A 111822-nucleotide genomic window follows, 5' to 3' on the forward strand; every position below is an offset into this window, starting at 1 on the left:
GGGCGGTGGGGGGAGATCACTCATGTTGAAAAAGGCATCAAGCTGTGGCGTTTGCCCGCATCCTTGCGCGGATTGTGTCCCGGGGAAAGGGAAAATCCCGGTTGCCTGCCCTTGGCGCTGTCCGGCGCGAAGGCTAGCGTGTCGGCATGCGGAAAGGGAGCGACCGAATGATGCGATGTCTGGTCCTGGGAATGGTGTGGATGGCAGGGGCCGCCGTGGCAGAGCCCGTGACCTATGCCTTTGAATGGACCGGCGGTGGCGGCTATGCGGTCACGGGGGCGCTGCAATACGACAGCGCGGCCATCAGCGGGCCTTTCGTCCTTGCGCAGGATCTGAGCTGTTTCGTGATCGAGGGCAGCAAGGAAGGGGAGCCGGTGGGGCGCTGGGCGCTGACCATGCTGAACGAAGAAACAAGTTGGCGACTGCATTTCGACCCGGCGTCGGGAAGTTTCCTTGTGGATGGGCAGGGCATCTGGATGCCGCAGGCCTGGAACATGAACGGCGAGGGGCAAGATTGCGGAAAGGACGGTTTCGGCTTCAACATCGGCAACGCGGCGCAGGACATCTGCATCGACAACCGGCTGATTTTTGAAAGCCAGGTCGCGCCGGGAGAGCCGTTTCCGGCGATCCGGGTGGAGGACCACGACTTTCCCGCCGATGCCTGTCATGCCCCGCCAATGTTGAGCCTGCTGACGCGCTGACACCGTGGGCTGTCAGGTGTCTTCCGGTTGCCGGACGGCGGCGTGACGGTCCCAGAAGGCAACGGCCCTGGCATAGGCCTCGGGGTCGATCTCCTTGCCGGACCCACCTGCCGCGCGTCCCAAAGCGTTACGCCATTGGGTGATCGGAGGCATGGGCGGTTCGACCGGTTCCAGCGTGCCGATGATCGAGACCACACCCCAGTCACACTCTGGAACGCCTTGTTCCTCGGGGTAGTCGGCGGCCTCAGCCACCAGTTGCGCGTGGCTGTAGAGGATCACGTCCAGCCAGCCGGCGACTGGGGCCTCGCCCTCGAACCAGCGTTCCAGGACCGCCATTTCGCCCTCGCGCCGCGCCGCGTAACCGCTGCGCAGCAGGTGGGCGTTCACCGGTGTGATTGGGGCAAAGCCGCAACGGGTGTCGGTGTCATTCTCAAGGAACAGGTGCTTGCAGAAGGGGGCATAGCCATCGACGAGCTCTGCGCCCCCGGCAAGGGCAGCGTTGCAGCGGTCGATCAACTCATCGGGTGAGATACCCTCGATCAGCGTACCGCTGGCGCGCGGCTGCCAGTTGCGGCGCGCGAAATCGGTCATGGCGACGTACATGGGGCGTCTCCGGTGTGATGGGGAGTTGTCCCGGGGCGTGCCCGGGACTGACGTCTTCGGGGTCGGCCGCGCTTACATCGGCGGCGGCGGGGGCGGCATGACGGTGAAGAGCTGCGCCAGTTCCGGCACTTCTCCGGCGCGCTTCCAGCCGTCCTGTCCCTGGGTCCAGGCGTGGGTCTCGCGGGTCAGTTCGCCGCTGGCGACCATCTTGCCCAGGTCGGCCTTGGAGAACGGGCCGGAGGTCTGTCCATTCTTGGCCAGGTGCCAGACATGTTCGACCGGCGGCGGCGGCGGGGCCATCGGCGCCGCGGCGGGCTGCGGTCGCGCCTGCTGTTGCGGGGCAGCGCCCCAAGGGCCTTGCTGGCCCATCGCATTGGCCATCTGCATGCCCATGCCAGCGCCGAATCCCATACCCATCGATTGATCCATCGCGCCGCCCTGGCCCATCGCCTCGGCAGCCTTCCATTTCATGTGGTCGTCGAGATTGCCCGCGATCCCGCGCGAGGTACGGGCATCCAGCGCCTTTTCCACCGCCTCGGGCAAAGAGATGTTCTCGATGTAGAGCTCGACCAGTTCGAGACCGTACTGGTGGATCACCGGGTCGATCGCCTTGCGGATCAGTTCGGCCACGTCGCCGGTGTTTGCGGCCATGTCCAGCACGGGGATCCCGCTGGCCGCGATGTCCTTGGAAAACTCCTGCACGATGATGTTGCGGATCTGGAAACTGATCTCGTCCATCGTGAATTCGCCGTCGGTGCCGACGATTTCGGTCATGAACAGCGCGGGGTCGGCCACCTTGATCGAATAGGTGCCGAAGGCGCGGATGCGGGTCGGCCCGAATTCCGGGTCGCGCAGCATGATCGGGTTCTTGGTTCCCCATTTCAGGTTGGTGAACCGATTGGTGTTGACGAAATAGACCTCGGATTTGAACGGCGACTGAAACGCATGGTCCCAGTGCTGCAACGAGGTCATGATCGGCATGTTGTTGGTCTCGAGCATGTAGAGACCGGGGGTGAAGACATCCGCCAACTGGCCCTCGTGGACAAAGACCGCGGCCTGTCCCTCGCGCACCGTCAGCTTGGCGCCGTACTTAATCTCGTGGCCTTCGCGTTCGAACCGCCAGACCATCGTGTCGCGGGTGTCGTCCGTCCAGTGGATGACGTCGATGAATTGTCCGGACAGGAAATCCCAGATGCCCATGTTACACTCCCTAAATCAGCTTGGGCCTGTGGTGCCCATCAATTGTGCTGCCTTCTGCTGAACGATCGGCAGCGCCTCTTCGGCACTCATGCCCGGTTTGAGACGCGGATCGTAGAGGATTTTCAACAGCATCTCGTCATGGGTGGTCAGCAGCGCGAATTCATCGTCGTCGTTGAAGATCGACGGCCGCGCGCGGGGGCTGTCGTTGCCCAGGCCCATGCCCTGGGCCAGTTCCTCGTGAATGCAGGACCGGCGCAGCAGCGGCGGATGTTCCGACCGGATGACGGCGATGGCGGTGCCGTAATCATACCCGCCGGGACTGCGCGAAAAGGCGACGACGACGCAATGGATGCCGCGCGGCAGGTTGTCGAAGATGCGCAGCGCGGTCGGGTTCACATCCGGCACGATCTCGCGGATGCGCGGGGCGATCAGGCCTGCGTCGTCCTCGGACATGAACAGGACGTGGTAATTGGGGTTGCTGTCGACCATCGTGATCGGATGCCCGGTGACTCGTGACAGGCGTGCCGCGAACGAGGCGACCTGCGCGCGCGACTCGGCGATCTGGTCCTTGGGGACGCCGGGGCCGAATTCCGTCGTCATGCGGACGGGGATCGTCCATTTCTTGATCGCGCTGGGGCCGCCGGACGAAGGCCGCAGGCCGGCCCCGCGTTCGTATTCCTCTTCGAGCGCGATGGCCGCGAAGTTCCGTACCAGCATCGTGTCGGTAAAGGACGTGTCCGGCCCGCCGCCATCGGTACGCAAAAGGCCGCGGGCCAGAAGATCGTTCTGCACCCGGCCATAATATTGCGCCAGGGCGCGGCTGGCGCGCGAGGGTTCCGCTGCCGGTTCTTCGGCGGGGGCCAGCGTTGCTGGCCGCGCAGCCGGTTTCACCCCCGTCTTGCGCGGCGCAAGGTCAGAGCCGACACACCCCGACAGGATCAGGGCAGCTGAAAGTGCCAATGCTGATTTCAAGCCGCCCTTCATGGTCTTCCTCAGCCCGGAACCGATCCGGCCGCTTCGCGCCGGGACTTGGCAGAGGCCAGCGTGTCGCGCAGCTCGTGCTCCATCTTCTGCAGTTCCTCCTCGGCCTTGGCGCGGCGCGCCTTGCCTTCGTCGGCGATCTGCAGGCTGTCCTCGATGGTGGCGATCAGGTCGGCGTTGGCCTGTTTGACGGCCTCGATGTCGAAGACGCCGCGTTCCATCTCTTCGCGGATCATCTTGTTGCTGTCGCGCAGGTTGGCGGCGTTCGAGGTCAGCAGCTCGTTGGTCAGGTCGTTGGCGTCGCGCACGGCTGCGGCGGCCTGTTTCGACCGCTGGATCGTCAGTGCCTGCGCCAGCTGGGTTTCCCAGAGCGGCACGGTGTTGACGAGGGTCGAGTTGATCTTGGTGACCAGCGACTTGTCGTTTTCCTGCACCAGCCGGATCGAGGGCAGAGACTGCATCGTGACCTGGCGGGTCAGCTTGAGGTCGTGCACCCGGCGCTCCAGATCGTCGCGCGCGGCGCGCAGATCGCGCAGTTCCTGCGCGATCATCACCGCGTCATTCTCGGCGGCGGCCTGAACCTCGGCCTCCTTGGCGGGGATGGTCTGGGTATCCAGCTCTTCGATCTTTGCCTCGCCGGCAGAGATGTAGAGCGCCAGTTCATCGTAGAACTGCAGGGTCTTTTCATACAGCAGATCGAGCGACTTGATGTCCTTGAGCAGGATGTGCTCGTGCTTCAGCAGGTCGTCGGTGACCTTGTCGATCTGGCCCTGCACGGTTTCGAAACGGGCTGTGAACTTGGCGAAGGGGGCGGCGCGGCCCAGCAGTTTCTCCCACCAGCTGCGTTCGCGGCGCACGTCCAGTTCGGACACGGAAAAACCGCGGATCGTGGTGACGATGTTGCGCAGGGAGTCGCCCGCCGGACCCACGTCCTTGTTGCGCACGTCCGTCAGCATGGCCTGGCTGATTTCCTGCAGTTCGGCCTGGGCGGCAGAGCCGAAAGAGACGATGGAATTGGTATCTGCCATGTCCAGTTCGTCCATCCGCGAGCGGATCTCGCCGCTGACCTCTGCGGGCGCATCCTTGAGCGGCACGACGGCATTGGCCTCGACCGGATCGGGAAGAACAACGGCGTTCACCTCGTCGACCAAGGCCACGGTCTTTTCGGCTTCCTGACGTGTGTTTTCAGACATGGGATCCCCTGTTCAATAAATTCATCTTGGTTCGAGGTGGACGCCTTCACGTTGCAGGCGGTCGCGCAGAACCTCGATTTCCACGTTCAAGTCTTCGTTGTTGTCCGCCAGCAGCTTGTCGATCTTCTTGTCGAAGCTTTCTTCCAGATCGGTCAGCAGCATCATGTAATCGCTGCGGGCATCGCGGTCCTGCTGGCGGGAAAAGATGTCCGCGAATTTCACCGTCGCGTCGCGGGCGCCCATCAGGTAGACGCCCAGAAACTTGCGCGCGCCAGTCAGGTCGCGCGGATCTTCCTCGACCGTTCGGATCATTTCGCGGACTTTGACGGTAAAGCGGTCCACCCGCGCCTCGACTTGGCGGTCCCCGGCGCGTTTTACCGCATCGGTCATGGCATTGAGATAGTTTTCCGCCTCGTCCACGACCTTGGCGACGCGATCCTGGGTGAAGGTGTCGACCCCCTCCATCCCCTTGTCTTTCAGCGGGTCGATGCCAAAGGCGCCGATATGCAGTACGCCCGCGGCGCCGCCGAAGATCAGCGGCGCGATCAGACCGGGTTCCGATCGCCAGGCGGCGATGCCGGCACCGACACCGCACAGGACGGCGGCGAATATCTTGCGCGGGATGGCCGGGCGGCGCGCGATCTTGCGTTCGTGGTAGGCGGATTCGGCGATCAGCCCGTCGCGCAAGAGCCAGGCGCCCAGCAGCAGCGTTGCGGCGCCTGCAAGGCCCGCGGCCAAGCCGATGGCGCCGTCATTGATCGACAGGATCGCCAGAACCACACCGGGAATGAACAGGACGTTTGATCGCGCACCCGCGGGCGAGACGCGGGCACGGTGATAGGCCGGGCGATCTTTGTGCGGCCGATCGTCGGGGCCATCGGGAGACCCGTCGGGGCTGAATTTTCCACCGAACTTGCGAGCCATCCGGTCAAAGCCCTCCCAGCCAGCCGGTCGCCACTCCGAAAAGCAGCACGATCAGCAGGGCATAGCTCACCTTCTGCAAGGCGTTTCCAGACATCGCACTCCCCGGGTGACGGCGCTTTTATCGCGCGTTTCCAAGCCGGAACTTAAGGGCAAAATGCTGCGCTTGCTAGGGGGAAGTCCGGGGCTGCCGCGTCAGGCGGCGGATTCCCGGGGCATCCTGTCGATCAGCTGGTCGGCCTGCCGCTCAAATGCATCGCGGGTTCTCCGGATGCCGTTTCGCTTGGCAAAGGATTCAAAGCTGTCGGTCATGATGTCCAGCTTGGCAAGAAACCGCCGCCGGGCAAAGACGTGGCCCTTGCTGTTCCAGGCCTGCTCAAGTCGGTCGATCTCCTGTTCGAGGATCTCGACGACCCTGCGTGCGGGCCGGTCCAGCCGCTCGGCGTTACGCTGATCGCCCGAGACTTGCCGCATCTGACCCAGTACCAGCCGGCGCGCGGCCGCGACCTGGTGCGTCAGAGCGGCGTCGTCCAGCGCGGCAACACGATCGGCAAGGGCGGCGAGGGATGCCTCGACGCTGTCCAGTGTCGTTTGACCTGTTGCCCGTTCCGAACCCTTGTTGCGCATCGGGTCCAGCCCGAAGGCCGCGAGGGCCAGGCAGGCGGCCAACATCCCCGTCAGGGCCGGGATCCACAGGTTGTCATATTTGTGCCCGGCCAGGATCAGGACAACGAGACCGATCAGCATCGACCCGATCACCTTGCGGGGCACGCGCGGGGCGCGCGCAACCTCGGCATGGTCGTAGTCATGGTGGATTTGCTGCCCGGCAGCGATCAGGCGCAGCGCCAGAGAATAGACCCAGAGCAGGGCAATGGCGGTGGCAATGCCGGCAAAGGAGCCCTGGAACACCCAAAGCAACAATGGAAAGGCGGCAAGGAAGAGGAAGTTCAGGCCGGAATCGATCTGGGTTCGTTCGACGGCCAGCCCGTCAGAGCCTTCGTCAGGGGCGAATTCAGCGTTGTTTCGGATCTGATCCATTTGTCTCGACGCCTCCCCTCAGGTGTAGCTCATGATGAAGATCATCAGCCACAGCGCAAAATAGGCGATGTGTCGGATCAATTGCCCGTTCTTCCGTGCGCGACGGGTATAGGCGGCCACCGCGTCGAAGGTGTCCACCGCGACCATGCGCAAGTTGCCCACCACCAGCAGGGCAGAGGCAAGGAGAATCGAAAGGGCTATGAATGTTGTCACCATGAGGACAACATTCGTGCGAAACGGGGCGAAATCGGGGCAGGCGCCGGGAAAAATAAAGAAACGTTAACGAAGAGTGAAGCAAAAGCCACAGCTGGCGCTGTCGTTAACTCTTTCTTGGCTCCCGTCGGCGGCGTTGGACCTGTCGTTTGCCCGCAGCCCCGGGCTTGCCGGGTCTTCCCGGTTTCGAGGGCTTGGCAGTGCCAACCGGCTCGGGCTCCAGTCCCAGTTGATCGCGCAGGATCTTGCGGCGAACCTCCTGCACCTCGCCGGGTTTCATCTGGCCCAGCTGGAACGGTCCGCAAGACACCCGGATCAACCGGTTCACGGTCAGGCCGATGTCGGTCATTGCGCGGCGGATCTCGCGGTTCTTGCCCTCGCGCAGGCCCACGGTCAGCCAGGCGTTGGCGCCCTGCTGGCGATCCAGGCTGACCTGCATCGGCTGGAATTTCTGTCCGTCGACCTCGATGCCCTCGCGCAGCGGTTTCAGCACCTCGTCCGTCGGGCGTCCGTTCACGCGGACACGGTATTTCCGCAGCCAGCCGGTCGAGGGAAGTTCCAGCTTGCGCTTGATCGCGCCATCATTGGTCAGCAGCAGCAATCCCTCGGAGTTGAGGTCCAGCCGCCCGACGCTCATGACGCGGGGCAGATCCTCGGGCAAATCGTCGTAGATCGTGGGCCGTCCCTGTTCATCCCGCGTGGTCGTCACCAGACCGGTCGGCTTGTGATACAGCCAGAGCCGGGCGGGGGCGGGTGCTTCGAGCGGGGTGCCGTCGACGATGACCTTGTCCGCATCGGTGACGTTCAGTGCGGCGCGGTCGATCACCTTGCCGTTCACGGTGACACGGCCCTCGGCGATCATGCGTTCGGCCTCGCGCCGGCTGGCGCGGCCTGCGCGGGCGATGACCTTGGCGATTCGCTCTCCGGGTGGGGTCTTGTTTTCCATCCATGTCCTTTAACGCGGCGGCGGGGCTGGGCGAAAGGGCCTTCGAAAGCCCTTTGAAGGTGGCCGCAAGCGCCTTTCCCCCACCCTCTGGCCGCGCTAACAGGTGGCATGACGTTCCGCAGCCACATGGACATAGCCCTGGAAGAGGCGCAGGCCGCCGCCCGCCGCGGCGAGGTTCCGGTGGGGGCCGTCCTTGTTTCGCCCGGGGGCGAGGTGATCGCGCAGGCAGGCAACCGCACCCGGGAACGGAACGATCCGACCGCCCATGCCGAGGTGCTGGTGATCCGCGCGGGGTGTTCGATGCTGGGCTCCGAACGGTTGCCGGACCATGATCTCTACGTCACGCTGGAGCCGTGTCCGATGTGCGCCGCGGCAATCGGCTTTGCGCGCATCCGCCGGCTGTACTACGGCGCGTCGGATCCGAAATCCGGCGGCGTGGCGCAGGGGCCACGGGTGTTTTCCCATCCGCAGTGCCATCATGTGCCAGAGATCTATGACGGCATCGGGGGCGACGCAGCCTCGGAGTTGCTGCGCGACTTCTTTGCGGCGCGGAGATGACGACATGGCGAGGGTAATCCTGTTCAACAAGCCGTTCGGAGTGCTTTCGCAGTTCACCGACAAGGGCAACGCGGACACGCCGCGCGCAACCCTGTCGGATTTCATCAACGTGCCGGGGGTCTATCCGGCGGGCCGGCTGGACCGGGACAGCGAGGGGCTTCTGGTGCTAACCGACGACGGGCGGTTGCAGGCGCGCATCGCCAGCCCCAAATTCAAGCGTCCCAAGAGCTACCTTGTGCAGGTCGAGGGCAATCCCTCTCAGGATCAGCTAGAGGCGCTGCGCAAGGGCGTGACACTGAAGGACGGACCGACGCGGCCGGCGCATTGCAATCAGATCGAGGCGCCAGACCTCTGGCCGCGTGATCCTCCGGTACGGTTCCGCAAGACGGTGCCCGATGCCTGGCTGAAGCTGACCATCACCGAGGGCCGCAACCGGCAGGTGCGGCGCATGTGCGCCCATGTCGGCCTTCCTTGTCTGCGGTTGGTGCGCTGGTCGGTCGGGGACTGGACGCTGGACGGAATCGCGCAGGGAAAATGGCGCGACGCCTGAAAGGGGAGTCGGCAGGAGGCCCTGGATCAAGCGTTTCACCGAGGCGGGGCGGAAAGAACCTGGACGCGGTCCCAGAGAGCCTGAACCGTGTCATCCGGCAGGACGAGGCCCAGCCTGACGCACAGGACGTTGTGCAGGGCTTCGGCGTTGATCAGCAACCGTTTTTTGCCTGCCTCGTTCAACTGACGGTCCAGCAGGCCCAGCGGCATATCCCCGTCGTAGCCCTTGACCATGAGGTGATGCGGAAAGGGCGCCTGTGGCCAGTGCGAGCAGAGAAAGTTCCCGGCCTCGATGTCGCTGTCGCAGACGTGGGCATCATCGAACCCATACAGCGCAAATTCCTCGTCGGGCTTGCGCAGGAATAGCACCCGCTCATCCGTGGCGGGATCATCGCGCAGGATGTAGCTGCCGTTGGGGGCGGTCTGGGGGCCATTCTCATGCAGCAAGAGCGGCTCTAACGGTGTTGGTCGGCCGAATCCGGCGTCGGCCAGGTAATCGGTGCCGTCTATCCGGCAGATCAGCAGAAGATGCGTGCGCGCACCGCCCTGTGCCGCGCCCTTGCGGACGCGGGCCAGCCGTCGTGTCACGTCGAACCCGAGCGCCAGCAAGGCATCCTGAAACAGTGGGTTCTGTTCAAAGCAATAGCCGCCACGGCCCCGGTGCAGGATCTTGTCGGCGACCTCCGCCGAACTCACGCCCGGGGCAATCCCAAGGAATGGATCGATATCCTCGAAGGGAATGCGCTGGATCTGCGCGCTTTGCAGGCGGGCCAAGCCTTCGGTCGTGGGAGGCACGGGGCCAATGCCCAGCCGGTCGAGATAGAGAGAGAGGTCGAAACCGCTCACGGCGTCGCGCTCAGACCCATTTCGCCAGCGGTGGCAGGCTCATCAGGACGGCGTTGGCGTCATGGCCGGTGGCCAGCCCGAACTTGGTGCCCCGGTCGTAGACAAGGTTGTATTCGGCATAAAGACCGCGGTGGATCAGCTGGGTGTCCTTGTCAGCCTCGGAGCAGTCCTGCACGCGCCGCTTTTCGACCAGCGGCAAGTAGGCGGGCAGGAAGGCGCGACCGATGTCTTGCGTCAGGGCGAAATCAACCTCCCAGTCGCCGGTATTGCGGTCGTCCATGAAAATGCCGCCGACGCCGCGCGCACGGTGGCGGTGGGGGATGTAGAAATACTCATCCGCCCAGGCCTTCAGTTCGGGGTAGAGCGTGTCCCCGTGCGGGTCGAGATGCGCCTTTTGGGTGGCGTGGAAATGGGCCGTGTCCTCATCGTATTCGATGCAGGGGTTCAGGTCCGACCCGCCGCCGAACCACCAGGCGCCCGGTGTCCAGAACATGCGGGTGTTCATGTGGACAGCGGGAACATGCGGGTTTTGCATATGGGCGACCAGCGAAATGCCCGAGGCCCAGAAACGCGGGTCCGTGTCCATGCCGGGCACGCCACGGGCTGCCATCGCCCTTTGTGCGGCTTCACCCAGCGTACCGTAGACCGTCGAGACGTTGACGCCGACCTTTTCAAAGACACGCCCGCCGCGCATCACACTCATCAGGCCGCCACCCGCGTCGGAGCCATCGTCGGAGGCGCGCTTTGTCTGGGTCACCTCGAAACGGCCCGGAGTGTCGTCCGAGAAGGGGCCTTCGGAATGGCTGTCCTCCAACCCTTCGAATGCGGCGACGATCTCGTCGCGGAGCTGGCGGAACCATCTGCTGGCGCGGTCCTTTTCGGTGTCCATCATGCGGTGCTCTCCCTTTCCAGGGATGTCTAGGTCAGAGGTGTGCGTACGACAAGCGTCAGTGCGCCGGGGCCGCCACCGGGTCCAGCAGGGTACGCCCGCCATCGACCGTCATGATCTGGCCGGTGACAAAGCCCGCGCCCTCGCAGGACAGGAACTGCACCGACTCGGCCAGCTCGCGCGGGGCGGCAATGCGGCCCAGCGGTGTGTGGTCCTCGATGTCCGAGCGATAGCTCTTGTGTTCGCGCAGGGTGTCCTTGAGGCTGGAAGACATGACCGAGCCGAAGGCCACGGCGTTCACGCGGATACGGTGAGGGGCCAGCGCCACTGCCATCGAGCGGGTCATCTGGTCCAGCGCGGCGCAGGAAACGGAATAGCCCAGCAGTTCCGGATGGGTGCGGCGCGCGGCAATGGACGACAGGTTGACGATGGCACCTACCTGTCCCTCTTCCTGACCTGCCGCCTGCTTGATCATGCGTCGCGAGACGAGCTGCGTCATGCGGTAGGCGGTGGTCAGGTTCTGCGACAGCAGGGTTTCCATCGTGTCATCCTCCAGGTCCAGCGGATCGGAGGTCAGCAACTGGCGCGAGCCGTTGATCAGGATATCGACCCGATCGAAGGCGTCCAGCGTGGCAGAAAGGAGGTTCGCCATCGTCAGGCGTTCGCGCAGGTCGCCGGCAAAATAGCGGATCGAGCTGTCATCGTCAGAGCCCTTGCATTCCTTGACGAGCTGCGGCTCGTCCATGTCGGCGAGCATGACGTTGGCGCCCTTGTTGGCGAAATGGCGTGCGATGGCCAGGCCCACGCCATTGGCGGCGCCGGTCACGATCGCGGTCTTGCCTTCGATGGAGAAACTCATGGGGGCCTCGTGAGGGGGTTTGGGTCAAGCTAAGCGCGTTCAGCGCCGATGACGAGAGGGGCGCGCAGCCTGCAGGATCTTGAACCGGTTGTCGCCGCCGACCTCTGATGATTCGCGAAAGGCCTCGGCAAGTGTGGCCTCGTAGGGCAGGTGACGGTTGGCAACCAGCCACAGCCGTCCGTGCGGCGCAAGGATGCGGGCCGCAGAGGTGATGAAGGCGCGGCCGATCTCCGGATCGGCCTTGCGGCCCTGGTGAAAGGGCGGGTTCATGATGACCCCGTCAAGCGCGTTGGGGGACGTCCAGTCCGTTGCATCGGCCCAGTGGAACTGCGCGCGGGCGTCGCTGACGTTTGCGCGGGCGCAATCCAGCGCGGTCTTCTCGGCCTCGACGAGGTGCAGTTCGTTGACGGCCTCATGTTTCAGGATCTGGCGCGAAAGCCAGCCCCAACCGGCGCCGAGATCGGCAAAACGCCCTTTGATCGTGGCGGGCAGGGCCTTTGCCAGTGCCTGGCTGGCCGGATCGGGCCCGTCGGCGGAAAAGATGCCCGGCGCGGTCAGGTCGCCCGAGGACAGACGCGCGGGATCGTGTTGCCAGTCCGCCAGATCGGCACCGCCCTCGAACCAGAGGCATTTGCCATGCGCCTTGGACACCTGGCCCAGCAGCGTCACACGACCGCGAAGGGCCTTGACGATGGCTTCGATACCATCGGTCTTGGCGCCATTCACCACCACCAGCCCGCCGGGGGCCAGTGCGCTGGCCCGGGCGATGCGGTCTTCGGCCAGGTCACGGGCGCGAGGCAGGGTCACGATAACCGAGGCGTAGGGGCCTTCGGGCGCGGTCTGCACGGTGATGCCGCGTTGTTGCCAGGCGGCGTGATCGGGAAGGAATGTCTGGATGACCTCGACGCGGGCCGGGTCCAGCCCGACAAGATCCGCATCTCCGGGGGCGCCGACAAGCGCGATTCGGCCGTCGTCAGGCAGGGAAAGGCCGCCGGAGGCGAGGGCGAAGGAAAGACGATCGGTGGACATGGGACGGAAGGGCGCGGGCGCCTATTCCTTCTCCATCGTGCACTGCAGGGGGTGCTGGTGACGGCGGGCAAAATCCATCACCTGCCCCACCTTGGTTTCCGCGATCTCGTGGCTGAAGACACCGACCACGGCGACACCCTTCTTGTGGACAGTCAGCATGACCTCAAAGGCCTGCGCATGGGTCATGCCGAAAAAGCGTTCGAGCACATGCACGACGAATTCCATCGGCGTATAGTCGTCATTCAGCAGCAGAACCTTGTAGAGCGGCGGGCGCTTGGTCTTCGGCTTGGTCTTCACGGCGATGTCGGCGTCGCCCTCGCCGTCATCGGGCGGGGTGCCGGTCATCATGAACGTCCGGGTGAAGTGGGCGTCTGTCATCGGGGCAATCGCGCTTTGGGTTTCCGTCTACGGCCCTTGTATATAGGGTAGGGGTGGTTGGCGAAAAGGGGGCCGTTCGCGGCTGCATACAGGATGCCGAAAAAACTGCAAACAATCGGTTTCGATGCGGATGACACCCTGTGGCACAACGAACGCTTTTTCGTGCTCACCCAAGAGCGATTCGCCGATCTGCTGCGCGACTACGCGGAAAAGGACCACCTGGCCGAGCGCCTGGTCGAGGCCGAGCGCCGCAACATCGGCCACTACGGATTCGGGGTGAAGGGATTCGTCCTGTCGATGATCGAGACCGCCATCGAGGTGACGGAGGGGCGCGTGCCGGCCTCGGTCATCTCGGAGCTGATGGCGGCAGGGCGTGACATGCTGGCCCACCCGATCGAGCTTTTGCCCCATGCGCAGGACGCGGTGGAGGCGGTGGCCGACACGCATCGCGTGGTCCTGATTACCAAGGGTGACCTGCTGCACCAGGAACGCAAGCTGGCCCAATCGGGCCTCGGTGACCTTTTCGACGGGGTCGAGATCGTTTCGGACAAGCAACCCGACACCTATGCGCGCATCTTCGGTGCTCTGCCAGGCGGCACCGGTGCGTCGATGATGGTGGGCAACTCGATGAAATCGGACGTCGTTCCCGCCATCGAGGCCGGTGCCTGGGGCGTGCATGTGCCGCATGATCTGGCCTGGGCGCTGGAACATGCCGAGCCCCCCGAGGCGCCGCGATTCCGGACCCTGACCGATCTTGGCGATCTGCCCGGCCTCGTTCACGAGATCGGCTGAAGGGGTCGCAGCCCGAGTCGCCATATTTCGGCCATATTTCGCCACATTCCCGTCCTAATGGACGGTCTAGGGGCTGGACGCGTATCAACCCGCTACATCTAGCGGGTTCACAATGATAAAAATCCATGAATATCAGGGCATTGCCCGCTTCTCTTGAAGTTCCTTTCGTGTTAGCATCCTCTTAACCACGGTCGCGCAAAATGGGGCCGGGACATAAGCAACAACCCCAACCGAAAAATCGGGGGGACGAGGCAGAAAGGCAGTGTATCGTGACGGGACGTCGCAGGCAGTCAGGCCATTGGGGCCTGTATTTCTTCATGTTCGTGTGGCTCATTGTTCTGTTGCCGCTCAGCGTAGCGGCTGCGCCCTATGCAGCCATGGTGATGGACGCACGCAACGGCAAGGTGCTGCACGCGCAGAACGCCGATACCCGGCTGCATCCCGCCTCTCTGACCAAGATGATGACGCTCTATATCGCCTTCGAGGCGGTGCAGAACGGCGAGTTGACGATGGACACACTGATCACCGTGTCGCGCAAGGCCGCCGCGGAAGAGCCGTCGAAACTGGGCCTGCGGCCCGGCCAGAAGATCAAGCTGCGTTACCTGGTGCGCGCGGCGGCGGTCAAATCCGCCAATGACGCCGCCACGGCCATCGCCGAGGGAATCGAGGGATCCGAGGCCGCCTTTGCCCGCCGCATGAACCGGACCGCCAAGGCGATGGGCATGACGCGCACCACATTCAAGAATGCACACGGTCTGACCGAAAGCGGGCACCTGTCCACGGCGCGCGACATGACGATCCTGGGGCAGCACATGATCTACGACTACCCGCAGTATTATAACCTGTTCTCGCGCAAGACCGCGGATGCGGGGGTGCGCCGGGTGAATCACACCAACTCGCGGATGCTGAGTTCGTACCGTGGCGCCGACGGGATCAAGACCGGGTACACACGCGCCGCCGGATTCAACCTTGTCGCTTCGGCCGAACGCGGCAGCGAACGGGTGATCGCTACCGTCTTTGGCGGTCGGTCCACGGCCACGCGCAACGCACGGGTGGCGGAACTGCTGGACCTGGGGTTCAAGAAAGCCCCGACCTGGGTGAAGGTGCGCAAGCCCGATCGTCCGCCCTACCTTGGCAAGGGGGCTGGTGCCGGCGGCATCGTGGTCGCCAATACCTCGGATCCGGCGCCGGGCACGCGGGCGAAGTCGATCCGGGTTGCCTCTGCTGCCGTCACCCGCAGCCTGAGGCCCAAGGCGCGACCGGGCAGCGCGGTGGATCCGGCGTTGGTGGCACCGCTGGTGGCCTCGGTCGGCAAGGACATCGAGCGAGAGTTGCAGGAGATCGTGCTGGCCTCCGATACTGCGCCGGACCCCGCGCCCGACGACCCGGAGGTGGTTGTCGTGGCCGATGTCACCGATGTGGCCGCCCCGGCGAAGTCGAAAAAGCCGGTGCAACGGCCAGCCGCGGCCGCCGCCACGCTCAGCTACAAGGATACACCGACACCCGCCCGCAAGGCCGAGGTCGTCACACGCCTGTCGACCTCCGGCGGGCGGCACTGGGGCATCAACGTGGGCCGCTTCCCGAACGAGTACCAGGCGCAGAAGATGCTTTTGAAGACCGGGCTCACGGAAACAGCGACACTGGATGATGCGTTGCGCAAGGTTGTGCGGGGCAAGACCGGCTTTGACGCGATGTTCATGGGGATGACGCGCGACGGCGCCGAACTGGCTTGCCGTCGGCTTCAGGCACGACAGATGACCTGCTTCATGGTCGGGCCAAGCTGATCCAACCCCGGGCTGAACAATAGAAAGGCGGGGGGGTGCAGCCGCCTTTTTTGTTGCGATGTCCGCCGGGTCAGCGGACAGCGTCCAGGATCTGATCGATCACGCTCATCACACGCTCGACGCGGCTTTCCTCGGAAAGGAGATCGGCGACAAGGCTGCGCAGTTCGTTGCTGGTCCGCAGGTGGCGCGACTGGGCGTATGAAATGACGCCGATCAGGTCGTTCGAGGGGCAGATCCCCTCGCGATAGGCCCAGACGGTGCCGTTGCGCGCGGGACGCGCCTGCAATCCGCAGCGTCGCTCTGGTGGCACGTCGCGCCAGAACAGCGTCATGATGTCGACCAGTGCCGAACTGTCGTTCGAGAAATAGTTGTGCGCCAGCATGTCGTCGCCAAGCGAGGTCATGTCGATGCTGTCGAAGGCCGGATGCGCCAGGATCACATCCCCGCCCAGCCCGGCCCGGGGCGCAGATCCGTGCAGCTTGCCCGAAGACACCAGCGCCCAGTCGGTGGACGAGGCATAAAGCGTCATGCGCTGGGCCAGCGGCGCAAAGGTGCCCGCCATCGCGCCGAACAGTTCGGCGTCCACGTCGGGCGCGGCAAACATGACCTGATCCAGGATCGGCTGGTCACCCGGACGCGCGTCACGGCGCAGCGCCATGATCTCCAGCGCGTCGGTCAGCGCGCGGTTGCCCATCGAATGCGCGACCACGTTGATCGAGCGCGCGCCGGAGCGCAGCACCAGGTCTTCGAGAAAGCGCGCGAGGCGACGGCCGGACAGGCGCACGACGGCGGCGTCGGCGTTGTACCCGATCGTGGTGTCGCGCGAAGGCCAGGAAAACAGGACGGGCACGGTGCCGTTGCCCATGTCGTGCACGACCTGCGCCGTGCGTTGGGCGGCATATTCGAAACTGGTGTTGTAGCCGTGGATGAAAACCAGAAGATCGCGCTGGCCGTCCTCCTCGAATTCCCCCTGCAGGCGGCCGTAGAAACTGTCGGGATCGACCGGCTCGACCGATTTCAACAGGATGTGCTTGGACGGGTTGGCGCGGAATTCCAGGCGCCAGATCGAGGGCTTCTCGACCTGTCCGGCGACGTGGATGTTCGGGATCGTGACCGTGGCAATCCCAAGTTCCAGCCGATCACCGCGCTCGCCACCATAGAAGCGGGCAGGGTGCTTGTCTCCGCTGCGGGCGCGGTCGGTGGCATAATAGACATCGACCGCGTGGAATCCGTCGTCCTCGCTGACAAACGATGTCTCGAGCGACGGCGAGGCCAGCGCCTCGAGCGCGGCGCGTGCCCGATCGGCCGCGGCGTCGTCGCCCATCAATTCCGTCAGTCGGACCAATTCGGCATAGAGGTCGCGCAGCACGGCATCGCTGCGTCCGGTTTCTTCCTCTGCGGCAATGGCGGCCTCGATCATCGTACGGGCCGAGCTGACGGCGCCCTGCGCCTCATAGGTTTCGGCGGCCTTGATGAAAGCGGGCACCGGGTCCTCGCCCAGTTCGGTCCGGGCAAATGCGCGGGTGCGGGCCAGGTCGGCCCAGGCGTCGGCGGCCTGAACATAGCCCAGCCCGTCCAGCAGGTCGGCCCGCAGCTGCATCAGGTCGACCAGGATGCGGATATTGGGGGGGGTGCCCAGGACAATCGGATCTCTCAGGGCGATATCGACCTGCTGCAGGGCCTGGAACGGATCGGTCCCGGCCAGCGCGTCCAGCGCGATGACCCGGCTGATGTCCTGCGCCCGGCCCGGTGCCGGGACGGCTGTCAGGCTTGCGAGAAAAGCCAGGAATACGAAACGGGTAAACTGTGTCATCGTCCCCTCACGGGCATAGAGAGTCCATCCTGTAATGATTATGATGGCTTGGAGGACTGGAACAAGGTGGGGAATACCCGCGCTTGTCCGTTGCGGACACGACACCGTGCCAAAAGAAAAACCCCCGCGAGCGGGTCGCAGGGGTTCGTGTCTCAAAATGCGTTCGGTCGCTTACAGCAGCCCTTCGCGCTGGGCCTTTTTGCGCGCCAGCTTGCGGGCGCGGCGAATCGCCTCGGCCTTTTCACGGGCTTTCTTCTCGGAGGGTTTCTCGAAATGCTGCCGAAGCTTCATCTCGCGGAACACGCCTTCGCGCTGCAGCTTTTTCTTCAGAGCGCGGAGCGCCTGATCGACATTGTTGTCGCGAACACTGACCTGCATGTGGTTGTCACCACCTTTCTAGGTTTGAGTTGCAAGGAGAATTGCAGGAGGTGGCCGTATAGCAACCGTTGGCCTAGTTGTCTAGAGTGACGCCGCAACGAGAGGAACCCGTTCCATGCCCGATACCGCAGACAAGATCCTGGACGCCGCCTTGATGCATGTGCCCTTTGACGGCTGGTCCGAAACGAGCTTTCGCGCCGCGGTTTCCGACGCCGGGGTGGACCCCGTGGTGGCCCGCGGGTTGTTCCCGCGTGGGGCGGTTGATCTGGCCGTGGCCTATCACAAGCGCGGTGATGCCGAGATGCTGCGCCGGATAGACGAGGCCGACCTTGAGGACATACGCTTTCGCGACCGCGTGGCCTTTGCCGTGCGGGCCCGGATCGAGGCCGCCGAGGACCGCGAGGCGGTGCGGCGCGGGACGACCCTGTTCGCCTTGCCGGTCTATGCGCCCGATGGCGCGCGGCTGATCTGGGGCACGGCGGACGCGATCTGGACGGCGCTGGGGGACACCTCGCAAGATTTCAACTGGTACACCAAGCGGGCGACGCTTTCGGGGGTCTATTCCTCGACCGTGCTTTACTGGCTTGGCGACGATTCACTGGAAAACGAGGCGACATGGGCCTTCCTGGATCGCCGGATCGAGGACGTGATGCGCTTTGAAAAGGCCAAGGCGCAGGTGCGCGGAAACCGTTTGCTGAGCGGGCTGATGGCCGGCCCGGCAAAAATCCTAGAGCGGGTGCAGGCGCCTTCCCGGGACGGGTCCGACCTGCCCGGTGGCCATACCTACCCTCGCTGACCGGGCGGTCGGCCGCGCGCAATCGGCGCAGGGGGCGGCGCGGGAAACCGCTTTGCCGCCCCGGCCCTGCTTGCTACCAAATCCGCAAACAGAGAGGCTGAACCATGACGGAAACCATGCGCGCGATCGAGATCACAGAGCCGGGCGGGCCGGAGGTGCTGAAACCGACGACCCGCCCGATGCCGCAACCGGCGGCGGGGCAGGTGGTCATCAAGGTCGCCTATGCCGGGGTCAACCGCCCGGACGCCCTGCAACGCGCAGGCAGCTACGCACCGCCGCCCGGCGCCTCTGATCTGCCGGGGCTCGAGGCCTCGGGCGAGGTGGTGGCGCTGGGCGCCGGGGTGGAGTCCCTCTCGCTTGGCGACAAGGTCTGTGCATTGCTGCCCGGGGGCGGTTACGCGGAATATGTCGCCACCCCTGCCGCACATTGCCTCCCGGTGCCGCAGGGTATGGGGATGAAAGAGGCGGCCTGCCTTCCGGAAACCTTCTTCACCGTCTGGTCCAACGTCTTTCAGCGCGGCGGTTTGCAGGCCGGTGAGCGGTTCCTCGTTCACGGTGGGTCCAGCGGTATCGGGACGACGGCGATTCAGCTGGCGCATCATTTCGGCGCGCGTGTCTTTGCCACGGCGGGCTCTGACGCCAAGTGCAAGGCCTGTACCGATCTGGGCGCGGAACGGGCGATCAATTACCGCGACGAGGATTTCGTGGCGGTGATGAAGGAAGAAGGCGGCGCCAACCTGATCCTCGACATGGTGGGGGGCGACTACCTGCCGCGAAACGTCAAGGCGCTGGCCGAGGACGGGCGACTGGTGCAGATCGCCTTTCTGCAAGGTCCCAAGGTCGAGCTAAATTTTGCGCTGGTCATGATGCGGCGCCTGACAATCACCGGCAGCACGCTGCGCCCGCAGAGCGACCTGGCCAAGGCGCGCATCGCGGACAGCCTGCGTGAAACGGTCTGGCCATTACTGGACACGGGCAAGGTGGGGCCGGTGATGGACAGCGAGTTCCCGATGGACCAGGCCGCAGAGGCGCACATGCGCATGGAAAGCTCGGGCCATATCGGCAAGATCGTGTTGAAGGTAGCCGGGTAAGGGGGCGCTGCCCCCTCTTGGCCTGCGTTCAATTCACCACCGGTGGTATTTTGACCAAAGAAGCAGGGGCGCGGCACCGTTTCGCGCCCCTTGTCGGGTCAGATGACCGCACGCCGATAGAGATGCCAGGTCGCGTGGCCCAGGACCGGCAGGACGATCACCAGTCCAATGAGAGCGGGGATGCTGCCCAGCACCAGACCGGCGGTGACGATGGCACCCCAGGTCAGGATCACGCGCGGATTTTCACGTGTGACGCGGACCGAGGTCAGCACCGCCACGGGCAGCCCCACCGATCGGTCCAGCAGCAGCGGGAAGGACACCACGCTGGTGGCCAGCACGGCAAGCGCAAAGATGCCGCCGATGGCGCACCCGGCGATGACCATCACCAGCCCGGCCCCGCTGGCGAGATCGCCGAGGAAGGCGCCGATTGAGACCGGCGCCTCTGGCCCCAGCGTCGCGCCATAGAGGTGGCCGGCCACCACCAGCCAGAGGCAGAAGATCACCGCCAGGTAGATCCCCAAGACCAGGATCGAGGCAAAGCGGGGACTTTCCACCACCTTGAGGGCCCCGAGCCAGCCGATTTCCTCGCCCTGTTCGCGGCGGCGGCTGATTTCATAGACACCGACCGCCGCGACCGGCCCCAACAGGGCAAAACCGGCGATCAGGGGAAAGATCAGAGGGATGAGGTTCATATTGAGCGCGGCCAGCGCCAGAATGATGCCGATGACGGGATAGAGCAGAACCAGGAACATCACGTCGGTTCGGCACTTCTGGAAATCGTACCACCCGGCTGACAGGGCCTCTCGCAGGTCCTCGGTGGTCAGCGTGCGGATGCGGGGCGGCGTGGTATCCTCGCTGCCCAGGGATTGGGCCGAGTCCGCCGCGTGGCGTCCGGCCAGCCCGAAGGCATTGGCAATCCAGGTTCCGGGATTTCCGATGGTCTGAGGCATGAGTCCTCTCCTCTTGGCGATTGTCGCGCCAACCGGGGGCCCCGTCGCGCGGCGACGGGCAGGCCAGTCGAACGCGCTGATGCGTCAAAAGGTAGCATATCTGCCGTGAAATTCCCATCACGGTCACGAGATTGGGTCAGAGTTTGTGGTCGAAGAAGCCTTCGCCCGCGCGCGACAGCAGATCGGCCGCCAGACTGCGCCCAAGTTCGGCCCCCTGTGCGACGGGGCCGGTGATCTCGCCCGCATGGGCCTCGGAGCCGTCGGTTTTCAGGATCTCGCCGCGCAGGCGCAGGCTGTCGCCATCCAGTTCCGCCAGCGCCGCGATGGGCGTCTCGCAGGAGCCGTCGAGCGCGGCCAGAAAGGCGCGTTCGGCGTGCAGCCGCAGGGCGGTGGTCGCGTCATGGATGGCCGCCAGCATGTCTCGGGCGCGGGTGTCGTCGCTGCGGCGTTCGATGCCGATGGCGCCCTGGGCGACGGCGGGCAGCATGTCCTCGGGTGCGATGGCCGCTTGCGGGACATCGGTCATGCCCAGCCGATTCAGTCCGGCGCAGGCCAGGAAGGTGGCGCGCGCAACGCCGTCGTGCAGCTTTTTCAGCCGGGTCTGAAGGTTGCCTCGGAACTCGACCACCGTCAGGTCGGGGCGGCGGTGCAGCAGTTGCGCCCGGCGCCGCAGCGACGAGGTGCCGACGACGGCGCCTTCCGGAAGATCGTGGATCGACGAGAACTCGGGGCAGATGAAGGCGTCGCGGACGTCTTCGCGCGGCAGGTAGCAATCCAGCACCAGCCCCTCGGGCTGTTCGGTGGGCATGTCCTTCATCGAATGCACGGCCAGGTCGATCGTGCCCGCCAGCATCGCCTCTTCGATTTCCTTGGTGAACAGGCCCTTGTTTCCGATCTCTTTCAGCGGGCGGTCGGCGTCAATCAGGCTGCGGTCGTCGCCGGTGGTCTTGATGACCACGATTTCAAAGGCATCCAGCGGCAGGTCGAAAGCGGCGGCAAGCCGGTCGCGCGTTTCATGCGCCTGGGCCAGCGCGAGCGGTGAGCCGCGGGTGCCGAGTTTCAGCGGGGATTGGGGCGTGGGCAGATCGGTCATGGCCAAGGGTTAGCGCGGGGCGGCGGGAAAGGAAACGGGATTTGGGGCTGCGGGGCTGCGGCAAGCGCGCCCGGTCCGTCAAGTCGGCTTGACACCGGCAAGCCCGCGTCGGACCAAGGCCCCCGGACCTGGAGGAGCGAGAGCGATGACCAAGACGATCCTGCGTGCCCTTGCGGGCGAGACCCTGCCGACACCGCCGATCTGGATGATGCGGCAGGCCGGGCGCTACTTGCCGGAATACAAGGCGACGCGGGCCGAGGCGGGGGATTTCCTGTCGCTCTGCTACAACCCCGATCTGGCGACCGAGGTCACGTTGCAGCCGATCCGGCGTTACGGGTTCGACGCGGCGATCCTGTTCGCCGATATCCTGCTGCTGCCGCAGGCGCTGGGTATGGACCTGTGGTTCGTCACCGGCGAGGGGCCGCGCCTGTCGACCATCACCAGCGACGCGGATTTCGACAAGCTGGGCCGGGGCGAGATGATCCACGACACTTTGAACCCGGTCTACCAGACCGTGCGCAACCTCTCGACGGCGCTGCCTTCGGACACCACGCTGATCGGGTTCGCCGGTGCGCCCTGGACGGTGGCGACCTACATGATCGCGGGCAAGGGCACCAAGGATCAGGGTCCGGCGCATGCGCTGAAGGCCGAAAATCGGGCACTGTTCGAAAAGATCATCGACCGGCTGACCGAGGCGACCATCGACTACCTTTCCGAGCAGGTGAAAGCCGGGGCCGAGGTGGTCAAGATCTTCGACAGCTGGGCGGGGTCGCTGCGGGGCGAGGATTTCGACCGCTATTGCACCGCGCCCGCGCGGACCATCACGCAGGAACTGAAAAGCCGTTTCCCGGGGCTGCCGATCATCGCTTTTCCGCGCCAGGCGGGCGAGAAATATGTCGGGTTCCACGAGGCGACCGGCGCGGATTGCGTGGCCGTGGACGACAGCGTGACGCCGGAATGGGCGGCGGAAAACGTGCAGGTTTCGGGCTGTGTTCAGGGCAACCTTGCCTCGTCCCACATGGTGACGGGCGGTCAGGCGCTGGTGGATGAAACGCGGCGCGTGGTCGAGGCCTTCCGCAAGGGGCCACATATCTTCAACCTGGGTCACGGGATCACGCCGGACGCGGACCCCGAGAACGTGCAGTTGATGATCGACACGGTGCGGGGGATGTAAGCAAAGGGGCGGCAGGCCCCGCTTCACACATGCGCAGGTTGGCCGCGTCCACCAAGGATGACGTCCATGCTCATCCCGCCGACCCACATGCAGAACAGGGCCAGCCAGGCGGTGCCGGCAAAGATCGACCCGCCTGAGACGCCGGCGCCGATGGCGCAGCCGCCGGCCAGCATGCCGCCGAACCCCATCATCGCCGCGCCGATCATCGCGTTGCGCATGGGCGAAGGGCCTTCGAACCCACGGAATTTCAGCTCCTTGCTGATAAGGGCGGCGAGGAAGGACCCAAGAACCACACCCGGCACCAGCCCGATATCGAATTCCAACACCGAATTGCGGTCGAGGAAGAACATCAGCGTGTTGGCCGAGGGGCCGGTGAAGGTCAGGCTCTCGATTTGCACGGGGTCAAAGGCCACCTGGCTCAGCGCATGGGTCAGCCCATAGCCCACGGCGGCAGCGAACCCGACTCCAGAGGCGAAGACCAGCCGTGACAAGCCGATCCGGTTGCGGCGGCTGAGTTCCAGCGCCAAAAGCGCGATGGCCAGCCCGATCACCAGCCCGGCCTCGCGCGGCAGGTGCAGCGCAGCCAGCAAATCCATGTTGCGGCCGTCGCTGGTGATCCACATGGCCGCCAGCCCGTCGCGCAGCGGCGCCAGCCAGCCGGTCAGCGACATCTGCGCGACGACGGCAAAGATCAGCCCGGACACGACCGAACGCAGGTTGCCCGTCGCTGCCAGCACCAGCAGGCGGCCGGAACAGCCGCGCGCCAGCACCATGCCCGCGCCGAACAGCAATCCGCCGATGATCGCGCCGGACCAACTGCCCGGAACCGCCATCATGCGGGCCTCTGACGTTTCCAGCAGCCCCAGGATCTGCGCCGCCTGTACCCAGACGACGGCGGTGGAAAAGGTCAGCAACCAGACAGCCACCTTGTCCTGCATCATGCCGCGCGCGAACTCGACCGTGGCCGCCCGCAGGCAGAACCGGGACCGTTGTGCCGCGACGCCGAAGATCACTCCGGTGATCAGGCCAAACAGGGCCGCCGTCGGGTTTTCGCCGATCCGGTCGATCAGGGGGACGATATCCATGCCAATGCCTCCGCGTGCGTGATGGGCCGCGTGATGCACCGGACCGGGCCGGACCTGCCTTGATACAGATCATGAAAACGGAATGTTGCGGGTCAGGTGAACAGGCCAAAGACCAGCGGCAATGGGGCGACGGCGATGGCAACGGCGGCCACAAAGCGGGTGGGCGCAAAAAGTCCCGATACCCCGGCGAGAAAGGCGATGCCCCCTCCGCCGCCGATCAGAGAGTTGCCGGGCGTGTTGATCAGCGCGATCAGCAGCAGGTAGCGGTTTCGCACTGCCAGGCGTGTGAAGCGTCCCGGAGCCTGCCGGGCCAGCCAGGCGGCGCGCGCCTCTGGCGGGGTCGCGCGGAGATCTTCGAGCAGCAGCGCAAAACGTCCGAGACCCAGCTTGCGAAACCCTGCGGCCGCGACATGAGGTGGCAGCAGGCGGGCAAGCGCAAAGGACAGGACGAGCGCGGTCAGCATGCCGCCATAGACCAGCGGGGCCGCCGCGCCGCCGAAGATCAGCAGAAGAGCGATGCCGATCTCGGCACCCGGCACGAAAGGCAGGGCCGACGTGACGACATAGACCGCCAGCGCCAGCATCACCATCCGATGAATCAGCGGTTCGTTCATCGGGCGCATCTCGGGCAGGGTCACGCCCCTCAGCAGGTCTGCCAGCAACCATCCGCCAAGTAGCAACAGGCCATAGATCAGGAGGGCGCGTCGATACGTTTTCAGCGTCGTCAGAAGCGCGCGCATCGGGGATTCCCGGTCGGATCCAGGCGGGTCAGCCGGGCACGGATGGCCGTCAGATCGGGGGGCGTCGTGCCGGCCTCGTGCTTTCCCGTGAAGGCAAGGTCGCGGCGGGCCGTCCAGTACCAGCGCTGCTGCGACCACCGGATCGCGACCTCGATCGTCCCGTCGGATCTGACGATCCCCCGGTAGTCAAAGCGGCCCCGGTTGTTGCTGCGCATAACGCCGCCAAAGACGATTCCTTCTTCTGTCTGGCGGGCCGTGTAAGGGCCGGGGCGAAAACCGCAGTCGGTGCAGATTCCGGACCAGAAATGCCCTTCGTCAAAATACAGCCTGTCGGCGAGGTCGGGCGCTTCTGCCGGGCCGATACGTCCCGCAAAGACACGCCCGTCCAGCAGCCCATCACCCGCAGATGCCCAGACCGGGGCCAACCAGCAAAGAGCCGGCAGGAGCAGGAAAAAGGTCAGGAGGCGCAAGGCTGACATGGATTATCCGGGGATGGGTATCGACCAATCTAGCACGGGGCGTCGGCAACGCAAAACGGGGCGGTTTTGCACTGGCCCACAGGCGACCGGGAGATGTCGTAAACTGGCCTCCTCGTGGCGACAGATCGCCGTCGCAGCCGGGACAGAGGCATGGGTGGCGATTCGGGCATGGTTCCGGGAACACCCGTGCGCAAGAGGAGAGGCGTCATGGACTTCGACATGGAATTCGCCAACGAATTGATGATGGCCGTGGCCAAGCTGCCGGTTGTGGCGAACGCGGACCACGCGCCGCTGGAGGGCGGAGAGGATCCGGCGTTTGGCACCGTACGCTGGCGGACCCTGTTCTCTGCCGACAAGACCTCGACCTCGGGCATGGTGATGGGTGTGGCGGAATTCGGTCCTGCCGGAACCCTGCTGCCGCATCGTCACAGCCCGGCCGAGATCTATTTCGGTCTCGAAGGGTCGGGCATCGTGACCATCGACGGCGTGCCGCATGAACTGACGCCGGGCACCGCGCTTTACATCCCCGAGGACGCCGAGCATGACACCGTTGCCGGGGCAGAGGGGCTGCGGTTCCTTTACGTTTTTGCCAAGGACCGCTTCGCAGAGGTGGAATACCGGTTCTCGGCGGCACAGGCGGTCTGACCTGCAAGCATTGGCCGCCGCTGTCCGGGCGTGTGCCTGGGGCGGCGGTGGCTGTGTGCGTAAATGCACCGAACCGGGACTCGCCAAGCCAAGTGTGACGGCTTAAAGCAAAATCATGACTCCGGTTCCCCTTTCAGAAGCGCGCCACCTTCCGGTCTGGCGGCGCCCCATTGCCCTTTTGGCGCTCATGGCAATTGCCATGCCACTGTCCTTTGCCACCTGGTCGGCACTGCTCAACAACTTCGTCATCGAGGTGGCGAGTTTCGAAGGCAAGGATATCGGATGGCTCCACACCGTACGCGAGATTCCGGGGTTTCTCGCCATCGGGGTGATCCTGGTGCTGCTGGTGGTGCGCGAACAGGTGCTGGCGCTGGTGTCGCTGGCGCTGCTGGGTGTCGCGACGGGCATCACGGCGATGTTTCCCAGCCTCGGTGGCCTGCTTTTCGTGACCCTGCTCAGTTCGATCGGGTTTCATTACTACGAGACGGTCAATCAGAGCCTTCAGTTGCAGTGGCTGCCCAAGGATCGTGCACCGCAGATGCTGGGGTGGCTGGTCGCCGTGGGGTCGGCCGCGACCTTTGTCGCCTATGCCTGTATCGTCGTGACGTGGCGGGTCTATGATCTGTCTTACAGCCTCGTTTATGTCACCGCCGGGGTGCTGACGCTGGGGATCACAGCCTGGTGCGCCTTTGCCTTTCCACAGTTCGAAAGCCCCAATCCGCAAGTCAAGAAATTTGTCCTGCGCCGCCGCTACTGGCTGTACTATGCGTTGCAGTTCATGTCGGGCGCACGGCGGCAGATCTTTGTCGTCTTTGCCGCCTTCATGATGGTGGAACGATTTGGTTACGACGTGCACGAGATCACCTCGCTTTACCTCGTGACGCTTGTGCTCAGCATGGTGGCGACGCCGATCTTTGGCCAGGTGGTGGCCCGGTTCGGCGAACGCAACGCGCTGACCTTTGAATATATCGGGCTGACGCTGGTGTTCCTGGCCTATGGCGGGTTGTTCTGGTTTGGCTGGGGCGTGGTTCTGGCGGCGACGCTATATGTCCTGGACCATATTTTTTTCGGCTTTGCCTTCGCGCTGAAGACATATTTCCAGAAGATCGCCGATCCGGGCGACATGGCGCCCACCGCGGCCGTGGCCTTTACCATCAACCATGTTGCGGCAGTCTTTCTGCCGGCGCTGCTGGGGTATCTCTGGGATTCCTCGCCGGGGGCGGTTTTCGGCCTGGCAGCGGGCATGGCGCTGACCAGTCTTGCGCTGGCGCTGATGATCCCGCGCCACCCGGAACCTGGGAATGAGACCGTCTTCAGCGGGGTCGTTCCGGCCCCGGCGGAATAGGCGTGGCCGACAAGGCGACCGACGCCGGGGGGCGTTTCCTCACCGGGTCGACGCTGGGCCATGTCGTCCGGATGACGCTCAGCGGCGCGGCGGGCATCACCTTTGTCTTTGTCGTCGATGCGGCCAACCTGTTCTGGCTGTCGCAATTGGGTCAACCGATCCTGATGGCGGCCATCGGCTATGCCTTTGCCGTCCAGTTCTTTACCGTCTCCATCGGCGTCGGCCTCATGATTGCCACCACGGCGCTTGTCTCGCGCAGCATCGGACGGGGTGAGCGGGCCATTGCGCGGGAACAGGGGGCGGCGGGTATGCTGCTGTGTTTCCTGGTGCAGGCGATGACGGCCGGGGCCGTGGTGCTGTTCCGGCATGACCTGCTGGCCAGCGCAGGGGCCGAAGGCGCGGCGTTGGACCTGGCCGCGCGCTACGTTGCGCTGTCCATGCCCTCGCTGGCGGTGATGGCGGTCGGCCTGTGCGGCAGTGCGGTGCTGCGCGCCGACGGACTGGCGCGGCAGGCGATGATGGTGACGATGGGCGGCGGGCTGATCATGCTGGGGCTGGACCCGCTGCTGATCTATGTCCTTGGCTGGGGATTGGACGGCGCGGCGCTGAGCGTTTGGATCTTTCGCGGCATCATGGCGGGGCTGGCGATCTGGTTCGCGGCGCACCGGCATGGGTTGCTGGCCGTGCCCCGGCCCACCCTGCTGGTCCGACATGGGCCCGGTCTGCTGCGCGTGGCGCTGCCCGCGATCGTCACCCAGATGGCGACGCCCTTCGGAAACTTCCTGCTGACCGGGTTTATCGCCGTGCATGGCGATACCGCCGTGGCGGCATGGGCGGTCATCAACCGGCTGACGGTTGTGGCATTCGGGGGGCTGTTTTCCCTGGCCGGCGCGATCGGCGGCATTTTTGGACAGAACTTTGGCGCGCGCCAGTTCGATCGTCTGCGCCAAACCTACCGCGACGCGGTTCTGTTTTGCGTGGTCTACGCGGCCGGGGTCTGGCTGATCCTGATGGTATTGACGGGCCTCATCGCCCGGGGCTTTGGGCTGGAGGGCGGCGGCGCAGAGGTCTTGCGGGCCTTCACGCAGATCGGGGCACTGTCCTTCACCCTCGGCGGGTTGCTGTTCGTCTCGAACTCGGCGTTCAACGCGCTTGGGCGCCCGCTCTGGGCCTCGGTGCTCAGCTGGCTGCGCGAGGCGGTGCTGCTGTGGCCCGTGGCGCTCTGGATGTCAGGGGCCTACGCAGCGCAGGGGGTGATCTATGCGCAGGCGCTGGTGGGGGCCGTCATGGGCGTTGTGGCCGGTGTCCTGGGGTGGCGTTATGTTGCGGGCATCGGAGAGGGGCCCTTGCCCAGGGTCAACTTGCGCGAACGGCGCGCTTGGCGCGACCCGAACCGTTGGCGCCGCCGCTAGAACTGGCCGCGCAGGGCAAAGGCCAAGATCGCCAGAACGATCATGAGGGTGAGGATCCAGAAGGCGCGCGCGATGCGTCCACGGCTAGTCATAGCTGAACTGCTCCAGCAGGATGTTGTGGGCGGGCACGCCAAGTCCCAGCAGCGCGTCCTCGACCGCGTGCAGCATGGGTGGCGGGCCACAAAGCACAAAGACCCAGCGTGTCAGGGCCTCCGTATCAAGGTGCCGGGTCAGAACGTCGGGCGTGACGAACCCGGTTTCCCCCGTCCAGCCCTTGGGCGGGTCGGACAGGACATGGATCACGCGCAGTGGCCCGGAGTGCGAGCGCGCGTCCAGTTCTTTGCGGCAGGCAATCTGCTCCTCGATCCGGTTGGCATAGAACAGAACGCGCGGGCGCGGGTCATCGTCGGCATCAAGCTGGCGCAGATGCGACAGCATCGGCGCAATGCCCACGCCGCCTGCAATCATCGCAACGCCTCCGGCCTTGCCGTGCCGCTGCAAGGTCAGTGAACCAAAGGGCGCATCGACCCAGGCGCGGGTGCCGGGCGTCACCTTGCCCAGGCGGTTGGTGAAATCGCCCAGTTCCTTGATGACAAAGCGCAGGCTGCCGCCCTCGGCCGGGGCAGAGGCGATGGAAAACGGGTTCTCGTCCAGCGAGACAGCGGGTTTGCCGATGCTGATCCATGCAAAATGCCCGGGCAGGTAGCGCAGGCCCGTGTGACCCTCGGGGTCAAGGCACAGCTCCCAGGTCCGGTCGGCCAGGCGGGTCACGCTGCTGACGCGCCATGGGCGCCGGGCCTTCATCAGCGGCTTGATCGCGTAGACCCAGACAAGAGACAGCACGGCAATGGCGAACAGGACCCACCAGAATCCCCAGAGCACCGGATCGCCGCTGTAGCGCCCGGCTCGGGTGGCGTGCAGAACGCCAAGTCCCGCCATGACCAGCGCCATGATCCCGTGCAATGCGCGCCAGGTTTCGTGCCGGTACAACCCGTCGCGCCCCAGCGCCATGACCATCACGGCGCCCAGCAACAGCCAGGCGACAATCCCGGGCCAGAGGCCGGACCAGTCAAAGTTCAACGGGACGGCGCCCGGTGGTGTCAGGCCGGGCCGCAGGCTTTGCGGTCCGGAATAGAGGAATGGGTGCAGCAGGATCAGCACCGAGGCCGCGCGTGCCAGCAACTGGTGAAGCCGCATGGTGACATCCATTCCGATCCGTCCCGAGACGACGCGGAACCGCCCGGACAGGGCGAATTCAACCAGCAGGATCGCCAGCCCGGTCAAGGCCACACCGGTCGCCAGCTCGTCGCGCAAGGGGCGCGGGGGAAGCCCCTGTAGCGCGGCCAATGCCAGCGGTGCGCAGGTCAGGGCAAGGTAGAGCAGGGCGAGAAGCGCGGCGGGCATGATGTCTTGGCCTAGGGTCAAATGCCCCTAGCACGGCGGCGGTACGAAATCACGTCAAACGCTGTGCGGCTTGCGGCGGTCGGGCTTTCGTGCCACAGCGAATGCGTTTTTTTCATCAATGGACCGCCCACATGCCCAAGACCTGGACCGCTTTCACCAAGCTCGCCGACAAGGATAAGGCCGAGGCCCTGGGCCTTGCGCTGGAGGAGCTCGAACCCGAACCCACGGGCATCGGCGTCTTCGAGATCGAGGATGGTTCCGGCACCTGGGAGATCGGCGGCTATTTCACCGAAGCACCGGACGAGATCGAGCTTGCCCTTCTGGCCGCAGCCTATGATGCCGAGAGCTTTGTCGTCTCCGAGGTGCCGGACACCGACTGGGTCGACAAGGTGCGGCGCGAACTGACGCCGGTCGAGGCGGGCCGCTTTTTCGTCTACGGCAGCCATGATGCCGACAAGATCCCCGAAGGTGCCGAGCCATTGCTGATCGAGGCAGCGATGGCCTTTGGCACCGGTCACCACGGCACCACCCAGGGCTGTCTCGAGGCGCTGGACCGGCTGGCGAACGAGGGCTTCCAGGGCCGTAATGTGGCCGACATCGGCTGCGGCACTGCCGTTCTGGCGATGGGTGCGGCACGCATCTGGCCCGATCCTGTGATCGCCTCGGACATCGACGAGGTCGCGGTCGAGGTGGCAGAGGCCAATGTGCGCGCCAACGGCCTGGGCGACAAGGTTGCCTGCGTCGAGGCCGCGGGCTTTGACAATCCCGAATTGCATGCCCGCGCACCCTATGACCTGGTCTTTGCGAACATCCTGAAACAGCCGCTGATCGACCTGGCCCCCGACATGGAAAAACACCTTGCGCCAGGGGGGTATGCGATCCTTTCGGGTATCCTGACCTGGCAGGCCGACGAGGTGGTCGAGGTCTACACTGCCCAAGGGATGCCGCAATTGCGCCGCGATGTGATCGGGGAGTGGGTGACTCTGACGCTTCGAAAAAACCAGTAAATAAAGGGTTAATCGGAGCAGTCGAAGCAAAATTAAATCCAATTGCCCCAATCTTGCCATAAAGTTTGGATAAAAATTGCCTCAACCGGTGGGGGCCGGTTGAGACGAGGCTGTCATGGACGACGCTCAGAGAAGCTTTTACAAGCGTGAACAAGCGCTGCGGCGCAAGCATGTCCGCATGTCACACGGCTATGTGACGCGGATGAACCGCAACGGTGTGATCGAACAGGTCCCGCAAAGCAGGATGAGCGGTCTCGGCCTGCACCTGATCTTACGCTTGGCGGTGGCGGTGATGCTGTTCAAAGTTGTCGCCCTGGCCTGGCTGGGCGATGCGAAATACGCCGGTCACATCGAACGCCTGTCGCAGGGTGTCATCTATGAAAAGGTCGGGGCCTGGATCCTGCAGGTCGATCCCGTGACGCGCATGTTGGCCGATTTCCTGACGCCGGCTATCGGCTGAGGCCCTCAGCACATCGCGAGACAAGAAAAAACCCGCGCTTCCGGTGAAGCGCGGGTTTTCCCTTTGCCGTGAGTGGCGGTGCGCCTCCGACCGATCATCCCGGTCGACCGTCAGCGCTGAGAGTCTCGATTAGCGGCGTGCAACCTCGTCGATGTCGCCACGGTGCAGACCGATGTCTTCCAGCTCGCGGTCGGTCAGGGCCGACAGGCTGTTGCGGGTCAAGCGTGCGTCGTTCCATTCGGCGAAGGCACCGAAGGCTGCGGCAAAGAGGCTGCCGATCCAGGTCGCGGAACCCGAAGCGCCGTAGGGGCGGGTGGCGCCGAATGCGGAGGTGAAGATGTTACCGATCTGGGCGGCGGAGCCCGACGCGGCGAAGGGGCGGGAAGTGTCGAGTGCGGCCATCGCTGGTCTCCTTTGGATGGGGGGTGCGTGTTCGTTCTGAAAGCGCACATAGTTTGGGCAATCTGCTCCAGCAAGTCGCATTTTTCGCATGGGTCACATGCGATTTTTGCATGGCGCAAATCGCGGGTAACCCTACTGAAAAACAAGCAAAAATCCGCCTTGGTCGGTGTCGTTTTCAGGCGGCGGCCTGTCGGAAACAAGCCTCGGGTGTCGGGGCTGGAACACTCGGTGTCGCAAATGGTCCTCGCCGCATTAACCTTGGCTTTTGTTCGCCTTTCGTGCTAGCCGTGTCTGAAAAACAACACGGGCGGGCATCCATGCGGATATTGGGCATTGATCCGGGGCTTCGGACCCTTGGATGGGGGGTGATCGAGGTCGAGGGCAGCCGACTCAGACACGTCGCAAACGGGCTGTGCAAGCCCGGCGGCAAGGAGTTGGCAGAACGTCTGCTTGCTCTGCACGAGTTGCTGACCGATGTTTTCAACCGGATGATGCCCGACGAGGCGGCCGTGGAACATACCTTCGTCAACCGGGACGGCGCGGGGACGCTGAAACTGGGACAGGCGCGGGCGATCGCCCTTCTGGTCCCGGCGCAATTCGGCTTGCCGATCGGGGAATACGCGCCGAACTCGGTCAAGAAGACGGTCGTCGGCGTGGGTCACGCCGAGAAACATCAGGTGGAACACATGGTCAGCTTGCAATTGCCGGGCGCGAAACCGGCGGGCCCGGACGCGGCGGATGCCCTGGCGGTGGCGATCTGCCATGCGCATCACATGGGTGCCCGTCGCATGAAGGTGCGCGCATGATCGGGCGCATCGCGGGGCGGATCGTCTACCACGGCGAGGATCATGTTCTGATTGACGTGCAGGGCGTCGGCTATGTCGTCTATTGCAGCGACCGTGTGCGCGCGGGTCTCCCCGGCGCCGGGGAGGCCGCGGCGCTATTTACGGATCTGTTGGTGCGCGAGGACCTGCTGCAACTGTTCGGCTTCCCGACGCTGGTCGAAAAGGAGTGGTTTCGCCTGCTGATGTCGGTGCAGGGCGTGGGCGCCAAGGCGGCGCTGGCAATCCTGGGCACGCTTGGCCCGGACGGGGTCAGCCGCGCGCTGGCGCTGGGGGACTGGACGGCGATCAAGGCGGCCAAGGGGATCGGACCCAAGACCGCACAACGCGTCGTGAACGAGTTGAAGGACAAGGCGCCCACCATCATGGCGATGGGTGTCGGCGAGCCCATTGGTGCCGAACCGCAGACGGCCCCCGACGCGGTGATCGAGACATCGCCCGCCCCCGATGCCCCCCGCAAGGCGCCTCCGCGCCGGTCCAGCGCGCAGGCTGAAGCGCTTTCCGCATTGGGCAATTTGGGCTACGGCCCCTCGGACGCTGCCGGCGCCGTGGCCGAGGCCGCAGGCGCCGAGCCGGAGGCGGATACCGCCGGCCTGATCCGCGCGGCATTGAAGCTGTTGGCGCCAAAGGGGTAAGGGATGGACATGAGCGATCCCGACCCCACCCTGCGCCCCGATCCCCTGCCGGAGGACCGCGACCGCGCGCTTCGTCCGCAGATGCTGGAGGATTTCATCGGCCAGGCCGAGGCGCGCGCCAACCTGCGCGTCTTTATCCAGAGCGCGCGCAGCCGTGGCGAGGCGATGGACCACACGCTGTTCCACGGCCCTCCGGGTTTGGGCAAGACGACGCTGGCGCAGATCATGGCGCGGGAACTGGGCGTGGGATTTCGCATGACCTCTGGCCCGGTGCTGGCCAAGGCGGGCGACCTGGCGGCGATCCTGACAAACCTTGAACGGAACGACGTGCTGTTCATCGACGAGATCCACCGGATGAATGCCGCCGTCGAAGAGGTGCTTTACCCGGCAATGGAGGACTACGAGCTGGACCTCGTGATCGGCGAAGGACCGGCGGCGCGCACCGTGCGGATCGAGTTGCAGCCCTTTACACTGGTCGGGGCGACGACGCGGCTTGGCCTGCTGACGACCCCCCTGAGGGACCGTTTCGGCATTCCCACGCGGCTGAATTTCTACACGATCCCGGAGCTTGAAACGATCGTCGCCGGCAATGCCTCCAAGCTGGGTGTCCGGGTCGAAGGGGACGGAGCGCTGGAAATCGCGCGTCGGTCCCGCGGGACACCCCGGATCGCCGGACGGTTGCTGCGCCGCGTGGTGGATTTCGCTGTGGTCGAAGGCGGGGGCGTTGTCAGCCGGGCCCTGGCGGACAATGCGCTGACGCGGTTGGGGGTTGACAGCCTGGGGCTGGACGGAGCTGACCGCCGCTACCTGATGCTCATGGCCGAAAACTATGCGGGCGGGCCGGTCGGGATCGAAACGCTCTCGGCGGCGCTCTCCGAAAGCCGCGATGCGCTGGAGGAAGTGGTGGAACCCTACCTCCTGCAACAGGGCCTCATCAGCCGTACACCGCGTGGGCGGATGCTGGCGCAGAAGGCCTGGAAACATCTTGGTCTCGCTGCCCCGCTGCCACCGGGGCAAAGTGATCTGTTCGAGGGCTGACGTCAGCCAGTCAACCCCGCAGCCCCGCGCAGGCGGTCGGTCAGGGCTCGGACCTTGGCAACGGTAATGACGAAGGCGCTCACCAGGATGAGCATGGTGCGTCGGCTGTGCATGTGATCCCTCCCCTGCGGTCCAATTTGAAATGGGGCCGGGTGCCGGTTGGGCAAACCCGGCTTGCAAGGGCGGTTTGCCTTTCGGGTCGTTTTCGGGCAGGTCGCGGCACAGCGCCAATCCACGACGTGAAAAGGACAGCCGGCATGACCCAGGACATGACCCCCGAAGAGATCGCCTCGCTCTTTACTCGGTCGGACGGCAGCTATCTTTGCGCGCGCTGGGGACGGCCATTGGCGCCAATCGTCTTCGGTGTCGAAGAGGCGACCCTGGAGGTGGTCAAGGGCGCATTCGAGGCGGTCTGCACGCTGGCCGGGCACCAGATGGCGGAAACCGACCCAGAGCTGGGGGCCAACGTCATGGTCTTCTTCTTCCGCGACTGGGCGGAATTGCTGGAGGTGCCGGACCTTGATCGCCTGATCGACGGGCTGGGCCCGCTGGTCGACCGTCTTCAGGCGGCGGATGCAAACCAGTACCGCGTGTTCCGTTTCGATGCCGATGGCGGGATCAAGGCCTGTTTCGTCTTCCTGCGGATGGACGGTGAGCTGACCAAGGTGCCGGCCGAGACCCTGGCGCTGAGCCAGGTGGTGCAGACCATTCTTCTGTGGTCCGACAAGGCCTTCGCCGACCGCTCTCCGCTGGCGCAGGTCGAAAACGGGCGGGTGATCCTGCGGCCCGACCTGGCACAGGTGATCCGCGCAGCCTATGATCCGGTGCTGCCCGTCGCGGCGACGGATTCAAGTCATGCCTTGCGCCTTGCGGCGCGGATTGCGGCGGGTTCGGGGATGTCTGGCTAGCCTGTCGGCAAGCTGGGGTGGGCCGTACGTTTTGTACAAAACGTACGGCGAAATCCGCATTTTGTACAAAACGGGGCATGGGCCGGTCAGGGCGCGGGCCGAGATGGTCCCGTCCTGCGCCTGTTTCGGCCCTTAGCGCACCATGCCCACGATCTCGTAGGTCTTCTCCAGAATCGGCGCGGCGATCTCGCGGGCGCGTTCGGAACCGCGCCGCAGGACCGTGTCGATCTGGGCGGGGTCGGCTGTCAGGCGCTTCATCTCGGTCGAGATCGGTGCGAGCTTGGCCACGGCCAGGTCCGCCAGCGCGGGCTTGAAGGTGCCGAACTGCTGGCCGCCATGTTCCGCGATCACCTGCTCGACCGAGAGATCGGCGAGGGCCGCGTAGATGTTCACCAGGTTGCGCGCCTCTGGCCGTTCTTCCAGACCCTCGACCGTTTCGGGCAGCGGCTCGGGGTCGGTCCGCGCCTTGCGGATCTTCAGCGCGATGGCATCGGCATCGTCGGTCAGGTTGATGCGGCTCATGTCCGAGGGATCGGACTTGGACATCTTTTTCGTCCCGTCGCGCAGGCTCATGACCCGGGTGGCCGTGCCTTCGATCACCGGTTCGGTGATCGGGAAAAAGTCCACGCCGAAGTCATTGTTGAACTTGATCGCGATGTCGCGGGTCAGTTCCAGGTGCTGTTTCTGGTCTTCGCCCACGGGCACGTGGGTGGCGTGATAGACAAGAATGTCCGCCGCCATCAGCGCCGGATAGGCCAGAAGCCCCAGCGAGGCGTTCTGCTGGTTCTTGCCGGCCTTGTCCTTCCATTGCGTCATGCGTTGCATCCAGCCCATGCGGGCGACGCAGTTGAAGATCCAGGCCAGCTGGGCGTGTTCGGCAACCTGGCTCTGGTTGAAGAGGATCGACTTTTCCGGATCGACGCCCGATGCGATGAAGCCTGCGGTCAGCTCGCGGGTCTGGCGGCGCAAATCCTCGGGGTCCTGCCAAACGGTGATCGCGTGCATGTCGACCATGCAGAAGATGGACTGGATCCCTGCCGTCTGGCTGTCCGCAAAGCGCTTCAGCGCGCCGAGGTAATTGCCCAGGTGCAGGTTGCCCGAAGGCTGGATGCCCGAGAAGACGCGCGGCGTGAAGGCGGCATTGGGCTGAGACTCGGACATTGATGTTCCCCTGTGGAAATTCCTGCGCGGCTGGCTTACCCATGCCGCCGGACACCGTCAAGAAAGAGCTCCCCATGACGCACCCGCATAACGAGGCCCCGGTCAATCCGCTACCGCCGGTGGTGGCGGCGCTGTTCCTTGTGCTGGCGGGGATCGAGCTGACGCTCTGGTTGGGCGGACAGGGGATCGTCGGTGGCCCCGGCGCGGTCGGTTGGCGGACCTCGGCGATCGAGACCTATGCTTTTTCGGGGCGGGCCTTCGACTGGATGCTGGCGACGGGTCAGTACCCGCCCGAGCACCTGATGCGGCTGGTGGCCTACCTTTTCTTGCATCCCAGTTTCAGCCACGGTCTGTTCAGCATGGTGATCCTGCTGGCGATGGGCAAGATCGTGGCGGAATCCATCGGCTCTCTGGTCTTTGTGGCGGTGTTCTTTGTGTCCGGGATCGTCGGGGCGGTGGGCTTTGGCCTGTTCAGCGATGATCCCTGGCTGGTGGGGGCCTTTCCCGGTGTCTACGGGCTGATCGGCGGGTTCACCTTCCTGCTCTGGGTGCGGCTGGGCAACGAGGGGGCGCCGCAGGTGCGGGCCTTTACCCTGATCGGGATGTTGCTGGCCATTCAGCTGATCTTTGGCGTGTTGTTCGGGGGCGGCAGCGACTGGATTGCCGACGTGGTGGGCTTTGTCACCGGGTTCGCGCTGACCGTCGTGCTGGCGCCCGGCGGCGTGGCGCGGGTGCTGGAGCGGATCCGGCGCCGGTAGGCGCGGTTCAGAACAGGTCGTCGGGCAGCAGGCTGCGGCGAGGGCGCCCCTCGGTCAGGGGCAGCGCAGGGCGCTGTTCGGCCCAGGTTGCGGCGCGGTCCAGGTCCCCGGACAGGCCCGTGCCCAAGTGGGCAAGCAGCCTCTCTGCCAGGGACTCGTCGCGGACAAGGGCCGCCGCCTCGCTGTTCCAGCGGCAGGCGAGGCGGGTCAGCGCGTGAGAGCCGATGACGGTGGTCCCGTCCACCAGGCACAGCATCCCCTCGGCCTGCGGGTCGGCGACCAGCGCCAGCCGGTCGCCATGGGCATTTTGCAGGCGGGACAGCGCGGCGCCTTGCAGGGCGGCGGCGCGGGCATCGTCCCATGTGCCTTGCGGTTCGGGGGGCAGTAACAGGATCAGTTGCAGGTCGGGGGGCTGCGCGGCCGCTGTCAGCGCCTGTGCCAGGCCGTCGTGACGCAAGGCGCCGGTGCGGATCAGGATGCGCCGACGGGCATTGCCGAACAGACGTGCCAGTGCCGGTTCGGCGTCGTTGGCGAGCGTCCGGGGGGCAAAGCCGCGCGTAGGGCGCGACAGGGTGCGCAACAGGCGCAGGTCATCGCGGCTTTGCGGGCGGGTGGGGCAGGTCAGCGCGTTTGCCGGCGTGGCGAGGGTGGCGCCGCATTTGAGCGCCTCGGCCCAGCAATCGGCGAAATGGCCCCGCAAGGCGCCGCAGAAATCCGGATCCGAAACCTGCAGCGAGATGGCGGAGGGTGTGTCGGTGCCAAGGTCCGGCCCGCCGATGATCGCGTCGGCGCCATCGGCCAGTGCAAACCCCTGGTGGATCTCGGCGGGGCGCGGGTTCGAGCCGCCCTGCACAAGGGCGCGCTGAACCGGGGTCAGGCGCGCCGTGTCCTCGGCCCGGAGCGCGGTCATCGCAGGGCGCAGGCGGCGGCGCAGGAGTGCGCCGCGCGGCCCGCGTGCAACGTGGCCATGCGGGGCGATCACCAGTTGCGCGCTGCCCTGCAGGACATCGGCAAGACCCGAGGCGCGGCGCCATGCGGCGCGGTGTGCCTGTGCGGTCAGCAGGGGATCGGGCTCGGCCACGAGGATGCGCAGCGACAAACCGCGTCGGGACAGGAGCGCCAGCAGGTCGCCCCATGTCGCAAGCCCGCGTTCACGCAGGTCGGGCAGGACCAGCGGGCTGTCGGGCGCAAGGCGCGGCAGGCAGAGCAGCAGTTCCGACCGGGCGCCGGCGGCAAGGGTTTCGAGCGCGGCACCGGCCTCTCCGGCAGAGAGCAGCGCGCGCGTCGTCATCCGCGGGACCGTTTGAACATCGCCTTGATCTCGGCCAGGCGGAAGGCGCCCATGGCCTGCCCGGCGATGCCGTAGGTCAGGATGCCCAGCCCGATCAGACCGGCAAGCACGCCAATGCGCAGGTAGGGCAGGGCGAGCCAGGGCGCCAGGACCATGTTGAGCCCCCAGAGCACGGCGCCCATGACCAGCGAGGCCACCACGATCCGCCACAGCCTCCGGCGGAAACGGTCATCGAAATGCGCCACCTCGCCCATCGCCTTGGCGCCGCGTGCCAGTTGCCAGACCATGACCCAACCTGCGAGCGTGGTGGCGATGGCCGGGGCAAGCCAGCCGATCACCGGGGCCAGCCCGATGGCCACGGCGGCGTTGATCACCATCGCCCAGACCGCGAAACGGAAGGGGCTGCGCGTGTCTTCGCGCGCGAAATAAAGCGGTTGCAACACCTTCTGCAGCACGAAGGCCGGCAAGCCGAGGCCGTAGATCGCCACCGCCAGGGCAATGGCGGCGCTGTCGTCGGCAGTGGTGGCGCCGCGTTCGAACAGGACCGAAACCATCGGCAGCGGGATTGCCACCAGCGCCACGGCGGCGGGCACGGTCAGGGCAAGGCTCAACTCTCCGGCGCGGGAAAAGGCGTTGCGCGCACCGCTGTCGTCCTCGGCCTTCAATCGGCGCGACAGGTCGGGCAGCAGGACGATGCCCACGGCGATGCCCACCACGCCCAGCGGCAGTTGGTACAGCCGGTCGGCGGCATAGAGCCAGCCCACCGCCTTGTCGAAATGGCTGGCGACCTGCTGGCCCACCAGCAGGTTGATCTGCATCACCCCGCCCGCCAGCGCGGCAGGCACGGCGATCACCACGAGCCGTTTCATGTCCGGTGTCAGCCGCGGGCGCCCGGGGCGGACACGTACGCCCGCCCGCTCGGCGGCGACCCAGACCAGCGCCAGTTGCGCCACGCCCGCCACGGGCACCGCCCAGATGAGATACTGGATCACCTCGCCGCCAAGGGCCGCTCCCAGTCCCATCGACAGGCAGACCAGGATGTTCAGCAGCACCGGCGCGGCGGCGGCGGCGGCGAAATGGCCGGTGGCGTTCAGCGCGCCGGAGAACAGCGCCGCCAGCGAGATCAGCAGGATATAGGGAAAGACCACCCGACCGAAGCCCACGGTCAGGTCAAAGCGCGCATCCCCGGCAAAGCCGCCCGCGGTGGCCCAGACCAGCGCCGGCATGAAGATCATCGCCAGCGCGGTCAGCGCAAGCAAAACCGTGGCCAGCCCGTTCAGCGCGTCGCGGGCAAAGATCAGCGGATCTTCCTCGCCCTCGTATTTCTTGGAGAACAGCGGCACGAAGGCGGCGTTGAAGGCGCCTTCGGCAAAGAAGCGGCGAAAGAGGTTGGGCAGGCGAAAGGCCGCGACAAAGGCATCCATGACCGGGCCGGGGCCGATCAGGGCAAGGATCATGACCTCGCGGACGACGCCCAGAACCCGGCTCATCAGGGTCCAGAAGCCGACGGTCATGACACCGGCGACAAGGCGGATGGGTTTCATGGGCGTGCTCGCTTGCTGCTCTGGTCCCTCGCTTAGCCGAAAGGGCCGAAGGGCGGAAGGGGCGGGGACCAGGGCAGCCTTTCTATCCACGCCACGGCTGTTGCGGTGGGGATGTCGCGGCAGAGCGGGTGAAAGCCATGCCCGCCGAGATCAGTCCCGCTGCGACGGGCAGGGCGCAGAGGTTGCCCCGGTGATCCGGTGCCGTCCCGTGGGACAGATCGGGGTTGTGCCCCGAGCGAGAGAGCAGGACATGGCCGACCTCGCCACGGGTCGCTTTGACCGCGGTCGCTTCAGGTGGCGAAGCCTGGCCCCGGATGGTCGCCTTTCTCCTGCCGTGGCTTATCGGGCGGTCAAGTCACGTCCTTGGGGTCGTGCACAACCACTCAGCCGCGCGCGCGTTCGGCGCCTTCCTCGATGGCCGAGCGCAGTTTTTTCTCGATCTGGTCGCGCTTGACCTTCGAGTGCAGCTTCAGCCCGAACATGTCCTTGACGTAGAAGGTATCGACCACCTGTTCACCGTAGGTCGCGATCACGGCGGAGGCGACATAGATGTTCAACCCGGCCAGCGTCCGCGCCAGGTCGAACAGCAGGCCCGGGCGGTCGCGGGTGTCGACCTCGATGATAGTGAAGATCTCTGACCCGTCGTTGTCGAAAGTGATGTGGGTCGGGACCTTGAAGGCCTTCTCGCGCTTCTTGAGCTTGTCCTTCGGCTTCATCGCCTCGCGCGCGACGACCTCGCCCATCAGGGTCTTGCGGATGGTTTCGCGCAGGCGCGGAATGCGGGCGTCCTCGTAGGGAGACCCCTCGGCGTCCTGGATCCAGAAGGCGGCCGTGGCGTAGCCGTCCTTGGTGGTGAAGGTGCGCGCGTCCACGATATTGGCCCCGGCAAGGGCAAGGGCCCCGGTCAGGCGCGAGAAGATGCCGGGGTGATCCTGCAGGGCAAAACAGGCACGGGTGGCGTCGCGGTCCTCGTCGGGGTGGATGTCGATGGCGATCTCGTCGTCCTTGAGTTCGCGCAGCAACCGGGCAAAGACCACATGCGCGGTGACATGCAGGCCCTGCCAGTAGGGATCGTAGTGGCGGCTGGTCTCTGCGGCCAATGCCAGCGAGTCCCAGTCCGACAGCGCCTCGCGCAGGTTCTCGCGGGCCTCGGTGCCGCGGTTCTCGCGGTTGAGCGCCTCCATTCCGCCTTCGAGCGCGCGGCGCGTCTGGCGGTAGAGCGCGCGGATCAACGCGGCCTTCCAGTTGTTCCAGGTGTCCGGGCCGACGCCGCGGATGTCGCAGACCGTCAGCACGCAGAGCAGGTCCAGCCGTTCGCGCGTCTGCACCGCCTTGGCAAAGCCACGCACGGTGCGCGGATCGGCGATGTCGCGTTTCTGCGCCATGTCCGACATCAGCAGGTGATAGCGGACCAGCCATTCGACCGTGGCGCTTTCGGATTTCGACAGGCCAAGGCGCGGCGCGACGGTGCGCGCGATGCGGGCGCCCAGGATCGAGTGATCCTCGTTCCGGCCCTTGCCGATGTCATGCAGCAGGAGCGCGACGTAAAGCACGCGCCGGTTGATACCTTCCTTGAGGATCGTCGAGGCGACGGGCAGTTCCTCTGTCAGGTTGCCATTCTCGATCTCGGACAGGTTCCAGATGCACTGGATGGTATGTTCGTCCACCGTGTAGTGGTGGTACATGTTGAACTGCATCATCGCCACGATGGGCGCGAATTCGGGGATGAAGGCGGAGAGCACCCCAAGCTCGTTCATCCGGCGCAGGGCGCGTTCGGGATTGCCGTGTTTCAGCAGCAGGTCCAGGAACAGCGTCCGCGCCTCGTCGTCCTCGCGAAAGGCATTGTCGATCAGGTGCAGGTTGGCCTTGACCAGCCGCATGGCGTCCGGATGGATCAGGAGGCCGGTGCGCAGCCCTTCCTCGAAGACCCTGAGCAGGTTCAGCTTGTCGGACAGAAAGGCCGCGTCATCGCTGATGGCCAGCCGGTTGTGCACCACCTTGTAGCCGTCCTTGACCTGGGGCGGACGGTGGAACAGGCGCTGGATCAGCGGCGCGCCCTTGGTGTGGTCTGCCTCCAGCGAGGTCAGCAGGATGCGCGTCAGGTCGCCCACCGAGGTGGCGTGGCGGAAATAGTCCTGCATGAACCATTCCACGGCGCGGCGCCCGCCGCGGTCGTTGTAGCCCATGCGGCTTGCCACCTCGACCTGCATGTCGAAGCTCAGCAGCTCGTTGGCCCGTCCGGCGGCAAGGTGCAGGTGGCAGCGGACCGCCCAGAGAAAGCGCTCTGCCTGGACGAAGGTGTCGTATTCCTCGGGGCGGAAGATGCCGGATTTGACCAGTTCGGAAACATCATCCGTGTGGTGGACATACTTGATGATCCAGAACATCGACTGCAGGTCGCGCAGCCCGCCCTTGCCCTCCTTGACGTTGGGTTCGACCATGTACCGCTGGCCCTGCTTGTCGTGGCGGGCGTCGCGCTCGTTCAACTTGGCCTCGACGAATTCGCGGGCGGTGGCGTTGAACAGGTCGTTCCAAAGGGTGCGGTCCAGATCCTCGGCCAGGCCCGCGTCGCCGGTGATGAACCGGCTTTCCAGCATGGCGGTCCGGATGGTGAAATCCTCACTCCCCAGTCGCAGGCAGTCGCGAACCGTGCGCGAGCTGTGCCCGACCTTCAGCCGAAGGTCCCAGAGGATGTAGAGCATCGATTCAATGACGCTCTCGGCCCAGGGGGTGATCTTGTAAGGGGTCAGGAACAGCAGGTCGACGTCCGAGAAGGGCGCCATTTCCCCGCGTCCGTACCCGCCGACCGACAGCACCGAAAGGCGTTCGGATTCCGTCGGGTTGGGCAGGCGGTGCAGCACCTCGGTGGCGACCTCGAAGGTCAGGTGCACGATGCAATCGGTGATCCAGGTGTAGGAGCGGGTGGTGCGGCGTGCCCCGAAGGGTTCGGCGGAAAACGCCTCTGCCACCTTGGCGCGGCCCGCGTCGAAGGCCGCACGCAGTGTCTTGACCGTGTGCTTGCGCACGTCCGTTTCCGGCGCGCCCTTGGGCATCCCGGCAAAAAGCGTGCCGCGCACCGCCGGCAGATCAAAGATCTCGGCGGCGGGCGCGATCAGGTTGTCGGGAAGCGTCTCCGAGTCAGAGGCCGCCGCCTGTGAGGCTGCTGGGGGCAGGGTCAAGGATCACCATCTTCTTGTCTTTTACCGTGGCGACGGCCAGCGCACGCTGGTTGGCACCATTGCTCATCAGGCGGAATACACCGCCCGTGCCGGTAAAGCCAGTCGAGGTGAGCGCCGTGGCCGACAGCGCGTCGTTGCGGCCCTGCGCGGCCAGGGTGCCGATGGCGGTAATCCCGTCATAGGCCAGGCCGGCCAGGGGATGCGGCGCGGTGCCGTAGGTGCTGTTGTAGCGGCCCGAGAAGCTTTCCAGCCGGGCCACGTTCGGCACCGCGAACCAGGCCCCGTCCGAAGCAGGCAGGCCAAAGAGATCGGGGCGCACGTCCCAGCGGGTCAGGCCGATGTATTGCACCTGCGCGGGGTCCACCCCGGCCCCGGGCAGACGGTCCAGCAGGATCGGCATGGCCTCGTTGCTGGCGGCTGTGGTGATGAAGATGCTGTCGGCGGCGCCCGAGGACACCACACGGCCCGCCGCGCTGGCCGCGGCCGAGACGCCCTCGATCGAGAGCTGGTAGCCCTGGCTGCCGACGATGTTGACGCCGTATTCCGTGGCGGCCTTCTCGATCGCCAGTTTGCCCAGCTGTCCCGCCACATCCTCGGAGTAGATCACCACCATGTTGGATTTGCCGTTGCGGCGGGCGTGGTCCATCATCCGGCGCGCGGTGTTGTCGAAAGTGGCCCCCAGGATGAAGACGTTGCCGCCGGCGATGGTGGGGTTGTTGGAAAAGCCCAGGACGTTCACGCCCTCGTCGGCCACGGCAAGGCCGGCGGCGTTCACCGCGTCGGCGCGCAGCGGGCCAAGGATAATCTTGGCGCCCTCGTCCACGGCCTTTTGCGCGGCGGCGGCGGCGGCGGGGGCCTGTCCGCCGGTGTCATAGACGCGCAGGTCGATGGTCACGCCCTCGCCCAGGTCGGCCATCGCCAGCCGGGCGGCGTTTTCCAGCGAGGTGGCGATCGGCGCAGCGCCCTGGTCGGACTGCGGCACCAGCAGCGCGACGGGGATCGGTTTGGCGGTATTGATGCGTGGACCGTCGCCGCCACCACCGATATTGGTCAGCGCAGAGGGATCACAGGCGGCCAGGGCAGCTGCGGCGGCCAGACCGGCCAGCGGGCGCAGCGCCTTGCGGAAATTGGACAGAATGGCGAACATGGACGGTGGACTCCCTCGTTTCTTGCGCGACATGCGCGGCACGGGCGGCGCGCTGAGCGATTTGGCGACGATCATAGAGAAGGGCGAAAGGGGGGACCAGTGACGAATCCGGAAAGCGCCGGACAGGGCGGCGGATTGACGCCGGGCCTGTACCTTGTGGCGACACCCATCGGCAACGCGCGTGATATCACGCTGCGGGCGCTGGACCTGCTGGCCACGGCGGATGTCCTGGCGGCAGAGGATACGCGCAGCCTGCGACGGCTGATTGAACTGCATGGCGTGGCGCTGGGCGACCGGCCACTGGTGGCTTATCACGATCACAACGGCGCGCGGGCGCGTCCGCGCCTGCTGTCGGACCTGGCGGCGGGAAAGTCGGTGCTTTACGCATCCGAGGCAGGGACACCGATGATCTCGGACCCCGGGTTCGACCTGGCGCGCGCCGCCGCCGAAGCGGGGTTCGCAGTGACCAGCGCGCCGGGGGCCAGCGCGGTTGTCACGGCGTTGACGCTGGCCGGGCTGCCCACGGACAGGTTCCTGTTCGCGGGGTTCCTGCCCAACGCGGGCGGGCCGCGCAAATCGGCGCTGCGCGAACTGTCGGGCGTGCCCGCGACGCTGGTGTTCTACGAATCGCCCCGGCGTCTGCCGGAGATGCTGATGGCCGCGCAGGATGTGCTGGGCGATCGCGAGGCGGCTGTCTGCCGGGAACTGACCAAGAAATTCGAGGAAGTCCGGCGCGGGCCCCTGTCCGACCTGGCCAATCATTACCGCGAGAGCCCCGCCAAGGGCGAGGTGGTGGTGCTGATCGGCAAGGGCGATTCAGGATCCGTTAAGGAAATCGATCTAGAACAGGAGGTGAACAAGGCGCTGGAAACGATGTCGGTCCGCGATGCGGCGGATTTCGTCTCGGCTCGGTTCGGGGTGAAACGGCGCCCGGTCTATCAACTGGCCATGCGCCTCTCGGCAAAAGGGGATGGCGATGGCGCGTGATTGCGCAGGTTTGGCGGGCCGGGTCGATACCGGGCGATGCGGCTATCACGCGGGCCTCGCGGCAGAGGATGGCGTGGCCGTGGACTATGCCCGCCGGGGCTATCCGCTGCTGGCGCGGCGGTGGCGCGGTCGATCGGGCGAGATAGACCTTGTGCTGGGCGACGGTGACGGCGTTGTTGTCGTCGAGGTCAAGAAAAGCCGCAGCTTCGATCGCGCCGCCGAACGCCTGTCGCAACGCCAGATCGGGCGGCTGCTGCGGGCCGGTGAGGAATTCCTTGGCACGATGCCGCGCGGGTCGCTGACGGATATCCGTTTCGACGTGGCGCTTGTGAACGGGCAAGGCGAGATCCGGGTGATCGAAAACGCGCTCTGCTAGGGGGCGTCCCTGCGTCTGTGCAGGGTAGCGGTGCATTGCACCCGGCCCCGTCCTGCGCCATCTATGGCGGGAAGAATGCAGGGGACGCCGATGAAGATCGCCTTTCAGATGGACCCGATCACCGGGGTCGACATCAACGCCGACAGCACGTTTCGCCTCGCCGAAGAGGCGCAGGCGCGCGGGCATGAACTGTTCTATTACGGGCCGGACCAGCTGGCCTATGAAGAGGGGCGGATCACCGCGCGCGGGCACTGGATGACCGTGCAGCGGGTGGCGGAGAAACCCGCCGTTCTCGGTGACCGCGTGGCGGTCGACCTGGCGGATATGGACGTGATCTGGTTGCGGCAGGATCCTCCCTTCGACATGCACTACATCACCACCACCCATCTGCTGGACCGGCTCAAGGATGATGTCCTGGTGGTCAATGATCCCTTCTGGGTCCGCAATTCCCCGGAAAAGCTGCTGGTCCTGAACTTTCCCGACCTGACGCCCCCCACGGCCATTGCCCGCGACCTGGAGGTGCTGCGCGCCTTCCGCGAGAAACATGGCGATGTCATCGTCAAGCCGCTGTACGGCAACGGCGGCGCCGGGGTGTTCAAGCTGGGCGCCGCCGACGGCAACCTCAGCTCGCTCTACGAGATGTTTACCGGTTTCTCTCGTGAACCGCTGATCGTGCAGAAATACCTGCCCGCCGTGTCCAAGGGTGACAAGCGGGTGATCCTCGTCGACGGTGAGGCGGTGGGCGCGATCAACCGGGTGCCGGCCAAGGGCGAGGTGCGCTCGAACATGCATGTGGGCGGCCGCCCCGAGAAGATCGAGCTGAGCGACCGTGACCGCGAAATCTGTGCGCGGATCGGGCCGGTGCTGCGCGACAAGGGGCAGATCTTTGTCGGCATCGACGTGATCGGCGACTGGCTGACAGAGATCAACGTGACCTCGCCGACGGGCATCCAGGAGCTGGAACGGTTCGACGGCATCAACGTGGCCGAAAGGATCTGGCAGGCGATCGAGGCCAAGCTGGCATGAGCCTGATGCGGCCGGTCCTGAACCGCTGGTTGCGGATGACGGAACGGCCGCACCTGGAGCGGGGCAAATCCGTGCCTCGGCTGCGCGCCTCCTTTGAAAGGAAGGCGCGGCTTTTCTTTTTTGCCCCCGGCGGCACCCGCCAACGGCGCGATGTACTGGATGCGGTTCCGGTGCTGCGGGTCAACGAGGATCTGCCGGGGCCGCTGATCCTGTACTTTCACGGTGGAGCCTATGTCATGGGCTCTGCCGACACGCATCGGGCGATGGTCGCCTGGCTGTCACGGGCCGCCCGGTGCCCGGCCTGCCTTGTGAATTATCGGCTGGCACCGGACCATCCCTTTCCGGCCGCGCTGGAGGATGCGCTGACGGCCTATCGCGCGGTCATGGCGCATCCCGCGGGGGTCGTGCTGGGCGGTGACAGCGCCGGCGGAGGGCTGGCGCTTGCTCTGCTGGGAGAGATCCGTCGGCAGGGGCTGCCGCAACCCTTGGGGACCTTCGCGCTGTCTCCGCTGACGGACATGACGTTTTCGGGAGAGAGCGTGACGCGCAATGCCGAGAGCGACGTGGTCCTGCCGGCGAGCCGCACGCATGAAACGGCGATGCATTATCTGCCGGACAACGTCGATCGGCGCGATCCGCGAGTGTCGCCGCTCTGGGCGGACTTCGCCGGGTCCGGGCCGGTCTGGTTGTCGGCAGGGGACACGGAATTCCTGCTGGACGACACCCGGCGCATGGCGGCGCGGCTGCGCCAACAGGGGGTGACGGTGCAAGAGGACATCGCGCGGGACCTGCCGCACGTCTGGCCCATCTTTCACAACATCCTGCCGGAGGCGCGGATCACGCTGCGGCGGATCGCGCGCTGGATCAATTCTCTTTCGCAGACAGCAGCCGATAGCTGAGCGCCTCGGCCACGTGCGGACGGCGGACGGTCCCGCTTTCGTCGAGGTCGGCGATGGTGCGGGCGACGCGCAGCACCCGGTGATAGCCGCGCGCGGTCAGGCCAAAGCGGTCGGCGGCGCGGGTCAGCAGCGCGTGTCCCTCTTCGTCGGGCGTGGCGATCTCTTCGAGGCACTGGCCCTCGGCATCGGCATTGGTGCGCAGCGCGTCGTGTTCGGCAAAACGGTCGGCCTGTACAGCGCGCGCGGCGGCAACGCGGGCGGCCACGGTCGCCGAGCTGTCGCCGGTGGCGGGCAGGTCGAGGTCGGTGAACGCGACCGGCGGCACCTCCAGCCGCAGGTCGAATCGGTCCATCAGCGGGCCGGAGATGCGGCCAAGGTAGTCCTCTCCGCAGTTCGGGGCGCGCGAACAGGCCTGCGCCGGATCGGTGAGATAACCGCATTTGCAGGGATTGGCGGCGGCGACCAGCAGGAAACGCGCAGGGTACCGGATATGGGCATTGGCGCGGGCCACCACGACTTCGCCGGTTTCGATGGGCTGGCGAAGGGTTTCGAGCACGTTGCGTGGAAACTCCGGGAATTCGTCCATGAACAGCACGCCATTGTGGGCGAGGCTGGCCTGCCCGGGCTGCGCGGTGCGCCCGCCGCCGATCAGGGCCGCCATCGAGGCGGTGTGATGCGGTTCGCAAAAAGGCCGCGTGCGCGAGATGCCGCCATCGGTCAGCAGGCCCGCGATGGAATGGATCATCGAGGTTTCCAGCGCCTCGATGGGCGTCAAGGGCGGCAGGATGCCGGGCATTCGGGCGGCCATCATGGATTTGCCCGCCCCGGGCGGGCCGATCATCATCAGGTGATGGCGCCCGGCGGCGGCGATTTCCAGCGCCCGTTTGGCGCGTTCCTGTCCCTTGACGTCGCGCAGGTCGCGCGGTGTCGCGTCCGTCGTCACCTCGCCCGGCTGGGCCGGTTCCAGCACGTTGTCCCCGGAAAAATGCCGCACGATTTCCAGCAGGTTTCCGGCGCCGATCACCGTGCAGGCATCGACCCAGGCGGCCTCTGCCCCCGAGGCGCGGGGGCACAGCAGAATGCGGTCTTCCTCGGCCGCGGCCATCGCGGCCGGCAGGGCGCCGACCACGGGCAACAGGTCCCCGTCCAGCGACAGCTCGCCCAGGGCGACCGTTTGCGCCACCGCGTCGCGCGGCAGGATGTCGAGCGCGGCCAGCAGCCCCAGAGCGATGGGCAGGTCGAAATGCGAGCCGACCTTGGGCAGGTCGGCGGGGGCGAGGTTGATCGTGATTTTTTTCGACGGCAGCGCGATGGCCAGCGCGCCCAATGCCGTGCGCACGCGGTCGCGGGCCTCGGAGACGGCCTTATCGGGCAGGCCGACGATGGAAAAGGCGGGGACGCCGGGTGTGACGGCGCATTGCACCTCGACCGGGCGCGCATTTACTCCTTCGAAAGCGACCGTATGGGCGCGCGCAACCATGAAACTCCCCACGTCAGACCGGGGCGAGCCTGCCCCGGACGTGGTTAGCAACTGGTTAACGCGTGGTGGACGGCGTTAGGAATTACCGTGAGGACGGTCAGTTGGTGCCGTCGCGCATCGCCACGAATTTCGGCCAGGCGTCCGGATCGTTCACCGTCTTGCCGCGGCAAAATGCGTTGCAAAAGCCAAAGATCCGACCCTCTGATTCCATCAGGTGTGTCACCGGATCCCCGGAATAGGGGCAGGCGGAATTCTCGGCTTCGCCGCTGTCGACCGCCCGCGCGGAACGCGGTGTCGGGCCGGGCCAGGGCAGTTGCGCATAATCGCGATCGTACCAGGGCAGGGTCGCACCGCGGGCCAGCCCCATCGCGCGCCAGCGGCGGAAGGCCGGGTCTGCCAGGTGCACGGCAACATAATCGCGCGCCTGCTCGCCCACGGGCAGGGCATAGCCCGCAATCCGCGCGGCAACAGGCGCAAAGAAGGCATCGGCGACCGAGTAATCGCCGCAGAGCCAGGGCCCGCGCGACCGGTCGAGCGCAAAGCCCCAGATTGTCTCGATCCGCGAGAGGTCGGCCTGCAGGGCCTCTGGCAAAGGCGTGTCGGAATAGGCCGCGCGCAGGTTCATCGGGCACAGGTCCCGCAGCGTGCCGAAGCTGGAGTGCATCTCGGCCGCGAGGCTGCGGGCGGTGGCGCGCATCGCGGGATCGGCGGGCCAATGGCCCGCGTCCGGATGGCGGCTGGCCAGTTCTTCGGCCAGGGCAAGGCTGTCCCAGATCACGGTACCGTCCGACAGCACCAGTGTCGGCACCGTGCGGGCCGGGGAAAAGCGCGACATCTGTTCTGCCACGCCGGCCTTCATGAAATCGACAATCTCGATCGTTGCGGGAATGCCGAAGCGGTGAAACAGCAGCCAGGCCCGCAAGGACCAGCTGGAATAGCTGTAGTCGCCAAGAAAAAGCTTGTCGGACATGGAACCTCTCCAATCGCTTGTGCGTTCAACTACAGCATGTGCCGCGCGACGGGAAATCAGGATTCGTGGCGAACAGGATCAAACCGCCGGATGGCTGCGTGCAGATTGGTCGAAAATACTCAGACGCAAAAGTGATCTGCGTGCCCGCCACGCGCGTACTACGATCAAGAGGCCCGAAGAACCGGGGCCTGAGATCACCAGGGGAGCGGAAATGGCACTTGATTCATTCAATGACCAGAGCTTGTCGCGCCGGGCCATGAAGGCCGAACTGCTGGACGCGGAAACCGAGCTGAAACTGGCCTACGCGTGGCGAGACGACCGTGACGAAGAGGCGCTGCACCGGCTGATCCAGGCCTACATGCGACTGGCGATTTCGATGGCGGCCAAGTTCAAGCGCTACGGCGCGCCGATGAACGACCTGATCCAGGAGGCGGGTTTGGGCCTGATGAAGGCCGCCGACAAGTTCGATCCGGACCGAGGCGTGCGTTTTTCGACCTACGCCGTCTGGTGGATCAAGGCATCGATCCAGGATTATGTGATGCGCAACTGGTCGATGGTGCGCACCGGATCGACCTCGTCGCAGAAATCCCTCTTCTTCAACATGCGCCGTGTCCAGGCCCGGATCGAGCGCGAGGCCGCGGCCTCGGGCGAGGAACTGGACGGGCATCAGCTGCGCCACAAGATCGCCACGGAAATCGGCGTGCCGCTGCGCGATGTAGAGATGATGGAAGGGCGGCTGTCCGGCTCGGATTACTCGCTGAATGCCACGCAATCGGTCGAGGATGAAGGCCGCGAGTGGATCGACACCATCGAGGATGACGGCGCCCAGGCTTCCGAGATCGTCGAGAACGAACACGACCGCGAGCAATTGCGTGACTGGCTCGTGCAAGCGATGGGCGCGCTCAACGACCGCGAGCGGTTCATCGTGCGTGAGCGCAAGCTGCGCGAGGAAACGCGGACGCTGGAATCCCTGGGCACCGAGTTGGGGCTGAGCAAGGAGCGCGTGCGCCAGCTTGAGGCGGCTGCCTTTGGCAAGATGCGCAAGGCACTTGAAGCGCAAAGCGGGGAAGTGCATCACTTCCTGGCATGAAACATGCGATCCTCGGCCTGATGCTGTTCGCCGGGTCTGCTGCGGCGGACACCATTCCTGACGCCAACGTGCTATTTCTCGGCGAGGTTCACGACAACCCTGCCCATCACGCGCGTCAGGCCGAGATTGTCGCAGAGGTAGAGCCCCGCGCCATCGTCTGGGAGATGCTGGATCCGGACTCCGTGCCTCCGATCACGCCCGAGCTGACTGGCGACGAGGCGGCGCTGGGTGCGGCTCTGAACTGGGCCGACAGCGGGTGGCCCGATTTCTCGATGTACTATCCGATTTTCGCGGCGGCCCCCGATGCCGTGCATTTCGGTGCGCAATTGCCCCGCGGTGCGGCACGGGCGGCAATGGGGCAAAGCCTGGCTGATGCCTTTGGCGAAGGTGCCGCACGGTTCGGGCTGGACCAGCCTCTGCCGGATGCGCAACAGCAGAAGCGGGAGGCGTTGCAGATGGGGGCCCATTGCGACGCTTTGCCGGCCGAGATCCTGCCCGGGATGGTGGACATCCAGCGGCTGCGGGATGCGCGCCTGGCCGCTGCCGCGCTGGAGGCACTGGAGGCCACCGGCGGGCCGGTCGTGGTCATCACCGGCAACGGACACGCCCGAAAGGACTGGGGGGCGCCTGCCTTGCTGGCCCTGGCAGCGCCCGATGTGACGATCCTCGCCCTTGGGCAGGGCGAGAACGACGGGACGGCCCCGGACGGCGGTTTCGACCTGACAGAAAGCGCCCCGGCCGTGGAACGTCCCGATCCCTGCGAGGCGTTTCGTGCGCGGTGACCCCTGCCGGGGATCGTGATCGTCGCTGGCCTGTCGGCCCATTGTCTCGGGTCGCGGCTGCGCCTACAACCACATCAAAGCGAGTGGGGCGGGCCATGCTGAACGGGAAGCGCATTCTTCTGATCATCGGGGGCGGTATCGCGGCTTATAAATGCCTCGACCTGATCCGGCGTCTGCGCGAGCGCGGCGCGGCGGTGACCCCGGTGATGACCCGTGCCGCCGAGGAATTCGTCACGCCGCTGTCAGTCTCGGCGCTTGCCGGGGAAGAGGTGCATCGCGATCTCTTTGATCTGACGAAAGAGGCCGAAATGGGCCATATCCAGCTGAGCCGCGTGGCGGATCTGCTGGTGGTGGCGCCGGCGACCGCCGATCTGATGGCGAAGATGGCGGGCGGCCATGCGGATGACCTGGCCACGACCTTGCTGATGGCGACCGACACGCCGGTGATGATCGCCCCGGCCATGAACGTGCGGATGTGGGAGCATCCGGCGACGCAGCGCAACCTCGAGGTGCTGCGTGGCGACGGCGTACGCGTTATCGGCCCCAACCCCGGCGACATGGCCTGCGGCGAACACGGGCCGGGCCGGATGTCCGAGCCGATGGAGATCATCGCCGGGATCGAGAAGGCCTTGTCCGCCGATCCGCTGGCAGGGCGGCGCGTGCTGATCACCTCCGGCCCCACCCACGAGCCGATCGATCCGGTGCGCTATATCGCCAACCGGTCTTCGGGCGCCCAGGGCACCGCAATTGCCGAGGCCTTGCGTGACCTGGGCGCCGAGGTGGTCTTTGTCACCGGACCCGCCGAGGCACCGCGCCCGGCTGGCGTGGAGGTGATCGAGGTCGAGAGCGCGCGCGAGATGCGCGACGCGGTCATGGGCGCGCTGCCGGTCGAGGCGGGGATCTTCGCGGCGGCGGTGGCGGATTGGCGCGTGGCCAGTGCCTCGGGCTCGAAGATCAAGAAACAGGGCGGCAAGCTGCCGGTGCTGGAGTTCGCCGAGAACCCCGACATCCTGGCCGAGGTATCGCAATTGACCGACGGCCGACCCGGGCTGGTGGTGGGCTTTGCCGCCGAGACGGATGACGTGGTCGCCAATGCCACGGCGAAACGCGCGCGCAAGGGCTGTGACTGGATCGTGGCCAATGACGTCTCGCCTTCGACGGGGATCATGGGCGGGGCGGAGAACGCGGTCATCCTGATCTCTGAGGCGGGCGCCGAGACCTGGCCGCGGGCGTCCAAGCGCGAAGTGGGGGCGCGGCTGGCGGGACGGATCGCAGAGGCGCTGGGGGTTTCCCCGCGCGCGCCCGGTCCCTGGGACGGTACGCGCGGCACGGGCGGAGTTTGAGTATTTGACGAGAGAAGAAGCACAGGTTGCGATTGCCTTCGACTGGGTCGAGGGGGCGGACAGGGCGCTGGGCCTTCCCACCTATGCCACGCCGGGGGCGGCGGGGGCTGACCTGCGTGCCAATCTTGATGACCGGGGCGCGATCCACCTGGCGCCGGGGGCGCGGGTGTTGATCCCGACGGGTCTGCGGATCGCCATTCCGGCGGGCTACGAGGTGCAGGTGCGGCCACGCTCGGGGCTGGCGCTGAAACACGGGATCACCCTGCCCAATGCGCCGGGAACCATCGACAGCGATTACCGCGGTCCCCTGGGGGTGATCGTGATGAACGCGGGCGCGGCGGAATTCGTGATCGCCCACGGTGACCGGATTGCGCAGATGGTGGTGGCGCCGGTGGTGCGGGCGGTGTTCCGCGAGGGCGTTCTGGACGCCACCGCGCGCGGCGCGGGCGGCTTTGGGTCGACGGGGCGCGGCTGATGGTATTCGTGCTGGCACTGGCTGCGGTGATCTGGGGCGTCGGGCACATGATGAAGGTGCCCCGCATGGCGCGCTTCTACATGCTGGGCCTGCTTTATGTCCTGGTGCTGATGGTGCAGGTGGTTTTGCCCGCAGGTCATCCGCTGCGCGCGGCGACGGGCGTCAGCGCGGCGCCCTGGCTGATCCTGGGCGGTTTCGTGGCGTTGGGATCTGCCTATGCGCTGGGCATCCGCCGGCTGAAGGCGCGTGCGGTCCGGAGGGAGGCGGCAGAGGCGCCGGCGCCCGATCCGTCGAAATTCCGCGAGGGCGAATTGGAGCGCTATGCCCGGCATATCGTGCTGCGCGAGCTGGGTGGTCCGGGGCAGAAGCGCCTGAAAGAGGCGCAGGTGCTGGTGGTCGGTGCAGGGGGGCTTGGCTCTCCGGCGCTGTTGTATCTCGCGGCAGCGGGTGTGGGCACCATCGGCGTGATCGACGATGACGAGGTGGACAGCGGCAACCTGCAACGGCAGGTGATCCACACCGATGCCCGGATCGGCATGGCCAAGGTCTTTTCCGCGCAGGCGGCGATGGAAGCCCTGAATCCCTACATCACCGTGCGCCCCTACAAGCGGCGCCTGGACGAAGAGAGCGCGGCTGCGCTCTTGGAAGAGTACGACCTGGTGCTGGACGGGACCGACAATTTCGACACGCGTTACCTGGTGAACCGGGCCTGCGTGACCGCGGGCAAGCCATTGATTTCCGGGGCGTTGAGCCAGTGGGAAGGGCAGGTTTCGGTCTTTGATCCCACCCATTCCGGGCCCTGCTATCAATGCATCTTTCCAGAGGCCCCGGCGCCGGGACTGGCCCCCAGCTGTGCCGAGGCGGGAGTGCTGGGCCCCTTGCCGGGTGTGGTGGGCAGCATGATGGCGGTGGAATGCATCAAGCTGATCTCCGGGGCGGGCGCCGTGTTGCGGGGCGAGATGCTGATTTACGACGCCCTGTGGAGCGAGACCCGCAAGATCACGCTGAAACGCCGCGAGGACTGTCCGGTCTGCGGTACGGCGGCGGGGTGAAGCCCACCCTGGGCCGGTTCCGACGCCATCGCGTCCGGAGAAACCGTTGTTGTGATTGAAGCGGGCGGCGCGGGCGCCTAGCTTTGCCGCAACGAGACAGGAGAGAGCCTCATGACCAACCCCTTGCTTGTCGATTGGGACACGCCCTTTGGCATTGCCCCCTTCGCGGACATCTCGGACGAGGATTTTGCCCCGGCGCTGGAGGAGGCGCTGGATGCGCACCTGGCGGAAATCGAGGCGATTGCCGGCAACCCCGAGGCGCCGACCTTCGACAACACCATCCTGGCGATGGAAGGATCGGGCGCGGCGCTGGACAAGGTGCTGGGCACCTTCTTCAACCTTGCCGGGGCGGACAGCAACGACAAGCGGCAGGAACTGCAGCGCGATTTCAGCCCCAAGCTGTCGGCGCATTCCTCGGCGATCTACTCCAACGCGGCGCTGTTCGCCCGCATCCGCGCGTTGTGGGAGGCGCGCGAGGCGCTGGACCTGTCCGAGGAAGAGGCGCGGGTGTTGTACCTGACGCACCGCGATTTCGTGCGCGCAGGCGCGGCGCTGGAAGGCGATGCGGCGGAGCGGATGAAAGAGGTCAAGTCGCGGCTGGCGGTTCTGGGCACGCAATTTACCCAGAACCTTTTGAAGGACGAATCTGCCTGGTCGATGGACTTGGCCGAGGATGACCTTGAAGGCTTGCCGGAGTTCGTCGTGGATTCGGCGCGCTCTGCCGGTGAGGCGGCGGGGGCGGGCGGCCCGGTGGTGACGCTGTCGCGGTCGCTGATCGTGCCTTTCCTGCAGTTCTCGCCGCGCCGCGCCTTGCGCGAAAAGGCCTGGCGGGCCTGGGTGATGCGTGGAGAGAACGGCGGCGAGACCGACAATCGAGGCATCGCGGGCGAGGTGCTGAAACTGCGCGAGGAGCGCGCCAGGCTGCTGTGCTATGGCGATTTCGCGGGTTTCAAGCTGGAGACAGAGATGGCGGGCACGCCCGACAAGGTGCGTGACCTGCTGATGGCGGTTTGGGAGCCGGCCAAGGCGGCGGCGCTGAAGGATGCCGCCGAGATGGAGCAGATGCTGCACGCCGACGGCATTCCGGGGCCGCTGGAACCCTGGGATTGGCGCTACTACGCGGAGAAGCGGCGCAAGGCGCTGCACGATCTGGACGAAGCCGAACTGAAGCCGTACCTGCAGCTTGACCGGATGATCGAGGCCGCCTTTGCCTGTGCGAACCGCCTGTTCGGGCTGGAATTCGCGCCGCTGGAGGTGCCGATGTACCACCCCGATTGCCGCGCCTACGAGGTCACGCGGGACGGCAAGCATGTCGCGGTCTTCATCGGGGATTACTTCGCGCGCTCCTCGAAACGGTCGGGGGCCTGGTGTTCGGCATTTCGGATGCAAGCCAAGCGGCCCGAGGAAAAGACGCCGATCGTGGTCAATGTCTGCAACTTCGCCAAGCCGTCGGCGGGCAAGCCCGCGCTCCTGTCCTATGACGATGCGCGGACGTTGTTCCATGAGTTCGGCCATGCGCTGCACCAGATGCTGTCGGACGTGGAATTCGGCTCGGTCGCCGGGACGTCCGTCGCGCGCGATTTCGTCGAGCTGCCGTCGCAGCTTTACGAACACTGGCTGGAGGTGCCGGAGGTGCTGGCCGAATTCGCCACCCATGCCGAGACCGGCGAGCCGATGCCCAAGGCGCTCTTGGACAAGGTGCTGAAGGCGGCCAATTTCGACATGGGGTTCCAGACGGTCGAATACGTGGCCTCGGCGCTGGTGGACCTGGAGTTTCATTCCGGTGCGGCGCCGGCCGATCCGATGCAGAAGCAGGCGGAGGTGCTGGAAAGCATCGGCATGCCGCGCGCCATCGTCATGCGCCATGCAACGCCGCATTTCGCCCATGTCTTTGCCGGGGACGGCTATTCCTCGGGCTATTACAGCTACATGTGGTCCGAGGTCATGGATGCGGATGCCTTCGAGGCCTTCGAGGAGGCGGGCGGGGCCTTCGATCCCGAAACCGCGGAAAAACTGGAGCGGTTCATCCTGTCCCGTGGCGGATCGGTGGAGGCGGAAGAGCTATATACCCGGTTCCGCGGCCGGATGCCGGGCGTCGAAGCCCTGTTGAAAGGGCGCGGGCTGGCTGCCTGAGACCGGGCGTCGGGACGGCGCTTGCCGAGGCCTCCGGCCTCGACGTCGCCCCGCCCGCCGTCCCCGGCGCCTTTGGCGTTTCACATCAGAACGGCACCCGCTCCAGCGCAAAGCCTTCGTCTTCGAGCAGTTGCAACACGCCTTCCTCGCCCGAAAGGTGGGCGGCGCCGAAGGCGGCGACGACGTAGCCGTCGCTTTCGTCCAATGCGTTCGTAAGGACCGGAATCCAGGCGCGGTTTCGGCCCGCGATCAAGGCGCCGTCCATCACCTCGAAGACCTGGGCGTTTTCCGCAGGTGTCAGGGGCGTCAGGCGGGCGGACAGCACCTTGAGCGCGATCTGGCTGGCGGCATGGGCCTCGCCGAAATAGGCGGTGAGCATGGTCTCGAAGAGATCCTCGGCATCCTGGGGCCTGCTGAGGGCGGAGCGGATCATCAGGAGCTGCGTGTCGAGGGACATGTCCGAGAAGGCCGCAAACCCCGTTTCATAGGGCTCCAGCGAGCGTGTGGGCACCCCGGCGGCCAGCGCCGCGCGTTCCAGCCGGGCATCCAGCCCGTTGGCCTCGGTCAGTTGCGCGGTCATGCAGGGCGGGATCGCCAGCAGGATCGAGACGTACCAGGGCCGCATCCGGGCGGCCATGAAGGGCGGCATCCCACGCAGGCGCATCGCCTCGGCCAGGCGGTTCCATTCCTCCTCGGGCAAGAGTTCCGGCAGGGTGCTGTCCGGTAGCAGCAGCAAGTCCATCCGGGTCTTGAGCGCGGTTTCCAGCGCCTCTTTCTCGGGCGCGGCCATTTCCAGCAGCAAAAGGTCCGCGCCTTCGATCAGGGGCGCCAGCCGGTCGGCCGGGGCATCCATGCGGGGGTCGCCAAGGTGCAGGGTGCCGATCAGGTGCAGGGTCTTGCCGTCGCGCGTGGCGCGCCAGTGGTTGCCCTCGGGGTAGGGCGTTGCGGCAAGCTGTTCCTTAAAAAGGGAGCTTTCGCTGTCGGTCAGCGTGCCCATCAGATCGCGGCCCTGACAGCTGGCGAAAAGAGGGGCGGTGCATAGGCCAAGGAGGGTCAGGGCGGTCAGGATCAGGCGCATGGGTCGCTTTCCGGTTGGGGCCCGTCTTGCATAGTCCGGCGGGCAGGTTCTGGACAAGGGGAAGGCCTGCGCCGAAACTGCAGGGATGGAGCGGGAAAGCGATTTATATGCGCCGGTCAAGGCCTTGCTGGAAACGCAGGGTTACACGGTCAAGGGGGAGGTCGGCGCGGCCGACCTTGTCGCCCTGCGCGGCGACGAACCCCCTGTCATTGTCGAACTCAAGCTGCGGATCACCCTGTCGCTTTACCACCAGGCCTGCGCCCGGCTTGCAGTGTCCGAGCATGTCTACATCGCCGTGCCGCGCCCCACCGGCCGCAGCGCTCGGCGGGCATTGAAGGACAACCTGACCATGTGCCGCCGCCTGGGTCTGGGGTTCATCACGGTTCGCGCGGACGGCACGGTCGAGGTGCAATGCGATCCGGGCCCCTATTTGCCGCGGCGCAACAAGGCGAAGGCTGCCAAGCTGTTGCGGGCCTTCGAGCGGCTGCGCGGCGATCCCAACGAGGGCGGGGCGACGCGGCATGGGATCGTGACGGGCTATCGCCAGGATTCGCTGGCCTGTGCGGCGCATCTGGCCGAACACGGGGCCTGCCGCGGGCGCGACGTGACCAAGGCGACCGGCGTTGCGGCGGCGACGCGGATCATGCGGGACAACCACTACGGCTGGTTCGAGCGGCAATCCAAGGGGATCTATGGCCTGACAGGGGCCGGCCACGAGGGGCTGAAACACTGGGCCTACAGCTGGGAGAGCGGGAGCTAGCCTGTGCCGCGCTTGGCCGCCAACCTTTCGCGGTGCAGGGTGTAGAGCCCCGAGGCGATGATGATCCCGCAGCCCAGCAGCGTCCAGCCATCGGGCAGGTCGGAAAAGACGACATAACCGTAGAACGTGCCCCAGATGATCATGGAATAGTGCATCGGGGCGACGACCACGGCCTGCGCGATGTCGAGCGCCCGGATCACCAGAACCTCGCCCAGGGCCGCCGTGGTGGCGAGGCCCGCAACGATCAGCCAGAGACCGATTTCATCCGGCGTGCGCCAGACGAAAGGCAGGGCCAGGCTGACAACGGTGATCGAGGTCAGAGAGGTATAGGCGACGGTGGTGACCACCGGGTCGGTGCCGCTGAGGCTGCGGGACAGGACCTGCCGGAGCGAGAAGAAGCAGGCGGCGGCCACGGCGAAACCGATCGCGGGGTGAAACACGCCCAGTCCCGGGCGGATCACGATCAACATGCCGATAAAGCCCACGCTGACCGCGGCCCAACGCCGGATGCCCACCGGCTCACGAAGAAAGACCGCACCGAGGACAGTGACGATGAAGGGCGCGATGAAGGTCACGGCCACCACGTCCGCAAGCGGCACGAAACTGACCGCAAGGATGAAGCAGACGGCCGATCCGACAGCCATCAGGCCACGCGCGATCTGCAGAACCGGCAGGTGTGACCGCAGGATATGGGATCCGCGCAACAGGATCAGGACCACCATGCCTGCCGCCAGCCCGATCTGGCGGAACCAGACCACCTGTGCGGGATGAAAGGTCTCTGTCAGGAGCTTGGCCTGCACATCGCAGGCCGCAAAGGAAAAGAACCCCAGCAACATGAGGCTGATGCCCCGCAGGTTGTCGGACCGCGTTGGCGGCGGGGCATTGCGCAGCGGCGCGACGTTGGGCGCGGGCATTGGGAAACTCTTGACTGGGGGCTGCGCGGCTTGCGCGTTGCCGGCAACCTAGACCTGTTGGCGGCGACATGAAAGGGGGGCTCAGATCGGGACCGAGGCGGCAGTATCGCGCAGCATCTCGGCCGAGGCGCGCAGGGCGTCGGCCTCGGCGGGCGTAAGGTCGGGCACCAGGTCCTCTGTCACGCCTTGTGCGCCCACCACCCGGGGTACCGAACAGGCGACGTCGCGCACGCCCATGACCTCGCCCAGGGTCGAAACGGTCAGCACCGCACCCTCGTCCTGCGCGATGGCCGAGACGATCCGGGCAAGGCCGGCGCCGATGCCGTACCAGGTCGCGCCCTTTCCCTCGATGATGGTATAGGCGGCGCGGCGCACGCCACTGTCGATCCGGTCGCGGACCTCGGGGGTCAATGGCGCGCCGACCTGTTCCGCGAAGCCCTGCACCGAAACAGACCCGGCGCGCGCGGCGGACCAGGCCAATACCTCGCTGTCGCCATGTTCGCCCAGAACGTAGGCGTGCACGGACCGTGGTGCGATCCCCAGGTGGCGGCCCAGCAACCAGCGAAAGCGCGCGGTATCAAGGATCGTGCCCGAGGCGATGACGCGCCCCGGCGGCAGGCCGGACAGGGCCTGGGTGATCTGCCCCATGATGTCGACCGGGTTGGAGGCAACCAGCAGGATCGCATCCGGGCAGATGCGCATCACCTCTTCGACGACGGATCGGAACACGGCGGCATTGCGGCCCAGCAGTTCCAGCCGGGTTTCACCGGGTTTCTGCCCGACGCCGCAGGCCAGGATAACGATGCCCGCGCCGGCAAGGTCGTCGTAATCCCCGGCGTCGATCTGGGTGGCCCCGGCGAAAGGGGCGGCATGGGCGATGTCCTCTGCCTCGGCCCGGGCACGGGCCTTGTCGATGTCGACCAGCACGATGCGCGACGCGGCCCCGCGCAGGGTGCAGGCAAAGGCGGCGGCGGCGCCGACCATGCCGCTGCCGATGATTCCCAGTTTCATGACGCGATTCCCTCGTGTTGATCTTGAGCCAGCCTAGGGAAGCGCCTGCCGACAGGGCAATCTTTGCGACGGAAACACCGCGCGGCTGCGTGTCACTGCTGCGTCAGGTGGCAGGTTGGGGTTAGGTTGCGGTCATTCATGCAGGAGGCAGGGAATGCGACGGTTGTGGCGCGAGGCGCCCTTTTTGACGGCGGGATTGGCGCTGGCGCTTCTGGTGGCCGGGTTCTTTGCCTTTCGGCTGATCGCGGGAATGATCTTTTGGGCCGACCCACGGCATCAGGACATGCCGATCGCCCCCTGGATGTCGCCGCGCTTCGTTGCGATGAGCTGGGATGTCCCGCGCGAGGTGGTCATCGAGGCGCTGCAGATAACCCCGGATGGCAAGGGGCCAATACCGTTGGAGCGCATGGCGGCAGAGCGCGGTGTCCCGGTGCAGGCGCTGATCGACGAGTTGGAAGAGGCCATTGCCGCCTGGCGCGAGGCGCATCCGGATGAGTGACTGGGCCTTCGAACTGGTGTCCGCCTGGGGACTCTGGGTGGTGGCGGGCTCTGCCTTTGTGTCCTGCCTGGCGGTGCCGGTGCCGACGTCGCTGGTGATGCTGGCGGCGGGCGCCTTTGCCGCCGCGGGGGACCTGGTGCTGTGGCAGGTATGGCTCTCTGGGTGGGGGGCTGCTCTGGTCGGGGACAACACGGGGTTCCAGATCGGGCGCTGGGGCGGTCGGCGCTTCCTTGGATGGGTCGCGGAGCGGACGGGACGCCAGAAGCTGATCGCGCGCGGAGAGGCGGTGGTCGAGGCGCGGGGCGGGATCGGCGTATTCCTGTCCACCTGGCTGCTGGCGCCGCTTGGTCCCTGGGTCAACCTGATCGCAGGGACGCTGGGCCTGTCGCGCTGGCGGTTCGCCCTCTGGGACATGACCGGAGAGACGATCTGGGTAACGGCCTATGTCGGCATGGGCTTTGCCTTTGGAAGCCAGATCGACCGCGTGGCCGAGGTGGTCAGCAACTGGGGCGGCCTTGTGTCGGCACTGGCCGCGGCGGCGGCATTCGCGCTGGCGCTGGGGATCAAGCTGCGCCGTCGGCGGGCCGGGACCCGCCGGGCCAGGGCCAAGTGGCGATAATTTTCTCTCACGCACTTGTTGACTCGTGCCATGCCTTTCCTTAACTCAGCGACGTTAGCACTCGCCCGGTGTGAGTGATAACGGGGCCTGCCCACGACGGGGGGCCTCACGGGAGTAACTTTGAGCTAGGAGACTCGAAGATGGCATTCAAACCGCTTCATGACCGCGTGCTGGTCCGTCGCGTCGAGAGCGACGAAAAGACTGCTGGTGGGCTGATCATTCCCGACAGCGCCAAGGAAAAGCCGGCAGAAGGCGTGGTTGTCGCGTGTGGCGAAGGTGCACGCAAGGACAGCGGCGAGCTGATCGAGATGGCCGTTAAAGAGGGCGACAAGGTCCTGTTCGGCAAGTGGTCCGGCACCGAAGTCACCGTTGGTGGCGAAGAGCTGCTGATCATGAAGGAAAGCGACATTCTGGGCATCATCACGGACGACGCAGCCGCAGCCGCGGCCTGAACGCCTGTCGTGATCGAGGGTGGCCCGACAGCCCCCTGAAATGACCCTATCTGTCTACTGGAGAAGATAAATGTCCGCAAAAGACGTGAAATTCGATACCGACGCCCGCACGAAGATGCTCAAGGGTGTCAACATCCTGGCCGACGCGGTCAAGGTGACCCTGGGCCCCAAGGGCCGCAACGTGGTTCTGGACAAGTCGTTCGGCGCCCCGCGCATCACCAAGGACGGTGTCTCTGTCGCCAAGGAAATCGAACTGGAAGACAAGTTCGAGAACATGGGCGCGCAGATGGTGAAGGAAGTCGCTTCCCGCACCAACGACGAAGCGGGTGACGGCACCACCACCGCGACCGTGCTGGCCCAGGCCATCGTCAAGGAAGGCATGAAGGCGGTTGCCGCCGGCATGAACCCGATGGACCTCAAGCGCGGCATCGACCTGGCCACCGCCAAGGTCGTGGACGCGATCAAGAACGCAGCCCGCACCGTCGAGAACTCGGACGAAGTCGCGCAGGTCGGCACCATCTCGGCCAACGGCGAAGCCGAAATCGGCCGCCAGATCGCTGACGCGATGCAGAAGGTCGGCAACGAGGGTGTCATCACCGTCGAAGAGAACAAGGGCCTCGAGACCGAGACCGATGTCGTCGAAGGCATGCAGTTCGACCGTGGCTACCTGTCGCCCTACTTCGTCACCAACCCCGACAAGATGATTGCAGACCTCGAAGACTGCATGATCCTGCTGCACGAGAAGAAACTCTCGTCGCTGCAGCCGATGGTTCCGCTGCTGGAATCGGTGATCCAGTCGCAGAAGCCGCTGCTGATCATCGCGGAAGACGTCGAAGGCGAAGCGCTGGCGACCCTCGTGGTCAACAAGCTGCGTGGCGGCCTGAAGATTGCTGCCGTCAAGGCACCGGGCTTCGGCGATCGCCGCAAGGCCATGCTGCAGGATATCGCGATCCTGACCGGTGGTCAGGTCATCTCCGAAGACCTCGGCATGAAGCTGGAAAACGTCACCATGGACATGCTTGGCACCGCCAAGAAGGTCACGATCACCAAGGACGAGACCACCATTGTCGACGGTGCTGGCGAGAAGGCCGAGATCGAAGCGCGCGTTTCGCAGATCCGCACCCAGATCGAAGAGACCACCAGCGACTACGACCGTGAAAAGCTCCAGGAACGCGTGGCCAAGCTGGCCGGCGGTGTGGCCGTCATCCGCGTTGGCGGCATGACCGAAGTCGAAGTCAAAGAGCGCAAGGACCGCGTGGACGACGCCCTGAACGCGACCCGCGCGGCCGTTCAGGAAGGCATCGTCGTCGGCGGCGGCGTGGCCCTGGTTCAGGGTGCCAAGGTGCTCGAAGGTCTGACCGGCGAGAACAGCGACCAGAACGCAGGTATCTCGATCGTGCGCCGCGCGCTGGAATCCCCGCTGCGCCAGATCGCCGAGAACGCCGGTGTTGACGGTTCGGTCGTGGCTGGCAAGGTCCGCGAATCGGACGACCTGAAGTTCGGCTACAACGCCCAGACCGATGAATATGGCGACATGTTCAAGTTCGGCGTCATCGACCCGGCCAAGGTTGTCCGCACCGCTCTGGAAGACGCAGCCTCGGTTGCCGGCCTGCTGATCACCACCGAAGCGATGGTGGCCGACAAGCCGCAGAAAGAAGGCGCCGGTGCCGGTGCTGGCGGCGGCATGCCCGACATGGGCGGCATGGGCGGCATGATGTAATACGGCGGCTGTCCCTTCGGGGAAGCCAGCCGGGTGGCAGGTGGAGATCAACCATCTGCCGCACCGCCATCAGATCAGACAGGGGCGCCTCCGGGCGCCCCTGTTCGTTTCCGGGGAGGCTGGACCGGGAAAGGGGTCTTGTCATCCTGTCTGAAAGCGACTGGCAGCCGGGGAGATGCGCCATGCGCGGGTTCGCAGTGCCACGCAGGGCCGAGAATAAGACCGCGACCGAACGGCCCAAGCTCTACAAGGTCATCCTGTTGAAAGATGATGTCACCCCGCGCGATTTCGTGGTGGAGGTCTTGAAGGGCATCTTTCGCATGACGGAAGCAGAGGTGTCGGGGCCATGCTGACCGCGCAACGGCGGGACGCCAGCGTGGCGGCCGTCTTTCCCGTGAAATCGCGGAAGCCAAGGCGCAGCAGGGCACCCAGGCGGGTCAGCAGGGCGGGCTGTCTGCTGACTTTCACAACCGAGCGTGAGGGCTGGCAAAGCCGTTGGTCATCGTCCGTTTCGCCAATTTCTGTGACAAGGTGGGCGCGTTCCGACTTGCCGCCCTATGTCGGCTGTGCGTACAACTTTCACGAAATCGGTGCTCGTCGCGAGCCTGCAACCTGTTAAACTTTCCCGATACGAGTATGAGGATGCCATGAGTCGGCGCGATGCGAGAAAAGCTCTTGTCCTGGGTCTGCCGGAGCCTCTCCGCAAGGCGCTTGTCCGCCAGTCCGTGGCGCATATCCCCCTGGCCTACCTCGTGCGTCAGACCCTGCGCCGGGCCTTGGATGCCGGGATCGGCTGGGACAAGACCGTCACCTCCGGAGACCGCCGTCCGATCCTTGTCCAGCTCAGTTGCGAGGAGCGTGCGCGATTGGACATGTGGATCTCTGCGCGCAAGGTGTCCGAGGAAGAAGCGGTGCTGTCGCTGATCTCGGCCCTGCTGGAGCAAGAAGCCAGCGCCAGCGATATCGAAAAGGGTTGAGCCCACTCCCTGACCCGCGCTTTAAGGCAGCGCAGGGCGTCCGCGGTGAAGCGTCGCCCGAATGATGCCCGATGCGGCAGGGAGTTTGTGCATGTTGAAAAATCTGCTGGTGATCCTGGGCCTGATGCTGGCTGTTCCGGCCCTGGCACAGGACGAAGTGGCCACCTTGGGCAACGATATCTACAAGGCGGGCCAGTCCGTGCGCATGGACGAGGATGGCCGCGATGACGCCTTTCTGGCCGGCGAACGGGTGCGTCTGGCCGCGCCGGTCACCGGGAACGCGCACATGGCAGGCCGTTGGGTCGATATCGGTGCCGAGCTTGGCGGCAGCCTGTATGCTGCGGGGCAGCGTGTCCGGATCGAGGGGGCCGTGGCCGGGGATGCCGCCGTGGCCGGCTACACGATTGCGGTGGACGCCCCGGTGGCGGGTGATTTGCGCGCCTTCGGCTCCGAGGTGTCGGTGATGGCACCGATCGGCGAAAGCATGATCCTGAACGGCGAAATCGTGGAGCTGGACGCCCCGGTGGCGGGCGATGCGGTCATTTCGACACGTGAACTGACCTTCGGACCCGGCGCACGGATCGGCGGCACGTTGACGCTCTACGAGGAAGAGGTGGGCACCCTGGTGGTGCCCGAGGAGGTGGTTCCGGCCGAACGGATCACCCGCATCGAGCTGCGGTACAAGCGCGTCAGCGGCGCGTTCCAGCACCCCGACGGCGGCGACAAGCGGAGCTTTGGCGAAGTGGCCGCCGACTATCTCACCTGGGGCGTGGTCATCGGCCTGATCGCTGCAGTTGCCGCCCTGATCGCACCCAAGGCGATGGGCGGCTTTGCCGATGACCTGGCGGCGCGCCCATTTCGGAATGTCCTGTCGGGGTTCCTTGGGCTCTCGGTCTTGCTGGGCGGAGGCGTGGTAGTGGCGTTGACCATGATCGGGGCGCTGTTGACGCCGTTCTTCTGGTTGGCGGCTTTGGCGCTGGGCCTGGCTGGTCTTGTCGTCGGCGCCTTTGGCCTTGGGGCCAAGGTCCTGAGCTTTGCGCCCGCGCTGTCCAAGTCCTGGATCTCCCGGGTGCTGGCGGGGGTCGTCGGGGCAATGCTGACGGCCGTGATCGGGCTTGTGCCTTTCCTGGGCTGGATTGCCCTGATGGCCATCGTGGCGGCAGGCGCCGGGGCGGTGTCGAAACGCCTGCCCATCCTGTCACGGCTGGCGGACTGATCCCGGGCTTGCCTCGGGGCGGGCCTTCGGGTTCAACCGTGGCATGGCATTGACGATGGAACTGGAAGAGTCGCTCTGGGCGCGCGGGTACAGCTGCGTGGCCGGGGTCGACGAGGTGGGACGCGGACCGTTGGCGGGGCCGGTTGTGGCCGCTGCGGTCGTCCTGAACCGCGCCTCGATCCCCGAGGGGCTGAACGACTCCAAGAAACTGACGGCGAAGCGGCGGGGCCTGCTGACGCCCCTGTTGCGGCAAAGCGCGCAGGTCGGACTGGGCGTGGCCAGTGTCGAGGAAATCGACGCGCTCAACATCCTGCAGGCCAGCCTGTTGGCGATGCGGCGCGCGGTGGCGGATCTCCCGGTCGTGCCTGACCATCTCCTGATCGACGGAAATCGCCTTCCGGTAGACCTGCCGTGCCCGGCGACCCCGGTCGTGGGTGGGGACGGGCGCTCTCCATCCATCGCGGCGGCCTCGATTGTGGCGAAATCATGGCGCGATGATGTCATGAAAGAGGCCGCGACACAGTTTCCCGGATACGGATGGGAAACAAACGCCGGATACCCGACAAAGTGTCACAAATCTGCACTCCGAGATTTGGGGGCTACCCCATTTCATAGACGTTCCTTTGCTCCGGTGCGCGATATCTTGTGGCAAGAGGAAAAAGACAAGTGACTGATTCAAAAATAGAATTGACCGCGAATCGCCTTTGACTCATCTTTTGCCCAACCAATGAGCGCACAAGCGCCGCGGGACAGAGGCAGAGAATGACGACGATGACCAAGTTAACGGGCGCAGATGCGCTCCCTATCAACACGATCCTGTCCGGGGACTGCATCGAAGTGATGCAGAGCCTGCCGGAGTCCTCGGTGGACCTGATCTTTGCCGACCCGCCGTACAACTTGCAGTTGAAAGGTGCGCTGCATCGTCCGGACAACTCCCAGGTGGACGCGGTCGATGACCACTGGGATCAGTTTTCGAGCTTTGCCGCCTACGACAAGTTTACCCGAGACTGGCTCGCAGCGGCGCGCCGACTGCTCAAGCCCGACGGGGCGATCTGGGTGATCGGTTCCTATCACAACATCTTCCGGGTCGGGGCCGCGTTGCAGGACGCCGGGTTCTGGATCCTCAACGATGTTGTCTGGCGCAAGTCCAACCCGATGCCGAACTTTCGCGGCAAGCGGTTTACCAACGCTCATGAGACGATGATCTGGGCGTCCAAGGGCGAAGGCGCGAAATACACCTTCAACTACGAGGCCCTGAAGGCCCTGAACGAAGGCATCCAGATGCGCAGCGACTGGGTCCTGCCGATCTGCAACGGCGGAGAGCGTATCAAGGACGCCAATGGCGACAAGGCGCACCCGACGCAGAAACCGACCTCGCTGTTGCACCGTGTGCTGGTCGGGTCGACCAATCCGGGCGACGTGGTGCTGGACCCGTTCTTTGGCACCGGCACGACCGGCGCCGTGGCCAAGATGCTGGGCCGCGACTGGATCGGGATCGAACGCGAAGCCGCCTATCGCGAGGTTGCGGAAAAGCGCATCGCCAGCGTGCGGGCCTTTGACAAGGTCGCGCTGGAGGTCAGCGCCTCGAAACGCGCCGAACCGCGCGTGCCCTTCGGCCAGGTGGTCGAACGCGGCATGTTGCGCCCGGGCGAGGAACTGTGGAGCATGAACGGCCGCCACAGGGCCAAGGTGCGCGCCGACGGCACGCTGGTGGGCAATGACGTCAAGGGCTCGATCCACCAGGTGGGGGCCAAGCTGGAAGGCGCGCCCTCGTGCAACGGATGGACCTACTGGTGCTTCAAGCGCGACGGCAAGACCGTGCCCATCGACGTCCTGCGCCAGCAGATCCGGTCGGAAATGGCCGAACGGTCGGACTGACCCTTACCCGAAATCACGATGAACACCGCCGATGCCGCGCATAGCCCGCGGCACGAACTGGCCCCGCTTGCCCTTTGGCAGGCGGGGCATTTTTGTGACCCGGCCTCAGCCGAAATCCGACGCGGTCAACCGATTTTCCCGCAGGTGGTGTTGCGGGACATAGGTCACCGACAGCGCGTCATCCAAGGCATCGTGGCCACGCTGCGGCGGGTGATTCAGCTTGTAGTAGCCGGCCAGCGGGTTGCTGCGCACCAAAACTGGTCGCCAAGGGTGGACAGGCTGGACTGGTGTGCACAGGTTTTCAGGGTGGATCAGTCGCGGGAGGATGAGATGGAACTGAATGCCGATTTCTCGAAACGGGTGGTGATCCGGCCCGAGGATTACCATTGGCGTCCATCGCCCGCCAACGGGGTAGAGCGGATGATGCTGGACCGGATCGGCGAGGAGGTGGCCCGCGCCACGACCATCGTTCGATTTGCGCCGAACAGCCGGTTCGACGCGCACACGCATGGCGGTGGTGAGGAGTTCTTGGTTCTGCAGGGCGTTTTCTCTGACGAGCATGCAGATTACCCGGTCGGCAGCTATGTTCGCAATCCGATCGGCACCGCGCATACCCCGCATATTGGGCCCGAAGGCGCAACGATCCTGGTCAAGCTGTGTCAGTTCGACCCCGCCGATACCGAACAGAAAGCCATCGCCACGCAGGATGCAGTGTTCGAGGAGGCGGCGCCGGGACTGAGCCAACTGCTGCTCCATGACGTCCCCGACGAACGCGTGCGGATCGTGCGCTTTGCACCGGGCACGCGGCTGGGGCCTCATGCGCACCGCGGCGGGGAAGAGGTCTATGTGATCGAGGGACGGCTGCAGGATGAATACGGCAGCTATCCGGCAGGCAGCTGGATCCGCAGCCCCGACGGCTCCAGTCACACACCGTTTTCGGAGGACGGCTGTCTCCTCTATATCAAGACCGGCCACCTGCCTGCGGTGGCGGACGAGGGGCGCGCGGCAGAGTAGCACTGGCGCACGCAATGCGGTCTTTCGGTCGCCTGTGAAACCGCCTAATGCTTTGGCATGGATATTCGCGCGATCTTGATGGGCCTCGCCTTCGCGGTGATGTGGTCCTCGGCCTTTACCTCTGCTCGCATCATCGTGGCGGCGGCTCCGCCCCTGTCGGCACTGGCTCTGCGCTTTCTGATCTCGGGCCTTCTGGCGGTGGCGATCGCCTGGGCGATGGGGCAAAGCTGGCGGCTGACCCGGGGCCAATGGCGCGCGACGATCGTTTTTGGTGTCTGTCAGAACGCGCTGTACCTAGGATTGAACTTCGTCGCCATGCAGACGGTAGAGGCCTCCCTGGCGGCCATCATCGCCTCGACCATGCCGCTGCTGGTGGCTTTGGCCGGCTGGTTGTTCCTGGGAGAGACGCTGCGCCCGCAGGCGCTGTTCGGGTTGGTCGCCGGCATGGCCGGTGTGGCCATCATCATGGGCGCGCGGTTCGGCGGTGGTCTGGACATGACGGGGGTGCTGTTCTGCGTCTTGGGCGTTATCGCGCTGACTATCGCCACGCTGTCGCTGCGCGGGGCCACCTCGGGCGGCAACTTCATGATGGTCGTGGGCCTGCAGATGCTGATTGGCAGCGCAGTGCTCTGGGTGCCCGCACTGACGTTGGAAACCGTTCAGATCGACTGGTCTGCCGCGTTGGTCGTGGCCTTTGTCTATACCACGCTGGTGCCTGGCCTGGCGGCGACTTTTGTCTGGGTCCTGCTGGTCAACCGCATCGGCGCGGTGCGCTCCGCGACCTTCCACTTTCTCAACCCGTTCCTTGGCGTGGCCATTGCCGCCGCATTCCTGGGAGAGGCGCTTCGGCCGCTCGACCTGCTGGGCGTGGCGGTGATCGCGGCCGGGATCCTGGCCGTGCAACTGGCCAAGATCCCCAACTCCGCGCGCGAAACTGTCAAGAATTGAACGTGAAATTCCGCCCGCGCGGAAAGTTTTGTTTACCTGCGCCCCGCTACACCCGCTCTGACGCGTGGGCAATTTGCCCGCTGAACAGATGTGAGGGCGATTCATGGGAAGGTTTTCGATCCGAGTTCAGGTGATGCTTCTGGCATCGGCCTTTATCGCGACACTGCTGGTGCTCTCGGCCATTTCGTGGACAGTGAAATCCGAACTCACCGGCAAGCTGTACCACACCTCCGACATGTTCTCGCAAAGTCGTCTTCTGGGCGACATCACCAACAGCATGCAGAGCGCGGAACTGGCGATGATGCTGTTCGTTGCCGGTGACGACGCCAAGATAGAGGACATGCGGGCCGAATTGGCGGCTATGTCCGACCGTTTTGCAGAGGTGCGGACGAGCTTTGCCGACACCCGCGTGTCCGAGGCTCAGCGACCCGAGATGGTGACCCGCCTGGCGGAGATGGCCGAACGGCTGGCCGCCCTCGACGGTGAAGTCGAGACGCTGGCCGGGCTGACGCTATTCGACCGCAAGGCCTTTGCCTACAGGACCATTCTGCCCTCGCTGGAGGAAACCCGAAGAGACCTTCTGGAAATGACCGATGAACTGGCGGCAGACGTGACCCGGCTGGAAACCGAGGCGACAGCCGTGGCTGCGGCCTCGGACATCAAGCAGCTGCTCGGGAACGGGCTGGTGGTGGCGGTTGCGCTGATCCTGGCCTTCATCTTTGGCCGCTCGCTGTCCCTGCCGATCCAGCGCGCCCGTGACGCGGTCCGGCGTCTTGCCCAGCACGATTACGCGTTCGAACTTGCCGATACCACGCGTGCCGACGAGGTGGGGATGATCTCTCGCAACCTCGAGGATCTGAAGGCCAAGCTGCTGGCTGCCGATGCTGCCGAAAAGCGCATGGTGGCCGAGAATGGCCGGCGCGTGGACCTGTTCCAGGCTTTCAGCACCGCGATGAGCCAACTGCGGGGCGGGGACCTCCAGAACCGTATCGACGAGGACGAGTGGCGGGATCTCGGCGAGAGCTACGTCCAGCTTTGCGCCGACTTCAACAACCTCGCCGACACGCTGGACGATCTTGTCGGGTCGTTGCGGCAAAGCGCCGACGCGGTGACAAACAACGCCAACGAACTGTCCAGCATGTCCGATGAGATGTCGCGCCGCTCCGAGGTTCAGGCCGCGACGCTGGAGGAATCGGCCGCCGCCCTGGAGGAATTGTCAGCCAGCGTGCAGTCGGCCTCGGCCCGGGCGCAGGAGGTCGATACGAAGGTGGTCGAGGGCCGTCGCCGGGCAGAGCAGGGCGGCGAGGTCATGGCAAGGGCGCTGGAGGCGATGGGGTCCATCGCAAAGTCCTCTGACCAGATTTCGCAGATCATCACGGTCATCGACGATATAGCCTTTCAAACAAACCTGCTGGCCCTGAACGCGGGGGTCGAGGCCGCGCGCGCCGGCGAAAGCGGCAAGGGCTTTTCCGTGGTGGCCTCCGAGGTGCGGGGACTGGCCCAGCGGGCCTCGGAATCCGCGAGCGAGATCAAGGAACTGGTGACGAACAGCAGCAAGCAGGTGGAAGATGGTGAAAAGCTGGTCCATGAAACCAGCGAAACCCTGACCCATATCGTGCAAAGCGTGACCGAAGTGTCCGAAATGGTTTCCGGTATCGCGACCTCGGCCCGTGATCAGGCCAGCGGCGTGCAGGAGATCAACGTCGGCGTGGGTGAGTTGGACAAGGTCACACAGCAGAACGCCGCGATGGTCAGCCAGACCAATGCTGCCAGCCAGCAACTGCGTGTCGAGGCCACTCGCCTGTCTGATGTCCTTGCGCGCTTCTCCGTGCAGGATTTGCCCCCTGCGGCGAACACCTGGGAGGACCCGGTCAACGAGGGCTTTTCGGTGAAAGGCCTCGACCCAAAGGGCCATGAGCAAAAGCATGACCAAGACGTTGCATCTGGCGATGGGGCCGAGGGGTGTGACGACACGATGGCGGACACGGAAACCCTGGTGCACGGCAGCTGGGCTGCCGAAGAACTGGAGCCGTCCCCCCTCGAAGTGGAGCTCGACAGCTTCGAGGAGTCCGCACCGAACCCGGCACCGGCCTACAAGAAGGCGGTTGGTGACGACGCCCTTTGGAAGGATTTCTGACGGGGCCTCAGCCCCCGATGCGTCCGCCGGCGTCACCGACCTGGCCGCGATGCAGCAGAAGGTGGTCAAGCAAAACGCAGGCCATCATCGCCTCGCCCACCGGAACGGCGCGGATACCCACGCAGGGATCGTGCCGGCCCTTGGTGACGATCTCTGTCTCTTCACCGCTCAGTGTGATGGTCTTGCGCGGGGTCAGGATGGACGAGGTCGGCTTGACCGCGAAACGCACGACGATTTCCTGGCCGGTCGAAATGCCGCCCAGGATACCGCCGGCATGGTTGGAGCTGTAGACCGGGCCGTTCTCTCCCATGAAGATCTCGTCGGCATTCTGGCTGCCGGTCAGGACGGCCGAGGCCATGCCCTCGCCGATCTCGACGCCCTTGACCGCGTTGATCGACATCATCGCGGCCGCAAGATCGGTGTCCAGCTTGCCATAGACGGGGGCGCCGAGGCCCGCAGGGGCATTGCGGGCAACCACCTCGATCACCGCGCCCACGCTCTCGCCCGATTTGCGCAGCCCGTCCAGGTAATCCGCCCAGGTCTCGGCGGCTTGCGGGTCCGGGCACCAGAAGGGGTTGGCATCGATCTGGGCATCATCGAAGCGCGTCCGGTCGACGCCGTGGCTGCCCATCTGCACCATGTACCCGCGGATCTCGATCCCCGGCACAAGCGCCGCCAGCGCCGCGCGCGCCAGCCCACCGGCGGCCACGCGCGCAGCGGTTTCCCTTGCGGAGGAGCGCCCGCCGCCGCGATAGTCGCGCAGCCCGTATTTCTGGAAATATGTGATGTCGGCATGACCGGGGCGGAACTTTTGCGCGATCTCGGAATAATCCTTGGACCTCTGGTCGGTGTTCTCGATCATCAGCTGCACCGAGGTGCCGGTGGTCCGGCCCTCGAAGACGCCTGACAGGATGCGCACGGCGTCCGGTTCGCGTCGTTGTGTGGTAAACTTGTTCTGCCCCGGCTTGCGCCGGTCCAGCCAGTGCTGGATCTGCGCCTCGTCGATCTCGATGCCCGGCGGGCAGCCGTCGACCGTAGCCCCAAGAGCCGGCCCGTGGCTTTCGCCCCAGGTGGTCACACGGAAAAGATGTCCGAATGTGTTCAGGCTCATGGCTGCGTCCCTTTCGTTTCCGCGCGGGATACGCAAGCCGGGGCGCAATGCCAAGACTATTCGAGCCCGTCGCGCCGTCTCAGGGCGAATTCGCCCACGGCTTCCGTCGCGCGGTCAACGGCAATCACGATGAAGGTGGAAAGCCAGAGCGGCATCTCAAAGGCCGCGATCCAGCCGAAACAAAGATAGATGAGCCAGATAACCCCCAGCTCTAGGCACAAAATGATCAAACGCGTTTCCCCAAGGGCGCCTCCTTTCTCCTGCAATGTCGGGATGGTTGAAACTTACCATAACAGGCTGAAAAAATCACGGTTTTTCTTGATGTTCCGTGGCGTCGGGACTAGGGTCCCGCCTACCTCGGGGTGGCGGTGCATGAGCCGTCTGAGATTTCCGTAGATCGGATCAACCCGTTGAACCTGAACCGGTTAAAACCGGCGGAGGGAAGGTATGGGCCCGAACACGGGACTCCAATCTTGCCCTTGCGCCGCAATATTGGAGGACTTCATGAAGTCATTTGCCTTCACTGTTGCCGCGGGATGTCTCAGCGCCGGGCTTGCCCTTGCCGAAACGCCTGTCCTGACGGTCTATGCGCCTGATTATTTTGTCTCGGAATGGGGGCCGGGGCCGAGGATCGAAGAGCTGTTCGAGGCGCGCTGCGCCTGCGACCTGCAATTCAAACCTGGCGATCTCTTGCCCCGAATCCTGCTGGAAGGGGACCGGACCGAGGCCGATGTCGTGATCGGCCTGAACACTGACGTGACCAAAAAGGCCCGTGAATCGGGGCTCTTTGCCGAACACGGGGTGGACCTGTCGCCGCTGACCCTGCCGATCAACTGGACGGACGAGGTGTTCCTGCCCTTCAACTACGGACACACCGCCTTTGTCTACGACACCACCCGCGTGGATGCGCCGCCCGCCAGTTTCGACGCGCTGCTGGAGGCGCCCGATGACCTGCGGCTGGTGATCCAGGACCCGCGCACCTCGATCTCGGGGCTGGCCCTGGTGCTTTGGGTGCAGTCGGTCTACGGAGACGAGGCGCAGGCCGCCTGGGAGAAACTGGCGCCCAAGATCGTCACCGTGACCAAGGGCTGGTCCGAATCCTACGGCCTTTTCACCGATGGTGAGGCGGACATGGTGCTGAGCTATACGACCTCGCCCGCCTACCACATCATCGCGGAGGAAGATGAGACCAAGAAGGCCGCGATCTTCCCCGAGGGGCATTACTTCATGGTCGAACTGGCCGCGCGACTGGCGACCAGCGACCAGCCCGAGCTGGCCGGGGATTTCATGGAGTTCATCCTGAGCGAGGACTTCCAGAGCATGATCGCCACCGGCAATTGGTCGATCCCCGCCGCGCTGGACGGCGACAAGTGGCCGGAAGGTTTCCAGAAGCTCGATCTGCCGGAGAAGGTGCTTTTCTATTCCGAGGATGAGGCGGCAGAACTGCGCGGCGAGGCGATCGAGGCATGGCGCCGCGCGCTCTCGCAATAGCGGCGGCCCTGGTCCTGGCGGTACTGACGCTGGGACCGGTCTGCGTTGTTCTGGCCCGGGCCGGGGGCTTTGGTGCCTTTGGTCCGGGGGATTGGCAGGCGCTGCGGTTCACGCTCTGGCAGGCTTTCCTGTCAGCCTCCTTCAGCGTCGTTCTGGCCGTACCCGTGGCCAAGGCCCTTGCGCGCCGGCGATTTGTGGGGCGCGGGGTGCTGGTGACTCTGCTGGGGGCGCCCTTCATCCTGCCGGTGATCGTGGCGATCATGGGCTTGATCGCGGTTTTTGGCCAGGCGGGGCTGGTGAACAGGATCCTGGGCGCGCTGGGAGGCCCGACTCTGGACATTTACGGGCTGCACGGGGTCGTGCTGGCGCATGTCTTTTTCAACTTGCCGCTGGCGGTCAGGATGCTGTTTTCGGCCTGGGCCGCGATCCCGGCCGAGCATTTCCGGTTGGCGGCCTCCCTGGGGCTGTCACCGCCTGCGCAATGGCGCGTGATTGACGCGCCGCTGATCCTTCGGGTGCTGCCGGGGGCGTTTACGGTGATCTTCGTGATCTGCCTGACCAGTTTTGCGGTGGCTCTGACTCTGGGCGGTGGGCCGCGGGCCACGACGGTGGAACTGGCGATCTACCAGGCGATGCGGTTCGATTTCGATCTTGGCCGCGCGGCAGCACTGGCGGTCATGCAACTGGTTCTGGCCCTGGCGGCGGGTCTGGTGGCGCTGCGCGTCGCGGGACAGGCCGGGTTCGGCGCGGGGCGAGACCGCATCCTGCCGCGCTGGGACGGGCAGGGCCGTCTGGCCCGCGGTTGGGATGCCATGTGGATCGTCGCGGCGGCGCTGTTCCTGCTGGTGCCTCTGGCGGCGGTGGTGCTGCGCGGTCTGCCGGGCATTCTGCTGATCACGCCCGACACGTTGCGGGCGGCGGGGCATTCTCTGATGGTTGCGCTGGGGTCCACGGCGCTTTGCATGGCCTGGGCCTTGCCACTTGCCACGCGGCGGGGCGAGTTGCTGGCCCTGCCTGCCATCGCGATTTCGCCCCTGGTGCTGGGGACGGGACTGTTCATGATCCTGCGGAATTTCGTCAATCCCTTCGACATGGCGCTGCCGGTCACGGGGCTGGTCAACGCATTGATGGCGCTGCCCTTCGCCCTGCGGATCCTGCGACCCGAGGCCGAGGCGATCACGTGTGACTATGGCCGCCTGCGCGCCACCTTGCGGATGTCGTCGTTTGCGTGGCTGAGATTGGTCTGGCTGCCCCGCCTGCGGCGCCCGATGGGCTTTGCCGCCGGGCTGACGGCAGCCCTGGCGATGGGGGACCTGGGCGTGATCGCGCTGTTTGCCGATCCGGACCGGGCGACCTTGCCATTGCAGGTCTATCGCCTGATGGGATCCTACCAGATGGAGGCGGCGGCCGGTGCGGCGCTGTTGTTGTTGATGACCAGCCTGGGATTGTTCTGGCTGTTCGACCGCGGAGGGCGCCTGGGTGCTGAGGCTTGAAACCCTGCAAGTGACGATGGACAGCGGCACGCTGCGCGCGGATATGGCGCTGGTGCCGGGTCGACGGGTGGCGCTTGTCGGGCCATCGGGCGCCGGAAAATCCACCCTGCTGGACGCCATCGCCGGTTTCAGGGAGGTCGCGGCCGGGCGCGTCATCTGGCAGGGGCGCGACCTGACCCATGCCCCGCCGCAGGCGCGGCCCGTGTCGATCCTGTTCCAGGACAGCAACCTGTTTCCGCACCTGACGCTGGAGCGAAACCTGGGCCTTGCTCTGCATCCGGGTGGGCGCCGTCCGGACGCCGAGGCGCGTGCACGGATCGAGGGGGCGCTGCGGCGCGTGGGCCTGGAAGGCATGGCAGGGCGTAAGCCGGGCACCCTGTCCGGTGGTCAGCAGGGGCGCGCAGCACTGGCCCGGGTGCTCTTGATGGCGCGCCCGGTGATCCTGCTGGACGAACCTTTTGCCGCCCTGGGACCGGCGCTGAAACGCGAAATGCTGGACCTTGTGCGCGAGGTCGCCGACAGCCTCGCCGCATTGGTCGTCATGGTGACGCATGACCCGCGCGATGCAGAGGGGTTTGCCCATGAGGTCGTGCTGGTGGCCGAGGGGCAGGCGCAGGCACCGGTGGCGGCAGAGGCCTTCTTTGCCGATCCGCCGCAGGCCTTCCGCGACTACATTGGCGCGGCGGGGTAAACCCTGCCCTGCACCAATCCATGATCAAAAAGAAAAGCCCCGCCGGATCGGCGGGGCTTTGTCGTTTTCGTCTTGGCCGGATCAGGCGGTCGGCTTGCGCTTGATCGGGGCCCAGATACGCTTGTTCACCAGGTAGAGCAGCACCGAGAGCACCACCAGGAAGAACACCCCAACGAAACCCGCTTGCTGGCGTTGCATCATCTTGGGTTCCGCAGTCCACATCAGGAAGGCCGCCAGGTCCTCTGCTTCGTGGTGCAGCGAGTTGCTGTGGCCGTCGTCGAATTCGACGTCCTCGCCGTAAAGCGGCGGCGCCATCGAGATCCAGCCGCCGGGGAAGGCGGTGTTCTCGTAAAGGATGGTGCCGGCCTCTTCCTTTTCCTCTCCGGTGTAGCCGGTCAGCAGCGAGGCGATGTATTCTGCGCCGCCCATGCCCTTGAACAGCTGGTTGATGCCCAGTCCGTAGGGGCCGTGGAAACCGGCGCGCGCCTTGGCCATCAGCGACAGGTCCGGTGCCCCGACCGAGGTGACGGCCGGGAAGTGGTCGGTCGGCTTGGCCGGGCGGAAGTCGTCGAGCTCTTCGTCGAAGACCTCGAAGTTGGCGGCATAGGCGATGACCTGTTCTTCGCTGTAGCCCAGCTGTTCGAGGTCACGCAGCGGAACGTACTGCAGGCCGTGGCAGGCCGAGCAGATCTCTGTGTAGACCTTGAGGCCGCGCTGCAGCTGGTTCTGGTCCCAGGTGCCGAAGGGCCCTTCGAACGAGAACTTGAAGTCCTCGACATGGGCCTCGCCGCCAGCGGCATGAGCGCCGCCGGCCAGACCGAAGGCCACGAGGGCCGCGAGGGTGAGTTTCTTGAACATCTCTTACGGTCCTTCTTGCTTATTCCGCCGGGGTCGCAGCGCCTGCGCCCTTGGCCTCATCCTTCGGCGGATAGTGCGCGTCGAAATCGGCCTCGATGGTGTCGGGCTGGGGCAGCGGCTTTTCGATCACACCCAGCAGCGGCAGGATCACCAGAAAGTAGGCGAACCAATAGGCCGAGGCGATCAGCGAGAAGCTGGCGTAGGGCTCTTCGGCGGGCATGGCACCCAGCCACATCAGCGCGAAGAAGTCGATGACCAGCAGCCAGAACCACCACTTGAACATCGGACGGTAACGGCCCGAGCGAACCGACGATGTGTCGAGCCAGGGCGCCAGGGCCATCACGATGATCGCGCCGAACATCGCCAGCACGCCAAAGAACTTGGCGTCGATGATGCCGCCGGTCACGAAGGAGGCCAGTTGCACCAGCCAGACATCCGAGGTGAAGGCACGCAGGATCGCGTAGAAGGGCAGGAAGTACCATTCCGGGACGATGTGCGCGGGCGTCGCCAGCGGGTTCGCCTCGATGTAGTTGTCCGGGTGGCCAAGGTAGTTCGGCATGAAGCCGACGATGGCGAAGAAGACCGCCAGGATCACAGCCAGCGCCAGAAGGTCCTTGATCACGTAGTAGGGCCAGAACGGAACGGTGTCCTTTTCGGCCTCGGCCTTGGATCCGCGGCGCACTTCGACACCCGTCGGGTTGTTGTTGCCGGTGGTGTGGAAGGCCCAGATGTGCAGCGCAACCAGCGCCGCGATGACCATCGGCAGCAGGTAGTGCAGCGAGAAGAAGCGGTTCAGCGTTGCGTTGTCCACCGCCGGTCCGCCCAGCAGCCAGGTCTGGATCGGCTCACCGATGAACGGGATGGCGCCGAAGAGACCGGTGATGACCGTCGCACCCCAGAAGGACATCTGACCCCAGGGCAGAACGTAGCCCATGAAGGCGGTGCCCATCATGCAGAGGTAGATCAGCATGCCGATGATCCATGTCACCTCGCGCGGGGCCTTGTACGAGCCGTAGTAGAGACCGCGGAAGATGTGCGCATAGACCGCGACAAAGAACAGCGAGGCGCCGTTCATGTGCAGGTAGCGGATGAAGTGACCGCCGTTCACGTTGCGCATGATGTGTTCGATCGAGGCAAAGGCCAGGTCGACATGCGGCGTGTAGTGCATCACCAGGACGACCCCGGTGGCGATCTGCAGAACGAGGCAGAAGGTGAGGACGATACCCCAGATCCACATCCAGTTCAGGTTCTTGGGCGTGGGGATCATGATGGTGTCGTACAGGAGCCCGACGATCGGAAGGCGAGAGTGAAGCCACTTCTCGCCACCGGTCTTCGGCTCGTAATGGTCGTGCGGGATTCCAGCCATGTCTTGTGCTCCTTAACCCAGCAGGATGGTGCTGTCGTCGACCCACTCGGCGGGCGGGACAGGCAGGTTTTCGGGGGCGGGGCCTTTGCGGATGCGGCCCGCGAGGTCGTAGTGCGACCCGTGGCAGGGGCAGAACCAGCCGCCGAATTCACCGGCGTTGCCCAGCGGCACGCAGCCCAGGTGTGTGCAGACACCCATCTGAACCAGCCAAGCCTGCGCCGGCTGACCCTCGGGCGAGGGCAGGGTGCGGTTGGCATCGGTGGCCGGCGCCGAAGAGTCGGCCAGGTTGGCGTTGCGCGCGTTGGTATCGACCACGTTCTGGCCGGCGGCAAAGGCCTCTTCCTGTTGCTGCGCCTCGGCGATCTCGTCCTCGGTCCGGTGACGGATGAAGACCGGCTTGCCCAGCCACTTGACGGTGAGCTGAGTGCCGGGCGCGACGCCCGAGACGTCGACCCGGATGGTGGACAGTGCGCGCACGTCCGCCGAGGGGTTCATCTGGTTGACCATCGGCCAGACGGCAGCGCCGGTCGTGACGACCCCGGCGCCGGCGGCGGCGTAGTAGAGGAAATCCCTTCGGGTGCCTTCGTGGTCTTCTGCGTGGGACACGAGGTTCGCTCCATTGCTGTAGGGGCCGTCGGCCCGCGGTAAAACCCATGGTTTCCGGAGGCTCGAAAGACTCCGGACCCCGCTCAGGATCGGTATCTAGCCGGGAGGCCGTGAGGGGTAAAGGATGCAAAAGGCTCACATTCCACGCTCGCGCGAATCTGTCGCGGTTGAAACCACCCTTCCGCAGTGATTATCTCGCCCGGGAGCAAAGTTAGGGGCGGCACCATGCGGCGACTGATTCTTTCCCTCGGCATTCTGATCGGTCTGGCGGCCCCGGCGGCGGCAGAGATGGAACTGTCGTTTTACACCGGCTGGCAGACGCTGCCTCACAGCCGCATCTCCGGGGACCTGCCCAACGGTGGCGGCAACTACGACCAGCTTGTCGGCTGGGAGGGTAAACCCTTTGTGATGCCTCCCTATTATGGCGCCCGCGCGACGTGGTGGCGAAGCGGATCGCTGGGTTTTGGCGTGGAATACACGCACACCAAGGCCTATGCCGACGACAGCACGCTGAAGGCACTGGGCTTTTCCCAGCTGGAGTTCACCGACGGGCACAACGTGTTGACCGCGAACGTGATGCGGCGCTGGAAGAACCAGTGGGGGCAGTTCACGCCCTATGTCGGGGGTGGTCTCGGGATCGCCTTTCCACATGTGGACGCCGATCACGCCAGCGGCTCGCGGACCTACGGGTTCCAGCTGGCCGGCCCGGCAATGCGCCTGACGGCTGGCACCAGCTATCAGATCAACGACCGATTCTCTGTCTTTGGCGAGTATCAGTTCACCTACTCGGTCAACGAAGGCACATTCGACGATGGCGGCACGTTCAAGACCGATATCAAGACCAATGCCTTGAACGTCGGGCTGTCGATGCACTTCTGACAAAGGCGCCGGGTCCCGGACCCGGCCCGATCGTAAAGGCGGGGGCGGACAGGGTCCGCCCTTTTTGTTGCTCAGCCGCTGGGTGTCGTCGCGATCATCGCCGGGCGCTTTGAATACTCGGCGTACCAGGCAGCCAGCGTATCGCGGCCGGTCCGCCAGGATCGAGCCTCGTGGCGGAAATCCAGGTAGCCAAGCGCGCAGCCAATCGCGATATGGCCCATGTCCATGCGACCATGCAGGTGGCTCATCCAGCGGGTGCCAAGGGCGTCCAATGCGCGGGACACCTTGGCCCATTGGCCCTCGATCCAATCCATCGACACCTTTTCGGGCGGGCGAAAGCGTTCCTCGTAGACGATCAGGACGGCCGCCTCCATGATCGCGTCCCCCGTTGCCTCCAGCGTCAGGGTGTCCCAGACCCGGCTTTCCGGGTAAAGGCCCGCCTGCGCGCGGGCGTCGAGGAACCGGCAGATCACCCGGCTGTCATAGAGCGTCGGACCGTCGGAGCGCATCAGGGCCGGGATCTTGCCAAGCGGGTTGGCCGAGATCAGTGCCGGATCCGGCGCGATGGGCGTGGTGGCAATGTCCACCATCTCGACCTCGTCCAACTGCCCGGTTTCGTGAAGCGTGACCAGCACCTTGCGAACAAAGGGAGAGGCCGGCGATTGAAGAAGCTGCATGACGGGTATCCGGATGTGGTTGATCGTGTCGCCCACACCAAAGCACTTGCCGGGGCGCGTGTCACGCCTTGGGGTGCGTTGCCTCGTAGACCTTCATCAGGTGGACCTCGTCGACGGCGGTATAGGCCTGGGTCGTCGACAAGGAGGCATGGCCCAGCAATTCCTGGATCGCGCGCAAGTCGCCGCCGGCGGCCAGCAGATGGGTGGCAAAGCTGTGACGCATGGCGTGGGGCGTCGCGCTGGCAGGCAGGCCCAGCTGCATCCGCGCCTTTTCCGTGACCTTGGTGACGATACGCGGGTTCAACGGCCCGCCCCGTGCGCCCCGGAACAGTGCCAGGTCAGGTTCGACGGCGTAGGGGCACAGCGCGAGGTAGGTCTCGACCGCCTTGACCGCCACGGGCAGCACCGGGACCAGCCGCTCCTTGCCGCCCTTGCCGAGGATTCGCAGCGTGCTGCCGAGGGGCAGGTCGCGTCCCTTCAAGCCCAGGGCCTCGGAAATCCGCAGGCCACAGCCGTAAAGCAGCGTGACCACGGCGGCATCGCGGGCGCCTTGCCAGCTGTCGGCGCTTTGCATCTCGACCGTGTCGATCATGGCGCGCGCGGCGTCTTCGGTCAGGGGGCGGGGCAGTTTCTTCTGGAACTTGGGCGCGCGGGCCGACAGCACGGGCGTGGCTTCGAACCCTTCGCGCCGGGCCAGCCAACGGTAGAAGCTCTTGACCGCCGACAGCTTGCGGGCGACGGACCGTGCGCCAACCTCGCGCCGACGCAGATGTGCCATCCAGGACCGCATGTCGGTGGTGGTGACCGCCGACAGCGGCGCCAGCCCCTGCGGCTCCGCGTGATGAGCGGTCAGGAAGGCGATGAAATCCAGCACGTCCGCGCGGTAGGCGTTCAGCGTGTTTTCCGCCGCGCCGTCCAGCGCCTTGCACGCCTCCAGCCAGTTGGCGAGGGCGTCACGCGCGGCGGGTGAGATTTCGAGGCTCATGCCCGACCTCAGGCCAGCCATCTCCGCATCGCGCGCTCGAAAACGCCGCCAAAGAAGGCAAGCAGGTCGGTGCCCTGTTGCGGCGTGAACTGGTGCGGGTCCTCGGACCCCATGACCAGCAGGCCGGGCAGGCGGCCGAGCCCAAAGTCCAGACGCAGGCAGGCCTCGGAGCGGATCCATTCGGCGCGCTCGCCAAAGATCGCCTCGTTGCCGCGCTGGATCTGGCGCAGGACCACCTGGCGCAGCGGTGCTTCACGGCCCTCGCCGACATAGGTCTCCACGAAACCCGGCTCTGCCACCGAAAGCACGTCTCCCAGACGGCTGACCACCGGGTCGTCGTCTTCCTGCGCGGTTTCCAGGACAAGTCGGATGTGGTCGACTCGCAGGATCTGGGCCACTTCGCCGCCAAGGTCGTGCAGGAAGGGTTCAAACTCCACCGGGTCCAGCATCCGCAGGACGGCGCGGTGAATCTGGTTGGTTCCGGCGAGGTTTTCGTAGGCCGCGGCGATCACGCTGCGGTGGGTGTCCTCCAGCCGGTCAAGCCGCGCTTCGAGCCGCTCCATCGCGATTCCGCGCAGGTCGATGATATTGCCGCCCATCGCGCGTTCGTTCGCGGCGATCAGGGCCTGCATCAGGTCCTTGTCGTCGAGGATGATGTCGGGACGCGAAATGATCGAATCGCGGATGGATTCCTCGATACGCTGGGTGCTGCTCATGTGCCTATTGTCCTGCTCGTGCTGCGCTTGGGCGCTTGTTCTTTGCGCGATTGGCTCTGTGTCGCCCGTCGTGCCCTTTACTGTCAAGAAAATCCGGCCCGCGCAAAACCTGTCTTTCAGCGAGAGCGCGGGTTTGGCCACGCCTGCGATCCGTGCCAAACTCGACCCACAAGGAGGAGCGCCCATGCCCAATATTTCCGTGACCTCTGACGCCCAGACCGTCATCACCACCTTCGAGACCAGTCCGGGCCAGTGTCAGGACCTGCTGGATGCCCTGCAGGCCGCCTATGCCGAGTTCATCTCGAAACAGCCGGGGTTCATCGCTGCGGGTCTGCACGTCAACGACGCCCAGACCCGGATCGCCAATTATTCGCAATGGAAAAGCCGGGACGATTTCCTGGCCATGTTGCGATCACCCGAGATGCGCGCGCGCAACAAGGAGTTGAACGGGCTTTGCCGCAGTTTCGAGCCGGTGCTTTACGAGGTGGCCGCCACCTATTGAGCGGCAATCAGGCGGCGATAGCCTCGTCGAGACAGGCCGCGGTAAAGCGATAACCCGATCCGCGCACCGTCTCGATGTCCACGGCGCCGTCCGAGGCTTCGAGGCAGGCGCGCAGGTTGCAGACATAGACGTCGAACACGCGCGGGTCCGGTTCGTCCTCGAGCCCGTAGATATGGCCCAAGAGGGCCGCGCGGCTGACCAGCCGGCGTGGCCTGAGCGCGATATATTCCAGCAGTTCGTACAGTTTCGGGCTCAGCTTTACCGGGCAGTCCTGTAGGTAGGCCTTGCGGCGTAGCAGGTCGACGGCCAGCGGGCCGTAGCTCAGCATCGGTTGTGCCACCCCGTGTGCCCGCCGCGCGATGGCGGAGAGGATCATCACGGATTCCTCGGGCGGGGCGGATGCGTCCAGAACCGTATCGGCCCCCGCCTCCAGCCAGCGGACGATCTGCCCATGCGAGGCATCTCGCGCCATGAGCGCGATGGGCAGGTCGGGGTGGCTGCGGCGCAGGTGGGGGAGGGACAAGCCGGAGAGCGCCAGCTCCTCGGCGTCAAGGATCAGCAGGTCTGACTCTGTCATCCGCAGGTAGTGTGGAATGTCTTCTGGCCGGTCCGTCCGGGTCAGTAACACCCCGGTGTTGGTCAGCTCCTTGGCAAGCGCAATCAGGGACCAACTGGTTTCGGCGATCAGGTAACGCACGTCGCAAACTCCTTGCCATACTGGACAGGCGGGTCGCCCTTGGCTCCGCCGACTTTGGCATTTCGGTCCTGCCTGACCGTTCTGGCAACGGCAAAGGGACCTGTCTGCGGTGCATTCTGACACCGGCTTATGGTTGTATTGGGGCATTGTGGTGGGAATGTGACCAAGAGGTGTCCGCCGCTTGGCACATGACCTGTATCAAGGCAATCGGCGGTCCGTGGTTCCATCCTGTGCCAGACAGGAGGAGACACATCATGTACAAGAACATACTGGTCCCCATCGCCTTCGACGGGGACAGCGATACGCGGATCGGCGCGGCGACCTCTGTGGCCCGGCGCCTCGCGGCAGAGGGGGCGCGGATCACCTTTCTCCACGTCTTGGAACAGGTGCCGGGGTATGTCGCCAGCTATCTGCCCGCCGACTACGCCGCGCAGGCGCGCAAGGTGGTCGAGGACGAGCTGAACGAAATGGCCGCAACCGTGCCGGGCGGCGTGGGGCTGGTGGTTTCGGGCCATTCCGGACGCACCATTCTGGATTGGGCCGCGGACAACGACACCGACCTGATCGTCATCGCGTCGCACCGCCCGGGTATGCAGGACTTGTTGCTTGGCTCCACCGCGGCCAAGGTTGTGCGCCACGCGCAATGTGCTGTGCACGTCCTGCGTTGACTTTGTGGTGGCCCGCTTCAACCTGCGGCCCATGACCAGCGAAATCGACCTTTCCCGCCGCGACCGCTTGCCGGACGCCCTGTATGCCCTGCGCAAGGACTATCCGCGCGAGGCCTGGCAGAGCCATGACAACTTTGGCGGTCTGGTGGCTTTCTGGATGGATCGTCATGTGATGTTCCGCCGTCTCTGCGAGGCGCTGCGGCAGGACGCAGAGGCGGCGTCGGACGGCAGCATGGACCAGCGGCAGATGCGGCAGCGGCTTGTTCGCTATGGCAGCATGTTGCTGCAGCAGCTGCACGGACACCACCAGATCGAGGACACGCACTATTTCCCCAAACTGATCGACCGCGAGGCGTCGCTTGCGCGCGGGTTCGAAATACTGGACCGGGATCACCACGCGATGGACGGGCTGTTGCAGCAGTTCAGCGATGCCGCGAACGGTGTTCTTCAGGGCAAGGTGGAGGCGGGCGCCTTTCAGAGCCACGTTTCAGCGTTCGAGGCACTCCTGTTGCGCCATTTGGACGACGAGGAAGACCTGATCGTGCCGATTCTTCTCAAACACGGGGCGCAGGGGCTGGAATAGCAAGTGCGGTGTCTCTTTCCTGTCTCGCCCTCGGGTGCGAATTTTCGAAGGAAGACGCTTGATGCCGGCAATGCCTGATCGCATATAAAAATTAGAATGTGATGTGGAGGATACCGGATGGCGGGCAAGAAACTGACCTGTCTCGACTGCGGTCAAGTGAACCGCGTTCCGGCCGAGAAGCTGGGCGCCAGGCCGAAATGCGGAACCTGTGGCGCCTCGCTCATGCCGGGCAAGGCTGTGGAGGTGGATGCTGCGACCCTGGCCAAGGCCGCACGCACCGACGATGTGCCACTGGTGGTGGATTTCTGGGCCCCTTGGTGCGGCCCCTGCCGGACGATGGCCCCGGAATTCGGCAAGGCGGCCACGACCCTGAACGGTGAGGCGCGGCTGGTCAAGCTGAATACAGAGGATTACCCGCAAGCCGGTGCCCAACATGGCATCCGTGGCATCCCGACAATGGTGAGTTTTGCCGGCGGGCGCGAGGCCAAGCGCCAGTCCGGTGCCATGCCCGCGGGTCAGATCGTCGGCTGGGTGCGCGGCTGAGAACACGGAAACGGGCACCTTCCGATTGGAAGGCGCCTGTCAAGCGGGCGTCATGCCCATTTGGCTCAGAACGGATCCTGTGATCCGACGATCGTGTCCCAGCATTCAAAAAGCGCGTCGATGGCGCGCGATGATCCGCTCAGCGAGAAGGTCGCCTGCCGCTGTTGTTGATCGTTGTAGACGTAGACAGAGTTTCCGCGCTTGAGCTGAACAAGGAACTTGGCTGCCTTCTCGGCGTCGGTCATGCTTAGCGCAATGCCGGTCCCCTCCCCGCTGCCGTCCATGTTCCAGCGGTTCCGGTCGACATCGACGACAAAGCTCACCGGGCGCGCCTCGAGGTTCCAGCGCGGATCGAAGATGAAGAGGGCGAAAGCCTCGTTCTGGTAGGCGACCAGGTTGAACTTCTGTGTGCTCCCGTTCTCGACCCCGGCGGTGCACCAATAGCTGTCGCTGCTCTGACTGTAGGTCACGTCGACCTGCCATTGCCGGTGCTGCATCAGGGTGCGCGTGTCATATTCCTGTGCCGCGACGGCGGCGGGCAGAAGGGGCAGGAAAAATGCCAAAATCAATCCGAAACGTGCCATGAAAAATCCCTGTCATATCCGATTGGACGCACAATAGCGTGGTTTTCCCGTGACCGGAATGTTTCCGGCGATTGTTCCGATGGGTCCGGACCCTGTGCGGCGGCAGTTCTCTTGATGGATAGCGCCACATCCTGCCGTCGTCAGGTCGGGAAATCCTCAGGCTCGTCCCGATGAAATCCAGCCGTGCGCCCCTTATCTGGATATGAACCTGCCGCAGAGGAGAGCGCCCATGAAATGCCCGATCGACGGAAACGAGCTGATCATCACGGACCGCGCCGGGGTCGAGATCGACTATTGCCCCAAGTGCCGGGGTGTCTGGCTGGACCGTGGAGAACTCGACAAGATCATCGACCGGAGCGCCGAACAGATGGCCCCGCCGCCGCAAAAGGCCCGGCGGGCCGAGCCCGTGCGTCACGAAGATGATGGACGTTATCGCAAGAAGAAACGCCGGAGCTTTCTCGACGACTTGTTCGATTTCGACTGACGCACCCAGGGGCGGGCGCTAGGCTGCGCGTGGTTCCAACGGTTGCTTTGGGAGGAGTTCATGAAACACCTGGTATCGTCCGTTTTCGCCGTGGCCCTGGCCGCGCCGGTCACCGCCGATGAGGTCAACATCTCGGGCGGGATGGCATCAGTCACCGTGCCGACCCCGTCCGGCGGAGAGGTCACGATTTCCCGCGTGCAGGACACGGACGCGGTAATCGAGGGCAATTTTGCCCGCATTGCCCGGCCTTGCCCCAATTTCTGCATCCAGCCGATATCCCCCGCCGACGGCGTGACCACCGTGGGCGAGCTGGAGCTTCTGGCCGCCCTGCAGGATCCGGAGGTCATGGTGATCGACAGCCGCGTGCGCCCCGACTGGGAGACAGGCACCATCCCCGGGTCTGTCTCGATACCTTACACAGAGATGGTGGACCGCCTCGGGGAACTTGGGTGCGAGATCGACTTCGAGGGTTTTGTCTGCGAGCCGGAGACGGTGCGCGAGGTGGTCCTGTTCTGCAACGGGCCCTGGTGCGGACAGTCCCCCACTGCCATCCGCCGCATGATCGAGGCTGGCTATCCCGCAGACAAGATCAGCTATTACCGCTGGGGAATGCAGGGCTGGCGGATGCTGGGCCTGACCGTGGCCGGCGGCGAGAGTTGAGCCGGGCGACCTAGGAGGGCAGTTCGGCCTTGTCGAAATCGACATGGATGTGGTTGCCGTCCGGGTCGCGGAAATTGGCCTGGACGATGGGGAATTCCGGCACTTCGTCGATGCTGTAGGGAATGCTCCGCTCGTCCAGGCGAGCCAGGAACTCCGTCATGCCGTTGGCCCGAAAGGCAAAATGTTCCAGCGTGGGTTTCTCCGCGGCACCGGGCTGGCCGGGAACCTCGACGAGGTGCACATGCGCGCGATCGCCAAGGTAGAGCCAGGCACCGTCGAACCGGAAGGGTGGGCGTGGGCCCGGGTGCAGGCCAAGGATCTCGCCGTACCAGCGGATCATGGCATCGAGGTTGGCAGTGCGGATGTTGACGTGGTCAAAGGCGGTGAGGGGCATGTGTGGCTCCGGCCAAGGGTGTCCGATAGCGCCAACATGACAGTCCGCGGCGTTCGGCAAAAGCGGATAAGTGCCACCTCTCCACCACGCCTGACTTGTCAGCGGGGCCGAAACCTGCGATAGAGGAGCGGCTAAGACCTTCTCTTCGATACCTGTCTTCCTTCACCGGCACGCAGTCACTCGATCAAGACGCGCCTTCGCCGGGCCGCTGCATGCTGCGAGCGGTATAGAAACAAGGAAACGACAGATGGCCAATGGCACTGTGAAATGGTTCAACTCCACCAAGGGTTTCGGCTTTATCCAGCCGGAAGCGGGCGGCAAGGACGTGTTCGTCCACATTTCGGCCGTCGAGCGTTCGGGCCTGACCGGCCTCGCCGACAACCAGAAAGTGACCTACGATCTCGAATCCGGCCGTGACGGCCGCGAGAGCGCAGTGAACCTGGAACTCGCCTGAAGCTTTTCGGCTTTGGCATGATGTGGCGCGGTCCCGGTCGGGGCCGCGTTTTTTGTTTGGGGCGGCGGGGTGAAACCCGCCCTACGGAAGCGGTCGAGGTCCCGGGTCGGGCCCGGGACGGGATTCGCAATGGGCCGAGCGGGGCGCGGAGCCGGGCGCCCGCCGGACCGGCGGGGAGGCGCTGCACCGGTGGAGCGGGAGCGGTTTATCGTGACAAATCCGTAGGACCTCGGCGGTTCGCACTGGCGTTACCATAGCGCCTGCCCGGTGGGGCCGGTCAGGCGCTCGCCCGGCGGGGCTGACGCCCCTTGTTCCGGGCTGGGGTGGGGGGATTTGAGAGAGCAATGATGGGTTGGAAACCCACCCTACGCTTGTTTTCAAACGCCGTTCTATCCATGATCCTGTAGGAATTGGAGGATGATGATGCGGATCGAAGATTTACCCGACTTTTGGAGTAAAATGCCGCTCAATGTTCACCCTAGGGATGAACCACATTTGAGGGGGGCTGACGCTCGTTGTTTCAATCTTGACTATCCGCCACCAGCTTTCGTGGGTGACATAGTAAATGCAAAAGTAATTATTCTTCTTCTCAATGGCGGCTACGATAGGAAGATGACGCCTGCCGAGTTTCCTGATCCCGAAACACAAGCAGCATATCGAAACAGGTTGGCAATGCCTCGACCAATCGAAGACAGGTTCACGTCGCCGTACCACCTGAGTCGAAACTACACGCCTTGGCTGAAGGATGGACGAGCAGCTTTGCTCAACGCGGTAGCTTACCGATCAATAGACATTAAGGCGCCATGTGTGCGTCGACTGAGTAAGGATCTGCCGTCGGCAATATTCCATCGCGAATGGTTGCGCGAAGCTCTTTGGCCGGAAGTCCGCGGCGGGCAGAGGTTCGTGGTTGTTCATCGCTGGAGCCTGTGGAACGGTGCCGACAACATATTTCGAGGAAGCGAAAACGCAGTCGGTTGGCAAGCTGCAATATCAAAAGACCTGACAAAAAAGGAATTTGATGCGGCGTCGGATTTTCTGGCGGCAAATCCGCACTGAGGCTCTCGCTACGTGTCACCTCTTCCTCCGCTTCACATTCCCCCCACGCTGCCCCGGCTTCCCAGCAGTCGAGCGACCCTTGCTTTTCACCGCTGCCTCTGACGCCCTCTCCACCGCCTGCTGACGCGCCAGCGGGTCGTCGTGCACGGCGAGGTCGACCGCCTCCAGCCGCTTGATCTCGTCCCGCAGGCGCGCGGCTTCCTCGAACTCCAGGTTCTCGGCGGCCTTGCGCATGTCGGTCCGTAGCCCATCCAGCACCGCCTGCAGGTTGGCGCCCTGACGGGCCGGGTCGATTTTGGCGGTCACGCGGTTCATGTCCACGTCTCCCTGGTAGAGGCCTTGCAGGATGTCCTCGACGTTCTTCTTGACCGTTTCCGGGGTGATGCCGTGTTCCTCGTTATAGGCGATCTGCTTTTCGCGGCGGCGGTTGGTCTCAGCCAGGGCGCGTTCCATGCTGCCGGTGATACGGTCGGCGTACATGATGACGCGGCCTTCGGCGTTCCGCGCCGCGCGCCCGATGGTCTGGATCAGCGAGGTCTCGGACCGCAGAAAACCCTCCTTGTCCGCGTCCAGAATGGCGACCAGCCCGCATTCGGGAATGTCCAGCCCTTCGCGCAGCAGGTTGATCCCCACAAGCACGTCAAAGGCGCCCAGCCGCAGGTCGCGCAGGATCTCGATCCGTTCGATCGTGTCGATATCGGAGTGCATGTAGCGGACCTTGATGCCCTGTTCATGCATGTATTCGGTCAGGTCCTCGGCCATGCGTTTGGTCAGCGTGGTGGCCAGCGTGCGGTAGCCGGCCGCCGTCACCCGGCGCACCTCGTCCAGCAGGTCGTCCACCTGCATCTCCACGGGCCGGATCTCGACCTCGGGGTCCAGTAGGCCGGTGGGTCGGATGACCTGCTCTGTAAAGACGCCGCCGGTCTGTTCCATCTCCCAGGCGGCGGGCGTGGCCGAGACAAAGACCGACTGCGGGCGCATGGCGTCCCATTCCTCGAACTTCAGCGGGCGGTTATCCATGCACGATGGCAGGCGAAAGCCGTGTTCGGCCAGCGTGAATTTTCGTCGGTAGTCGCCCCGGTACATGCCGCCGATCTGCGGAACACTGACATGGCTTTCGTCGGCAAAGACGATGGCATTGTCGGGGATGAACTCGAAGAGCGTCGGGGGCGGCTCACCCGGCGCGCGCCCGGTGAGGTAGCGCGAGTAGTTCTCGATCCCGTTGCAGACGCCGGTGGCCTCGAGCATTTCCAGATCGAAGTTGGTGCGCTGTTCCAGCCGCTGCGCCTCCAGCAGCTTTCCTTCGCCCACCAGTTGATCCAGCCGCTGGCGCAGCTCTTTCTTGATGCCGATGATGGCCTGGTTCATCGTCGGACGCGGCGTGACGTAGTGGCTGTTGGCATAGATACGGATGCGGTCGAAGGTATCCGTCTTCTGCCCGGTCAGCGGATCGAATTCGGTGATGTTCTCCAGTTCTTCGCCGAAGAACGACAGTTTCCAGGCCCGGTCTTCAAGGTGCGCAGGCCAGATTTCGAGGGAATCACCCCGCACCCGGAACGACCCGCGCTGGAAGGCCTGGTCGTTGCGGCGGTATTGCTGCGCCACGAGATCCGCCATGACCTTGCGCATTTCGTATTCTTGACCCGAATGCAGGTCCTGGGTCATGGCGCCATAGGTTTCGACCGAACCGATGCCGTAGATGCAGGAGACCGAGGCGACGATGATCACGTCGTCGCGTTCCAGAAGCGCCCGGGTGGCTGAGTGGCGCATCCGGTCGATCTGTTCGTTGATCTGCGATTCCTTCTCGATATAGGTGTCGCTGCGCGGGACGTAGGCCTCAGGCTGGTAGTAGTCGTAGTAGCTGACAAAGTATTCGACGGCGTTGTCGGGGAAGAACCCCTTGAATTCTCCGTACAACTGCGCGGCCAGTGTCTTGTTTGGCGCAAGGATGATCGCGGGGCGCTGGGTCTCTTCGATCACCTTGGCCATCGTGAAGGTCTTGCCCGTACCAGTGGCGCCCAGCAGGACCTGATCGCGTTCGCCCGCGTTCACGCCGCCAGAGAGTTCGGCAATCGCGGTGGGTTGGTCGCCAGCCGGTGCGAATTCGGTCTGCATGACGAACCGCTTGCCGCCTTCGAGCTTTTCTCGCTCGCGGACATCGGGGGCGGGCGCATGCAGCAGCGCGGGCATCTGTTCAGGCGAGTTGTTATGCATGGGGAGGCTCCGTTCCATGCGGAATATGTCGCGCCGGGCAGGGGGCGACAAGGGGAGGACCGTGACATGCGCGCTTTCTGGGCCGGGTTTGCCCGTGGCGCAGTGCGCACGACGATAGTGAGAATAGGCGCACTGGGCCTAGGCCGAGACCGCACTGAAGCGTGCACCTGCCCCAAAAAATCAGTCCAATTCAGCATCTCGCGGTGCCTCTGCTGGCAGGTGGCGGCAAGGACGCAACGGTTCGGCCCATCGTCCGGCTGGGCAGGCGGCAGCGCAGGGGGCCACGGTGGGAATTGCGCCAAAGCGTGACAACAGCATTTTCGTGAATTGCTGGCAGAACTTTTCTCCGGAAGGGCCTGGCCCTCTCTTGCCCCTTTCATCGCGCGCATGTCTCTACCGGAAAAATGTGACAAAGGGTGCGCTTGTAGACCTTGTGTCATAACCGCATATCACGCAGAAAGACGGCGAATGACAGGAGGTGCGCCATGCGGGCACGCATTTATCAGCCGGCCAAGACGGCCATGTCTTCGGGCCAGGCCAAGACTCGGACCTGGATTCTCGACTTTGCTCCGGACTCTCCCCGGTCTGTCGACCCGCTGATGGGCTGGACCTCGTCCGAGGACACGCAGTCCCAGGTGCGCCTGCGTTTCGACAGCAAGGACGCGGCGGTGGCCTATGCCCGCGAACACGGCATCGATGCCCAGGTGTTCGAGCCGAAAAAGCGCAAGCCCAACATCCGTCCGCGCGGCTACGCCGAGAACTTCGCCGTGGACCGGCGATCTGCCTGGACCCACTGAAACAATTGGTCGAGCGCACGCCGGGACGTGATGAACGGCATGTTGCGAACCTCCGGCAAGACTCAATCGAAATGGCGATGTGACGATGCAGCGGGCGGCCCGGACGGTCGCCCTGTTCGTTTTCCGCCCAACCGCAGGACGTGGACATGAGCATAGCGTATCTTGTCACCCATTCGGGCGGGTTCCACGCGGACGAACTCTTGTCCTCGGTGATTCTGACCAGGCTCTTTCCGGCAGCACAGCTGGTCCGGTCGCGTGATACGAAGTGGATTTCTCCGGCGCCGGACAGGATCGTTTACGATGTGGGCCGGGCTTATGACCCTGAGTCTGGCATCTTTGACCACCACCAGAGACCGAATCCGCTGCGCGAGGATGGCCAGCCCTACAGTTCTTTCGGGCTGATCTGGCAGCATTTCGGTCAAGACTACCTGCGGGCGCTTGAGGTGCCCGAAGCCGATGTTGAGAGCATCCATCATGCGTTCGACCAGAGCTTTGTCCTGCCAATCGACCTGATGGACAATGGAGCGATGGAGCCTTCGGTGGCGGGGCCGCTTGCGGGGATGACATTGCCGGTCCTGCTGGAAACCCTGAAGCCCACCTTCGACGAGCGTGGCCCGGATCTGGACGATCAGGCCTTTCGCCGGGCGCTTGAGGTCGCGCGGGCCTTTGTGGAGGCGGCGGTCCGGGGAAAGGCCGCCAAGCGCCGTGCCGAGGCCATCGTCCTTGCTGCCATCGAAGGGGCGGGGGCCTCGCGCATCCTGGAACTGCCGATGGGGATGCCCTTTCGGGCCGCGATCGAGAAATCCGGCGCGGATCATCTCCTGTTCGTCATCCATCCGCGCGACAGTGACTGGGCGTTGACCACGATCCGCAAAGGCGGCGACACCTTCGAGAGCCGCGCCGACCTGCCCGAGGCCTGGGCCGGCCTGAACGACGCGGCGCTTGAAGCGGCCTGTGGCGTTGCTGGCGCCCGGTTCTGCCACAACGCGCGGTTCATTGCAGTGGCGGCCACGCGCGAGGCTGCCTTGAGCATGGCGGAACGCGCGGTGGCGGAGGTATCCTGAGGCCCCCTGCGCGTCAGGATCTCAGGAAAGTGCCGCGCCGATGACAGGCGCCTGAACCAAACCCTCTGTCCGCAGATCAAAAGGCGGGAAAACGGCCCCGTCTATTGCCCAGTTGTCGGCGCAAAATCGCGGTTTTCGGTCATCCTCGCCGGCAACGATACGGCGGGGGCTGTCCGCGCCGATTGCGCCGAAAGGCTTTCGTTTTGCGCTTTTTTGCTCCTCCGCTTAGGCTGCCACCAGTCCGCGTTGAAGTGCCCTTTCTCAGTTAGCGGATCCCGATTGTCCCGATACAGCCCGAGGTTCCCTTGTCCAGCCTGACGTCCCCGAAACTCGCCGAGGTTGCCGGCCCTTCTCCGCAGGTCGAGGCGCTCCTGGCCGCGCATCATGCCCTTATGCGTGCGCAAAGTCCCGCAGAAAGCTGTCATGTCATGACGGGCGAAGACCTGCAGGCCGAGGGGGCCAGGGTCTTTGCCTTATCCGAAGAGGATGGACACATTCTGGCGGTCGGAGCGCTCAAGACGGTGGCAGAAGATGCGGCACCTGTGTCACTGGCGGGGTGTGGCCCTGTCGTTGAACTCAAGAGCATGCATGTGACCGCCGCCGCACGCGGGCGCGGGCTTGGTCATTTTCTACTGTCCGGGATGCTGGACATGGCGCGCGACGCAGGTGCCGGTGGCGCTTGCCTTGAAACCGGAACAGATCCCGTTTTTGAGCCGGCGCGTGCGCTTTACCTGTCGCAAGGGTTTGTGCCTTGCCCTCCTTTCGGAGGCTACCGGTTCGACCCGTTGAGCGTTTTCATGTGCCGCGAGTTGTGAGGGCTTGCCCTGCGCGGGAACGTCTAGAGCACCGGGCGCTGTGGTTCTTGGGCCTACTGTATAGAGTGGGGCAGCGCTCACCAGCGCCCTGCAATTGACCAAGCAGCGACAAGCTTATGAGAACTTGAAAGATTTCTTCTGTAGACTTCACAATTCCTGCCAAGTTGACAAGGTGACGGATTCGGCTAATACAGCGCGAACGGGCCGTTAGCTCAGCTGGATTAGAGCAGGGAACTTCTAATTCTCAGGTCGGGGGTTCGAGTCCTCCACGGCTCGCCAAGCTCTTCAAGTATCAAACAAAAATTCAAGAATTGCGCCCTGGCGAGCCCTGTTGCGCGCCCACCAAAGTCAATATCCGCAACACGATTTTTGGAAGAGGAGAGTTGGCTGGGAGATGATCCGCAAGTCATCTTTGTTGTGTTCAATCCGCCGGCTCCGTCAGAGGCTTTGTTTTCAATGAAAAACTAACTTATCGGAAGTGTCAGGCGAAGATGCGGCGACACGGACGCAGTGGCCCTGTCTGAGCCTGCAAAAAACGCCCTTCAATTGATGGATTTCACATGGCGATAACACAATGCGTCATATGCAAAATTCATATTCCGGTTCGGCGACGACAAAGCCTTGTTCGACTATGCTGGGCATATTGTCGTTCCCACGTTCACCCATGACGTATATGTCAGGCGATCAGCCCCACCCGAGTGGTTTGCGTTGAGTGATGGCGAATGGTCGGCCTTAGGCCCATCGGAACGATGCATTCCGGATGCGCTTGGGGATGGCCCAGTTCACAGGAAGCTTGGTGTTGTCGCGTTTCCTCCATTATTCGCTCAGAATCAGCGCCTCGGCAGAGGCTCTCGCCGTCGCATCGTTCTGCGCTTGGCTTTGAACCGGCAGAAGCGGGGATGTGGGCTTGCGCCGATCCACCAAGGTCCTGTCGTGTCCAAGAGGAGAGCGCAGACGGCACAACGATAGACTGGGGAACTGGTCGCCTTCTGTCTGCACGGGCAAACGTGCTTTCTCTCGAATGGTAGCAGTGCCGCGACTCCATCGAATCACCCGAAGATTGGAGCGCCCTGCCAAGTCGCGACATGGCCGAAAATGGCGCACGCTATGGGTGAGTCCAATACCATGCGCTCTCGGAAAGAGTTATGGGCTGCATTGTTCAATCAAAGGCGCATCAATTTCTTTGAAAATAAGATGCGTTTATAAAACATTAAGAACAATGATTTTTTCTAAACGTGAGCGGGCGTGCGGTGCAGCGGTCCGGTATGGGGTGCGAAAAAAATAAAGCCAAAGGTCAAAATCCGTGTAAATTTTAGTCGTTCGGATTTCTTGAGCGGATGGTTCGCGCACTTGTAAGTTGTGCTTCCGGGGCGTTTTCACACGTGGCCTGCTTCCGACGGCGTGCTGTTCGTATTCAGAATGCGGCGTGCAATTAATTTATTGTAGTCGATGGATAAAATTCCACGACGATTTCGGGGGGGTATTCTGTGACTTACTATCGCACTTCGTCCTACTACTGCAAACCAGAGGTAAAGTCTTTTACTTTCACGGCAATCAGCGAGTCCGCGCTTGGGTTGAACGTCGGTTGTGGCACAACCTTCACCATGCCGACGAACGCCGATGTCTGCATCACCGTAAAAGATGATGATCGCTATCTTTCAGGCGATTCCTGCTACGACGACAAGGCCAACGACTGGTCCTACCAGACCGCCGCAATCCTGCAGAACGAGACCGACGTCGGCAACGGCGGCCAGATCTACGCCGAGCAGTATTTCTGGGTGAAAGACCAGGCCGGCAACTGGTACGTCATGATCGAGGTCGAGCAGGAAGGCACAAACGACGATTACTTCACGTTCTACACCGGGGGCGACTACGGCGTGCCGCCTGCAGGTGTGGAATTGACCGTCTACAGCAAGTGCAATGTCACCTCGAACTGGCTCGATTACGACAAACTCGGCTCGGGCGACTGTCCGCCGCCGACGGGCTCGATCTCGGGTACCGTCTTCTGCGACACCCAATGCGACGGCATCAACGGTGAGTTCACCGTGGTCCCCGGCGAGACCTATGTGGTCGAGGCCGAGGACATGTACGACTATGGCTTCAAAACCGTATGCGGGTCCCAGGCCTCGGGCGGTGAACTGGTCAAGCTGGAGTGCAATTCGGGCAAGTTGAAAACCTTTTTCGACGGGACCGACGGCACCTATGATTTCAAACTCACGGTGCAGGACGAGAATGACGGCCAAAGCAAGATCTACGTCAAGGTCAACGGCGTGCTGGTTGACGTCATTACGCTGGATCGAGACAGCGACGGGGGCGGCGACGACAACGGCGGTTTCTCGGACTTCGTGATCGAAGATCTGGAACTCAAGCACGGCGACAAGGTCGAGATCTACGCCTACAGCGACTGCAACGAGTTCGTCCGCATCGACAAGATCGCCTTCGAAGGCCAGGACAAGGTCGAACATGTGCCTGAACCGGTCAAGGAAGGCGTGGTGATCAAGCTGCTCGATCTTGACGGCAACGTGATCGCCGAAACCGAGACCGACGCCAGCGGAAACTATTCGTTCGGCGACGTGCCGGTGGGGGATTACCGCATCATGGGCGTGGCGCCCGACGGCACCGAGTTCACGATCCAGGACGTCGCCGGCAATTCCAAGGATGACATCGACAGCGATGTCGATGCAAACGGCCTGTCGGGCGTCATCACCGTCACCGCCGGCTCCGCCTCCGACGTCGATCTGGGGGTCTGCGAAAAGCCCGAGCCCGGCGCGGTGTCAGGGCGTTATTTCTGCGACACCGATGACAACGATCTTGACGATGGCGAGAGCGAGCCGCCGGTGCCGGGGGTTCTGGTGATCCTTCTCGACGAGACCGGCGCCCCGGCCGTCGACATCGACGGCAACCCCGTCACTTCGGTCTTCACCGACGCGAACGGGGAATACAGGTTCGATAACCTCGCCGCGGGCACCTACACCGTGGTTTTCGACGACGTGAACAACGTTACGGCGGGCAAGGAACTGGTCGCCCCGAACGAGGGTATTGACGATACGATCGACAGCGATGCGATCGGAACCAATGTGCTGTCGCGGATCGATGGCATCGTGGTTGCCGAAGGCGGGGAGGCCGCCGACAACGATGCCGGGGTTCGCTATTCCAACCAGTCGCCCGACGCGACGCCCGATGCCGGCCACGGCTGTGCCGACGAGGAGATCCGGGTCGACCTGGCCGACAACGTCTCGGACCCGGACGGTGATCCGGTCACGATCACTGCGGTAGAGGGTGTCGCCCTGACCGATGGCGGGCCGGCGGTCAACGTCGGGGGTGTCTTTGTGCGGCTCGAAGGCAAGGAACTGGTCTTCGACGGGGAGGCGGCCTACGCCCCGCTCGACATCGGAGAGCAGGACAGCGCCATCTTCACCTACACGATTGACGACGGCAAAGGGGGGACGGCAGTCTCTACGGTTGAGGTCACCTTCTGCGGCGACGCCAACTCGGTTGGGTCCTTTTGCGACAGCCTGCCCGAGCAGATCGAGTACCAGATCCGGACCAGCAGTGTCGATCTTCCGTATGGTGATGAAGCTTTCGACATCAAGTTCACCTCGACCGATGCCCGGTTCGATGGCGTGGTCTTCGAGGATGCATACTGCATCAGCCCGTTCGACCCGGCTGATGCTTCGGAGAGTTTCGACACGGCGTCGCTCTATACGGCGGACGTGTTCTGTTTCGACGAAGTGCCGAGCGACGTGTTCAATGCGAACCAGATCAGCATCGCGAACGGCAAGACCGCGATGGAAAACCTCGACGTGGTCAACTGGATCCTGAACCAGGATTTCAAGAGTCAGGGGTTCTCCGACTGGGAAATCCAGCGGGCGATCTGGGAACTCACGGACAATATCGACACGGACTACACCTCTGAAATCGACCCGGCCTTCGGAGACGACGCCAATGTTGATACGCTGGTGGCGTTGGCCCTGGAGTTCGATGCAAACAAGACCGAGGAGTATGTGCCCGGCGAAGGTGACATCATTGGCGTCATCATTGATCCGAACCCTGCGTCTGGGTCCAACAGCCAACCATTCATCATTGGCGTTTCCTACGAGGACTACGATTGCCTGTGCTGAGCGGCTCAGGTTCAGGGGACGGGCGCCCATGGGCCAGGCGCCCGTTCTCCGGCGGATTGTCCGCCCCGCGGACTGCGGTCGCAATCGTCTGTCGATAGGAACCCGCAGTTCCATCCTTGCAAAACCGGCCCAGAAGGAGAACGAGATGAAGGAACTTGTACTTGCCCCCCTGGCGCTGCTCCAGTCCGCAACGTCAGCGCTGGCTTGCGCCGGTGCTGCTTGCCCGCCGCCCACGAACGTGCCCGAGATCAGCGCTCTCGAAGGCACTGCGGCCATCGCGGCCCTGTTGGCCGTGGTCCTGTTCGTCTGGGAGCGCCGCCGCCGCGCGGCATGAATCGACCAGAACATCCGGAGCTGCCCGCAAGGGCGGCTCCGGTTTCGATCAGGACGGCAGACTGAGGATTGAGAGAGTGACAAGGCGGTATGTCTGTCTTTGACGTCAACGAACCGAAGCCCTTTTTGGGCGGCTGGTGGCGGCCGATCGCGGCCGCGGTGTTCACGGCGGTCGCTTTGGCCCTGGTGAGCTATATCTGGTACGTGGCGTACCGAGACAGCTGCACGTCCGTTGCCTCCTGGAAGTTCTGCAAATTCTCAAGGCATCTCTTCGAACGCGCCCTGGCCGTTTTCGTGCTCGGCGCGCTCCTTGCCGCCGCCCGGCCGGTGGCCCTGCGTGGTCTGGCCCATGCGTCGCGATCTGCAACGTCATCCGGCGGTGCGGTCTGGCTGGCTCTCGCGGGTGCGGTCCTGGTTGGTCAGCCCTTGTTGTTCTGGGGCCTTGATCCCGCGGGATCGGCGCTGCTGGCCTCGGTGACGTCCTGGGCCGCAGGCGTGGCCCTTCTTGCATGCGCCGCTTTGCGATTTGCTGCACCGTGGTCTGCCTGGGGCGACGTCCTGCGGTCCGAGGGAGGCTGGATCGTCGCGCTCTTCTTGCTGGGCATGGCTCTGCCCGAAATCGGCGACACGCTGTTCCCGCTCTGGCACCTGGACATGATCAAGGACGCGACCTTGGCCGCGTCACAGGTGGCGGCGCAACTCGTCGGAATGACGCTTACGGTGGATCCGGCCGCCTACACGATCGGTCAAGGCGACTTCTTTGTGCGGGTCAACCAGAGCTGTTCGGGCATAGAGGGCTTCGCACTTCTGACCGTGTTCCTGATTGGCTACACGACCCTGTTTCGCCAGCAAATTGCACCCTTGCGGGTGGCGGCCATCCTGCCTTTCGCCCTGGCATTGTCATGGGTCCTGAATGTGGTTCGGATCACCGTCCTGATTTGGATTGGGATCAACGTCTCTCCGACCCTCGCCGTTGAAGGGTTTCACTCTCACGCGGGCTGGTTGATCTTCATTTGCCTGTCGCTCGGTCTCATTGCCTTTATCCACAACACGGCCTGGTTCCAGCGCGAACGCCAGCCAAGGACGCTGCGACAGCTGCCGCCTCTTACGCAGGATTGGGCCGCCGCCCGGATCCTGCCCTTCGCGGTCTTCATGTTCACTGCTGTCGTGAGTTCGACCTTCGTGGAGGACCCGACGCTTGCCTATCCCTTGCGCATGGCCGCCATGGCGGGTGTTCTCTGGATCTTTCGGGCGCCGATCATGGCACTCCGCTGGCGCATTGACCCGTTGGCCGTTGGCTTCGGATTGGCGATAGGGCTGGCCTGGGTGGTTTTCGCTTCTTCGTCCGCGAACCCTGAGGAACCCTTCGGGCCGGCAAGGATCGGCGGGGCGTTCCTGGTGGTCTGGATAGTATGCCGAATTGTCGGGACTTCGCTGATCGTTCCGATCATCGAAGAGCTGTTTTTCCGTTCCTATTTACTGGACCTTCTGGGGGCGGGCCGGTCGCACCTGGCGACGTTCTTCGCCGTCGGTGTGAGCACAGCCGCTTTCGCTGTTCTGCATGACCGTATGCTCCTCGCCGCGCTTGCGGGGCTGGTATTCGCGGGTCTCGTTCTTCGCCCGTCCGGCAGATTGGTCGATGCGGTGGTCGCGCACATAGCCGCGAATGTCCTGATCGCGATATGGGCGCTCGCCAGCTCGGACTGGACCATCATCTGAACGCCGGGCGCAGGGGCGGAAGCCGGGGAGCCATACTCCTGAATCCAACGTGTCGCCTCTCATTATGAATGAAGGAACGGCAGGGGGCTGGTCACTGCCTGCGCTATTTCGGCGCTGTTCCCTAGATTGATCCCTCGTGCAGCTTTTTCTACCGTTGCGGCATCAATGTCAGGACGCCTGCAAGGAGGAGTGGCATGCGCGCGAAACAAAAGGCCATTGCTTACGGCGGTTTGCCAGAGTGCAAGTCGTGCCCGGTGCGCACCGTGGGCGTATGTGCCGGAGCGGGTGCGGCGGATCTGCCTTTTCTTGCGCGCGGCAAGACTTATCGCAGTTTCGCGCCCGGAGAGCGGATCGCGCTGGCCGGGTTGGAATTGGTCGAGGTGGCGACCCTGTTGAGCGGGCTTGCCACGATGAGCCGGACGCAGGAACGCGGCACGCGGCAGATTGTAAGCCTGTTACAGCCGGGCGACCTGATCGGCCAACCTTGGCGCGACACGGCGACATTCGATGTGGTGGCGCTGACCCATGTCGAGACCTGCGCCTTTCGGGCCAATGCCTTCGAGGAGTTGCTGGAGGCAGTCCCTGGGATGCGGGGCAGCATGATGGAAAAGGCGCTGGTCGACCTTGACGCTGCGCGGTGCTGGCTGGGGGTGCTGGGGCACAGGACCGCGCGGCAGAAATTGGCCAGCCTTTTGGTCCTGCTTGCCATGCGTCAAGCCGCGCCGCCGCCGGACAACGACTGTGTCGTCGACATGATGTTGAGCCGGGAACAGGTGGCCGACCTCTTGTCCATGACCTTCGAGACCGTGTCGCGGCAGATTGCCGGGCTGGTCCGAGATGACTTGATCCGCCCGGTGACTCGCCGTGTTTTCGAGATTCCGGACCTCCGTGCTCTGATGGTGGCCTCGGGGGAGGATGCGGATGGTGGTCCGTATCAGGCCTGATCCATCCGCTGCCCGGATATGAAGGTTGCACAAGCAACGGGCAGATTGCACAGTTTCCCCCAATAAAGAGGCAGTTGCCTGTCTCGTCGGCATGGGGTGCGTCTGCTGCGTTCCTCTTGCCCACGGGCTGCAGCAGTCTCGCGTCCGGTTGCCAACAGGGAGAGACCAATGATCAAACAGACTTTCGCGGCCCTAGCCGCGACCGTCGCGCTGTCCGGTGCGGCACTTGCGGAAACCGCCGTGCCCTTTGCGCTGGACTGGAAGTTCGAGGGCCCGGCCGCGCCCTATTTCGTCGCCATCGACGATGGCTATTTCGGCGAACAGGATCTGTCGGTCGAAATCACCGCGGGGCAGGGCTCGCTCGACGCGATCCCGAAGGTGGCGACCGGGGCCTTTCCGGTTGGCTTTGCCGACATCAACTCGCTGATCAAGTTCCTCGACCAGAACCCCGGCGCGCCGGTGACGGCGGTCATGATGGTCTACGACAAGCCACCTTTTGCCGTGGTGGGGCGCAAGTCCCTGGGTGTCGAGGCGCCGAAGGACCTCGAAGGCAAGGTGCTGGGCGCGCCGCCGCCGGATGGGGCCTGGGCACAGTTCCCGGCCTTTGCCTCTGCCAATGACCTGGACATGTCCAAGATCACCGTCGAGCCGGTGGGCTTTCCGACGCGTGAACCGATGCTGGCCGAAGGCAATGTGGCCGCGATCACCGGCTTTTCCTTCTCGTCCTACCTGAACCTCGTGCGTCTCGGCGTGCCGGAAGAGGATATCTCGACCATCCTCATGGCCGATCACGGCCTCGAGCTTTATGGCAACGCGATCATCGTCAACACGGACTATGCCGCCGAGAACCCCGAGATCATTACCGGATTCCTGACCGCCATTGCGGCGGGCTGGAAGGATGCCATCGCCGATCCGGCGGGCGCCATCGAAAGCCTGATGACCCGCAACCCTGCCGCCGACGCGAACCTGGAACAGCGCCGCCTGCAACTGTCGATCGACGCAAACGTGCTGACCGACTACGCCGAAACCAACGGCATGGGTGGCATCGACCCGGCCCGCCTGGACGCGGCGCTGGAACAGCTGGCCGAGACCTACGAGTTCCAGAACGCGCCCGATGCGTCGCTCTATTTCACCGATGCCTACCTGCCCGATGCTGCGGCACGGATGCTGAAGTGATCGACTGACCCCGACCCGCGGCGCGTCCCCCGCGCCGCGGGTATCTTGTGCAAGGAGCGCCGCGTGTCGCAACCGCTGATCGAGATCAAGGGCGTGAGGCACGCCTACAAGACCCAGGACGGCCCGCTTCCGGTGCTGGATGGGCTGGAACTGAGCGTGCCAGAGGGCGGCTTTGTCGCCGTCGTCGGCCCGTCGGGCTGTGGCAAGTCCACCTTGACCCGACTGGTTGCCGGCCTGATGAAACCGGACCAGGGCGAGGTCTGGCTGCATGGAGAGCGGGTCAAGGGGCCACGCTCGACCGTGGGCATGGCCTTTCAGAACCCCGTCCTTCTGGAATGGCGGACGATCCTGCAGAACGTCATGCTGCCCCTGGAAATCGTTTCGACGAAGATGACCAAGCGCGAGCAGGAAGAGCGTGCACGGCACCTGCTGGCGCTGGTGGGACTTGAAGGGTTCGAGGACAAGCGCCCCAGCGAATTGTCCGGCGGGATGCGCCAGCGCGCGTCCCTGTGCCGGGCCATCGTACACAAACCCGAGGTGCTGATCCTCGACGAACCATTCGGCGCATTGGATGCTTTCACCCGCGAGGACCTCTGGCAGACCATGCACAAGGTCAAGGCCGAAGAACCCTTTACCGGCGTGCTCATCACCCACGACCTGCGTGAATCCATCTTTCTTGCCGATCAGGTCGTGGTCCTGTCGGGCCGTCCGGCGCGGACGCAATACGTCATGGACGTGCACCTGACCGGCGATCGCGACATCGAACACCTTTACACCCCCGAAAGCGCCGAGGCGTTGAACGTGCTCCGGCGCCAGATCCAGATTGCCCAGGGGCGGTCCCCGGCGGAGGCTGCGCAATGACCCTGCAAAAGATTCTTGTCCCCATCGCCGCGATGATCGTCTTCGGCCTGCTGTGGGAACTGCTGGTCTGGGCCAATGGCTGGCCGAACTACGTCATGGCCTCGCCCTCGGATCTGCCGCCGGCCTATGCGAAGTACTGGAACCTGTTCCTGGTGATGGGATGGCAGACGCTGTGGCGGACGGTTGTGGGGCTGGTTGTCGCCATCATCTTCGGTGTCCTGATGGGAATGGTCATGGGGTTTTCGCGGGTGATGCGCGATGCGCTGTATCCGCTGCTGGTGGGGTTCAACGCGATCCCCAAGGCGACCGTGGTGCCCATCGTCGCGTTGCTGTTCGTTGGGGCGCATGACTTCAATACCGTGCTGATCGCCTTCATGATCTCGTTCTTTCCGATTGCGGTCTCTGTTTCCATCGGCCTGTCGACGCTGGAGCCGGAATACCGCGACATCCTGCGGTCGCTTGGCGCATCGCAGACCACGATTTTCTGGAAGATCGCCCTGCCCAAGACCCTGCCGGAGTTCTTTGGCGCGCTGAAAGTCTCGGTGACGCTGGCCTTTATCGGCACCAACCTGATGGAGATCGTGTCTCCGCACGGTCGAGGGCTGGGCGCGCTTTTCGACAGTGGCAAGACCAACTCGGACTACCCGTTGATGTTCGCGGTGCTCATCGCGCTCGCGCTCATGGGGATCCTGCTTTATTACGTCGTGGTCGCATTGGAAAAGATCTTCGCCGGCTGGGCAGAGCGGGCGCCTGGGTGAGCCACGGGCCGGTCGGACGGGACTGTTTGCGGCTTTGCCGCAAAGGCGCCCGCCCGCCGACCCGTTTTAGCGCTTCCAGACTGGCAGGAAGACAGGAAGAGCGCCGATGCCGGTGCCGATCAGTGCCGGGATCGAGAAGGAGAGGATCAGGCCCGCCGGTTCCACCCAAATATCGGGCGCTCTTTGCGGCGATAGCGTCACATCTGTTCAAAGGAGGAAGGCACGTCGCCCGGGACCGCACGCGGCCATCGAAAGGCGTTGCGTTGTCCTGTTCGCCGGTCTGGTGAACCGTCTGCTCGGCGTCCAGAACTGTGCGGGAAGCACCGTGCGGCTTGCGGTTCTGTCGAGGGTGCCGGGAGGTCTGCAGCTTGGGTTGAAATGCCTGTCCCAGTGGCTCGAAGGTTGAAGCAAGCTTTCGGGCTTTTGCGCGCGGCGGCGCTGTGCCAATGATCCGTTCATGTCACATTCCGCGCCCCCCTACCTGATCGCCGTGGACGGAGGCGGCTCTGGCTGCCGCGCGGTGGTGGCCAGTTTCGAAGGCCGGGTCCTTGGAGAAGGGCACGCGGGGCCGGCCAATGCGACCAGTGATCTTGACCAGAGTATCGCCAACACGCGCGTTGCGATTGACGGCGCGCTGGGCTCTGCCAGGCTGGATGCAACGGAGCCTGGGCGGTTCGTGGCGCACCTGGGCCTTGCCGGCGCGCTGACATCCGAGGTGACAGCGCGGATCGCAAGGGAATGCGGCCTGCCCGATGTGACTGTCGGGGATGACCTGGAAACTGCGCTTGCCGGCGCCCTTGGGGCGAGTGACGGCATTCTGGTGTCAGTCGGGACGGGATCCGTCATGGCGGGGCGCCATAGAGGTACGATGTCACGGATCGGTGGCTGGGGCCTGAAGGTGTCGGACCAGGCGTCGGGGGCTTGGCTGGGACGCGGCCTGATGGAGCGAACGCTCCTGTGCCACGATGGGCTTGAACCGCCCTCGGACCTCACCGAGGCCGTGCTTGCGGAGTTCGGTGGCGCGTTGGAAATCGTGGCTTTTGCCGCGCGCGCGACACCGGGCGATTTTGCGTCTTGGGCGCCGCGTGTCGTTGCCGCCGCAGACAACGATGCGCAGGCGGCGGCATTGATGACAGCAGGGGCGGCTTACCTGGCAAGGGGCGTCGAATTTCTGGATCCTTCGGGGCAGGCCCCTCTTTGCCTGACCGGCGGGCTTGGGCCGGCATACAGGGCACATCTTTCCAATCTGAAAGGGCGCATGGTTCAGCCACAAGGGACGGCCTTGGACGGTGCCCTCCGGCTGGCTGGGGAAGCTGTTCGACGGCGGGCCGGATCTGGTAACTAGCGTATTGGTTGTGCCCATGGGTGCTGCGCATTTGGGGGGGCGTCAAACCCATGCGCGTCGAGTGTTCGCCTTTAGGATGCGCCACCCGGGCGAAGAGCCATCGCAGCACTGTGCCTTGAACACAAAGGATGGGACCCAGGCAGCGACAGAAGCCAAATAGCGAGGATCACGAAGGGCGACGCAGCGATGCCAGGGGCGAGAATACGTCAAGCGTCGCGGCCAGGATCCTTTGGGAAGGCGTCAAATATGACAGTTTTTTGTCCAATTTGCTGGTCAAATTGGCAGAATGGCGCAAGATATGCTTCTGTTTGGGCTCGGAAGTCTGGTGGATGGTCAAGGCAATTCGTATTTTTCGCTGCAGTTGCAATCATCGCCTGCGCTATGGCGTGAGCACTTGTCGCTATTGTTTCAATCCCACTCCGATCTGGAACCGCTGGTGGTTACCTCTTGTTTTGCTGGCCATGATCGGGGCCTGGATCTGGATTAAGAACCTGTGACCGGCGGTCGGCGGGATCCTGCCTGACACGCGGTTGCAGTTGGTCCGGGTGACGGTCTAGCCTGCGCGCAATAACAAGGCAGGAGACAGGACATGCGCCTTTCCAGACGGGGTTTTGCACTGGGGGCTTCGGCGATCTGGCTGGGAGGATGCCTGCCGGGGGGAGGGCTGCCAGAGGTGGCGCGACCCGATCCGGCTCTGGAACCGGGACTGCGCCCGCAGCCCAATCCCGCCTACGATAGCTGGGTCGCGGAGTTTCGGGCGCGTGCCCGAGAGCGGGGCATCACGGAAACGACTTTGGACCGGGCGTTTCGCGGGCAGGGGTTCCTGCCGGGCGTGATCGAGCGGGACCGCAACCAGACCGAATTCAGCCGCACGCTGGAGGATTACCTGGCCATTGTCGCGCCAGAGGACAAGGTCAGGTTCGGCCGGGGGCAATTCGCCAATCAACGCGCAGCGCTGCTGAGGGTCGAGGCAGAGTATGGCGTTCCGGCCAAGGTCATGGCCTCGATCTGGGGGGTCGAAAGCTACTTCGGCACCAAGCGTGGGAAGATCCCGGTGATCTCGGCCACGTCGACATTGGCCTGGGAGGGCCGCCGCGGTCGGTTTTTCGAGTCGAACCTGATGGATGCCCTGCGGATCGTTCAGACCGGCGACGCACGGCCAGAGCAGTTGGTGGGCAGTTGGGCAGGTGCGATGGGGCACACCCAGCTGATCCCGAACGCCTACCAGGAGCATTCGGTCGATTTCGACGGTGATGGCAAACGCGACATCTGGTCGGAAAATCCGATTGATGCGTTCGCCACCACGGCGCGGTTCCTGGCCCGCGCCGGTTGGCGTCGGGGGCAGCCCTGGGGCATCGAGGTCCGCCTGCCGCAGGGCTATTCCGGCCCCTTGGGACGCAAGAACCGGGCGGCAGTTTCGCGCTTTCGGGAACTGGGCGTGCGTCCGGCACGAGGCGGTTCTCTGCCCGATCACGGCTCTGCCGCGGTGCTGGCGCCGATGGGCGTGGGCAAGCCTGCCTTCCTTGTGTTCCACAACTTCAACATGATCCTCCGCTACAACCCCTCAGAGAACTACGGTCTGGCCGTCGGTTACCTGGCGGATCGGCTGGACGGGGCGGGGCCGTTGGTGGGCGACTTTGGCCGGGACAAGTACGGGCTGACATTGGAGGACCGCAAGGCCTTGCAGCGTGGGCTGACGCGGGCCGGTTTCGATGCGGGCACCCCGGATGGGGTCATCGGTAAAAAGACCGAGGCGGCGATTACCGCCTACCAACAGTCAAAGGGCCTGGCCGTGACCGGAGAACCGTCGCGCGCCCTGTTGCAGGCGCTTGGCTGAAAACGGGCGGCGCCCGGCCAAGAGCCACCGAACAGTCACGCCGTGATCAGCAGGCGTGCCTGTTCCGCCTTGAGCGCGGCCCGCGCCGCGGTGTAGGCTCCTCGTCCCGGCGCATTCGACAGTTCCGGGAACAGCGCCAGCAATTCCGCGCGCGGGCCCTCGTCCAGACCGGTCAGCGACAGGTCACCGGGCTGAAAGCTCTCGGTCCAGGCGCCGTCTGACATGACCAGTTCATGCGCGTCGAACATGAAATGAACATAGGTCACGCCCTCGGCCGGGCTGACCCGCGAAATGCCGGGGCGCCCGACCAGGTGGCTGGCGGCCACCAGCACCTCGTCCTCGCCGAAAAGCAGTTCGATCGCGGCGCCGGCCATCATCAGGCGGTGCTGCGGTGACACCAGCATGTCGCGTTCCGGCATGCCGCGTCCCAGCGCACCCGTGGCGATCCGGACGGGGCGCAGCTCCGACATTGCCTCCAGGTCGGCGGGGCCGATTGTCTTGTCCCCGGCCCATAGCACGCTCTTGTACCCGTTGTCGCGGGTCAAGACACGGTCCCCGGGGAGGATGTCGGCCACATCGACCTCACCCTTGTTGGTCTTGATCAGGGTGCCGGGGGTGAAACAGGGCGCATAATTTACCTTCTCGATTTCCGAGAAGGTCAGCGTGGACCCGTCCAGCCATTCGACCTTGCCGGATTCGGCACCTGTCATGGTGATCATGGCCGGCCCCGTGATGTTCAGCGTATCGCCTGCGGTCTCTCCACTCTCGCCACCGGTCACGGTGAGATGAGTGCCATCCATGTCGTCGGCGCTGGCGTTGAAGACATCGTCACCGCCGTCACCGGATGCGAAATCGCCCGACCCGAGGGTGAACGTATCGGCGCCATCGCCCCCTTCCAGCGTGTCCGCCCCGCTGCCGCCGACCAGAGAATCCTTGCCCGCGCCGCCCAGGATACTGTCGTCGCCAAGGCCCCCATGCACGGTGTCGTCGCCCCCGTGGGCCAGGACGGTGTCGTCCTGCGCGCCGCCGATGCCGTCGCCATTGTCGATGAAATCGCCGTCGGGATCGCCTGCATAGCCGGTGTCGATGACTTCACCCAGGGCCGTACCCTCGACGGTATGGTCGCCGGAATACAGGGGGATGCCCATTGCGGCCAGTTGTTCGGGGCTTTGCACCTGGGCGATGGGAACGCCGATCAGCGTGATGCTTTCGCCGTTGGGGAAAGTCAGGATCGCATGGCCAGAGCCGTCACCCAACGTGTCGGTCACGGTCACGTCCTCTGTCGAGACGGGGTTCCCGGACAGGTCCGTCAACGCGCTTACGTCAAGCAGGTCATTGCCCACATTGGCTCCGCCGCCCAGATCGCTTGGCGCGGCAAAGCCCGTCATGATGTCTGCGCCAGAGCTGTTGCCAAGCACCAGAGTGTCCTTGCCGGATCCCAGGACGATTGTCTCGATATCGTTGAAGCCGAGTGTGACCGCCCCATCCGTGACGGTCCCTATCTCGGGGTTCACATGAGACAGGTCGATGGTCAGGTCGTCGGTAACGGCCGAAAGATTCAGCACGTCGCCATTGGTTTCGTCCACGCCCTCGGCGTCCACGGTGTCGTTGCCGAATCCGTTTTCGATGTGAAAGGTGTCGTCACCCCAGCCACCCCAGAGATAGTCGTCCCCGGCACCGCCATAGAGCGCGTCCTTGCCGAAAGAGCCGCGCATCCAGTCGTTGCCGTCGCCGCCAATCAGGGTGTCGTCGCCTTCGTTGCCCTCGACCGTGTCGTTGCCCACGCCGCCGGACACAAAATCGTCTCCGGTTTCGCCGTAGATCGCGTCGCTTCCCGCGTTCCCGGCAATGGAATCGCTGCCCTCGTTGCCATGCAGGCTGTCGTTTCCGGCCCCGCCCATGATCGTGTCCGCGCCGTCGCCGCCACGCAGCGTGTCGTTGTCAGTGCCACCGTCGATCCGGTCGGCGGCCTGCGTGCCAACGACGGAGTCGTTCCCGCCGCCGCTCGCGACCGTGATGCCGGTGCTGGCCGGACCGTACTGGGCAAAGAAATCGTCGTTTTGGTCGGTCAGGACGACATGCTCGATCCCGGCAAAGCTCAGCTTGTCGGTGCCATCTGTCGCTGTGCCCGCCTCGTCGCCGGTCAAGGTCATGTCGATGCCGACGCTCATGTCCGAAAAATCCAGCGTGTCATGGTCGGTGCCGGTGCTGACGGCCTCACCACCGCGGATCACGTCGGCGCCGAAACCGTCGCTGACGACGATCAGGTCGGCATCTGCACCGCCATCGATCGAATCCGCATCGGCCCCGCCATGCAGCGTGTCCTGGCCCGTGCCGCCGGCCAGCGTGTCCTCGCCGGCCAGACCATGGACAAGGTCGTCACCCGCGCCGGCGTCGATCAGGTCGTCCTGTGTTTCCGGGGCGGCGATGACGACGGTCGGCGTGTCGGTAAAGCCCGTGGTGGTAAAGGCATAGTTGGTCCCGATGTCGCGGGAGGTCATGATGAAGACCAGTTCCTGCTGATCGGAATACCTGAACTGGGCCCAGTGGTTCTGGTCGGTATTGTCCGAACTCGTGTTGTCCGACTGCGCGCCCAGTTCCTCGCCGCTGTCCGTGGCGGTCAGGTTCGTTGTTGGGGGCGCGGCCAGGCCCAGGCTTTCCACGTCCGCGGTCTGTGCGGTCACACTTTCGGCTGTGGTGTCGATGTCCTGGAACGTGAAGGTGCCGGTGATCTTGATCGGCTCGCCGGTGACCTGATCATGGAATTCGAACCCCAGCGTGACACCGGTGCCAGCGTCGACGGCGCCGTCGCGGTTGATGTAGACGGAGTTGTGGTTGAACTCGATCTGGATATCGGGATCGTCTGTGTCGAGGACCGTCAGCCGGGCCTGCACGACGATGCCTTCGTCCGTGACACCGATGCTGTCATAGACCGCGTACATGCCCACGACGCCGGCGCCGGTGTCGCCGGTTTCGCTGATCACGTTGAACTCGAACGAGGACAGCGTCCCGGCGCTGGCCCCCGCGTCCCTGCCGTCACCGTAGATCACGTCGCCGCCACCGCCTGCGCTGATCGTGTCTTGGCCGGACCCGCCAGTGATCACATCCGCACCGTCGCCGGTGGTGATGCTGTCCGCCCCGGTGCCGCCGTCGATGGTGTTATCGCCGCCCAGGGCGTCGATCGTGTCAGCGCCCGTGCCCCCGCGCAGCAGGTCCGAACCCATGTCGGAGCCAAGTGTGTCGTTGCCGTCGCCGCCGATCAGCGTGTTGTCGCCGCCGGTCGCGCTGGCTAGGTCGGCACCGTCGCCGAGATTGACGAAGTCATCGCCGTCGATGCCCCTGACAGTGTCGTTCCCACCCAGCGCAAAGATTGTGTCGGGCCCCCCGCCAAGATCGATGGTCTCGCCCTGGTCGCGGCCGGCATAGGAATCCGGACCTTCGGGCAGGATCATGTTCGTGAAGGCTTCGAATTGCGTGGATCCACCCAGCCGAGCGTCGGGCAAACCGTTGTGCCAGATGTCGCCAACCGTATAGGTGCTTGATCCGTCGGAAATCTGCAGTTCACCGGCTTCGGCGTTGTAGAATACCGAGTAATTCGCGCCCAGACCCGAGAAATCCAGCGTATGGCCCGAGCTGCTCTGGTGAATATGGCCCCAGAATGAGGGCGAATCCCAATTCGATGCCGTAACTACATACCTCGCCATGCCAGCGATCCTCACCTTTACCGAATGGACCCGCCCCAAAGGCCCGTCCCGCCGAAAATTTTCGGCGCTCACCGAGTGACGCCAATGATCGCAGGAATGTGGCCGAAGTGGGTCGGATCAAGGGAATTGGCGCTCCGTTTGTTACCCCGTCCGGGGTTAAGATCGCCTTTCTTTCCTGATACGAACCCAGTTCTTCGGCGCGCCGTTTGCTCGTTGCCGACTGTCGGCAGCTTGTCTCAAGCCGCAAGTCGTTTTGACGGTTGTCCGACGATGGTCCGGACCCGCCGTGAAGACAGGAGATGTCGGTCAGAGAAGGGCGCGGATCGGTTCCAGCAAACCCTTGTTGCGCAGCGTGCGCACCGGATAGCTGTCGTCGTTCACCAGCCGATCCAGTGAAAAGCCCGGCTCGATCTTGGCCAGCTTCTCGGCCACGGCTTGGGCCTTGTCCAGTTGTCCTTCAAGGGCATAAAGCGCCAGCAGGTGGCGGTGGCCCGGCCGGGACAAGGGGGCAGAGCGCACCGCGGCCTCTCCGGCTTCGATCGC

At 64.7% G+C, this 111822-nt stretch carries 113 protein-coding genes, 1 tRNA gene and 1 riboswitch (1 of these 115 only partly in view); of the genes, 67 read left to right on the forward strand and 47 right to left on the reverse strand.

The genetic code is table 11. From position 1 onward, the window contains the following. Positions 1-167: 167 nt before the first annotated feature. On the forward strand, positions 168-701 hold the full coding sequence (locus RBB42_RS11965; protein WP_305972448.1) for a hypothetical protein: 534 nt from the start codon (positions 168-170) through the stop codon (positions 699-701). A 12-nt stretch (positions 702-713) separates the two neighbouring features. On the opposite strand, the gene RBB42_RS11970 is transcribed toward RBB42_RS11965, so the two are convergent. The 8 genes from RBB42_RS11970 to RBB42_RS12005 all read right to left on the reverse strand — a co-directional run bounded on the left by RBB42_RS11970 (position 714) and on the right by RBB42_RS12005 (position 7796). Then, positions 714-1304 (reverse strand): DUF3228 family protein, encoded by a 591-nt coding sequence (locus tag RBB42_RS11970; RefSeq protein ID WP_305972449.1) that lies wholly within the window; start codon positions 1302-1304, stop codon positions 714-716. A 72-nt stretch (positions 1305-1376) separates the two neighbouring features. Beyond that, entirely contained in the window at positions 1377-2504 is a 1128-nt protein-coding gene (locus tag RBB42_RS11975; RefSeq protein ID WP_305972450.1) for an SPFH domain-containing protein, read from the reverse strand. A gap of 15 nt (positions 2505-2519) precedes the next feature. Beyond that, entirely contained in the window at positions 2520-3488 is a 969-nt protein-coding gene (locus tag RBB42_RS11980) for a DUF2927 domain-containing protein (protein ID WP_305972451.1), read from the reverse strand. 8 nt (positions 3489-3496) lie between these two features. Then, the gene (locus RBB42_RS11985; protein ID WP_305972452.1) at positions 3497-4678 is read right to left on the reverse strand and encodes a toxic anion resistance protein; all 1182 of its coding nucleotides are present in this window, start codon (positions 4676-4678) and stop codon (positions 3497-3499) included. A 21-nt stretch (positions 4679-4699) separates the two neighbouring features. Continuing rightward, complete coding sequence (locus RBB42_RS11990; protein ID WP_305972453.1) at positions 4700-5602, reverse strand: 5-bromo-4-chloroindolyl phosphate hydrolysis family protein; 903 nt, start codon at positions 5600-5602, stop codon at positions 4700-4702. 192 nt (positions 5603-5794) lie between these two features. Next, positions 5795-6637: a hypothetical protein gene (locus RBB42_RS11995; protein ID WP_305972454.1), complete on the reverse strand. Its 843-nt coding sequence runs from the start codon at positions 6635-6637 to the stop codon at positions 5795-5797. Between the two features lie 18 nt (positions 6638-6655). Next, positions 6656-6853, reverse strand: coding sequence for a hypothetical protein (locus tag RBB42_RS12000; RefSeq protein ID WP_305972455.1), 198 nt, complete (start codon positions 6851-6853; stop codon positions 6656-6658). 103 nt (positions 6854-6956) lie between these two features. Next, the gene (locus tag RBB42_RS12005) at positions 6957-7796 is read right to left on the reverse strand and encodes a pseudouridine synthase (RefSeq protein ID WP_306043690.1); all 840 of its coding nucleotides are present in this window, start codon (positions 7794-7796) and stop codon (positions 6957-6959) included. Positions 7797-7904: 108 nt separating this feature from the next. Here RBB42_RS12005 and RBB42_RS12010 point away from each other — a divergent pair, with 108 nt between their 5' ends. Together RBB42_RS12010 and RBB42_RS12015 are read left to right on the forward strand one after the other, a co-directional pair. Beyond that, on the forward strand, positions 7905-8354 hold the full coding sequence (locus tag RBB42_RS12010) for a nucleoside deaminase (protein WP_305972457.1): 450 nt from the start codon (positions 7905-7907) through the stop codon (positions 8352-8354). A 4-nt stretch (positions 8355-8358) separates the two neighbouring features. After that, complete coding sequence (locus tag RBB42_RS12015; protein WP_305972458.1) at positions 8359-8904, forward strand: pseudouridine synthase; 546 nt, start codon at positions 8359-8361, stop codon at positions 8902-8904. Between the two features lie 35 nt (positions 8905-8939). On the opposite strand, the gene RBB42_RS12020 is transcribed toward RBB42_RS12015, so the two are convergent. From RBB42_RS12020 to clpS, 5 genes are read right to left on the reverse strand one after another with little or no spacing between them, the layout of a single operon-like run. Continuing rightward, positions 8940-9749, reverse strand: coding sequence for an arylamine N-acetyltransferase family protein (locus tag RBB42_RS12020; protein ID WP_305972459.1), 810 nt, complete (start codon positions 9747-9749; stop codon positions 8940-8942). 10 nt (positions 9750-9759) lie between these two features. Then, positions 9760-10641, reverse strand: coding sequence for an oxygen-dependent coproporphyrinogen oxidase (gene hemF / locus RBB42_RS12025; protein ID WP_305972460.1), 882 nt, complete (start codon positions 10639-10641; stop codon positions 9760-9762). Between the two features lie 55 nt (positions 10642-10696). Further along, entirely contained in the window at positions 10697-11497 is an 801-nt protein-coding gene (locus tag RBB42_RS12030; RefSeq protein ID WP_305972461.1) for an SDR family NAD(P)-dependent oxidoreductase, read from the reverse strand. 39 nt (positions 11498-11536) lie between these two features. Continuing rightward, on the reverse strand, positions 11537-12526 hold the full coding sequence (locus tag RBB42_RS12035) for a class I SAM-dependent methyltransferase (protein ID WP_305972462.1): 990 nt from the start codon (positions 12524-12526) through the stop codon (positions 11537-11539). 21 nt (positions 12527-12547) lie between these two features. Then, positions 12548-12871, reverse strand: a complete 324-nt coding sequence (gene clpS, locus RBB42_RS12040) for an ATP-dependent Clp protease adapter ClpS (RefSeq protein WP_305972465.1) — start codon at positions 12869-12871, stop codon at positions 12548-12550. Between the two features lie 126 nt (positions 12872-12997). Here clpS and RBB42_RS12045 point away from each other — a divergent pair, with 126 nt between their 5' ends. After that, complete coding sequence (locus RBB42_RS12045; RefSeq protein WP_305972463.1) at positions 12998-13696, forward strand: HAD family hydrolase; 699 nt, start codon at positions 12998-13000, stop codon at positions 13694-13696. A gap of 317 nt (positions 13697-14013) precedes the next feature. Next, positions 14014-15480 carry a D-alanyl-D-alanine carboxypeptidase family protein gene (locus tag RBB42_RS12050; RefSeq protein ID WP_305972464.1) on the forward strand — a complete coding sequence of 489 codons (1467 nt, stop codon included), beginning with the start codon at positions 14014-14016 and terminating at the stop codon, positions 15478-15480. 70 nt (positions 15481-15550) lie between these two features. On the opposite strand, the gene RBB42_RS12055 is transcribed toward RBB42_RS12050, so the two are convergent. Both RBB42_RS12055 and rpsU read right to left on the reverse strand, forming a co-directional pair. After that, positions 15551-17293 carry an alpha/beta hydrolase gene (locus tag RBB42_RS12055; protein ID WP_305969874.1) on the reverse strand — a complete coding sequence of 581 codons (1743 nt, stop codon included), beginning with the start codon at positions 17291-17293 and terminating at the stop codon, positions 15551-15553. A 171-nt stretch (positions 17294-17464) separates the two neighbouring features. Beyond that, positions 17465-17671, reverse strand: coding sequence for a 30S ribosomal protein S21 (gene rpsU, locus RBB42_RS12060; protein WP_007818122.1), 207 nt, complete (start codon positions 17669-17671; stop codon positions 17465-17467). A 115-nt stretch (positions 17672-17786) separates the two neighbouring features. Here rpsU and RBB42_RS12065 point away from each other — a divergent pair, with 115 nt between their 5' ends. Together RBB42_RS12065 and RBB42_RS12070 are read left to right on the forward strand one after the other, a co-directional pair. Further along, on the forward strand, positions 17787-18467 hold the full coding sequence (locus tag RBB42_RS12065; RefSeq protein WP_305969875.1) for a COQ9 family protein: 681 nt from the start codon (positions 17787-17789) through the stop codon (positions 18465-18467). Positions 18468-18571: 104 nt separating this feature from the next. Next, on the forward strand, positions 18572-19558 hold the full coding sequence (locus tag RBB42_RS12070; RefSeq protein ID WP_305969876.1) for an NAD(P)H-quinone oxidoreductase: 987 nt from the start codon (positions 18572-18574) through the stop codon (positions 19556-19558). Between the two features lie 98 nt (positions 19559-19656). Here RBB42_RS12070 and RBB42_RS12075 read toward each other — a convergent pair whose 3' ends face one another. Both RBB42_RS12075 and hemC read right to left on the reverse strand, forming a co-directional pair. After that, on the reverse strand, positions 19657-20508 hold the full coding sequence (locus RBB42_RS12075; protein ID WP_305969877.1) for a DUF2189 domain-containing protein: 852 nt from the start codon (positions 20506-20508) through the stop codon (positions 19657-19659). 136 nt (positions 20509-20644) lie between these two features. Continuing rightward, positions 20645-21601: a hydroxymethylbilane synthase gene (hemC, locus tag RBB42_RS12080; protein ID WP_305969878.1), complete on the reverse strand. Its 957-nt coding sequence runs from the start codon at positions 21599-21601 to the stop codon at positions 20645-20647. 145 nt (positions 21602-21746) lie between these two features. Here hemC and hemE point away from each other — a divergent pair, with 145 nt between their 5' ends. Further along, positions 21747-22775: a uroporphyrinogen decarboxylase gene (gene hemE / locus RBB42_RS12085; RefSeq protein ID WP_305969879.1), complete on the forward strand. Its 1029-nt coding sequence runs from the start codon at positions 21747-21749 to the stop codon at positions 22773-22775. Between the two features lie 23 nt (positions 22776-22798). Here hemE and RBB42_RS12090 read toward each other — a convergent pair whose 3' ends face one another. The 3 genes from RBB42_RS12090 to RBB42_RS12100 all read right to left on the reverse strand — a co-directional run bounded on the left by RBB42_RS12090 (position 22799) and on the right by RBB42_RS12100 (position 25079). After that, positions 22799-23860: a YeeE/YedE family protein gene (locus tag RBB42_RS12090; RefSeq protein ID WP_305969880.1), complete on the reverse strand. Its 1062-nt coding sequence runs from the start codon at positions 23858-23860 to the stop codon at positions 22799-22801. 92 nt (positions 23861-23952) lie between these two features. Continuing rightward, a complete protein-coding gene (locus tag RBB42_RS12095; RefSeq protein WP_305969881.1) occupies positions 23953-24600 on the reverse strand; it encodes a hypothetical protein in 648 nt (215 codons plus the stop codon). Continuing rightward, positions 24585-25079: a hypothetical protein gene (locus tag RBB42_RS12100; protein ID WP_305969882.1), complete on the reverse strand. Its 495-nt coding sequence runs from the start codon at positions 25077-25079 to the stop codon at positions 24585-24587. The genes RBB42_RS12095 and RBB42_RS12100 overlap by 16 nt, the downstream gene beginning before the upstream one ends. Before the next feature lie 207 nt (positions 25080-25286). Between RBB42_RS12100 and RBB42_RS12105 the strand changes: the two genes are divergently transcribed. From RBB42_RS12105 to RBB42_RS12115, 3 genes are all read left to right on the forward strand, one after another. Further along, a complete protein-coding gene (locus RBB42_RS12105) occupies positions 25287-25724 on the forward strand; it encodes a cupin domain-containing protein (protein ID WP_305969883.1) in 438 nt (145 codons plus the stop codon). Positions 25725-25839: 115 nt separating this feature from the next. Next, a complete protein-coding gene (locus tag RBB42_RS12110; protein ID WP_371931753.1) occupies positions 25840-27069 on the forward strand; it encodes an MFS transporter in 1230 nt (409 codons plus the stop codon). A 2-nt stretch (positions 27070-27071) separates the two neighbouring features. Next, positions 27072-28481, forward strand: a complete 1410-nt coding sequence (locus tag RBB42_RS12115) for an MATE family efflux transporter (RefSeq protein ID WP_305969884.1) — start codon at positions 27072-27074, stop codon at positions 28479-28481. A gap of 84 nt (positions 28482-28565) precedes the next feature. Here RBB42_RS12115 and RBB42_RS12120 read toward each other — a convergent pair whose 3' ends face one another. Continuing rightward, the gene (locus RBB42_RS12120) at positions 28566-29885 is read right to left on the reverse strand and encodes a ferredoxin reductase family protein (RefSeq protein ID WP_305969885.1); all 1320 of its coding nucleotides are present in this window, start codon (positions 29883-29885) and stop codon (positions 28566-28568) included. Positions 29886-30016: 131 nt separating this feature from the next. On the opposite strand from RBB42_RS12120, the gene RBB42_RS12125 reads away from it, so the two are divergent. Both RBB42_RS12125 and RBB42_RS12130 read left to right on the forward strand, forming a co-directional pair. Beyond that, entirely contained in the window at positions 30017-30892 is an 876-nt protein-coding gene (locus RBB42_RS12125) for a 50S ribosomal protein L11 methyltransferase (protein WP_305969886.1), read from the forward strand. A gap of 115 nt (positions 30893-31007) precedes the next feature. Beyond that, positions 31008-31352 carry a hypothetical protein gene (locus tag RBB42_RS12130; RefSeq protein ID WP_305969887.1) on the forward strand — a complete coding sequence of 115 codons (345 nt, stop codon included), beginning with the start codon at positions 31008-31010 and terminating at the stop codon, positions 31350-31352. Between the two features lie 129 nt (positions 31353-31481). Here RBB42_RS12130 and RBB42_RS12135 read toward each other — a convergent pair whose 3' ends face one another. Then, the gene (locus RBB42_RS12135; RefSeq protein WP_305969888.1) at positions 31482-31754 is read right to left on the reverse strand and encodes a DUF1127 domain-containing protein; all 273 of its coding nucleotides are present in this window, start codon (positions 31752-31754) and stop codon (positions 31482-31484) included. A 317-nt stretch (positions 31755-32071) separates the two neighbouring features. On the opposite strand from RBB42_RS12135, the gene ruvC reads away from it, so the two are divergent. The 4 genes from ruvC to RBB42_RS12155 all read left to right on the forward strand — a co-directional run bounded on the left by ruvC (position 32072) and on the right by RBB42_RS12155 (position 35177). Then, positions 32072-32560, forward strand: coding sequence for a crossover junction endodeoxyribonuclease RuvC (gene ruvC, locus RBB42_RS12140; protein WP_043141073.1), 489 nt, complete (start codon positions 32072-32074; stop codon positions 32558-32560). Then, on the forward strand, positions 32557-33231 hold the full coding sequence (gene ruvA, locus RBB42_RS12145; RefSeq protein ID WP_305969889.1) for a Holliday junction branch migration protein RuvA: 675 nt from the start codon (positions 32557-32559) through the stop codon (positions 33229-33231). The genes ruvC and ruvA overlap by 4 nt, the downstream gene beginning before the upstream one ends. A 9-nt stretch (positions 33232-33240) precedes the next feature. Further along, the gene (ruvB, locus tag RBB42_RS12150) at positions 33241-34269 is read left to right on the forward strand and encodes a Holliday junction branch migration DNA helicase RuvB (protein ID WP_305969890.1); all 1029 of its coding nucleotides are present in this window, start codon (positions 33241-33243) and stop codon (positions 34267-34269) included. A 269-nt stretch (positions 34270-34538) separates the two neighbouring features. Continuing rightward, positions 34539-35177 (forward strand): hypothetical protein, encoded by a 639-nt coding sequence (locus RBB42_RS12155; RefSeq protein ID WP_305969972.1) that lies wholly within the window; start codon positions 34539-34541, stop codon positions 35175-35177. A 132-nt stretch (positions 35178-35309) separates the two neighbouring features. Here RBB42_RS12155 and trpS read toward each other — a convergent pair whose 3' ends face one another. Beyond that, positions 35310-36338, reverse strand: a complete 1029-nt coding sequence (gene trpS / locus RBB42_RS12160) for a tryptophan--tRNA ligase (protein ID WP_305969891.1) — start codon at positions 36336-36338, stop codon at positions 35310-35312. A 74-nt stretch (positions 36339-36412) separates the two neighbouring features. Here trpS and RBB42_RS12165 point away from each other — a divergent pair, with 74 nt between their 5' ends. Further along, the gene (locus RBB42_RS12165; protein ID WP_305969892.1) at positions 36413-37096 is read left to right on the forward strand and encodes a rhomboid family intramembrane serine protease; all 684 of its coding nucleotides are present in this window, start codon (positions 36413-36415) and stop codon (positions 37094-37096) included. 7 nt (positions 37097-37103) lie between these two features. Here RBB42_RS12165 and RBB42_RS12170 read toward each other — a convergent pair whose 3' ends face one another. From RBB42_RS12170 to RBB42_RS12185, 4 genes are all read right to left on the reverse strand, one after another. Further along, entirely contained in the window at positions 37104-38387 is a 1284-nt protein-coding gene (locus RBB42_RS12170) for a phospholipase D-like domain-containing protein (protein ID WP_306043692.1), read from the reverse strand. Further along, complete coding sequence (gene murJ / locus RBB42_RS12175) at positions 38384-39931, reverse strand: murein biosynthesis integral membrane protein MurJ (RefSeq protein ID WP_305969894.1); 1548 nt, start codon at positions 39929-39931, stop codon at positions 38384-38386. The genes RBB42_RS12170 and murJ overlap by 4 nt, the downstream gene beginning before the upstream one ends. 383 nt (positions 39932-40314) lie before the next feature. After that, the gene (locus RBB42_RS12180) at positions 40315-43110 is read right to left on the reverse strand and encodes a [protein-PII] uridylyltransferase (protein WP_371931754.1); all 2796 of its coding nucleotides are present in this window, start codon (positions 43108-43110) and stop codon (positions 40315-40317) included. After that, the gene (locus RBB42_RS12185; protein ID WP_305969895.1) at positions 43070-44257 is read right to left on the reverse strand and encodes a penicillin-binding protein activator; all 1188 of its coding nucleotides are present in this window, start codon (positions 44255-44257) and stop codon (positions 43070-43072) included. The genes RBB42_RS12180 and RBB42_RS12185 overlap by 41 nt, the downstream gene beginning before the upstream one ends. A 99-nt stretch (positions 44258-44356) precedes the next feature. Here RBB42_RS12185 and rsmI point away from each other — a divergent pair, with 99 nt between their 5' ends. From rsmI to RBB42_RS12205, 4 genes are all read left to right on the forward strand, one after another. Then, positions 44357-45244 carry a 16S rRNA (cytidine(1402)-2'-O)-methyltransferase gene (gene rsmI, locus RBB42_RS12190; protein ID WP_305969896.1) on the forward strand — a complete coding sequence of 296 codons (888 nt, stop codon included), beginning with the start codon at positions 44357-44359 and terminating at the stop codon, positions 45242-45244. Beyond that, positions 45234-45620 carry a YraN family protein gene (locus RBB42_RS12195; RefSeq protein WP_305969897.1) on the forward strand — a complete coding sequence of 129 codons (387 nt, stop codon included), beginning with the start codon at positions 45234-45236 and terminating at the stop codon, positions 45618-45620. Before rsmI ends, RBB42_RS12195 begins: the two co-directional genes overlap by 11 nt. A 90-nt stretch (positions 45621-45710) precedes the next feature. After that, positions 45711-46646 (forward strand): glutathione synthase, encoded by a 936-nt coding sequence (gshB, locus tag RBB42_RS12200; protein ID WP_305969898.1) that lies wholly within the window; start codon positions 45711-45713, stop codon positions 46644-46646. Beyond that, positions 46643-47545: an alpha/beta hydrolase gene (locus tag RBB42_RS12205; RefSeq protein ID WP_305969899.1), complete on the forward strand. Its 903-nt coding sequence runs from the start codon at positions 46643-46645 to the stop codon at positions 47543-47545. The genes gshB and RBB42_RS12205 overlap by 4 nt, the downstream gene beginning before the upstream one ends. Here the strand turns inward: RBB42_RS12205 and RBB42_RS12210 are convergent. Together RBB42_RS12210 and RBB42_RS12215 are read right to left on the reverse strand one after the other, a co-directional pair. Beyond that, on the reverse strand, positions 47511-49025 hold the full coding sequence (locus tag RBB42_RS12210; protein ID WP_305969900.1) for a YifB family Mg chelatase-like AAA ATPase: 1515 nt from the start codon (positions 49023-49025) through the stop codon (positions 47511-47513). The genes RBB42_RS12205 and RBB42_RS12210 overlap by 35 nt on opposite strands. Positions 49026-49122: 97 nt before the next feature. Then, a complete protein-coding gene (locus tag RBB42_RS12215) occupies positions 49123-49995 on the reverse strand; it encodes a glutathione S-transferase N-terminal domain-containing protein (protein WP_305969901.1) in 873 nt (290 codons plus the stop codon). 211 nt (positions 49996-50206) lie between these two features. Here RBB42_RS12215 and RBB42_RS12220 point away from each other — a divergent pair, with 211 nt between their 5' ends. The 6 genes from RBB42_RS12220 to RBB42_RS12245 all read left to right on the forward strand — a co-directional run bounded on the left by RBB42_RS12220 (position 50207) and on the right by RBB42_RS12245 (position 56870). After that, positions 50207-51085 carry an RNA polymerase factor sigma-32 gene (locus RBB42_RS12220; protein WP_305969902.1) on the forward strand — a complete coding sequence of 293 codons (879 nt, stop codon included), beginning with the start codon at positions 50207-50209 and terminating at the stop codon, positions 51083-51085. Then, positions 51082-51867: a ChaN family lipoprotein gene (locus tag RBB42_RS12225; protein WP_305969903.1), complete on the forward strand. Its 786-nt coding sequence runs from the start codon at positions 51082-51084 to the stop codon at positions 51865-51867. Before RBB42_RS12220 ends, RBB42_RS12225 begins: the two co-directional genes overlap by 4 nt. Positions 51868-51962: 95 nt before the next feature. After that, positions 51963-53210 (forward strand): bifunctional phosphopantothenoylcysteine decarboxylase/phosphopantothenate--cysteine ligase CoaBC, encoded by a 1248-nt coding sequence (coaBC, locus tag RBB42_RS12230; protein ID WP_305969904.1) that lies wholly within the window; start codon positions 51963-51965, stop codon positions 53208-53210. Positions 53211-53214: 4 nt separating this feature from the next. Continuing rightward, a complete protein-coding gene (dut, locus tag RBB42_RS12235; RefSeq protein WP_305969905.1) occupies positions 53215-53685 on the forward strand; it encodes a dUTP diphosphatase in 471 nt (156 codons plus the stop codon). Next, on the forward strand, positions 53685-54737 hold the full coding sequence (locus RBB42_RS12240; protein ID WP_305969906.1) for a HesA/MoeB/ThiF family protein: 1053 nt from the start codon (positions 53685-53687) through the stop codon (positions 54735-54737). Before dut ends, RBB42_RS12240 begins: the two co-directional genes overlap by 1 nt. 111 nt (positions 54738-54848) lie before the next feature. Continuing rightward, positions 54849-56870, forward strand: a complete 2022-nt coding sequence (locus tag RBB42_RS12245) for a M3 family metallopeptidase (protein ID WP_305969907.1) — start codon at positions 54849-54851, stop codon at positions 56868-56870. Positions 56871-56955: 85 nt separating this feature from the next. On the opposite strand, the gene RBB42_RS12250 is transcribed toward RBB42_RS12245, so the two are convergent. After that, positions 56956-57948, reverse strand: coding sequence for a TraB/GumN family protein (locus RBB42_RS12250; RefSeq protein WP_305969908.1), 993 nt, complete (start codon positions 57946-57948; stop codon positions 56956-56958). 85 nt (positions 57949-58033) lie between these two features. Between RBB42_RS12250 and RBB42_RS12255 the strand changes: the two genes are divergently transcribed. After that, a complete protein-coding gene (locus RBB42_RS12255; protein ID WP_305969909.1) occupies positions 58034-58708 on the forward strand; it encodes a DUF2161 domain-containing phosphodiesterase in 675 nt (224 codons plus the stop codon). On the opposite strand, the gene RBB42_RS12260 is transcribed toward RBB42_RS12255, so the two are convergent. Continuing rightward, the gene (locus tag RBB42_RS12260) at positions 58705-59622 is read right to left on the reverse strand and encodes a DMT family transporter (RefSeq protein WP_305969910.1); all 918 of its coding nucleotides are present in this window, start codon (positions 59620-59622) and stop codon (positions 58705-58707) included. The genes RBB42_RS12255 and RBB42_RS12260 overlap by 4 nt on opposite strands. Positions 59623-59703: 81 nt before the next feature. Continuing rightward, positions 59704-60633 (reverse strand): L-lactate dehydrogenase, encoded by a 930-nt coding sequence (locus RBB42_RS12265; protein ID WP_305969911.1) that lies wholly within the window; start codon positions 60631-60633, stop codon positions 59704-59706. A 154-nt stretch (positions 60634-60787) separates the two neighbouring features. On the opposite strand from RBB42_RS12265, the gene RBB42_RS12270 reads away from it, so the two are divergent. The 9 genes from RBB42_RS12270 to RBB42_RS12310 all read left to right on the forward strand — a co-directional run bounded on the left by RBB42_RS12270 (position 60788) and on the right by RBB42_RS12310 (position 67994). After that, the gene (locus tag RBB42_RS12270) at positions 60788-61132 is read left to right on the forward strand and encodes a hypothetical protein (protein WP_305969912.1); all 345 of its coding nucleotides are present in this window, start codon (positions 60788-60790) and stop codon (positions 61130-61132) included. Further along, a complete protein-coding gene (locus RBB42_RS12275; RefSeq protein WP_305969913.1) occupies positions 61125-61751 on the forward strand; it encodes a DedA family protein in 627 nt (208 codons plus the stop codon). The genes RBB42_RS12270 and RBB42_RS12275 overlap by 8 nt, the downstream gene beginning before the upstream one ends. 140 nt (positions 61752-61891) lie before the next feature. Beyond that, positions 61892-62203 carry a co-chaperone GroES gene (locus RBB42_RS12280; RefSeq protein WP_305969914.1) on the forward strand — a complete coding sequence of 104 codons (312 nt, stop codon included), beginning with the start codon at positions 61892-61894 and terminating at the stop codon, positions 62201-62203. A 70-nt stretch (positions 62204-62273) separates the two neighbouring features. Next, positions 62274-63923 (forward strand): chaperonin GroEL, encoded by a 1650-nt coding sequence (groL, locus tag RBB42_RS12285; RefSeq protein WP_305969915.1) that lies wholly within the window; start codon positions 62274-62276, stop codon positions 63921-63923. Between the two features lie 182 nt (positions 63924-64105). After that, complete coding sequence (locus RBB42_RS12290; protein ID WP_305969916.1) at positions 64106-64276, forward strand: ATP-dependent Clp protease adaptor ClpS; 171 nt, start codon at positions 64106-64108, stop codon at positions 64274-64276. Between the two features lie 294 nt (positions 64277-64570). After that, positions 64571-64900 (forward strand): hypothetical protein, encoded by a 330-nt coding sequence (locus tag RBB42_RS12295; protein WP_305969917.1) that lies wholly within the window; start codon positions 64571-64573, stop codon positions 64898-64900. Between the two features lie 91 nt (positions 64901-64991). Next, positions 64992-66116 (forward strand): hypothetical protein, encoded by a 1125-nt coding sequence (locus tag RBB42_RS12300; protein WP_305969918.1) that lies wholly within the window; start codon positions 64992-64994, stop codon positions 66114-66116. A gap of 43 nt (positions 66117-66159) precedes the next feature. Further along, positions 66160-66786, forward strand: a complete 627-nt coding sequence (gene rnhB / locus RBB42_RS12305) for a ribonuclease HII (RefSeq protein WP_305969919.1) — start codon at positions 66160-66162, stop codon at positions 66784-66786. 92 nt (positions 66787-66878) lie between these two features. Continuing rightward, a complete protein-coding gene (locus RBB42_RS12310; RefSeq protein ID WP_305969920.1) occupies positions 66879-67994 on the forward strand; it encodes a site-specific DNA-methyltransferase in 1116 nt (371 codons plus the stop codon). Between the two features lie 105 nt (positions 67995-68099). Here the strand turns inward: RBB42_RS12310 and RBB42_RS12315 are convergent, their stop codons facing one another. Beyond that, on the reverse strand, positions 68100-68249 hold the full coding sequence (locus tag RBB42_RS12315; protein WP_305969921.1) for a hypothetical protein: 150 nt from the start codon (positions 68247-68249) through the stop codon (positions 68100-68102). Positions 68250-68324: 75 nt separating this feature from the next. On the opposite strand from RBB42_RS12315, the gene RBB42_RS12320 reads away from it, so the two are divergent. The 3 genes from RBB42_RS12320 to RBB42_RS12330 all read left to right on the forward strand — a co-directional run bounded on the left by RBB42_RS12320 (position 68325) and on the right by RBB42_RS12330 (position 72093). Further along, entirely contained in the window at positions 68325-69008 is a 684-nt protein-coding gene (locus RBB42_RS12320) for a cupin domain-containing protein (protein ID WP_305969922.1), read from the forward strand. 57 nt (positions 69009-69065) lie between these two features. Further along, positions 69066-69956: a DMT family transporter gene (locus RBB42_RS12325; protein ID WP_305969923.1), complete on the forward strand. Its 891-nt coding sequence runs from the start codon at positions 69066-69068 to the stop codon at positions 69954-69956. A 103-nt stretch (positions 69957-70059) separates the two neighbouring features. Then, entirely contained in the window at positions 70060-72093 is a 2034-nt protein-coding gene (locus RBB42_RS12330; protein WP_305969924.1) for a methyl-accepting chemotaxis protein, read from the forward strand. A 7-nt stretch (positions 72094-72100) separates the two neighbouring features. Here the strand turns inward: RBB42_RS12330 and aroC are convergent, their stop codons facing one another. Together aroC and RBB42_RS12340 are read right to left on the reverse strand one after the other, a co-directional pair. After that, positions 72101-73204, reverse strand: a complete 1104-nt coding sequence (aroC, locus tag RBB42_RS12335) for a chorismate synthase (RefSeq protein WP_305969925.1) — start codon at positions 73202-73204, stop codon at positions 72101-72103. A gap of 56 nt (positions 73205-73260) precedes the next feature. Continuing rightward, complete coding sequence (locus tag RBB42_RS12340) at positions 73261-73434, reverse strand: hypothetical protein (protein WP_305969926.1); 174 nt, start codon at positions 73432-73434, stop codon at positions 73261-73263. A 118-nt stretch (positions 73435-73552) separates the two neighbouring features. Beyond that, a riboswitch (TPP riboswitch) is annotated at positions 73553-73664 on the forward strand. A gap of 44 nt (positions 73665-73708) precedes the next feature. On the opposite strand from RBB42_RS12340, the gene thiB reads away from it, so the two are divergent. The 3 genes from thiB to RBB42_RS12355 are packed head-to-tail and all read left to right on the forward strand — an operon-like array spanning position 73709 to position 76879. Continuing rightward, a complete protein-coding gene (thiB, locus tag RBB42_RS12345; protein ID WP_305969927.1) occupies positions 73709-74695 on the forward strand; it encodes a thiamine ABC transporter substrate binding subunit in 987 nt (328 codons plus the stop codon). Then, complete coding sequence (locus RBB42_RS12350; protein WP_305969928.1) at positions 74671-76188, forward strand: thiamine/thiamine pyrophosphate ABC transporter permease ThiP; 1518 nt, start codon at positions 74671-74673, stop codon at positions 76186-76188. The genes thiB and RBB42_RS12350 overlap by 25 nt, the downstream gene beginning before the upstream one ends. Beyond that, complete coding sequence (locus tag RBB42_RS12355) at positions 76175-76879, forward strand: thiamine ABC transporter ATP-binding protein (RefSeq protein WP_371931755.1); 705 nt, start codon at positions 76175-76177, stop codon at positions 76877-76879. The genes RBB42_RS12350 and RBB42_RS12355 overlap by 14 nt, the downstream gene beginning before the upstream one ends. 81 nt (positions 76880-76960) lie before the next feature. Here the strand turns inward: RBB42_RS12355 and RBB42_RS12360 are convergent, their stop codons facing one another. The 3 genes from RBB42_RS12360 to petA are packed head-to-tail and all read right to left on the reverse strand — an operon-like array spanning position 76961 to position 79709. Continuing rightward, positions 76961-77737 (reverse strand): cytochrome c1, encoded by a 777-nt coding sequence (locus tag RBB42_RS12360; protein WP_305969929.1) that lies wholly within the window; start codon positions 77735-77737, stop codon positions 76961-76963. A 19-nt stretch (positions 77738-77756) separates the two neighbouring features. Continuing rightward, the gene (gene petB, locus RBB42_RS12365) at positions 77757-79103 is read right to left on the reverse strand and encodes a cytochrome b (protein ID WP_305969930.1); all 1347 of its coding nucleotides are present in this window, start codon (positions 79101-79103) and stop codon (positions 77757-77759) included. Between the two features lie 12 nt (positions 79104-79115). Further along, a complete protein-coding gene (petA, locus tag RBB42_RS12370; RefSeq protein ID WP_305969931.1) occupies positions 79116-79709 on the reverse strand; it encodes a ubiquinol-cytochrome c reductase iron-sulfur subunit in 594 nt (197 codons plus the stop codon). Positions 79710-79934: 225 nt separating this feature from the next. On the opposite strand from petA, the gene RBB42_RS12375 reads away from it, so the two are divergent. Beyond that, positions 79935-80588, forward strand: coding sequence for an outer membrane protein (locus tag RBB42_RS12375; protein WP_305969932.1), 654 nt, complete (start codon positions 79935-79937; stop codon positions 80586-80588). Positions 80589-80659: 71 nt separating this feature from the next. Here RBB42_RS12375 and RBB42_RS12380 read toward each other — a convergent pair whose 3' ends face one another. The 3 genes from RBB42_RS12380 to RBB42_RS12390 all read right to left on the reverse strand — a co-directional run bounded on the left by RBB42_RS12380 (position 80660) and on the right by RBB42_RS12390 (position 82966). Beyond that, the gene (locus tag RBB42_RS12380; protein WP_305969933.1) at positions 80660-81265 is read right to left on the reverse strand and encodes a glutathione S-transferase; all 606 of its coding nucleotides are present in this window, start codon (positions 81263-81265) and stop codon (positions 80660-80662) included. A gap of 61 nt (positions 81266-81326) precedes the next feature. Continuing rightward, positions 81327-82250 (reverse strand): tyrosine recombinase XerC, encoded by a 924-nt coding sequence (locus RBB42_RS12385; RefSeq protein WP_305969934.1) that lies wholly within the window; start codon positions 82248-82250, stop codon positions 81327-81329. Positions 82251-82258: 8 nt separating this feature from the next. After that, positions 82259-82966, reverse strand: a complete 708-nt coding sequence (locus RBB42_RS12390) for a DUF484 family protein (RefSeq protein ID WP_305969935.1) — start codon at positions 82964-82966, stop codon at positions 82259-82261. Between the two features lie 184 nt (positions 82967-83150). Here RBB42_RS12390 and RBB42_RS12395 point away from each other — a divergent pair, with 184 nt between their 5' ends. Further along, positions 83151-83468 carry an antibiotic biosynthesis monooxygenase family protein gene (locus RBB42_RS12395; RefSeq protein WP_305969936.1) on the forward strand — a complete coding sequence of 106 codons (318 nt, stop codon included), beginning with the start codon at positions 83151-83153 and terminating at the stop codon, positions 83466-83468. Between the two features lie 7 nt (positions 83469-83475). Here RBB42_RS12395 and RBB42_RS12400 read toward each other — a convergent pair whose 3' ends face one another. Further along, positions 83476-84165, reverse strand: coding sequence for a winged helix-turn-helix transcriptional regulator (locus tag RBB42_RS12400; protein WP_305969937.1), 690 nt, complete (start codon positions 84163-84165; stop codon positions 83476-83478). Positions 84166-84419: 254 nt separating this feature from the next. Here RBB42_RS12400 and RBB42_RS12405 point away from each other — a divergent pair, with 254 nt between their 5' ends. The 3 genes from RBB42_RS12405 to trxC all read left to right on the forward strand — a co-directional run bounded on the left by RBB42_RS12405 (position 84420) and on the right by trxC (position 85959). After that, complete coding sequence (locus RBB42_RS12405) at positions 84420-84833, forward strand: universal stress protein (protein WP_305969938.1); 414 nt, start codon at positions 84420-84422, stop codon at positions 84831-84833. Positions 84834-84864: 31 nt separating this feature from the next. Then, on the forward strand, positions 84865-85416 hold the full coding sequence (locus tag RBB42_RS12410; RefSeq protein ID WP_305969939.1) for a hemerythrin domain-containing protein: 552 nt from the start codon (positions 84865-84867) through the stop codon (positions 85414-85416). A gap of 117 nt (positions 85417-85533) precedes the next feature. Further along, entirely contained in the window at positions 85534-85959 is a 426-nt protein-coding gene (gene trxC, locus RBB42_RS12415) for a thioredoxin TrxC (RefSeq protein WP_305969940.1), read from the forward strand. A 65-nt stretch (positions 85960-86024) separates the two neighbouring features. Here the strand turns inward: trxC and RBB42_RS12420 are convergent, their stop codons facing one another. Further along, positions 86025-86543 (reverse strand): hypothetical protein, encoded by a 519-nt coding sequence (locus RBB42_RS12420; protein ID WP_305969941.1) that lies wholly within the window; start codon positions 86541-86543, stop codon positions 86025-86027. A 229-nt stretch (positions 86544-86772) separates the two neighbouring features. On the opposite strand from RBB42_RS12420, the gene RBB42_RS12425 reads away from it, so the two are divergent. Both RBB42_RS12425 and RBB42_RS12430 read left to right on the forward strand, forming a co-directional pair. Then, positions 86773-87027, forward strand: a complete 255-nt coding sequence (locus tag RBB42_RS12425) for a TFIIB-type zinc ribbon-containing protein (RefSeq protein ID WP_305969942.1) — start codon at positions 86773-86775, stop codon at positions 87025-87027. A gap of 60 nt (positions 87028-87087) precedes the next feature. After that, positions 87088-87687: a rhodanese-like domain-containing protein gene (locus RBB42_RS12430; RefSeq protein WP_305969943.1), complete on the forward strand. Its 600-nt coding sequence runs from the start codon at positions 87088-87090 to the stop codon at positions 87685-87687. Positions 87688-87697: 10 nt separating this feature from the next. Here the strand turns inward: RBB42_RS12430 and RBB42_RS12435 are convergent, their stop codons facing one another. Further along, positions 87698-88081, reverse strand: coding sequence for a VOC family protein (locus tag RBB42_RS12435; protein ID WP_305969944.1), 384 nt, complete (start codon positions 88079-88081; stop codon positions 87698-87700). Positions 88082-88328: 247 nt separating this feature from the next. On the opposite strand from RBB42_RS12435, the gene RBB42_RS12440 reads away from it, so the two are divergent. Then, positions 88329-88535: a cold-shock protein gene (locus RBB42_RS12440; RefSeq protein ID WP_305969945.1), complete on the forward strand. Its 207-nt coding sequence runs from the start codon at positions 88329-88331 to the stop codon at positions 88533-88535. A 423-nt stretch (positions 88536-88958) separates the two neighbouring features. Next, on the forward strand, positions 88959-89591 hold the full coding sequence (locus RBB42_RS12445; protein WP_306043693.1) for a hypothetical protein: 633 nt from the start codon (positions 88959-88961) through the stop codon (positions 89589-89591). Positions 89592-89606: 15 nt separating this feature from the next. Here RBB42_RS12445 and uvrB read toward each other — a convergent pair whose 3' ends face one another. Beyond that, positions 89607-91805, reverse strand: a complete 2199-nt coding sequence (gene uvrB, locus RBB42_RS12450; RefSeq protein WP_305969947.1) for an excinuclease ABC subunit UvrB — start codon at positions 91803-91805, stop codon at positions 89607-89609. A gap of 485 nt (positions 91806-92290) precedes the next feature. On the opposite strand from uvrB, the gene RBB42_RS12455 reads away from it, so the two are divergent. The 14 genes from RBB42_RS12455 to RBB42_RS12520 all read left to right on the forward strand — a co-directional run bounded on the left by RBB42_RS12455 (position 92291) and on the right by RBB42_RS12520 (position 107575). After that, on the forward strand, positions 92291-92602 hold the full coding sequence (locus RBB42_RS12455) for an ETC complex I subunit (protein ID WP_305969948.1): 312 nt from the start codon (positions 92291-92293) through the stop codon (positions 92600-92602). 146 nt (positions 92603-92748) lie between these two features. Continuing rightward, a complete protein-coding gene (locus tag RBB42_RS12460; protein ID WP_305969949.1) occupies positions 92749-93666 on the forward strand; it encodes an MYG1 family protein in 918 nt (305 codons plus the stop codon). Positions 93667-93971: 305 nt separating this feature from the next. Continuing rightward, positions 93972-94481, forward strand: a complete 510-nt coding sequence (locus RBB42_RS12465; RefSeq protein ID WP_305969950.1) for a GNAT family N-acetyltransferase — start codon at positions 93972-93974, stop codon at positions 94479-94481. Between the two features lie 201 nt (positions 94482-94682). Continuing rightward, positions 94683-94760: transfer RNA gene (locus tag RBB42_RS12470), tRNA-Arg, on the forward strand. 1325 nt (positions 94761-96085) lie between these two features. Continuing rightward, entirely contained in the window at positions 96086-98602 is a 2517-nt protein-coding gene (locus tag RBB42_RS12475) for an SdrD B-like domain-containing protein (protein ID WP_305969951.1), read from the forward strand. Between the two features lie 145 nt (positions 98603-98747). Beyond that, the gene (locus RBB42_RS12480; protein WP_305969952.1) at positions 98748-98936 is read left to right on the forward strand and encodes a hypothetical protein; all 189 of its coding nucleotides are present in this window, start codon (positions 98748-98750) and stop codon (positions 98934-98936) included. An 89-nt stretch (positions 98937-99025) separates the two neighbouring features. Beyond that, entirely contained in the window at positions 99026-100654 is a 1629-nt protein-coding gene (gene xrtE, locus RBB42_RS12485; RefSeq protein ID WP_305969953.1) for an exosortase E/protease, VPEID-CTERM system, read from the forward strand. A gap of 194 nt (positions 100655-100848) precedes the next feature. After that, entirely contained in the window at positions 100849-101598 is a 750-nt protein-coding gene (locus RBB42_RS12490; RefSeq protein WP_305969954.1) for a Crp/Fnr family transcriptional regulator, read from the forward strand. 168 nt (positions 101599-101766) lie between these two features. Then, positions 101767-102774, forward strand: coding sequence for an ABC transporter substrate-binding protein (locus RBB42_RS12495; protein WP_305969955.1), 1008 nt, complete (start codon positions 101767-101769; stop codon positions 102772-102774). A gap of 63 nt (positions 102775-102837) precedes the next feature. Continuing rightward, positions 102838-103635, forward strand: a complete 798-nt coding sequence (locus tag RBB42_RS12500) for an ABC transporter ATP-binding protein (RefSeq protein WP_305969956.1) — start codon at positions 102838-102840, stop codon at positions 103633-103635. After that, complete coding sequence (locus tag RBB42_RS12505; RefSeq protein ID WP_305969957.1) at positions 103632-104393, forward strand: ABC transporter permease; 762 nt, start codon at positions 103632-103634, stop codon at positions 104391-104393. Before RBB42_RS12500 ends, RBB42_RS12505 begins: the two co-directional genes overlap by 4 nt. Before the next feature lie 457 nt (positions 104394-104850). Further along, entirely contained in the window at positions 104851-105738 is an 888-nt protein-coding gene (locus RBB42_RS12510; RefSeq protein WP_305969958.1) for a glucosamine kinase nucleotide-binding domain-containing protein, read from the forward strand. 128 nt (positions 105739-105866) lie between these two features. Next, the gene (locus RBB42_RS12515; protein ID WP_305969959.1) at positions 105867-106235 is read left to right on the forward strand and encodes a hypothetical protein; all 369 of its coding nucleotides are present in this window, start codon (positions 105867-105869) and stop codon (positions 106233-106235) included. Positions 106236-106327: 92 nt separating this feature from the next. Next, positions 106328-107575 (forward strand): lytic murein transglycosylase, encoded by a 1248-nt coding sequence (locus tag RBB42_RS12520; RefSeq protein ID WP_305969960.1) that lies wholly within the window; start codon positions 106328-106330, stop codon positions 107573-107575. 35 nt (positions 107576-107610) lie between these two features. Here RBB42_RS12520 and RBB42_RS12525 read toward each other — a convergent pair whose 3' ends face one another. Both RBB42_RS12525 and RBB42_RS12530 read right to left on the reverse strand, forming a co-directional pair. Next, the gene (locus RBB42_RS12525) at positions 107611-111279 is read right to left on the reverse strand and encodes a Hint domain-containing protein (RefSeq protein ID WP_305969961.1); all 3669 of its coding nucleotides are present in this window, start codon (positions 111277-111279) and stop codon (positions 107611-107613) included. A gap of 306 nt (positions 111280-111585) precedes the next feature. Next, positions 111586-111822 carry the 3' end of an AfsR/SARP family transcriptional regulator gene (locus tag RBB42_RS12530; RefSeq protein ID WP_305969962.1) on the reverse strand. Its footprint extends 1374 nt past the window's final position, so only the last 237 of its 1611 coding nucleotides appear in the window; its start codon lies beyond the right edge, outside the window; it ends in the stop codon at positions 111586-111588.

The sequence above is a fragment of the Mameliella sp. MMSF_3455 genome (assembly GCF_030733205.1).
Classification (GTDB): domain Bacteria; phylum Pseudomonadota; class Alphaproteobacteria; order Rhodobacterales; family Rhodobacteraceae; genus Antarctobacter.

Coding starts and splice junctions, on each gene's coding strand:
- RBB42_RS11980 (WP_305972451.1), bottom strand. CDS start 3,488: ATGAAGGGCGGCTTGAAATCAGCATTGGCACTTTCAGCTGCCCTGATC.
- trxC (WP_305969940.1), top strand. CDS start 85,534: ATGGCGGGCAAGAAACTGACCTGTCTCGACTGCGGTCAAGTGAACCGC.
- RBB42_RS12330 (WP_305969924.1), top strand. CDS start 70,060: ATGGGAAGGTTTTCGATCCGAGTTCAGGTGATGCTTCTGGCATCGGCC.
- RBB42_RS12250 (WP_305969908.1), bottom strand. CDS start 57,948: ATGCGCCTGATCCTGACCGCCCTGACCCTCCTTGGCCTATGCACCGCC.
- RBB42_RS12275 (WP_305969913.1), top strand. CDS start 61,125: ATGAGTGACTGGGCCTTCGAACTGGTGTCCGCCTGGGGACTCTGGGTG.
- RBB42_RS12065 (WP_305969875.1), top strand. CDS start 17,787: ATGCCCGATACCGCAGACAAGATCCTGGACGCCGCCTTGATGCATGTG.
- RBB42_RS12130 (WP_305969887.1), top strand. CDS start 31,008: ATGGACGACGCTCAGAGAAGCTTTTACAAGCGTGAACAAGCGCTGCGG.
- RBB42_RS11965 (WP_305972448.1), top strand. CDS start 168: ATGATGCGATGTCTGGTCCTGGGAATGGTGTGGATGGCAGGGGCCGCC.
- RBB42_RS12165 (WP_305969892.1), top strand. CDS start 36,413: ATGACGCACCCGCATAACGAGGCCCCGGTCAATCCGCTACCGCCGGTG.
- RBB42_RS12410 (WP_305969939.1), top strand. CDS start 84,865: ATGACCAGCGAAATCGACCTTTCCCGCCGCGACCGCTTGCCGGACGCC.
- RBB42_RS12360 (WP_305969929.1), bottom strand. CDS start 77,737: ATGTTCAAGAAACTCACCCTCGCGGCCCTCGTGGCCTTCGGTCTGGCC.
- coaBC (WP_305969904.1), top strand. CDS start 51,963: ATGCTGAACGGGAAGCGCATTCTTCTGATCATCGGGGGCGGTATCGCG.
- RBB42_RS12005 (WP_306043690.1), bottom strand. CDS start 7,796: ATGGAAAACAAGACCCCACCCGGAGAGCGAATCGCCAAGGTCATCGCC.
- ruvA (WP_305969889.1), top strand. CDS start 32,557: ATGATCGGGCGCATCGCGGGGCGGATCGTCTACCACGGCGAGGATCAT.
- RBB42_RS12000 (WP_305972455.1), bottom strand. CDS start 6,853: ATGGTGACAACATTCATAGCCCTTTCGATTCTCCTTGCCTCTGCCCTG.
- RBB42_RS11995 (WP_305972454.1), bottom strand. CDS start 6,637: ATGGATCAGATCCGAAACAACGCTGAATTCGCCCCTGACGAAGGCTCT.
- RBB42_RS12445 (WP_306043693.1), top strand. CDS start 88,959: ATGCGGATCGAAGATTTACCCGACTTTTGGAGTAAAATGCCGCTCAAT.
- RBB42_RS12290 (WP_305969916.1), top strand. CDS start 64,106: ATGCGCGGGTTCGCAGTGCCACGCAGGGCCGAGAATAAGACCGCGACC.
- RBB42_RS12035 (WP_305972462.1), bottom strand. CDS start 12,526: ATGTCCACCGATCGTCTTTCCTTCGCCCTCGCCTCCGGCGGCCTTTCC.
- RBB42_RS12380 (WP_305969933.1), bottom strand. CDS start 81,265: ATGCAGCTTCTTCAATCGCCGGCCTCTCCCTTTGTTCGCAAGGTGCTG.
- RBB42_RS12440 (WP_305969945.1), top strand. CDS start 88,329: ATGGCCAATGGCACTGTGAAATGGTTCAACTCCACCAAGGGTTTCGGC.
- RBB42_RS12045 (WP_305972463.1), top strand. CDS start 12,998: ATGCCGAAAAAACTGCAAACAATCGGTTTCGATGCGGATGACACCCTG.
- RBB42_RS12350 (WP_305969928.1), top strand. CDS start 74,671: ATGGCGCCGCGCGCTCTCGCAATAGCGGCGGCCCTGGTCCTGGCGGTA.
- RBB42_RS11990 (WP_305972453.1), bottom strand. CDS start 5,602: ATGGCTCGCAAGTTCGGTGGAAAATTCAGCCCCGACGGGTCTCCCGAT.
- RBB42_RS12105 (WP_305969883.1), top strand. CDS start 25,287: ATGGACTTCGACATGGAATTCGCCAACGAATTGATGATGGCCGTGGCC.
- petB (WP_305969930.1), bottom strand. CDS start 79,103: ATGGCTGGAATCCCGCACGACCATTACGAGCCGAAGACCGGTGGCGAG.
- RBB42_RS12525 (WP_305969961.1), bottom strand. CDS start 111,279: ATGGCGAGGTATGTAGTTACGGCATCGAATTGGGATTCGCCCTCATTC.
- RBB42_RS12295 (WP_305969917.1), top strand. CDS start 64,571: ATGAGTCGGCGCGATGCGAGAAAAGCTCTTGTCCTGGGTCTGCCGGAG.
- uvrB (WP_305969947.1), bottom strand. CDS start 91,805: ATGCATAACAACTCGCCTGAACAGATGCCCGCGCTGCTGCATGCGCCC.
- RBB42_RS12195 (WP_305969897.1), top strand. CDS start 45,234: ATGGCGCGTGATTGCGCAGGTTTGGCGGGCCGGGTCGATACCGGGCGA.
- ruvC (WP_043141073.1), top strand. CDS start 32,072: ATGCGGATATTGGGCATTGATCCGGGGCTTCGGACCCTTGGATGGGGG.
- xrtE (WP_305969953.1), top strand. CDS start 99,026: ATGTCTGTCTTTGACGTCAACGAACCGAAGCCCTTTTTGGGCGGCTGG.
- RBB42_RS12100 (WP_305969882.1), bottom strand. CDS start 25,079: ATGTCAGCCTTGCGCCTCCTGACCTTTTTCCTGCTCCTGCCGGCTCTT.
- hemF (WP_305972460.1), bottom strand. CDS start 10,641: ATGATGGACACCGAAAAGGACCGCGCCAGCAGATGGTTCCGCCAGCTC.
- RBB42_RS12270 (WP_305969912.1), top strand. CDS start 60,788: ATGCGACGGTTGTGGCGCGAGGCGCCCTTTTTGACGGCGGGATTGGCG.
- RBB42_RS12455 (WP_305969948.1), top strand. CDS start 92,291: ATGCGGGCACGCATTTATCAGCCGGCCAAGACGGCCATGTCTTCGGGC.
- RBB42_RS12120 (WP_305969885.1), bottom strand. CDS start 29,885: ATGCCCGCCGCGCTTCTCGCCCTGCTCTACCTTGCCCTGACCTGCGCA.
- RBB42_RS12155 (WP_305969972.1), top strand. CDS start 34,539: ATGACCCCCGAAGAGATCGCCTCGCTCTTTACTCGGTCGGACGGCAGC.
- RBB42_RS12070 (WP_305969876.1), top strand. CDS start 18,572: ATGACGGAAACCATGCGCGCGATCGAGATCACAGAGCCGGGCGGGCCG.
- hemC (WP_305969878.1), bottom strand. CDS start 21,601: ATGACCGATCTGCCCACGCCCCAATCCCCGCTGAAACTCGGCACCCGC.
- rpsU (WP_007818122.1), bottom strand. CDS start 17,671: ATGCAGGTCAGTGTTCGCGACAACAATGTCGATCAGGCGCTCCGCGCT.
- RBB42_RS12245 (WP_305969907.1), top strand. CDS start 54,849: ATGACCAACCCCTTGCTTGTCGATTGGGACACGCCCTTTGGCATTGCC.
- RBB42_RS12095 (WP_305969881.1), bottom strand. CDS start 24,600: ATGCGCGCGCTTCTGACGACGCTGAAAACGTATCGACGCGCCCTCCTG.
- RBB42_RS12210 (WP_305969900.1), bottom strand. CDS start 49,025: ATGGTTGCGCGCGCCCATACGGTCGCTTTCGAAGGAGTAAATGCGCGC.
- RBB42_RS12050 (WP_305972464.1), top strand. CDS start 14,014: ATGTTCGTGTGGCTCATTGTTCTGTTGCCGCTCAGCGTAGCGGCTGCG.
- RBB42_RS12505 (WP_305969957.1), top strand. CDS start 103,632: ATGACCCTGCAAAAGATTCTTGTCCCCATCGCCGCGATGATCGTCTTC.
- RBB42_RS12110 (WP_371931753.1), top strand. CDS start 25,840: ATGACTCCGGTTCCCCTTTCAGAAGCGCGCCACCTTCCGGTCTGGCGG.
- RBB42_RS11985 (WP_305972452.1), bottom strand. CDS start 4,678: ATGTCTGAAAACACACGTCAGGAAGCCGAAAAGACCGTGGCCTTGGTC.
- RBB42_RS12460 (WP_305969949.1), top strand. CDS start 92,749: ATGAGCATAGCGTATCTTGTCACCCATTCGGGCGGGTTCCACGCGGAC.
- RBB42_RS12490 (WP_305969954.1), top strand. CDS start 100,849: ATGCGCGCGAAACAAAAGGCCATTGCTTACGGCGGTTTGCCAGAGTGC.
- RBB42_RS12205 (WP_305969899.1), top strand. CDS start 46,643: ATGAGCCTGATGCGGCCGGTCCTGAACCGCTGGTTGCGGATGACGGAA.
- RBB42_RS12520 (WP_305969960.1), top strand. CDS start 106,328: ATGCGCCTTTCCAGACGGGGTTTTGCACTGGGGGCTTCGGCGATCTGG.
- murJ (WP_305969894.1), bottom strand. CDS start 39,931: ATGAAACCCATCCGCCTTGTCGCCGGTGTCATGACCGTCGGCTTCTGG.
- RBB42_RS12170 (WP_306043692.1), bottom strand. CDS start 38,387: ATGACGACGCGCGCGCTGCTCTCTGCCGGAGAGGCCGGTGCCGCGCTC.
- RBB42_RS12420 (WP_305969941.1), bottom strand. CDS start 86,543: ATGGCACGTTTCGGATTGATTTTGGCATTTTTCCTGCCCCTTCTGCCC.
- RBB42_RS12055 (WP_305969874.1), bottom strand. CDS start 17,293: ATGACACAGTTTACCCGTTTCGTATTCCTGGCTTTTCTCGCAAGCCTG.
- gshB (WP_305969898.1), top strand. CDS start 45,711: ATGAAGATCGCCTTTCAGATGGACCCGATCACCGGGGTCGACATCAAC.
- RBB42_RS12480 (WP_305969952.1), top strand. CDS start 98,748: ATGAAGGAACTTGTACTTGCCCCCCTGGCGCTGCTCCAGTCCGCAACG.
- RBB42_RS12135 (WP_305969888.1), bottom strand. CDS start 31,754: ATGGCCGCACTCGACACTTCCCGCCCCTTCGCCGCGTCGGGCTCCGCC.
- RBB42_RS12125 (WP_305969886.1), top strand. CDS start 30,017: ATGCCCAAGACCTGGACCGCTTTCACCAAGCTCGCCGACAAGGATAAG.
- RBB42_RS12475 (WP_305969951.1), top strand. CDS start 96,086: ATGCCGACGAACGCCGATGTCTGCATCACCGTAAAAGATGATGATCGC.
- RBB42_RS12225 (WP_305969903.1), top strand. CDS start 51,082: ATGAAACATGCGATCCTCGGCCTGATGCTGTTCGCCGGGTCTGCTGCG.
- RBB42_RS12010 (WP_305972457.1), top strand. CDS start 7,905: ATGACGTTCCGCAGCCACATGGACATAGCCCTGGAAGAGGCGCAGGCC.
- RBB42_RS12425 (WP_305969942.1), top strand. CDS start 86,773: ATGAAATGCCCGATCGACGGAAACGAGCTGATCATCACGGACCGCGCC.
- trpS (WP_305969891.1), bottom strand. CDS start 36,338: ATGTCCGAGTCTCAGCCCAATGCCGCCTTCACGCCGCGCGTCTTCTCG.
- RBB42_RS12220 (WP_305969902.1), top strand. CDS start 50,207: ATGGCACTTGATTCATTCAATGACCAGAGCTTGTCGCGCCGGGCCATG.
- clpS (WP_305972465.1), bottom strand. CDS start 12,871: ATGACCGGCACCCCGCCCGATGACGGCGAGGGCGACGCCGACATCGCC.
- ruvB (WP_305969890.1), top strand. CDS start 33,241: ATGAGCGATCCCGACCCCACCCTGCGCCCCGATCCCCTGCCGGAGGAC.
- RBB42_RS12325 (WP_305969923.1), top strand. CDS start 69,066: ATGGATATTCGCGCGATCTTGATGGGCCTCGCCTTCGCGGTGATGTGG.
- RBB42_RS11970 (WP_305972449.1), bottom strand. CDS start 1,304: ATGTACGTCGCCATGACCGATTTCGCGCGCCGCAACTGGCAGCCGCGC.
- RBB42_RS12255 (WP_305969909.1), top strand. CDS start 58,034: ATGGAGCGGGAAAGCGATTTATATGCGCCGGTCAAGGCCTTGCTGGAA.
- RBB42_RS12260 (WP_305969910.1), bottom strand. CDS start 59,622: ATGCCCGCGCCCAACGTCGCGCCGCTGCGCAATGCCCCGCCGCCAACG.
- RBB42_RS12510 (WP_305969958.1), top strand. CDS start 104,851: ATGTCACATTCCGCGCCCCCCTACCTGATCGCCGTGGACGGAGGCGGC.
- RBB42_RS12215 (WP_305969901.1), bottom strand. CDS start 49,995: ATGTCCGACAAGCTTTTTCTTGGCGACTACAGCTATTCCAGCTGGTCC.
- RBB42_RS12280 (WP_305969914.1), top strand. CDS start 61,892: ATGGCATTCAAACCGCTTCATGACCGCGTGCTGGTCCGTCGCGTCGAG.
- RBB42_RS12185 (WP_305969895.1), bottom strand. CDS start 44,257: ATGTTCGCCATTCTGTCCAATTTCCGCAAGGCGCTGCGCCCGCTGGCC.
- RBB42_RS12240 (WP_305969906.1), top strand. CDS start 53,685: ATGGTATTCGTGCTGGCACTGGCTGCGGTGATCTGGGGCGTCGGGCAC.
- thiB (WP_305969927.1), top strand. CDS start 73,709: ATGAAGTCATTTGCCTTCACTGTTGCCGCGGGATGTCTCAGCGCCGGG.
- RBB42_RS12090 (WP_305969880.1), bottom strand. CDS start 23,860: ATGGATATCGTCCCCCTGATCGACCGGATCGGCGAAAACCCGACGGCG.
- RBB42_RS12435 (WP_305969944.1), bottom strand. CDS start 88,081: ATGCCCCTCACCGCCTTTGACCACGTCAACATCCGCACTGCCAACCTC.
- hemE (WP_305969879.1), top strand. CDS start 21,747: ATGACCAAGACGATCCTGCGTGCCCTTGCGGGCGAGACCCTGCCGACA.
- RBB42_RS12310 (WP_305969920.1), top strand. CDS start 66,879: ATGACGACGATGACCAAGTTAACGGGCGCAGATGCGCTCCCTATCAAC.
- RBB42_RS12075 (WP_305969877.1), bottom strand. CDS start 20,508: ATGCCTCAGACCATCGGAAATCCCGGAACCTGGATTGCCAATGCCTTC.
- RBB42_RS12320 (WP_305969922.1), top strand. CDS start 68,325: ATGGAACTGAATGCCGATTTCTCGAAACGGGTGGTGATCCGGCCCGAG.
- RBB42_RS11975 (WP_305972450.1), bottom strand. CDS start 2,504: ATGGGCATCTGGGATTTCCTGTCCGGACAATTCATCGACGTCATCCAC.
- RBB42_RS12405 (WP_305969938.1), top strand. CDS start 84,420: ATGTACAAGAACATACTGGTCCCCATCGCCTTCGACGGGGACAGCGAT.
- RBB42_RS12390 (WP_305969935.1), bottom strand. CDS start 82,966: ATGAGCAGCACCCAGCGTATCGAGGAATCCATCCGCGATTCGATCATT.
- groL (WP_305969915.1), top strand. CDS start 62,274: ATGTCCGCAAAAGACGTGAAATTCGATACCGACGCCCGCACGAAGATG.
- rnhB (WP_305969919.1), top strand. CDS start 66,160: ATGGCATTGACGATGGAACTGGAAGAGTCGCTCTGGGCGCGCGGGTAC.
- RBB42_RS12030 (WP_305972461.1), bottom strand. CDS start 11,497: ATGAGTTTCTCCATCGAAGGCAAGACCGCGATCGTGACCGGCGCCGCC.
- aroC (WP_305969925.1), bottom strand. CDS start 73,204: ATGAGCCTGAACACATTCGGACATCTTTTCCGTGTGACCACCTGGGGC.
- RBB42_RS12395 (WP_305969936.1), top strand. CDS start 83,151: ATGCCCAATATTTCCGTGACCTCTGACGCCCAGACCGTCATCACCACC.
- RBB42_RS12495 (WP_305969955.1), top strand. CDS start 101,767: ATGATCAAACAGACTTTCGCGGCCCTAGCCGCGACCGTCGCGCTGTCC.
- RBB42_RS12430 (WP_305969943.1), top strand. CDS start 87,088: ATGAAACACCTGGTATCGTCCGTTTTCGCCGTGGCCCTGGCCGCGCCG.
- RBB42_RS12375 (WP_305969932.1), top strand. CDS start 79,935: ATGCGGCGACTGATTCTTTCCCTCGGCATTCTGATCGGTCTGGCGGCC.
- RBB42_RS12515 (WP_305969959.1), top strand. CDS start 105,867: ATGGGACCCAGGCAGCGACAGAAGCCAAATAGCGAGGATCACGAAGGG.
- RBB42_RS12265 (WP_305969911.1), bottom strand. CDS start 60,633: ATGAAACTGGGAATCATCGGCAGCGGCATGGTCGGCGCCGCCGCCGCC.
- RBB42_RS12300 (WP_305969918.1), top strand. CDS start 64,992: ATGTTGAAAAATCTGCTGGTGATCCTGGGCCTGATGCTGGCTGTTCCG.
- RBB42_RS12015 (WP_305972458.1), top strand. CDS start 8,359: ATGGCGAGGGTAATCCTGTTCAACAAGCCGTTCGGAGTGCTTTCGCAG.
- RBB42_RS12385 (WP_305969934.1), bottom strand. CDS start 82,250: ATGAGCCTCGAAATCTCACCCGCCGCGCGTGACGCCCTCGCCAACTGG.